Origin of the sequence: Streptomyces sp. DI166 (genome assembly GCF_900091315.1) — a bacterium.
GTDB classification, from domain to species: Bacteria; Actinomycetota; Actinomycetes; order Streptomycetales; family Streptomycetaceae; genus Streptomyces; species Streptomyces fuscus.
On sequence record NZ_FLSP01000030.1, the window covers coordinates 1 to 86432 of the forward strand.

An 86432-nucleotide genomic window follows, 5' to 3' on the forward strand; every position below is an offset into this window, starting at 1 on the left:
CACCTCGCTCTCCAGGAAGGCGTCCACGGAGGACCGCCGCGCCCGGCGCCGCCCACCGCTGGGGGTCTGCTCGGCGGGAGCCGGTGCCTCCTCCAGCGCGGGCGCCTCGGGAGCCGCGACCGCCCCGGCACCGGCGCCGATCGGCACCTCCAGCACGAAGGCGCTGCCGCTCATGCCGGGCACCTCGTGGGTCTGCAGCACACCGCCGTGGGCGCGCACGATCCCGCGCACGATCGGCTCGTGCACCGGGTCGCCCCCGGCGTACGGGCCGCGCACCTCGATGCGTACGACCTCACCGCGCTGCGCCGCCGCCACGACGACCGTGTTGTCCATGTAGCCGCCCGCCGACACGGGCGAGTTGCCGGTGGCGTCGACGCCCGCGACATCGGCGACCAGATGCGCGAGCGCGGTCGACAGCAGCCTGCTGTCGACCTCGGCCTCGATGGGCGGCGCGTGTACCGCGAACTGCACCCGCCCCGGCCCGATCAGCTCGACGGCGCCGTCCACACCTGCCGCGACGACCGCGTCGAGCATTACCTTCGTACGGGTGATGCCCTCGCCGCCCGCGTCCAGCCGCTGGTAGCCGAGGACGTTGTCGATGAGGGTGGTGATCCGGGAGTACCCGGCCGAGAGGTGGTGCAGCACCTGGTTGGCCTCGGGCCACAGCTGCCCGGCGTCGTCCGCGGCGAGCGCCGCCAGTTCCCGGCGCAGTTCGTCCAGGGGCCCGCGCAGGGACGTACCGAGCAGGGTGAGGAGCTGCTCGTGCCGCCCGGCGAGCGCCTCGTACCGGTCCTTCTCCCGCTCCCCGAGCGCCGCGTACCGCTCCTCGCCCGCGGCCAGTTCCTCCGCGTGCCGCTCCTGGAGCTCCTCGACCTCGGTGACGTGCTTCTGGCGCAGCGCGGTCAGCTCGGAGGCGTGCTCCTCGGCGAGCCGCTCCAGCTCTTCCTCGTGCGCCTTCTCGGCGTCGGCCTTCTCCTGGACCAGGGCGTCGTAGGGCCGCCGGTCGGTGAAGGTCATCACGGCGCCGACGAGCTGGTCCCCGTCACGCACCGGCGCGGTGGTCAGGTCGACCGGCACCCGCTCGCCGCTCTTGGCGAACAGCACCTGCCCGCGCACCCGGTGCTTGCGCCCGGAGCGCAGGGTGTCGGCGAGCGGCGACTCCTCGTACGGGAAGGGCGAGCCGTCGGGGCGGGAGTGCAGGACGAGGGTGTGCAGCTCGCGCCCGCCGAGGTCGCTGGCGCGGTAGCCGAGTATCTGCGCGGCGGCCGGGTTGACGAGCACGATCCGCCCGTCGGTGTCGGTGCCGACGACACCTTCGGAGGCCGCCCGCAGGATCATCTCGGTCTGCCGCTGCGAACGGGCCAGCTCGGCCTCGGTGTCGATGGTCCCGGACAGGTCCCGCACGACCAGCATCAGCAGCTCGTCGCTGGCATAGCCGTAACCGTCGTAGGCCTGCTGGCCGTTCTCCAGGTTCGCGGATGTGACCTCGACCGGGAACTCGCTGCCGTCGGTGCGCCGGGCCATCATCCGGGTCGGCTTGGTCCGCCCGGCCGGGTCCATGTGGTCGGGGCGGCGCATGGAACCGGGGATCAGCTTGGAGTCGAACTGCGGCAGCAGATCGAGCAGCCCCCGCCCCACCAGCGCCGTGCCGGGCGCCTCGAAGGTCTCCAGGGCGATGGTGTTGGCGTTGACGACCGTCCCATTGGCGTTGACCAGCACCAACGCGTCGGGAAGCGCGTCGAGTATGGCTGCGAGGCGAGCAGCGCCTCGGGATGGCCTGCTGCTCACGAGACGCTTCCCTTCTGTTACCGCATCTTGCCGACCGCTCGGGCCATCTTGCCAACCGGCCCGCGACGTGTCACGCGAGGGAGTCTAAGGGCTGGGGCTGTGCCGGAGGCGCCGGATGAGAGGGAGGTCGCACGACGAAGTGACCCAGAACGTATGACCGTGTCCGAGACGCTCGACGAGACCTCCCCGGGACCTTCACCGAGCCGTGACCGCACGCTCCCCGACCGCGGGCAGCAACGGCATGAGCCGGTCCCACCGAGCGATCTCGCACCCGTTCCCCCGCCCGAACCGCGCGTCCACGGGCCGCCCGGCCCAGGTACCGGTGACATGAGCGGTGGCGGGCCCGCCGTACTGCATGGTGCAGAGGCTCCCGTCGGGAACGGGCGCGAAGAGATCCCGCCCGAAGACGGTCTCCCGGTCCAGAAGGTCACAGGCCTCGGAGACCTGGGGATGACTCCCACCATCGGGATGACAGCGGAGGACGTACCGCCCGTCCACCCCACCCCCCACGTTGTCCACGACAACGGTGAGGTGATCACCAAAGCGAACGGGAGCGGGCTGAGCGGAGGCCGGAACGGTGGAGCCCGCGACAGCCACCCCGGCCGCGAGGAGGAGGACCCGCCCCATCCGCCGGCCGGCACGGGAGGGACGGGGCGCGCGATGACTGCCCGAGGGGCGCGAGACCTGCAACATGACCTGCTTAACGCCCCGCGCGCCGGGACGTTGCGAACACGGCCCCCACCAGCGCCAAGGGCTTTGCCCCACACCCCACCTGCCTAGTACCGTAGGGGGCGATTGGTGACACCCCGCTCGACTGTGTCATCATCGGCACGCACCACTCGCGCTCGCGCGGGAGGCTGCGCTGGAGGCGTCGCCTAGTCCGGTCTATGGCGCCGCACTGCTAATGCGGTTTGGGCCTTAAAGCCCATCGAGGGTTCAAATCCCTCCGCCTCCGCCACCTGACCAGGGAGTTCGGCTCATCGGAGCTGGGCTCCCTGAGTCGCGTTCAGGGCCGCTATCAGCCGCCAGATGGCACGTTGCTGGCACCAGCCGCCGTGGGGCGATTCTGACGCGGGATGAACGCTGCGATCCGGCGCGTGGCGTCCTCCGCCATCTCCTCGGCGACGACCGCGTAGATGTCCATCGTGAACGACACCGAGGCATGCCCAAGGATCTCGCTCACGAACTTGATCGGCACGCCAGCAGCGAGCAGCATCGTCGCCGCACCGTGACGCAGATCATGGAAGCGGATCGGCGGGAGCGCTATCCGCAGGGCCACCTCGACGGCGGCCTCGGTTGTCCGGAACTTCCGTGCGATCCGCTCGGCCGGCCAGCCCTCGGCTGCCTTCGTGCGGATGTTGGCGTACCGCTCCAGCAGGATGCGGAAGCGGCTGGAGAGGTAGTCGTCCTTCAGGGCTCGGCCGTCCTCGTAGGTGAAGACGCGGCCCGAGTCCTGATAGGCCTCGCCCCACGCCAACCGCTCCTCCAGCTTGTGCTTGTGCCAGGCCTTCAGGACGCGCACGGTCTCGTCGTCGAGGGGGATCTGCCGGTAGCCGGCCTCGGTCTTGGTGTCGTCGAGGTCGTCGTCCGACTGGGACTGCAGGACGTGCAGACGCTTGCGGGTGAGACTGAGGTCTTTCTCCTCGGCGCCGACCAGCTCGCCGCGGCGCGGCCCGTAGTAGGCGTCCAGGTGGAAGGCGGGGTACAGACGCTCACCGGTGGCCTCAGCGAAGTCGAGGAACGCGCCCGTCTGGTTGGACGTCCACACCATCACCTTGGCGGGGACGACCTTGTTCGCCTCCCACACCTCGACCCGCTCGGCGGTCCACAGCAGCGGCCGGGCCCGGCCCGACTTCCGCTTGCCGCCCTTCGACCGCCAAACGCCGTCAGCCGGGTTGTCCGGCCGAATCTTGGACAGCTTCACGGCGTCGTTGAGGGCGCCGGTGAGGACGGCGTGCACGCGCTTGATACGGCCCTCACTGATCGGGCGGGTGTGCAGCCGGCGGCCGTCGCGCATGGCACGGGCCTCCTTCAAGCGGCGCAGGATCTCGCTCCTGTCGCCCTGCTCTTCCGGCCGGTTGAGCTTCCGCATGGCGGCGTACAACTCGCGCAGATGTTCGTCGGTGAGGTCGACGACCTTGATGTGCCCGAGCCCCGGCTTCCCGTACAGGTCGATCGCCTCGCGCTCAGCGTCCAACGTCGACTTCTTCAGGCCCTCGCCGGTCGCGGCCTCCGACGTCCGCCAGGCGTAGCGGCGCTCCAAGAACTCCCCGAACGTGGTCTTCCGCTCGTCATGCGCCTTCGGCTGCGCGGCCGTGCCGAGCACCTTGGCCAGCTCCGCCTTGCACTCGCGCTCGGTGTCGAACGGGCCGATGCGCGGCTGACGGCGCTTACCGTCTGCGGACTTGGGTGCCTCGTATCGGGCGTACCAGCCGCCGTGTCCCTTCTTCGACAGGTCCGGGCACTGCTTGCCGAGCAGCTTCTTTGTCTCCGGGTCTCGGCATGAACAGGATTTGTACGGTTTCACTCATCCCCCTCTGGTTTTTGCGGTGGCTCGGCCTCGGTTGTTTCCGGCGGCAGCGGCTCCATTGGGATCGAGGAGATGTCCAGTGGCGTCCCGGGCGTACCCGGCGATGGCAAGTCGGCGAGGAACGAAGTCGACGGGCCGATGGCCGGCGGTTGGAAACCAGCAGACTGCATCTGCTCGCGCAGAGTGCGGAGGTCAGCCTCGACCTCGTGCAGCCTCTCCGAGGTGAGTTGCACGATGTGATCGTCTACCGCGTCGGGGTCTGCCTCTGAACGGAAGCGGCGTAGGGACTCGCGGCGGGTGTCGGCGATGATGGACAGCCGCTTCCGGTAGTTCCACCAGTCCTCAACTAGTCGGTCGTGCTCTCGGAAGAATCGGACTCCTTGGGCATCCTGAGTCTTGAACTCGTTGTCCGTGGGCGATGTGGGGATCAGTTCCTGTTCGCCCGTGAACCACTTCAGCGCTTCCCACGTGCCGACAGACTCCCCGGGGAAGATCTCCGTCTCGGTCTCGCGCCCGAGCGGAAACAGAAGCTGGACGGGCGGGATGTTGAGGGCGCGCGCTAGTACGACCAGCTCCCCGACGGTGATCGTCTGACGTGTCCCCTTCTCCAGCTTGGCGATGACTGTGCGGTCCATCGGGAGTCCCAGGCCGGCGCATCGATCGGCCAGGGCCTGGGCGGTCAGCTTCCCGCCTCGAATATCCCGTGCCTGGCCCCGATAGTGCGCGACTCCTCGCCCGACCAGCTTGGCGATCTGTGCCGCCCATTCATTCGCGGTAAGTGCCATGACGGCACATTATCCCGACGCGATGCGACTTGACCACCCACGACGCGACACTCATACTGGCGACCATCGATCGACCGTCACGGAAGATCGGAGGAGCTTTGTCGACCGTGACAGCACATTTCCTGAGTAAGGCGCAGACTGCGGCGCTCTTCAAGGTCAGCGTGCGAACGCTGGAGCGGTGGGCTCAGGCCGGCATCGGCCCCACGCCCCTGAAGCACGGGCCGCGGCTCGTCCGATACGACAACGACGAGGTCCTCGACTACCTGCGCAACGGCGAACTCAGGGAGTCGGCCTCATGAGCGCCTGGACCCGTGCCGCGATCGAGGCGCTCGGTCCGGTCACGGATGTGCCGACGGTGGCGTCGATCCTTCTGGTCAACAAGGACACCGTGTACGCACAGATCCGCCGGGGCGAGTGGACCGCGACCCGCGTGCTCACCCTCGGCCGGAAGATCAAGATCCCGACGCGCGACCTGATCGCGCTCCTGTACGCCCCGGAGCCTGATTCGCAGGTCACCCCGGCCGTGCCAGCACAGTGCCAGCACGGCACATCTGTGCAGGTCGCAGACGTCGAACCGCATACCTCATGCGGTTGCACCCCTGCCGATTCGGCGGTGATCCGCCCTCTCCGGGGCGCATGAAGCGACCCCTCGCGTAAGCGCCGGTGATTCCAGCACCGACGACCGCGAGGGGCCCCGAAGCCCACATCCGACCGACAAGCCGACGGCCGCGAGGGAGTACCAGTCCCATATGCGCGGCCGTGTAAGGAGCTTCTGTTGAACAGACTGCCACACCAGCCGCAGGCGGGCGAGACGCTCGCCGACGAGGCCTATGACCTCCTCCTGTGGGCCGACCGGCTCACCACCGAAGAACTCACGTACCTGATGGGCCTGGCCGGCCGTACCTCCGGCCCGATGTTCCTTGAGGAAGCCCTCTCCGAGGGCAAGATCGCCGACGAAACGGTCACCGCGCTGATCGGCGACGTCTGGTCGTCCGCCGAGTTCCCGGACCGCCATCTCGACCACGACACGTGGCGGTGGATGTTCGACGTAGCTGGGTTCACGGTCGACGGCAAGCAGGCGCAGCGCCCCACGGAGCCGATCACGCTGTACCGCGGCTCAGTGCCGGAGCGCCGGACAGACTGGTCCTGGACGAGAGACATCAGGGTCGCGGAGAAGTTCGCGGCTGGTAGCCCTGGCCGTCCCCCGAGCCGCGTGTGGGTGTGCGTGGTGCCGCCCACGGCGATGCTTGCGGTGAACACCGGCCGGAACGAGGACGAGATCGTCGTCGACACCCGTGGGCTCCAGATCACGGAGTACGTCCGGTGAGGCGGCATCACGGATACCGCCCCCGCAGCGCTCGCATGCGGCACGGCTCCCGAAAGTCCGCCGCCCAGAAGCGCGCCCTGGCGGCCCCGGCCCGCAGCAGCGTCCGCGCCGAACTGCGCGCGGCCCGCACGGTGGGAACCGCCTGATGAGCCGCCCCGCAACCCGCCTCCGCCTGGCCGACACAGGCGGACGGGCGCGCCTGCACACCGCACCAACAGAAGCCACCGCCGGGGAGATCACTCACCTGCGGGCCTGCGCACAGGCCGACTCCCTCGATGTGGACGACTGGCCCGAGTACGGAAGCCTCCCCTGGCTCCAACTCCCCCCGGACGACCCGCGCGTGTACGTCGCCACCTTGGAAGCCGCCGAGTTGCACCGCATGCACGTCGAGCGGATCGCGGCCGACGCGCACACGCAGGCGTTCAACGTCCTCCGGACCGCGGCCGAGGCGCGCGCCGCCCGCAAGGGCACCATGCGCACTCGCACGCCGCACATGCTTACCCCCACCCCTGGCTGGCCACCGATCCAGATTCCCGGTCGGCCTGGCGAGTACCTCACGTACCAGGAGTCCAGCGCGTGACCACTTCGTTCGACCTCTCTCGGTTCTGCGCTCACCCGCTCGACAACGGCCGGTTGTGCGACATGACCGAGCCGACCCACGACGGCGGCCAACTCGGCCACGATTTCCTGGCACCGGATACCGACGGGCCTCTCTGGCTCTCAGACGAGCCCGCGGTACCCGCGCCCCGACGCAGCCGACCGACCCGCGTCACAACCGCGCACCGCGGTCAACTTCGCATGGCTGAGCGCTTCGTCGCCGAGCACGCCGACAACCTGCGGTACGTCCACGGGATCGGCTGGCACGAGTGGGACGGGGCGCGTTGGAAGTCAGATGAGGAACGCGCTGACATGCGGGCGGCCGTGGCCACCGTGAAGACGGCCCTGGCCAGTCTCGCCGACCTGGACAAGGAAGAGCGGGACGACCTGTACCAGGACGCCCGCAAGTCCGAGTCGGCGGCGGGCCTGGAAGGAATGCTCCGGATCGCGTCCGCCCTGCCTCCGATCTCGACGGCATCGAGGCGGTTGGACGCCGACCCGTACCTGTTCAACACCCCAAAGGGCACCCTCGACTTGCGCAACGGAGCCGTGCTCAAGAACAACCGCGAGCACCTGATCACGAAGGTGGCAGGGGGCCGGGTGGGGGGTCGGCCCTACGACGAGTGGGAGACGTTCCTGAAGCGCATCCTGCCCGACGAAGAGGTGCGGGCTTTCGTGCAGCGCCTGTTCGGCTACGCCCTGTTGGGCAAGGTCACTGAGCACGTGATGCCGATCTTCACGGGGGCGGGGGCGAACGGCAAGGGCACCATCCGTGACGCCGTGATGGCCGCCTTCGGCGACTACGCCATCGAGATCGACCCGGCCATGCTCATGGAGTCGAAGCACGAGCGGCACGGCGCCTTCAAGATGCGGCTGCGCGGCGCCCGCCTGGCGTTCTGCTCCGAGACGGAGAAGGGCCGCAAGTTCGCCGAGGCCACCATGAAGCGGCTGGTGGGCGGTGACCAGATCGAGGCCAACCTCATGCACAAGAACCCGATCACCTTCGATCCGTCACACACCCTGATCATGCTGACGAATCACCTGCCGGCCGTATCCGGCGACGATCCCGCAGTGTGGCGGCGCATCTTGGTCGTGCCGTTCGATGTGGTGATTCCCCCGGAGGAGCGGGACGGGGAACTGCCCGAGCGTCTCAAGAGCGCATCGGATGCCGTTCTGGCCTGGCTGTACGAGGGGTGGCTGAGCTACCAGGACCAGGGACTGAATCCGCCTGAGGCCGTGCGCGCCCGCACCGAGGCGTACCAGGCGGACAGCGACGCTCTGGGACGGTTCCTGGCCGAGCGGACCATCGAGAGCCCTCACGGGGTGGTGAAGGCGCGGGAGCTTTTCACGGCCTGGTCCGCCTGGTGCCACTCCAGCGGGCTCAAGGACGACGTGGTCGGCACTGAGGTGACGTTCGCTGCCTCTATGCGGGCGCGCGGCTTCGAGAAGAAGCGGAGCGCGAGTGGCCAGACGTACCGCGGGTTGATGATCGCGGGCTCGGATGAGTCCGAGGAAGAACCCTTCTGACCTGGGCGAGTGTAGGGATGTGCAGGGTTTCCCGGTTTCTCCATAGGCGCGCACGCGTAGCGAGTTTCGGAAAACCCAGCACAACCCTGCACTCGTCACCGACAAGCAAGATCACGCGACGGTCGCAGGAGTACAGGTGATCGACACTAAGCACTGGCTGAAGCAGGCAGCGCGCATCCACCAGGACGCCGAATACACCTACTCCCACCTCGCCCGCGACCTTGCCGACCGGCTCGGCTGGACGGCCGCCCTGAACGTTGCCACGGCCCTCCGTAGTCACGTCTACGGCTGGCCCAGCAGCAACGAACTCCACACCGCCGTAAAGCCGCTGTACGACCGCCTCGGCTGGGAGCAGTCGGCGCTCCTCTGCTGCTGGTTCCGCGACGCACGCAACCGCCCCGGAAGGCGCCCCGGCGGCTGGCCCGCTGCCGCAACCCCGACACCCAAGGAGTCCTCGTGACCGAACCCAGCACGTCCCACGTGGAGCAGCAGGTACAGGCCCGCATCGCGGCGGCCCGCATCAAGGTCCAGGCCGCGCGGGAGCGGCGCGAGGAACTGTCGGCCGCTCGTCGGCGCGGCCTCGCTGCCCGGCACGCGAACAAGCTGCGCCGCCTCGCCGAAGCCGAGCAGCGCCAGGACGACGAGCAGCAAGACCACTGAGACTCCGGCCGTCGACCGGCGGCCGGCCAACCGAGAAGGAGCAACACCATGCAGCACACCGGCGCTTACGGCGACCGCCTCCAGATCAAGGCCGCACAGGGCGAACTCCACGGCGAGCAGCGCCTCACCATCGAGATTGAGCGCGGCACCATCGGCGTGTTCACGCCGGCCGAGGCCCGCCTGATCGCCGCCGATCTCATCAAGGCCGCCGACGACACCGACGCCGCGGCGCAGGAGGCGGCCAGCCCTGACGGCGAGTGCCACAACCACGAGTGCGGGCTGGTCAGCAGCAGGCTCGTCCACGTCGACCACTGACCCGCACAACGGACGGCCGCCCCGCGGGAACCGGGGCGGCCACCCGGCCAACATCCCACACCCTTGGAGGAGACCGAGCATGACCGTTTCTGACCTGGACGCCAAAACCCGCGTCGCTCTCGCGCTCGCCCAGGGCGCCACCTCCGACAAAGCCGGCGAAGCAGCAGGCGTATCAGGGCGAACCGTCCGAAGGTGGCGTGAAGACCCCGCCTTCGAAGCACAAGTGCAGGAAGCCCGGCGGGCGATCCTCGCCGAGGCCGTCGCCGCACTCGGTGTCGCAGCGAAGGACGCCGTGGCCACCCTGCACGCGGCCCTGGCCGACGACTCCGCGAACGTCCGTGTACGCGCCGCCAGCGTGCTCCTGTCCAGCCTGCCGTCCCTGACCGAGCACCTGGAGCTCAGCGAACGCATCGCAGCCCTGGAGGCCGCTCTCAGCCCCGAAAGGACAGCAGCATGACCGGCAAGCTCACTACGCGCCTGGAGCGCCTCGAATCCCGGGTGGGTGCCGTCCCGGACCTGGCCGGCGAAACCCGGCAACACGGCCCGCTGCTGTGGTCGGTGCCCGGCTGCCGCGCCTACGCCCGCGACACCGCGACCGGCGCCCGCCTGACGGTCGTCGGCGGCCCGCAGCCCCTCGTGTACGAGGTGCCCGGCGTGACCCTTGCGGACCTCTCGTGAGCGCGCGTGGGCTGCGGCAGCGCCTGGACCGCCTGGAGCGCGGCACACCGTCGGCGCAGGCCCTCGGCGTCGAGGTGCTCGCCCTGGTCGACGCGTACATCGAGGACGGCGGCGACCTGGCCGAGCTGCTGCCGCTGTTCGGTCTCGCACCCGGAGGGGAGGCGAGCGAGACGTGAGCCGTCGATTGTCCGCACGGATGGACCGGATCGAGCGGGCCGTAATCCCGGTGGCAGGCGGCGCCGAGTGCCGATTCCACTCCGTGTTCTGCCAGTTGGGTGCGGTGTGGCCGCTGGATCGTGCCGTGGTCGATCCGGCGGGCGTGCAGCTGGACGAGTTGCGTGACCTGCAGGCGCAGGGGCGTCGCGCCGCCGGCCTCCCTCCTCGGCCGCATCCGCGGGAGTTGTGGGCGGTCGACCGGCATGAGCGGGTTCCTGCGGCGGAGCTTGCCCAGCGGGAGCGCGAGGCGGCCGAGGCGCTGGCGGCTGCGCTGGCCCGTAACGCGGCGATCGAGGCCGAGCTGCGGGGTGAGCGCCGTGGGTGACAGCCACGTCGAGGCCGAGGTGCAGCGGCGCATCGCTGCGGCGAAGCGGGAGGCCGAGCAGCGGAAGCAGCAGCGGGCAGAACTCGCAGCGGCCCGCCGGCGCGGCCTCGCGTTCCGGCAGGCGGCCCGGCTCCGGAACCTCGCCGCAGCCGCGTTCGACAACACGACTCCAGCAGCGTCCGGCTGCTGAACACGAAGGAGAAAGATCAGCATGGCGAAGACTCTCGGACTGCCGCGCGTCACCCTCGTACCCGACGACCTGCCGGAACCGGTACGCGAAACCCTCGGCTCGTACTACGCGGCCCGCGCCCGGGCTGCGGAGCTCGGTACCCAGCTCGACCGGACGCCCTGGAACGGGCCCAAGGCCGCAGAGCTCGGACCGAAGCATGAGGCTGCCCTCGCGGAAGCCGTGGCGGCGCATCAGCAGCTGTCCGCGGCCACTGTCGCGCACGGGCGGGCGATCTCCGACTTTGCGTCGGTGCAGTTCATCGCGCACATGGAGCGTATCCGTGAGCTGTTGGCGGAGGCGGAGAGGGAGGCGCGGGCTGCGGCGGGTTCGGCCAGTTTGGCGGTGGCTGCGGCTGCGCGTCGTGGGCGGCCGGTGCTGGATCCGGGTGAGAGCGGTGAGGCGCAGCGGTCGGATGCGCGGCGGGCGGCGATGAGTTTGGCCGGGCGGTTCCGGAACATGGGCGGCGAGCTGCCCGAGGGTGTCTGAGGTCGGAGGAGGAGCGGGATGAGTGGTCAGTGGAAGAGGGTCGATCCGAAGCCGTGGGAGCGTGCGATGGCGGCGAGGGCTGCGGGCCGGGCGCCGGAACCGGAGGACCTCGAGGAGGCGCGCCGGCGGGCTCGGCCGGGTGACACCCCGGGCTGGGCCGAACTGGTCGCGGCGAAGGTGATGGGCGAGTCGGGGCGGAAGGTGGTACCGCAGCCGGCCGAGCCGCCGGCCGAGCCGGAGAGCAGGATGGTCCGCGAGCTGAGGCGCCGCTTCGGCACACCGGAGGCGCCGCCGCCCGCGGCGTGACATGAGGCGAGGCCCCGACCGAGCGGATGGGTCGGGGCCTCTGCCATGGGCAGGCTACTGGTCGGCGCTGACAGCGGCTCGCGCGACGCTTGATGACCACCATCTGCCGCCGCCTACGCCCGGCACGCCGGCCTCGTTCAACGTGGCTGCGATTGCGCGCCAGCTCCGGCCGCCCGCCCGCTCGGCGGCGATGCGCTTCCGGACTTCCGGGGGCAGGGGTGCGCGTTGCCGGTTGAGGTGGCGTACCCCGCGGCGGCCCCTGAGCCGGGCTGTGGGGACCGAGGCGGCGAGGAGGACGGCTTTCCCCCAGTCGTCCAGCGGTAGGACGGCACAGAGCCGCTCGGCCGTCGCAGTGGACGGCGGGCGTAGTTCGGTCTCGATGCCGTGCAGTTGGCCGTAGCCGACGCCTGCGAGGGCGCTGAGTTGTCGGCGGGTTAGTCCAGCGTTGAGGCGGGCGGTGCGCAGCAGGGCGCCGACGCCTACGAGGGTGGGTGTCCAGCGGGGTGAGGGCGGGTGGGATGCCATGCCGCACAGCATCCCTACGGGAAGGATTTGCAGGCAAGAGGTTCTCGTAGCCTTCGATTCGAAGGCGACTGAGGCTGGTCACCGTCTGGGTGTGGAGCTGCTGGCCAGCTACATCGGGCAGGGCACGCACCTCTGACAGCGCCGGTCACCGGAAGGGGCGGGCCTCGGTGCCCGCCCTTTCTCGCTCGCCCGCGCGGGCCACACCCGTCTTCGGCAACCGTGGCGATATCGCAACGGTTGGCCCACGACCGCGTGGGCCGCACCCTCGACGGCCAGCCGCACTACCCCTGCGGCGCACGAGATCGTGGCGCTGCACGTGGCGGTGGCAAGGGCGGCGGCCATTGCCGCGTGACCTGCGCTACCCGCGCATGGGCCTGGTCGTCTGCGGACGGCCGGGCCCTCCCGCGTGTGCGACCGGCGTCGGCGTAGGCACCGTCCATCGCGAGCTTTCAGGTGTTCCAAATGGAACACCTGCCACACAGAGCGTGATGGGCACGGACGGGCGCGTCTACAGCGAGTCACGACCCGCGGTGTATCCGGGCCCGGAACCCGGTCCGCGGTTGAGGACACAAGCTTTCACTAGTCAGGAGGTGGGATGACATGGCGGAGACCGAGCGGCTCGACGGCAGGGACGGTGCGATCTGGTCGGCGTATGTCGGGGGTGCGACGCAGGAGGCGATCGCGGCCGAGCACGGCATCAGTCAGCAGCGTGTGTCTCAGGTGCTCGCCGAGGTGCGCGACAGCATCGGCGACGGGGCGCGGATGGATGCCGCGCTGCTCGCTGCGGAGCGGGCTGACGCGCTGCTCGCCGTCGGACGGCCGCCCGCCTCCAGCCGGGCTCCACAAAGACCCGGCCGAAGGAACCTGCGCTGGCCGCCCCAGACGGGGGCGTAGGGACGGCCAGCAGCCTGCGCCGGGGCGGGCGTTCAGCGGTGCCGGTGGCAGCGGCAGTCGCAGCGCAGCGTCATGATGGGCGCCTCCCACACGGGGGCGCCGTCGCGCTTGATGACCTTCGGGCCGGTGCACAGGCGGCACATGCCGCGATGGCACTCCGCCGACATCTCGGCCGCGGTGCGCTTCACAGCGGAAGGTCGGCGAGCGGCGTGAGGTTGTGTGTCTTGCGGCACGGCCCGCATGCGAACAGGCTCGCGCCGGGGCCGGAGCCCTGCTCGATCGCCCGGATCAGGCGCACGCCACGCGCGTAGCTCTGGTGCCAGGCGCACCAGCCCCAACTCGTGGGGGTGGTGGCGGGGGTTCCGGGCTGCGTACTCTCGGCCATGTCGACTCCAACCAGTCGGCCACGCCCGGGGCCGTGTCCAGCGGCCGCCGGGGTTGATTGTCCTGGCCAGCGTCTTGTGACTCCTGGTGTCGACTCGATCCCCCACCGGTAATCTCACCGTGGGATGGATTCCCATCCCGTCCGCGATACCGGGAGCCGCGACATGGGGACCGCGTTAGAGCCGATCGAACTTCCCGACTGGGCATGGGAACGGGCCGAGGTCCGCCAGGCCCTCAAGGCCCGCGACATAGGCGCCGTGTTCCGGCACGCGCAGCAGTACGCCGGCGCCAGCCAAGCCCGCATCGCCACCGCGACCGGCATGACGCAGGCCCGCGTCTCGGAGATCATCAGCGGCCGTCGTGAGGTGTCGAGGCTGGACGTGTACGAGCGGATCGCTGACGGCCTCCACATGCCCGACGATGCCCGGCATCTCCTCGGCCTGGCCGCGGGCCGGGAGCGGCGTGCGGGCGGGGCCGCGTTCGACCTGGCCGCGTTCCCGGAGGTCGTGCGCGTGTACGCCGCGCAGAACTCCGCGGCCGGGGAGATTCAGCAGCAGGCCCGCAGCGCCGCGGAGTTGGACGTTCTGGCGGTGCGTGGGCTCGGGCTGATCGGTCTCAACGACAGCTTGCTGCGCGCCTGTCTGCCGCGCGAACAGGGCGGCAAGGGCCTCAGGGTCCGGGTGGCGCTGCTCGACCCCGACAGCGATGCTCTGGCCCGGCGTGCGGCGGAGATCGGGGAGTCCGCCGAGTCCCTCGCGTCCGGGGTGCGGCTCGCGGAGGCGCGGCTGAGGGAGCTCGCCGAGGTCGGCGATGTGGGTGTGTGGCGGTACCGGATGCTGCCGACGTGGCGTGTCATCCGCACCGACCAGACGATGTTCGTCGGCGCGTTCGATGCCGGGTGGGAAGGCCACGAGAGCGCGCTGTACAAGGTGATGGAGACACCGCACGGCCCGCTGTTCCGGGGGTTTCGGCGGATGTTCGATGCGGTCATCGACGGCGCGCAGCGCACGATCTGACGAGTAGGGGAGGGACCGCAGGTGATCGAGGCGGAGCTGAAGGCGCGCGTGCACGCCCCCGAGGCCGTGATGCGGCGGCTGGAGGAACGAGCCGTGGCGCGGGTTGAGGTGTACCGGGATACGTATTTCGACCGGCCGGACGGCTCGCTGGACAAGGCCGGGCAGGAGCTGCGGGTGCGGACCGTGCACAGCGCCGACGGGACACGGACGGTGCTCACGTGGAAGGGCGCGGCTGTCGATGCGGAGTCCGGGTCGAAGCCCGAGCACGAGACGCGGGTCGAGGACGCCGAGCAGGCGCATGCCATCCTGCGTGGTCTCGGCCATGTGGAGGTGATCGCGTTCGAGAAGCGGTGCCGGAACTACGAGTTCGAGGCGCGCGGCCGGCGGATGCTGGCCACGCTGGTGCGGGTTCCGGAGATCGACGGCACGTTTCTGGAGGTTGAGACCCTCGTCGCCGAGGAGGAGTTGGCGGCTGCTCTGGAGGATGTGCGGGCGGTGCTGGGGGAGCTGGGCATCGGGGCGGGGGATCTGACCAGGGAGACCTATACGGGTGCGGTGGCGGCCCGGCGGGGCTGAGCCCGGACATGCGAGCGGCCCCCGTCCTCGGCGTTCGAGGCGGGGGCTGTGGCCTTGCAGGGGAGGGAGGCTGCGGAGGGGAGGCCGGCACCCCCGGAATCGGGGGTCTGGACGTCTCTCTGACGCTGCCTCCCTTGCCTCCCTGACTGGCCATTTCCGCAGGTCATGTACAGGGAGGCAGGGTAGGGAGGCCGTGAGGGAGAACTCCCTCAGTCCTCGTCGCCTCCCTCGTCGTCGAGGTCGTCGTCGCGGGCGGCGATGGCGTCGAGGATGCGGTCGAGGCTGACGTGCTGTCGGCCGCCACCGGTCTTGTACTCGCCGTGCCCGGCGTCGTCGAGGACGCGCCGCAGGTTCCGGAACGTCCAGCTGCCGTACTCGGCCGGGTTGCGGTCCTGGAGCCCGCGCAGGACGTCCTGCGTGAGCATCTTCGGCTCGTGCCCGAGCACGGCCGCGATGTCGGCCAGGTGGTCGACGGGAGCGAACGCGGGAGCGTCGGCCGGCCCGCCCTCGTACAGCGCCATGGCTCGCTCGACGACCGGGGTCACCTCGTCGATGCCCCGCTCGGGGTCCCGGGCGACGTAGTGGGACCGGATGATCTCGAACGGCTTGGCGGTGAACCCGTAGGTGACTGCCGTACCGACGTCCTGGTCAGGCACCAGCTCCGTGGCCCGGATGCCAGCCTTGTACTTGCCCGAGCCGAGCAACCCGTCGTTGGCGACCTGGTCGCCCACCGCGAACGCCACCCGGTGGGAGGTGTTGCGGGTGACGTCGCGCGGGATGCTGTCCGCGGTCGGGGAGACCGTGACCCAGATCAGGGTGATGCCCACCTTCCGCGCCTTCTTCATCACACGGATGGCCAGCTCAGCAGCCTCTTTGCCGTACTCCTTGGACATGAACAGCTCGTGGCACTCGTCGAACACCACGACCTTGGGTCGCATCCGCTGATCCTTGAGCGCCAGTTCGCGGGTGAGCTTGGTCGACTCGCCGCCCAGTTCCTCGAGCAGCTTGCCCCGCTCGGTCACCTCGTTGGACAGGCCGCGCAGCGCGTCGAGGGCGGCCCTCAGGTCTTCGGGGTCGTCGCCCTTGACCAGGTTCCGCAACCGGGGCTTGAGCGGGTCGTAGTCGACGTTCGTGGCCATCACGTAGACCTCCGCGATGACCAGCGGGTCAAGGATCGCACCGAGCAGCAGCGACACGACGATGGACGTCTTACCCGAGCCCATGATGCCGCCGACGATCCAGTTCGCCGCCATCAGCTTGCCGACGATCGGTTCACCGCGCTGGGACACCGCGACCGGCACGCCCTTGAAGTAGTCGGTCGTGCCCTCGTGCAGCAGCGGCCAGTCGGGTACCGGGCCGTTCAGTGAGCCCTGGTCGGCAACCCACAGGTCGAGGACGCCGGGCATGTTGGGCGGCTCGGTCGGCCACGTCTCGACGGGCTTGCGCAGCAGGTTGTGCGCCAGCACGGTCTTCTTGGCGTTGACCATCTCGACGGTGACGCCCATCGGCAGCTGGAGCTGCGTGTGGTAGCCGTTGCCGAGCCTGGTCGTGGGCGACACCCAGCGGGGCTGCCAGCCTTCCTTGATGGCCGCGTTCATCTGCGGGATGGACAGCTTGCCCAGGGCCCGCAGAATCGCGTTCTCGTCGGGGATGACGCCCTGGTCGCCGGTGTCCGCGGGCAGGGCCCACGTGGGGGCGGTCTTCTGGTTCTTGCCGACCGCCCAGGCGCCGGCCAGCAGCAGGAGCGGCAGGGAGTACAGCAGGGGTTCCCAGATCACACCGGCGAGGAATGCGACCCATCCGACGAACTCGATCACGGCGTTCGTCGGGGCGAGGACGTCGCGCACGTCGTGGTTGTAGACCGCCATCATGATGCCCAGCATCAGCAGGGCGCCGCCGATGCCGACGAGGGCGGAGGCCAGGGCCCGCGGGGCGTTCAGCGCCATCTGGAGCAGGTCCATGCGCCGCTTGTGCCGGGCGAACCGGTAGGCGTAGGCGCGCTGTTCCCACTTGGTGACCATCTCCTCGTTGCCGGACGCCTCAGCAATCCGGATCATGCGGGCGTGCAGCGCCGTGGTGCGGGCCTCCCAGGTGCGGCGGGCGAGGATGCGGGTTCCGCCCCACACGTAGGAGCCGTGACGGACGGTGAACCGCCAGGTGGGGTGCTGGCGGGTGTCGACGAACACGCGGCGCAGCGAGTCGATGCGGACCCGGCGGCGGGGCCGGCGCGCCTCGGGCTCGGCCTGTTCGGGGGCCTGTTGGGGGACGGGCTTGAGCAGCCTCACGGCGGGGGCGGGGTGCCCGTTGACCTGCTCGGGGGCAGTGTCGGTCATGATGTGGTCTCCGGTCGCTCTCTGGGTGGTCCGGGGCCCGGGGACGGCGGCTGCTTGGCGGTAGGACGCCGTCCCCGGGGCGGGGTTACTTCTTGCGGCGGGCGTCTTCGCGGGCCTGCGCCTTCTCGCGGATCGCGTCGACGCGGTTCTCCAGCCGCTTGGTGCCCTTGCCGCGGGCTCGGCGGTGCTCGATGCGGACGCCGAGCGCGATCACGCGGGCCAACTCGCTGAGGTTGTGGGGGTCCTTGTCGGTGAACGCCATGACGGTCACTTCCTCTTCTGGTTCTGGTAGTCGGCCCACAGGCCGCGCAGGACGAGCAGACAGACGGTGGCGCAGACACCCCCGATGGCGACGGCTACCGCGAGGAGCGCGGCGGCCATAGCCAGGAACGAGACGGCGACCGCTCCGCCGATGCCGGCCGCGACGTACAGGCCGACCGGGCGACGGGCGGGCGCCGGGGTCTGCTGCACCACGGGGGTCGCCTGCTGCTGCATGGCCTGCTGGGTGGCGAGGACCGCCGCGACGAGCCGCGCGACGTCCGTGCTCTCGGCGGCCTCGCGTGCCGCCTGCTCGGCCTTTTCCAGGGCGTCACTCACCGCGCCCACCTCTTCGGGGTGCGCATGTGCGGACGGGCGAGCGCGCCGAGCGCGAACGCCACCAAGACGGGCTGGGAGACCGCAGCCGCGGCGACCGTGACCCCGGCGGCGAGGGCCTGCGGGACGAGCAGCAGCACGGCGAGCACCGCGCCGAGGAGAATCCACTTCACGGCGATCACTCCCCACCCTCGGCGAGCTGCTTCTCACGGTCGTACAGGGCATCGATCACGTCCCAGCCACCGGTCAGTTGCCGCTCGTTCATCGCGGCCCGCATCGCCTCCCTGAACTTCCGCTTCGACGGCGGCGGATCGGTGGCGTACAGCTCCGCGGCGAGCATCGCCACGGCCCTGCTGTTCGCCTCGCGGGGGCCTTCCAGCGGGGGCGTGCCGGAAACGTGACCGCCACCCGTGCCGGGGAGGCCGGAACCCCCCGTGCCACCTGCGGATTGATCGTCTGGCACGCCCCCCGACAGCAGGGCCTCCAACTCGTGGTCGGAGACCAGGGCGGGCAGGTCGGTGTGCCAGTCCGGCACGGGGTGCCGGTCGAGGGTCTCGGCGTACTTCTCGAACGCCTCGAAGGCGGTGACGGCGGCATCCGCTTCGGCCTTGCGGGACCGCTTGACGATCCGTGCGGCCGCCCGCGTCTCGTCGGCGCGGGCCTCGGCCACGGCACGGGAGACGGCGATCCGGTCACGGGTGACGGCGCGGGCGCGGTCGATGGCGGCCTGCGCCCGAGCACTGATCCGCGTCGCGTCGCGGTCGACGGCCATGACGAGAGTCATCTTCGCCAGGACAGGGACCAGAGCGCCGACGACCGCGGCCAGGACGTCACCGGCCAGCAGGCCGTGCGCGCCGAGGATCACGACAGTGAGCGGGAGGAACGTCCAGCCGATCACCTGCGGGAGGCGGGCACTGGAGCCCTGCCGGCGGTGCGCGGTCTCCATGGCGAGCCCGTACAACCAGACGGCGTCGTAGAGGACAGCGACGCTGTAGGCGAACGCGGGGTGGGCCTGGGCGGTGAGGATGCCGCCGATGGCGGCGACGGCCCAGGCGACGGCGATGACGGTCAGCACGACCGGCAGCGCCCAGGTGCCAATCTTCGTCAGCTTGCTCATGCTTCGCCCACCTCCAGGGGGGCGGCGGCGCGCACGACGCGGTGCGCGGCCAGGGTCATGCCCTCGCGGTCGCCGGTACGGCGCGCCAGGACGAGGGCGTCGAGGAGGAACTCGACGGGCGGGAGGGGCCGGGCCGACCGGCCCGCCGCGCGGATCGCGGCGGACTCGGTCGGACGGCGCACAGGCCAGCGCGCGGTCATTTGCCGGAGCCCTGACGGCTTCGCCGGTTGACCTCGGCGAGCTTCTTCGACAGCTCCTCGCGTTCCTTGTCGGTCACCGCTGCTCACCCCCGTAGCGGGCCGGTTCGCAGATGGGGCACATGTGTCCGGTGCCGCCTTCGCGGCAGTTGTCGATGCAGCGGCGGCACCACGGGGTGTTGGCGTAGCGGTCGTGGCCGTCGAACCTGGTGTCGGTGGGATCGAAGCGGCGGTGGCAGCGGCGGCAGCGGTTCTTGGCGCGTTCGGCGGCCTCGGTCTCCTCGGCGGTGAGCTTGTGACGGAGCCAGTCCGTGTTCCAGGCGATGCGGTCGGGCCCGTCGGCGAGCCCGTCACGGAGGACGACCCGGGCGAGGCCTGCACGCTCCTTGAGCCGCTCGTCGTAGTCGGGGGCGCCGTAGTCGAGGGTGAGGGCGTCGGCGACGACGTCGAGGAGTGCGCGCAGGTCGCGGGCTTCGGTGGACGGGGTGGGCTTCTTCGTCATCGTGCGTCCACCGCCTCGGCGCCGAGGGCGCGCAGGAGAAGGCGGAGGGCCTCGGTGAGACCGCCGTGCGCCACGGTGTAGGCATAGGTGCTGCTGCCGTCGACGGTGCCGTAGTGGCGCAGCATGCGCTGCGCGACACGGATGGCGGTGTCCAGCTCGGTGACGGCCGGGGGCAGGGCCCCCGCCACGCGGGCGGGGGTCTGCTCGGTCGTGGGCTTGCGGCTCACTGCCCGCCTCCGGTCTGCCCGCCGAGGGCGCGGAGCCGCTTGGGTGCGTCCAGCGCGGCCTTCCTGACCGCGTGAGGGTCGGCGCCGTCGCGGAGCGTTCCGCCGAGCCAGTCGAAGAGGTAGCCGTAGCCGTCGCCCGCCTCGGCGCGGGCGTACTCGATGGCGGTGTACGCCCACAGGAGGTTGGCGACCTCGGGGAGCAGCACGGTGGCGAGAGCCGGGGCGGTGCCCGTCTTCTGGAAGACCTCGGGCATGACCTCGGGCAGGGCGTCACAGACGTCGTCGAGGGTGCTGGCCGGGTTGGGGGTGCTGAGTGCCTCGGTGTAGACCTTGCCCGCGATGTAGACGGCGGCGGCCTGGTAGGTGAGGTGGTCGTTGTCGTGCTGCGGGTGCTCGCGGCGGGCGGGCGTGGGGATGGCGGGCAGGTAGTTGTCGGTGGCGTTCATCAGGCAGCCACCCCCGCCAGGGTGTCGGCGTCGGCCGGAACGTCGATGCGCTCGACCTTGAGGGACGGGGCGCAGGGCTTCATGGGGACGGGGCCGAGGTTGTGGGCCTTGAAGATGCGGGTGATCTCGGCGAGGTCGGGGGTCTGGCGGGAGCTGGGGGTGCGGAAGACGCGCCAGGCGCCGTAGATGCCGGCGGGCAGCTTGTCGAGCACCTTCTTCGCGGCGCGCTTGCCGCGGTCGGCGCGGCGGGCCTGGTCGGTGGCGCGCTCGTACTCGGCGGCGGCGGCCTCGATGGCGGAGGCGTCGGGCATGTCGTCGTCGGTGTAGACGTCGGTGGGGTCGGGGGCCTCGGCCGGGGCCGGCTGGTCGGCCGGGGTGTCGGTGGGGGCGATGGAGCGGACGGCGGTGGCGGCGGCCTCGACGAGGTTGCCGAGCAGGCCACGCACCGTGCGGGTGGTGCGGGGGCTCATGAGAAGGTTGAACACAGCGGATCTCCTGTTGCGTCAGGTTGTTCCGTCAGGCCCCGTTCCGGTGTTGGCGCACCGGGCGGGGCCGCTTGCGTTGTCGGCGGGTTTCCCTGCCGACGACTCCACTCTAGGGAACATCGTGTTCCATCGTCAAGCGTTCTGACGCTGGACAATGGCGCGAGTCGGCGTAACATCAGGTTCCATGACAGTCGATGGAACACTATGTGTCATGGATAAGCGATCACTGGCGCAGATGGCGCAGAGGTTCAGGGAGTCTGAGCAGCGGGCCGAGATCCTGCGGCAGGAGCTCGCAGTGGCGATCCGGCAGGCGGACACGGACGGTGTGGCACAGAAGGACATCTGTGAAGCCACCGGCTACACCCGCCAGCAGGTCCGCCGCATCGTCCTCGCCGGCACCGAAGAGGGGGACGCGGATGCGAGCCAAGACCCCTCGAAGTAGCCGTGCAGCGCCCTGCCGTTGATGGCACGGCGCTGGCACCAAGAGGCCCGTACACGTTCCGACGAGGGTCAACCCCGTCAGACGACAATGTGCCTGTGACCTGCGGCGGAACGTCTCGGCCGGTTGGGGTCCGTCACCGCCGGACGAACCCCAACACACTGCTAATGCGGTTTGGGTTTTAAAGCCCATCGAGGGTTCAAATCCCTCCGCCTCCGCCGTGGAACCAGGGAGTCCAGCCGACATCGGCTGGACTCCCTGAGTCGTTTCCGGACCACCTCCTGAGCCCGCGTACTCAGACGCACTGCGTACCTCACCCCCCTGAACCTGAGCAGGGGGACGCTACTTGGGCCGGGCCGGCGGCGGGAGGGTGAGGGCACGGGCGGACGGCCGCCCGTGCCCCGGACGACGGGGGGTCGTTCGACAGGGAGTGCCGTAGTGACGACGAAGTCCTGGCTCCGTTTCCTGCTTGCCGGTGCCGCGGTGGTCACGCTGGCCGGATGCAGCGAGGCGGACCGCGCGGTGATGTTCGCGCCGCCCTGCCCCGAGGGCCCCGCGGCCAGGCCGACGCAGCGTGAACGGCCGGCGGGCGCGGTCTGGGCATGGAAGACGCCCTACGGAGCCCAGGAGGGCACCTTCCGTGAAGGCCCGATCCCAGGCCTGACGGAGGTGGTCTCGCTCGCGGACAGCGGCCACACCACGGTGGCGGTACGGGCGGACGGCACGGTGTGGTCGTGGGGCACGAATGTGAGCGGCTCACTCGGGCACGGCTCGGCGGAGCGGATCTACGAGGCCCGCCCGCGCCAGGTCAGGGGAGTCGGCGACGCGCACGCGGTCTACAACAGCGGCACGACGTTCTACGTGGTCCTGCGCGACGGCACCGTGATGGCCTGGGGCTCGGACCGCTTCCTGGTCAAGGGAGGCAAGCGGGAGGGCTACGAGGGGGTGACCGTGCCCGAGCGGGTGTCCGGCGTGGGGAACGTGGCCGCGATGGGCCCGGGCGACCTGAACGCCTTCGCGCTCCGCGCGGACGGCAGGGTGACCGGTTGGGGCATCAACCTCACCGACGTCCTGGGCGACCGCAACGACACCCGCATCGGCACGATCCCCGACGTCGAGGGCGTGGTGGACGTGTCCTCGGCGGGCGAGGCGGTGGTCGCGGTGAAGGCGGACGGCAAGGTGTGCGCGTGGGGGAGCAACGCGCACGGCCTGCTGGGCGTGGAGCCGACCGGCGGCCAGACGGCGAACCCGGTCCGGGTGGGCGGCCTGAGGAACATCGTGCAGGTGGCCGGCGGCGCGAACGTGGCGTACGCCGTGGACCGCGACGGCAGGGTGTGGGCGTGGGGCAGGGGTGCGGGCGGCGCGCTGGGCGACGGCGACATCGCGGACCACGTGAGGGCGAAGCCGATACGAGTAACGGGCCTGCCCAGGATCCGCCGCGTGTCCGCCTTCGGCCTCATGGGCCACGCCATCGACACCAAGGGCCGCTTGTGGGCCTGGGGCTCGGGCGCGCCCGCCGCCGAGACCCCCGGCCGCCCGGTCCGCATCCCCCTCCCGGCCCCGGCGCTGGACGTCTCCGGCCACCACGTCCTCGTCCGCCCGAACTAGCGCTTCTCGGCCGTTTCCGCAGGTCACAAGGGGTACGCCTAATGGATTTCACATGGCGGCGGCAGTCATGTAATGTTCTTCCTGTCGCCGCGAGCGGGCCGAAAGGGCCGAGAGCGGCGAAACAACAGAACAAGCACTCGTAGCTTAACGGATAGAGCATCTGACTACGGATCAGAAGGTTGCAGGTTCGAATCCTGCCGAGTGCACAGCACGTCAGAGGCCCTAAGGAGTCATCCTTAGGGCCTCTGGTCTATGTCCTGACGGCAGTTGTTGACGGCAACCGCCTTGGCCGGCTGCCGAGTGCCAGGCGGTTCCCGTTCGGATCGTCTGATCGTTGGGCCGGTTGCGTCGTTGGCTGGCGCTCGGTGGGCGCGGATCGAGCCGTCGCTCTCGGAACGAATCCGAAGAGGGAAGGCGGGTGGCGGGACACGGCGAGGTGATCGACGCGATCAGCTTCAAGTCCCCGACCGGAACGAAGGGGTCAGAGCCGTAGCTTGGTCCCAGCCTTGTAACGACACTTAGGGTTCGCAGCGTCTCGTGGACGGCTGCATGGGACGGTGTTACCCCCTAAATCATCTTCGCTGCAATATGAGGGTGCATGGCAGTCTTCTTCGCTCTTGTTGGGATTTTCGGTCTTGGTGCCATTGCCTGCTTCTTCTGGGTGTGGACCGGAGGGAAATTTTCGATTGGCATTATCGGAGCACATCCCGACAAGCCAAGCCCTCGGGAGTTGAGCGGTGTTACGCGGCTCGGCTACACGCTGCTTGCCGTGACCGTCGTCGGAGGAATCATTCTTTTCCTGTCTAGCGGCGGGACGGACGCGGAAGGAAAGGGTGAGGCTGGGAAGTCTGAGACCGAAAGCGATACTTCTCCTTCGGCCTCCGCTCCCACACCCACCGATGGGGACGACAAGGTTTCTGTATCCACTCCATCCCCCACCCCCGCGTCGTCCAGTCCGGAGATCAGCATCCCGCCACCCCAGGTCACCGTGTACTGGCAGGGAACAACTCACATTCCTTACAACGGAACCGATTTCGACTCGGCGCCACCGCAAGACGCTGACCCTAGCGGTCCCGACCTCAAGGTAAGCCTGACCGAGGGGGAAAAGATCCGCACCTACGGATACTACTTCAACCAGATTCCGTCCGACGCTCCGGAGCCGATCACTATCGATTACTGCAAGAAGCTTTATGAAGAGCGTCCGAAGGGAGTTAGCTACATCAATGTCGGCGTCGGTGACCGTTTCTGCCTCCTGACAGACGAAAAGCGTGTCGCTTACCTTACTGTCACGGGCACTGAACCTCATGGCGGCCGATTTGAGGAAAACCGTGTGGCAGTTAAAGGGGTTGTCTGGAACGACCCAGAAGCCTCTACCGCTGAATGACCGGTCCTCGCCTGGGGCTCAACGAATCCGCCTACTGGGCATTGGCCGCACCCTCGCCATCGTCCTCGTCATTGCCGTCACCCCTCAAGGCATCCCCGACACGGTCGAAGGCGGAGCGTTGGGAGTCGAGCCGCACGAAGGTGTAGATGTCCATGGTCACGCGGATCGAGCTGTGGCCGAGGACTTCCATGATCATGCGGGCGTCGGCGCCCTGTTCGTGGAGGAGCGAAGCGCAGGTGTGGCGCAGGTCGTGAAAGCGGACCTTGCGGACGCCGGCGCGGATGCACAGAACCTCGAAGGAGCGGTTCAGGTTGCGCGGCTCGATCGGGGTCCCGTTCTTGGTGGTGAAGACGAGGCCCTGACCTGTGCCCTTCCAGTTGTCCCCCGCGCCCTTCCGGTCGGCGATCTGCTGCGCGTGCTGGGCGCGGAGTGCGGTCACGCACTCGGCCGGAAGGGCCAGGCGACGGGCCGAGCGCTGAGTCTTCGGCGCGACGATCAGCAGCTCACCGCCGACGCGCTGTAGGGCCTGCCGAACGGTGAGCACACCTTCGTGAAGGTCCACGTCCGACCAGCGCAGACCCAGCAGCTCACCGCGCCGGAGACCGATGCGGACCGCCAGTTCGTACGCGGCCCACAGCCGGTTGTCCCGGGCCGCCGTCAGGAGCTGACGCCCCTCCTTGGCGGTGAGCGGCTCGATCTCGCGCTTGGTTCCCATGCTCAGCTCCACGTTCCGGGCCACGTTGCGGGGCAACTCGTCTTCGCGTACGGCGTGCTGGAGAGCGGCACGCAGGATCACCAGCAGGAAGCGCACGGTCCTGTCAGACGGGAGCTTCTTGCAGCACTTCCGGAGGGCGCAGCAGCGCCGCTTGTGCTCCGGCCGCTTCCTGTCCTTGCCCTGCGCGCAGCACTGGCAGGTGATCGCCGTCTTCGCGAGGAAGGCGCGGATGTCGCGAGCGGTGAGCCGGACCAGCTTCTTCTTGCCGAACTCCGTGGTGACGTAGTTGCGGACGAGGGACTCGTAGTTGACGTAGGTCGTCCTGCGGACCTTGCCCTTGGCGACGTTCGTCAGCCAGTACGTCAGGTACTCGGCGATCGTCATCTTGTTGGTGGCGACCGGCAGGCCGTTGAGGGAGTCGGCCTTGAGCTTGGTCAGCTTCTCGTGTGCCTCGTCCCAGGTCTTGCCGTAGACGCTGCGCCGCTTGTACGTGCCGTCCGTGGTCAGCACGTACGCACTGCCCTCCCAACGGCCGTCCTTGCGCTGGTAGATGGTGCCCTCGTTGTTGGCGTTCTTCTTCGGCGTGGCCATCAGGCGGCTTCCTGTTCGGTCTGGAGGGATATGTAGGCGTGCACGGCGGATTCGCTGATACGGCGGCAGCGGCCGATCTTGAAGGAGGCGAGTTCGCGCGAGCGGATCAGGTCGTGGACCTTCCAGCGGCTGATGCCGAGACGCTCGGCGACCTGGTCCACGGTGAGCACGGCGGTCGTCATGCAGGCACCAGCCCTTCGTGCTTGAGGCGTTGGATGTTGGCGATGTCGTGGCGGACCTGGGCGGCGAGGAATTCCTCACCGGGGCGGTAGCCACTGTTGAGGTAGGTCCAGGAGGAGGCGGTGACGAGGGTGGTCTCGTCGGTGGTGGGGTGGCCGGCGCGGGCACGGGCGGCTTCGGCCTGGGCGAGGCGCCAGGCACGGCGCACGTCGCGGAGTGCGCCGAGGGTGGTGGAGTAGGCGCGGGACTTGGTGGAGAAGTGGCCGCGGAAGCCGAGCATGTGGGCCCACTTCCAGAGCTTGAGGTGGGCGAACTCGGGGAGGTGGCCGAGGTCCCATGCGGTGCGGATCATCTGGCGTACGTGCTGCTGAATGGGCAGGGCCTTGATGGGTTCGGCCTGTCCGGTGCCGTCGCAGTCGGCGCACCGGTCGTGGAAGCCGTCCGGGCCGCGTACGTAGCCGCGTCCGGCGCAGGGGCGGCACATCAGGGTGCGGTCTACGGTGCCCGCACCTTCGGCGTTCTTGGTGGCGTACTTGGCGACGTATCCGGCGACCTTGGCGTCGGTGTACTCGGCAACGCGGGCGTCGGTGAGTTCGCCGTCGCCCAGGGCGGTGATGGGGTCGACCTTGAACCGGCGGCCCCAGGCGATGACGCGTTCGCCAATGGCGTCGGAGGCGACGACGAGCCGGGCACGCTCAACCGCCAGTCCCACGGCGGCGCTCAGGGCGTCGAAGGTGGCCCAGGGCGGGGGCTCGGTGGTGTGGCCGTCGGGTCCGTCGAAACGGATCACGGCGTGGAAGTGGACCAGGCCGCGCTTCTGGTACTCGGCGACCTTGGCGAAGGAGACGCGCAGGGCGGCGTTGAGGGCCTTCTGCGTCATGTCGAGGTGCTCGGCCAGGGCGCGGCGAAGGTAGGTGGTGAACCGTGCCCAGAGCTGTCCGGCGTGGGCGTTCCAGAGCACGGCGCCGGTGTAGTCGTACGAGGCCGGGTCGAGTGGGGTGCCCAACACCGGGTCGTCCTCGGCGTGGTGGGCACCGCAGCCGCATGAGCGGGCCTTGTCCGTGCTGTCGGTCTTGCGGTTGTGGACGGGGCCGAAGGAGGGGGCGGTGAGGGTGACGAAGGCACGGGGGTGATCGCGGACGGTTTCGGCGACGTTCTTGCCGCCGGACAGTCCGGCCTTGATGAGGTGGTAGGTGTCGGCCGCGTAGATGCGGGAGCAGGCGGGGCAGCGGGAGGAGCGCCGGTTGCCGCAGGTGGTCAGCGCGCGTCCGGAAGGCTCGTCTTCGGAGCGGTAGGAGCGGACCACTTCCTTGGTGGTCTGGTCGGTGGTGACTGACCAGCCGTGGAGGTTGACGGGGCTGGTGCAGCCGTGCAGGTCGCGGACCTGTTCGGTGACGCGGTCGAAGTCGTGGGTGTTGGCCAGCTTGATCAGGTCCCGCAGGCCGGGGCTGATCACGTGGCGCAGGTCGAGGGGGCGGCGCATGGGTGGCGGGGTGTCCCTTCTGGCGTGAGAGTGGGGCCTGCGGGCAGCAGCGATCAGCGCTCGGGCTGCTGCCCGCAGGCATGGCAGTTCGGGCCCAGGGGCGGGCGAGGGTGGGAAGCGCCGGAAGGCCGCCGGGGCGAGCGCGGCGCTACAGAGCGGCGTGGAGGGCCGTGGCCATGGGCAGGCCGATGCCGAGCCGCATCTTGAGCTGGGCCGGAGTGATCGTTTCTCCGTGCTCGGCGTGGTGCGATGCCGCGATGGACCGTGCTTCGGTCAGCAGCGGTTCGGGAACCTTGACCGCGGGCGCGGCCGGAGCCGGAGCGGTGAGCGGAGCAACCGGGGCCGGGGTCGGTACCGGGGCGACGGGCGGGGCAGTCGCCGCGACGTGCGCAGGCTCGGCGGGGGCCGGGGCGGGCTCTTGGGCCGGTTCCGTCTCAGTGGCGGGCGCCGGTTCGGCTGCATGGGCGGCGACCGCGTGGAACGAGCGGAGGAGCTGGGGGCCGACCGCTCCCCAGCCGAGGAGGAGCAGGGGCGCCACGGCGTCGATGGCGGCGCGGCCGTAGTGTCCGGCGACGACGGGTTCGGCGATGTTGAGGGCCAGGGTCAGCAGGCCGGAGACGTGCATCAGCCGGGTGGCCGCCTTCATCTGCTCGGGCGGCACGCCACGCAGGGACAGGTAGCGCAGGGCCACGAGGAGCCCGACCACGGACAGGTCGACCATGGGGGCGATCAGTGGTGCGATGGGAGCGGGGACGCCCAGGCGCAGGGCCAGGGCCCAGACGTTGCCGAAGGAGAAGACGAACGCCAGGAGGGCGATGATGCCCATGACCACGGTCACGGTGCGCTGGGTGATCCGGTCCTCACTCATGGGGGTTCACCTCCTTTCGCGGTGTCGGTGGGGGAGCTGGGTGGGGTTGGGTCAGGGCTTCGGGGCGAGGCCGGCCATGTGAGCGGCGTTCGGGCCGAGGTAGGTCTCCAGGACTCGGCGTTCGTGGGCGTTGGCGACGCGGTACGCGGCGATGCCGATCCGACCAGCGCGGTCAAGGTCCCCGACGGCGATCGCCTTGCGCATGTGCCGGATGTAGATCCTCATGACCCGGCGCATCTCAGGCCGCCATGGACGGGGGCTCGGGGTCGTTCTTGGTGAGGTCCACGACGTCCTGTCCGGTCAAGTCCTCCAGGAGCCGGGCCGGGTGGCGCACCAGGTGGCAGGTTTCTGCGGCGACGCGGGCGGCGTCCTCGTCGGCGACGTAGGGGGTACGGATGCGGATGAAGCCGGGGCGGCCGTGCTGGGACATGACCGCGACACCGACGTACGCGGGGTCCTGAAGGTTGACCGGGCTCGCGTCAGGCCACTCCCGGATGTCGTCGCCGAGGGCGGCCACGGCGGCATCCGCGGTCTTCTGCGCGAAGGACAGACCGACCGGGCACACGTCGCGGATGAAGGTGGGGATGGCGTCCCCGGTGGTCTTCTGCGTGGTGAGCAGGGTCAGGAAGCCGACTGAGCGTCCCTTCTTCACCAGGTCCTCCACGAGGCGGGCGTTGTCCGCCGCGAGCGCAGCCAGCCGCTTCGTGGTCGGGTCGGAGCCCTTGTGGTCGCGGAAGTAGGTGTGGGCCTCGTCGATGACGATGACGACCAGTGGCCAGTCTGCCGAGGGGCCGACGTGCCACATGTTCTTCCTGCCCAGCACGCTGCGGATGCTCGCGGAGCGGGCGCGGCGCAGCTCCACCAGCTCCTTGAGCAGCTTGTTCGCTTCCTCCAGGTCGTCTCCGCAGAAGGCGAACGCCCGGTGTACAAGGTCGGCGTAGTCGCCCTCGTAGGCGTGGGAGACCTTCCCGTCGAAGAAGACGAACTGAACGGCCGGCGAGGGCGCCCAGTCACACACCAGCCGGTTCACACACGAGGTCTTCCCGAAGCCAGGCAGACCGCCGACCGCCACCCCGGGCACTTCCTTGAGGGGCACGAAGACGGGCATGCCGTACTCGTCCACCCCCAGCTCCCACTTCGCGTACTCCTCCGAAGGGCGTCCGGTGGGCACATGAACGGTCGGCGTGATCAGCGGGTCCACGCGCACCCCGCGCAACACGACGTGTCCGGGCCTGTCCCCCGGTAGCGCCGACACACGGGTCATACGCCAGGCGTCCGCCAGGTAGGGGGCGGCCTTCTGGAACTCCGCCAGACCGACGCCCGGCAGGCAGCCCGCCCGCGCGATTACCCCGTACGCGTCATGCGTGACCTTCAGGGCCGGGACCAGGACGCGCGGCTTGATCGGCTTGCCGTCCGTGTTGGCCAGCGATGCCATGGCGGTCGGCATCTTGTCCGTGGCCGACAGGTTCAGCATCTGCGCGAGCCGCTTCCACGTCCGCCGAACCCGAACGGCCTGCCGGATCGACTGCCGGGTCATGGCGTCGGCCCGCAGGTAGCGGACCACCCGCACCAGTGCCCACAGGGCGATGCCAGCCAAGCCCACCGCGACCAGAACCGGGGCGTAGCCGATCACCTCACTCACGTCGTTCAAGGTCACTTTGCTTCCTTCTTTCGATTCCGGTTTCGGGTGAGTGCTGAGGGCGTCGGCGCAGCGAGGATCAGGCAGATTTCCGCGCGCTGGACCGCGTCAGCAGGCGGAAAGCCGTGGTTCGCCCACATCGCCGCGACGAGACGAACCCTGTCGTCGTGATCGGCGACCGACAAGCAGATCTCCGCATGACGAAGAGCGGATGCGGGTGGAAAACCCGCCCTCTCCCACACCGCCGCGACACTGTGAAGCCGGGTGTCGCGGTCGGTGCGGGAGAAGTCGGTGCCGCTCACGCCGTCTCAGCGGCCGGGGCCGAGCCGCCGACCAGGTCGAGACGGTCCGCGCGGTACGCGATGCCGTCCGAGAGCGACCCGTTGAAGATCCGGGCCCACGGGGTGGCGAACAGCTCCACCGGGATGACCGGCACGCCGGGCTTGAGGCCGTTGGGGAGACCGGTCTCCGGAACGGTGACCTTCATGGCCTCCGCCCGGTCCTCCTCCATGAGGAAGAGCGTGACCGTGAACAGCTTCGCGCCGGTCTCACGGTCGGTCGCGAACTGGGTCTTCTCGGCGTCCGAGTACTTCGGAACCGCCAGGGTGCCGGCCACGAACGACGTGGACGGGAGCACGCCAACACGGATACGAGGCATGGGTGTTACGTCCTTTCGGTAGGTGCTCCGCCAGATGGCGGGGCGTGATCAATAGAACCTCGCTCACCTAGCCATGTCAAGCGAGCGAAGCTTGCTAGGCGGGCGGGGTTATGGGTGTGCCTTTGTCGGAGGGGTGTGCTAGGGCAGCTAGATCTCGCTACCCTGTGAGGTATGACGCCTGCTAGCCCTGCTAAGCCCGACCGTCGGCCGCCCTATCAGCACGCGGCCGACGAGCTCCGGCGCGAGATCAAGGCGGGCCGCTACAAGCCGGGCGAACAGCTCCCCTCCTACCGCGAGCTGCAAGAGCGCTTCAAGGTGGCGAACATGACCGCCCGCTCGGCGCTCGGGGTGCTCAGGGATGAGGGGCTGATCTACACCATCCAAGGCCGGGGCAGCTTCGTCGCGGACTTCGAAGGCTCGGGTGCCGATTACACGGCGCCCGCCTGGTACCTAGGGAAGCCGCCCGAGGATCCCGCCGAGGAGACTGCCGCCAGCGCCCCCCGTGAATGGCCGCCCGGCGAGAGCCCTTTCGGTGACTCCGGAGAGGCAAAGGCCGGCGGTGCCGATCCCTCCCTCTCCGAAATGCTCACCGCGTTGCGCGACGAGATCAGAGCGCTCAGCGTCGAGCATCAGGAACTGCGCCGGGAGTTCGAGGAGTTGAAGAAGGCGCAGCAGTCGCCGCGTTCCTGATTCGCGTGACCTCTTCTCGCATTTCCCTCGCTTCGCGGCCGAGTCTTGCCACGGTGGTCGTCATCTCGCGGACCATCGCGGCCATCTCTGCCAGCTCCCGGTTGTGAATGTCGATCAGCTCCTTTCCTGCGCTGGATATGTGCTCGGTCATGTCTCCCCGTTCGCTGTCGTGTCGTTGTTTCGCGCGGCCTTCACCCAACCGCCGGGGGCTTGCCCGAAGGCTTGCCCAGCGGTCGTGTGCGACCGGATCGGGGCTTGTCCTTGCCGTCTGGCGACCCGTCACCGAGGTTGTTGCGACAGGTCTACCGGCCGGACCGGCCACGTACGAGGCTTGCGGCGCCGCGCTCCCGTCGGACGGGCTGAATCCGTCCTTCGATTTCGTCAGCGTCCCCGCAGGCGGGAAATCGCGGTTCTGCGCGCGCACGCCACTCGTCCTTCCAGTCGTCGGCCAGGAGCATCAATAGTCCGGAGAATCGCCGGTTTGGGTAACCGGCACTTCGGTGCTATGTTGCGCGGCTCGGTCCATCCGGGGTCGCCTATAGGGGTGTCGAAATCCGCATCGGTGTGACCGCCGTTCCTGTGATCCATGCCACTTCCCCATCTTTGGTTGACCTCCTGCGCTCACTTGCTACAGGTGTCGAAAGCCCTGCCCGTGTGACACCTCATTTTGTGATCTGGGTCACTCGGTAGAAGTGGCCCGTTGGGCGCCCTCCGCTCATCTCGAACTATGCGGCCCCCAGCCTGTGGATAAATTCCGCAGACTCGCAGAACGAATAGGCAGAAATGGCGATTCAAGCTCCCATAAGGGCATTGAAGCCGTGGAACGGATGGGAAGGCGGGGACAGCGCATGGTCGTGCAACCGGCCAGGGGCCAGGGCAGCGGAGCTGTTCAGAGTTTCTTTACTGGATCAAGGCGGCCCGCCTACGGCGGGCCGCGCGCGCTGGCGGCCAGGGGCCGCCGCCGCTCCTTGTCTCCGCCACCGCTCCGGCGGCCCCACCCGCTCAGCGCGCAGCCCTGCCAAGGCGGACGGCCAGACCGGGGAAGCAACCCGACCACTCCGAGCACCAGGACCAGGCCGACGCGCACCCAGCACGACCACGCCACCAACCGCCCACCGCTCCACGCCGCATGGCCCGCAGAGCCGCAGTCCGAGCCCAGAGGACGGGCCGCGTCGGCAACGTCCAGGCGGATCGAGGTGCGGCCTGTGACGATGGAAGCAGCGTGGCCGAGGACGGCACGGGGTTGCTGGAAACACACGTGACGGGTGCTCAGTCGGCGCACCCGCCGTCGTGGCTGACTTTCGCTGGCTCAGCTCAGAACCCTCTCCAACTCGACATCGCGAAGCCGGGGTTGCGGCCGCACCCACGTTCGAGCACGCCAACCGCCCCGGTACCATCGGCACCGGGGTCCTGATCAGGGCTTCCGTGACCGGACCACCCGGAATGCTGTCCAGGCTGAGGGGTGGTCCGGTCTTTGAGTTGTCGGCCGTAGCCGTGCGAGCAGCGCCGACGAACTGGCGCTTCGGAATCAGCTCAGAGCCTTGCCCACCTCGAAGATGGTGGGTCGGTCTCCTGGCGAATGGCTGAGCATGGCGTCGATCAACTTGCCCAGCTCACCGGGCGCCTTCACGAGCCGGCGCCGACCGTCCGCCACGGCCTCTCGCTGCACCGAGCGGGGAGCGTCGTCCGGGTACTCCATCGCCCGCCAACCGGTAGCAGAGATCAGCAGGGAGGCGCCGAGCGCGTACACGTCGGCTTCCTGCGTCGGCTCGGCTTCTCCCGTGTCGAGCACGCTGCGGGCGATCTCCGGTGCCTCGTAGTGGACGAGGCAGCCGCGGAACGGGAAGTCGTACCCCTCTGGCACGTTGCCGCCCTGGGCAAGGGCGAGGTCGATGAGGTGTGTTCGTTCCGGGCCGATGATGAAGTGGGCGGGCTGTACGTCACCATGCGCCCAGCCCTTGGCGTGCAGTTCGGCAAGCGCCTCGACGCAGCCCAACGCCACGCTGGTGTGCGGTGCGATGGACGAGTCCGGCCTACGACAGGGCTCCCAGAGCTGGTACAGGTCCGGCCCTTCGTGCCACGGCTGGAAGTTCCAGGTACCGCGTTCCCACTCGCCGTACGCGAGGTCGACCAGGCCGAGGCGCAGCAGAACGGCCCCTTCACGTGCGGGCGCGAGGGCGGTCCAGGGTTGGGCGGCCCATTCGGCCGTAGCCTCGATCGGGTAGCCGACTTTCACGGCGTAGTGGCCGCGATGGCTTTCTACCTCCCACACCGTGGAGCCCCGGCGGTCCAGGACCATGCGCTGGGACGTGGGCATGAGCGCGTCGAGCACCACGATCGGCAGTTCAGGGGGTGACCCGGGCAACGTCTGTTCTCCTTCCGGGCGAACGCGGCCGACCACGAGTCGAGGCCGGCCGCGTCGCTGCTGTCGCGTCCTACTCTTGGTAGTCCTGACCGTACGGACGGCCGCAGTCCGAGTCGCACTGCGCGAGGTTCGTGCCGTCCACGGTCCACAGGTCGTCGAAGACCTTGAACCCGGCCGCCTTCATGGCGCGCGCCGCGGTGATGACCATCAGCAGGTCGCGGGGCCCGCCGCCCGGCTTCGGGTTGTGGTGCAGGAAGCGGCCCGCGTACCGCTCGCACAGCCTCGCGTACTCCTTCGTGTGCAGGATGAGCGCGTGCAGGCCGAGGTCCACGTCATCGGACGGGACCATGGGGACGTTGGCCGTGGCTGCGGTGACCAGGAAGGCGACCGCCTGGTCCGCGATCCGCGCGGCGCGCTCGGGCGACTGCCCGTTGTGGACGACCACGAAGTGGGCGAGGCTCTCGAACAGCTCCTCACCAGCCACCGCGCGACCGGTCTTCAGATCGTTCACTGTTGCCGTCATGCGACTACTCCTCGTGTGTGGCGGTGCGTGGGTTGGATGGCCGGCCCCGAACGGGGAAGGGGGAGCCGGGGAGTTGGCACCCGTCCGGGGCGGCCCGTCTACTGGCCCATGGCGAGAGCCATGCCGATCACCAGGCCGCACGAGCCGCTGATCATGATCACGAACAGGACTCCTGCGTACCGGCCGACAGCGCGCATCACAGCCCGTCTCGACTGTTGCCGTTCCTGATGGCCAGGCGCGCGCTCAGTTCCTCTCGTGGACTCGGCGCCACCACGTTGTCCGGCATGGCATCCCATTCCGTGCCGCCGCCGATCGGCCTCATCTGCACCCGACCGCCGAGCGCACCCATGACGACGCCGATCCGGTCGCGGGCGCTGTCCTTCGCCAGTTCACCGATGCCTGGTCTGGTCTGCTGGTTGCTCGCCATGAAAGGAGCATCGCGATCAGGGCACCCCTGCCAAAAGGTCAGGCTGATTACCCAACTTGGGTAACATCGCGGCAAGTAGAGAATCAGCGACGTTGCGTAGCCCTCGCAGTGTGGGAGCTTGCCGATGCCCGACGCAGACCGGCCGCAGGAACTGCCAGCCAGGCTGCTCACCGATCCCGAGATGATCGATGCGTGCCGAGTGCGGGACTTCGCCAGAGTCTTCCGGCTGGTGAAGATCAAGGCGGGCATCTACCCATCCATGATCGCCAGGCGCTGTGAGCTGACCCCAAGCCGTGTCGGCGAAGTCATCGCAGGGCAGCGCCAGTTGCAGCACATGGACGTCATCGAGCGCATCGCGGACGGCTTGCGCATCCCAGGGCACATGCTCGGACTCGCCCGCCGGGTGTGGGAGACACCCCAGGCCCTCGTGGTCACCGAGCGAGAGGTAGTCCAGGAGCCCGAGCCGCAGACCCCGGCCGCTTTACCTGGCCCGGACGTGGACAGCATTCTGGCCCTGGCCACACGAACGAGCCTGAACGCAGCCACCCTTGAAGCCTTCCGCTCCTCCATCGAGGACTACTGGCGACGGGACGACCAGCACGGAGGCGAGGCACTGAGGCCGGCCATCGTCGGCCAGCTCCGCCACGTCGTCGGTCTCTTGAAGGAGAACCAACCGCCGTCCATCGAAAACGGCCTGTACGGAATCGCCGCCGAGCTGGCACGCCTCACCGGCTGGACCTACTTCGACGCCCGCCAGTACAACCAGGCCCGCGCGTACTTCACCGAGGCCCTCCAACTGGCCAAGGAGATCGACGACCGCCAGTTCATGGCCAACGTCCTTGCCTGCATGAGCTTGCAGGGCACGTACCAGGACAAGCCCGCTGACTCCCTGGCCTTCGTGACGGCCGCCCAGGACCAGGCCCGCTCGGCCGTCGACACCACCCCACGGGTCCTGTCCATGTTGTCGATGCGCGAAGCCTTCGCTCACGCCACGCTCGGCAACCGGGACTCCACGCACCGGGCGATCGGGGAGGCTCACCGCCATTTCGAGCTGATTCGGGTGAGCGACCCGGATCCGTCCTGGGTGTCGTACTTCGACGAGACGAAGCTGATCGTGGACACGGGGATCGCTCACGGCCGACTGGGCGAAGCAGCCACCGCCGAACCTCTGATCGCGGACGCGTTGCGGCGCGAGGCCCGCACCAACCATCGCGGCCGGGCGTTTCACTCGTTCTGGCTTGCCCGTACGCAGCTGGATCAGGGCAAGCTCGACCAGGCGTGCGACACCGCCACGCAGGCACTGGAACCGGCGTCAGCAGTGGCGTCCGAGCGCGTGTCAGGCCATCTTCGGGAGTTCTACGACCAGTTGGCCCCACACAGGCAGGAGCCCGTAGCCCTGGCCTTCGAGGCGCGGCTACGGGCACTCCTCCCGCCGGTTAGCGGATCGCTTCGTCCATGAGCAGGTAGAGCAGGCCGACGAGCGAGCCGCTGCTCACGACCTCCCGGCGATCGATCATGCCCCGCACCTCAGAGAGGGGAATCCACTCGATGCGGTCGGACTCGTTCTTCTCCGTGGGCGGCCCGGCATAGGTGGCGCCGTCGATCCTGAAGACGTGGTGCTGCGAGTCGGTAATCCCGTTGGCCGGCTCGGCGTAGATCAGGGGCTTGATGGGGCCGGGGCGCCAGCCCGTCTCCTCTAGAACCTCACGGGCCGCAGCCTCCTCCGGAGTCTCGCCCTCCTCGACCAGGCCCATGGGCAACTCCCAGGCCCACGAGTCCGTGATGAAGCGGTGCCGCCACATCATCAGGACCTCTTGACGATCGTTGACCACGGCGGCCACGGCCAGGTGCCGCAGACGAACAACGTGGTACTCCCACCTGCGCCCGTCAGGCTGCTGGACGTCGACCAGGCACAGATTCACCCACTTGTTCGTGTAGATCTGTCGCTCACCGTGCGTCTTCCACTCCATACCTGCAGCCCTTCTCGATCCGGCCTACAGGATCTCAGACCAAGATGGCATGCAACATAGGGTTCAACGACATTCACGTCAGAGTGACGAAATGGATGTGTTGAGTCGGATCACTCGCAATGGCGGCGGGGCAGGTGGTGGTAGTGGCGCAGCAGGCGTTGAGGGGCCCCATCGTGATCACATCCGGCCGACGGCCTGGTCGACTTCCAGTAGTTGACAGCGAAGGTCACGCGTCGGGTCAAACCTAGGCATCTGTCGTACACATGGGTGAACAGAGGCAACAGTTTCACTACAAGGGGTGACTGAAGTCACACTTTCCCATCGACAGTGAGGTCTGGTCCTCTTATGCTCGTTAACAAGTGGGCGGGTAGGTGTCTGCTCAGGGAGCGGGGGGCATGAACTACGAGACGGGCATGAAGCCGGGCGGCGCACACAGGAGGATACAGTGACAAGCCTGCCAGACTTCTCTGAGCCGCCAGTGGTTGAAGTGGCGTGCGGGGTTAAGTTCCGCAAAGTGCCGGAGCTGAGTGGCATTCGGCTTGCTCCTCTTTATGACATGTGGAAGTCGGAACTGCCTCAAATTGAAGAACAACCGACCCTTCCATCTGTAGAGTCTGGTCCGGCTGGCTCGAGTCCTAAGATCAGGGTAGATTTTCCATCCCTGAGGGAAACTCGCTACTGGTTCCATGGTGAAAACGGGAATGATCTAGTTCAGTTGCAGCCGGATCGACTCATCGTTAATTGGCGTAGCTGCGGAGTTGGTGACACGTATCCCCGGTTCGCATATGTCCTGAATCATTTTTCTCGACGTGTCGCTGATGTTTCAAGGTTTGTTGAAGAGTCATTTCGATCGAAGCTTGAGATTCTTCATGTTGAGCTGAGTTACATCAATACGCTCCGTGCTGGAGAGTCTGGCCAATGGGACTTGGAGGACATCTTCCATACCTGGCCCGACTTTGCGACTCACCATCTCGGCCGCCCGGCAAATTCGCAGATAGTCTTTGACTTCCCGATCGAGAGTACCCGCACTGGTAGAGATTTCTTCTTGCGTGTTTCCATTGAGCCTGGAGTTGTGGGTGATGAGACGCCGGGTGCATTCCTGACTATGACGACCCAAGGTAAGCCGTCGAGTACGTCAGTTGATGGGGCCTTGGATGCTCTCAAAGAGGCTCATGATCATCTCGTGAGAAGCTTCGCGGAAATTACGACGCAGACAGCTCATGAACGCTGGGGGAAACGCTCATGACTCTGATGGCAGTGGAAGCGATGAATCCCGTGGTTACTGGGTTGACCACGAGGAGAGCAGCGTCGGCTGGCCCATCCGTCGACAGTGCAACGACTCGTCGCACACGGCGTCCCAGGGTAGGGCCGTCGGCCACAATCGATGTCCAAGAAGAGGGCGCGGGAGTGCCGGACATGGGCCTAGCGGTTGAGAAGATCAACAAGCTGCTGGCTCTGCCTAAAGCTTGGGATGGATACCGTGCCGAGCAAGTCACCGTCGAGGCCGGTGTGGCAATGCTTCACGTTCTGCTCTCGGTCATGGATCGGCGCAGCTTGCAGCCTCAGATCTTCCCACTCCCTAACGGTGGACTCCAGGCTGAGTGGCATGTGAGTGGCAATTCGATCGAGATCGAAGTTGCCCCTGATGGCCAATCTGGATGCGCGCTAGCAGATGGGCAAGATGAAGCTGAAGTTGAGTTCAGCATCCCAAGTCGGCGAGACAGGCTTGTCGAGTTCCGTAGGATCCTGCTGCACTTCTCCCTGCAAGCAAGAAGGCCTGCTTCTAGGTGAAGTCTGTGTTATCGGGGGCGGGGATGAGTGAAGAGCAGGAGATTCTCGATGGGGATCTGCTCTGGCGGAGAGTAAACACCAAAGTTCCAAGCATGATCCGTCGCGATAGTGTGACGCAGGAGGAACTTGGGCCCTCTAGTGCGGCATTTAAGCCCCATGATGACGGTACCTCCGTCTATGTTCGCAGGATTCTAGATGAGCACCGTGTGGAGCCGACTGGCTTATCTGAAGATCCGCATGACTCCATCTGGGAGCTGGAAGTTAAGGGCGTGCGGGATCAAGATCTTGATGTAGTTCCAGATCCGTGGCCACCGGATGTGCCAGAGCCAGAACATCCACGCCATGCTGCACATGCACTCATCGTAGGATGGCAAGGACTTTCACAGAATCAGATAGGCAAGAAGGCGAAGGAGCTTGCGCGTCAAGCTTCCTGTGTTCATCATCCAGACGGTATGTAGCCTGATGGCACGCCCTCTTGACTCGGTGTTTTCTGTTGCGAGACGCGCATTGTGGACGTTTGAAGGGCAGCGCTGGATCACAGTGCTTGACGGCAACGCTGACGGCAACGACGGCACACAGAGGCCGTTGATCACGATCGCCAGCGATCAGCCGGGGGAAGGCGGAGCCCCCGCCCAACGCACTGCCCGATCCTACGGATCAGAAGGTTGCAGGTTCGAATCCTGCCGAGTGCACAGCAAACCAGAGGCCCCGTGGAGCAGTCCACGGGGCCTCTGGCTTTTGCGGAGGGCTGTACGTGCCGTCCCGTCGCCCTTAGTACGTAGGTGCGCCCTCTCAACGGCCGTTCCGGCGCTCGCAGATGGTGCCTTCGCCGTTGGTTGGTGACCGGCACACCTTCGTGCGGGGCTCGTTCACCTCAGTTGTCCCTCAAATGTCTTGCTGCACCCCTATTGGGCGTTTGATGATCACATGCGTGCCGCAAACCCCCGCTGACCAGGGGAGATGCTGCGGCACGTCCAGTGGTGACCAGCTGGACGCAAGACCGAAGAGGGGAACATTCTGAAGATCAAGAGACTGACCGCTGCCACCGCCGCGATAACCGCAGCCGCGATCCTCAGCACGGGTCTCAGCCAGGCTGCTGTGGCCGCCGATCAAGGCACCACGGCCGGTTCGGCGGTTGTCGGTGCCGACAAGCCCATGACTGCCGCGGAAGAGCTGGCCTCGCCCGAGGGGCAGAAGCTTCTCGCCATGCTGAAGGTCATCGACGAGATGCCCGCCGGCGTGGAGCAGCGAGGAGAGGCTGCGGTCCAGGCTTATCTGGACGAGCACCTTGCCGGCACGAATCGGGGGGTTCGCGGTTGGTGGCAGACTGCCAAGTGCGTGGGCTCCATCACGGCTGCCATTGCCGGCGGTGCGGTCCCCGTGGCGAAGATCCTCAAGTTGAAGGCGTTCATCAAGAAGGTCGGTTCCGTGAAGGAATCCGCCTACCTCCTCATCCGCGTCGCCAAGGGTGAGGAGAAGATCAGCGAACTGGGTGCCACGCTCGGTGGCCTTGCCTCGGTGGTCCTCGGTATCGACGGGATCAAGAGGAACTGCAAGTGATGGGGAGTGCTGGAGCGTAATGACGAGCACCAAGGCACGTACGACGGCACTGATCACGCCCATCGAGCAGGAAGCGCAGAACGAGGCGAAAGCGCTGGCTGGTGAAGGGCGCACCGCCAAAGCCATCCGGCGGCTGCGCAAGGACTCGGGCCTCGGTCTGGCCACCGCCCCCGTGGCACTGGACCTGCTCACTCAGGGCCACACATTGCCCACCACCTACGGCGAGGCGCTTGATGCCCTACGGCAACTCGATGCCGCACTGGTCGCCGAGATGACCGATCTGCTCAACGGCGGGCACCGCGACTCCGCGATCAAGCTGCTCAGGGAGCGGACCGACATGGATCTCGCCGGGGGCTACCACCTTGTCACGGAGCTGAGCGCTCGGCTGGATACGCAGTAGTCGTTTGCGGCAGGCCGCCGCCGCGCACAGTGAGAGGCCCCGGCGAGACCCGGGGCCTCTTGCGCTGTGGGCGGGTCCCCGGCGGCCTCCTCCGGCCTGTTCCAGCGTGCACGTTGGGTGTGGGGCGTGACAGAGAGCTGCGACGCCGATCGTCACCGGCATAAGCACGATCTGTGTCTTCCAGACCAGTTGCTTCCCCCGATAGGCGCCCCACAACGCGACCACGGCGAATGCGCCGACGGTCATGAACGCGATGGGGGTGAGGTGGTTCGCGGAGGCGTGTTGCCCGTTCCCTCAGCTGTACGTCCACCGCCACGCGTTCGAGCTGTACACGCACTTGATCGCCGCGCCGCTGGCCGTCGTAGTCGTGGCGCCGTGGTCGCTGTTGCGGCAGAACTGGCCCGCTGAGTAGCAGTTTCCGGCGTTGGAGCGGATGGAGCAGGTGCCGGTCGAATCCTGGGCGGAACTGCTGCCGCTGCCGGTGTCGGCGGCCCTGGCGGTGGTCGTCTTGGTGACGGTGATCGTGGGGGCGGGCTTCGCCTTGGGCTTGACGGTCTCCGTGACCGTGGGGCCGGGTTCCGGGGTGGCCGTGACGGTCGCCGTGATCGTCGTCGTGGGTCTGGGCTTGGCCTCCACCGGCTGCTGCCCGTCGTCCCCGTTCGCGGAGCCGATCAGCGTGCCCGTCAGGAGCAGGGCCGTGCCGCCGACCCATACGAGGACGCGCTTGTGCAGTGGACGTGAGTCGGGCCCGCGTGGTGCCGGAGGTATGGGTGTGTTGTACGGGTTGGTCATATCGGCCCCCAGGATGCTCGGGTGGGGTGACCGTATTCCTGAGACGGGGCATGTGTGGAGAGTGTGCGGGCGTAGTGGCCGTTCTGTGATCCGAGTCAAGTCGCGTTCCTCGGTCAGATGTTCCTGCCCCTACGGCAAGCCGAGCCCGGCACTCACGCCACGTGACGGCGAAGTCCGGTGCTCAGCGGCACCGACCGTGGGTGCCCCCGACAGCGTTCTGACCTAGGGTGGTGCTCGCTTACGAGGGGGCAAGGTGAACGGCAATCCGATCTATCACTTGATCGCGCTGGGCGTGGCGACAGTACTGATGGTGCCGTTGCCCGTGGCGATGCTGGCCGGGTGGACTCCGCCGTGGTTGCGCGGGCAGCGGGGCGGGGTGCGGCTTCAGGCTTGCGGGGTGCTGGCCATCTACGCCATGGTGCTTGCCAACAGCCTGCCGCGCATCGCCGACGCCTCGTTCGAGACGGTCATGCTCTTTACTTGCATTGGACTCGGCTTCAGCGTCGTCGCCGGAGTGCTGCTCCTGCTGTCCGCGCTCAGGAACGCGCGGCGCGCAGGGCGCTGATCGCCCCCGGCGGTCCCGAACACGCACAGCCGCAGGACCAGGAAGCGGCCCACCCCCGCGGCCCCCGACGCCGTCAAGTACACCGTCTGTTCCCAGAGCAGGGACGGGGACGGGTGCAGTGTGTGCAGGAGCAGGATCGCCGCTGACGTCACTCCGTACGCCACCGCCGCCGAGCCCCCGGACTGGAGGTGCCGGCGCAGCCCCGGGCGTTTGCCCGTCGTGAAGGTGAACAGGGCGTGCAGCTCCGTGCAGAGGAGCGTGGACGCCACCGTGATCAGGGCGTTGGCCAGCGCCCACGGCATCGTCGTCGCCAGCAGGGGCACCGTCGCTCCGGAGGCCAGGCCCACCCCGCCGCCGCACACCACGAACCGGGCGAAGGACGCGAGCGGCGAGGTCATGGGAGTTCCTTCCGGGAAGGAGCGGGGAGTTGTGCGGACGTGGCTTTGATCGGCCGCGTCCAACGATCCCGTTCTCCGCCGTCCCTTACGAGGTGGCACGCTCCCCGATCGGGGGTGGTGCCAGCCCCACCATGCGAGGGGGGCCGGCCAACCGCCCCTACTTGAACGCCCCCACGTACCGCGCCGCCCACTCTCCGTACGCCCGCGGCCGACGCCCCAGCAGCGCCTCCGTGTCCGGGCTCACCCGGCGCAGCGCCTCCGGCGGCGTGCCCAGCATGTCCAGCGTTGTCTCCACCACCGGCTCCGGCATGAAACGCACCATCCCGTCCCGCGCCTCAGACCGGGAAAGTTCCACGAAGCGCACCGGCTCCCCCAATACCTCCTGCAGCGCCGCCACTTGCTCGCGCGGGGTGATGGGCGCCGGGCCCGTCAGGTCGTACACCTTCCCCTCGTGGCCCCGCTCGCGCAGCACCCTCGCCGCCGCCTCCGCTATGTCCGCCGGGTCCACCGTCGGCAGGGCCACGTCGCCGAAGGGCGCCGCCGCTTCGCGGCGAGCACGGACCGACTCCGCCCACTGGAAGGTGTTGGAGTGGAAGCCCGCGGGGCGCAGCAGCGTCCAGTGCATGCCCGCTCCCTTGACCGCGTCCTCCAGCGTCGGCGGCAGGTGGCCCGTGCCCACGCCCTGCGAGGAGAGCAGCACCACCCGGTTCACGCCGGCCGTCCGCGCGGCCGTCAGTACCGGTCCCAGGTCACCGCCCGCGCCCAGGAACTCCCCCGAGGTCAGGAGGAAGAGGGCCTTGGCCCCGGTCAGGGCCGGTTCCAGGGTTTCGGGCGCCGCCAGGTCCGCCTGGTGGTGGCGGACCGTCGCCGGCAGGGCACCGTCGGCCGGGGGGCGCCTCGACACCGCCGTCACCGACTCCCCCGCCTCCACCAGTGCCCGCACCAGCGGCTGTCCCACATTGCCCGTCGCTCCGGTCACCACGATCATCGTCGTACTCCGTTCTGAGGTCTCGTCAACTTCCTGCTCAGGAACGGTACTTTTTAGAGGCAAGTAGGTACCTAGAGGAAAGTAATGGGAGAAGGAGCCGATGTGATCGAGGCCACAGTCAGTAGGAGTGAAGTCGCACCCGAGAATGCCTGTCCCATCGCACCCGTCGTCGACATCGTCTTCAGTCGCTGGACCACGCCGATCCTCTGGGCCCTGCACGAATACGGCACCCAGCGCTTCGTCGAGCTGGAGCGGCGGATCTCCACGATCACGCCGAAGGTACTGACGCAGCGGCTGCGGCAGTTGGAGCGGGACGGGCTGGTCGTACGGACGTACTACCCCGAGGTGCCGCCGCGTGTGGAGTACGAGATCAGTGACCTGGGGCGGAGTCTCGCGCCGCTGTTCGCCGCCCTGTCCGAGTGGTCCGTCAATCTGCCCCGCGTCGAGCAGGCACGCCTCGAATACGACGCCCGCGACGGCAGGCAGCGGCGCTGAGGGTCAGGCGTCGCCCTCGCGGAGTTCGTCGATGTACCCCTGCGCCAGTCCCGTCGTCCGTGTGAACCAGTCCGTCAGTACCGCGATCTCGTCCGGCGAGTAGTCGGCGAACAGTTCCATCAGGCGGCCGTAGTACGGGCCGTACAGCGCCTCCACGCGCGTGACCGCGTCCGGTACCGCCGCCACGCGCACCCGGCGGCGGTCGGTCGGGTCGGCGACGCGGGTGATGTAGCCGGCGCGCTCCAGGCGGTTGAGGATGCCGGTCATCGCGCCGGTGGTGACGTGGGCGTGCTCGGCGAGGTCGCCCGCGCTGAGCAGGTTCTCGCCCGCCTTCAGCACGCAGCCGAAGCAGAGCAGGTCGGTGATGTTCAGGCCCAGCCGCTGGGCCATCTCCTGCTGGCCGAGCAGATGGGCCGCGATGAGGGAGTCCATCGCCTCCAGTGCCTGGGCGGGGGTGGCGGCGGGGCGGCGCGGCTTGGCGTGCATGTGGTGCAGTTACCTCACTTCGTGAGAGGTTTCGGTGATAAATTCCTTAGGAAGTGAGAGACATTCTCATTCCTGAGGGGGCATGGCCTGTGAGCGCACAGTACGACGAGGGGCACACGGTCGCGGGGTGGACCGGCACCGCGATCGCGACGGTGGGCGGCTCGGTGGCCGGGGCGGGGGTGTGTCTGGTGTCCCCGCTCGTCGTCGGCGGCGGCCTCGGCATCTGCCTGCTCGCCCTGCTCACCACCTGGGCGCTGCATCTCACCGGGTGGGGCAAGGGGCCGGGGCCGCGGCCCCGGGAGCAGTGGCCCATGGGGGTCCGTGATCCGCAGGCCCGTGCGGGGCACCCGGAGTGCCTCGGCTGCCGGCTGGCGGGGCGGGGGCGTAGGGGGCGGGGCAGGCCGGAAGCGCTTGCCGTCACCGCCGTCTCCGGCGAGGAAGCCGTACAGCTCACCCCCGCCGAATAGGCCGCGCCCGCTCGATGTCAGTGGCGGCGCCTACGCTCGACCCGATGGCACAGGCATGGAGGTGTTCGGGGCTGCGCTGGGCGGCGGGCGGTCCCGAGCTGGGCTGGGAAGGGGGTCGGCGCACCGCGCTGACCTGGGGGAAACGGGTGGCCTTCGCGGTCGAGGAGGGGGGAGTGCGGACCTGCGTGGGGGCGCGGGGGCACGCCTGTCCGGTGCGCGCGGTCGTGTCGGGGCGCAGTACGGGCGCGCGCTGCGAGGAGTGCGCCCGCCTGGACCGCGCGCACTCCGTCGCCGCGGACACACTCGCCGACGATCCGCGGCCGTACCGCGTCTATCTGGCCTGGTTCGGGCCCGGCATGGTCAAGGTCGGCATCACCGCCGAACAGCGTGGCCCCGCCCGCCTGCTGGAACAGGGCGCCGTCTGTTTCACCTGGCTCGGCACCGGGCCCCTGATGGCCGCCCGGCGCACCGAGGAGCTGCTCCGCGCCGCACTCCGCGTCCCGGACCGCATCCCGTACGCCGACAAGCGCGCCGTACGCTCCGTGCTGCCCGCCACCGCGCCCGAGCGGGCCCGCGAGGTCGAGGAACTGCACGCCCGGGCCCTCGCCCTCCCCGGCTGGCCCGAGTCCCTGACCCCCGCCCCCTGCGACCCCGTCGACCACGTGCCTGCCTTCGGCCTCGCCCAACTCCCGCCCGCCGTCGGCGAGGTGACCGAGCTGATCGCGGGTGCCGCCCTCACCGGGACGCTGGCCGCCGCGGCCGGTCCGGATCTGCATCTGCGTACCGCTACCGGTGTCGTCGTACTCGACACCCGGCTGATGAGAGGGTGGGGGCTGGTCCCCGCGAGCGACGGCCGCCCGGCCCTGCCGCTACGGCCGTTCAAAGCCCCCTCCGCAACCACCCAGGACGGACTGTTCTGAACGCACGCGGCTGGCACGGCCGTTCAGGACAGCCACACCCCAACACCGCCCCTTCCTAAGAGCCCCCTGTGAATTTCTCAGGAAAATCACAGGTTGTAGAAAGCGTGTTCTCAGAGGGCCCCGACACAGTGGCCGCCATGACCACGACCTCGCCCCAGGGGCGCACCGAACTGCTGAGGCCGGACGGGAGCCCCGTCCGAGTGCTTGTGGTGGACGACGAGCAGTCGATCACCGAGTTGCTGTCCATGGCCCTGCGCTACGAGGGTTGGCAGATCCGCAGCGCCGGCGACGGCTCGGGTGCCGTGCGCACCGCGCGCGAGTTCCGGCCCGACGCCGTCGTCCTCGACATGATGCTGCCCGACATGGACGGACTGGCCGTCCTCGGCCGGCTGCGGCGCGAACTGCCGGACGTGCCCGTGCTCTTCCTCACCGCGAAGGACGCCGTGGAGGACCGTATCGCCGGGCTCACCGCGGGCGGCGACGACTACGTGACCAAGCCGTTCAGCCTGGAGGAGGTCGTCGCGCGGCTGCGCGGGCTGATCCGCCGCTCCGGCGCCGCCGACCGCCGCTCCGACTCCGTGCTCGTCGTCGGCGACCTCACCCTCGACGAGGACAGCCACGAGGTCACCCGGGGCGGCGACTCCATCCACCTCACCGCCACCGAGTTCGAGCTGCTGCGCTTCCTGATGCGCAACCCGCGGCGCGTGCTCAGCAAGGCGCAGATCCTCGACCGGGTCTGGTCCTACGACTTCGGCGGCCAGGCCAACGTGGTCGAGCTGTACATCTCCTACCTGCGCCGCAAGATCGACGCCGGTCGGGAGCCCATGATCCACACCCGGCGCGGTGCCGGATACCTGATCAAGCCCGCCGTGTCATGAGCGGACGACGACGGACGCGTCCGCGGCGGAGACGAGCGACCCTGCGGACGCGGCTCGTCGTCGCCTCCGTGGTGCTGATCGCCGTGGTCTGCGCGGTGATCGGCACGGTCACCACCCTGGCGCTGCGCTCGCACCTGTACGAGCAGCTCGACGACCGGCTCAGCGAGGTCGCCGGACGCGCGGCCGGTTTCGGCGCGCCCCCGGGCGGCGAACCCGGTCGGGAGAACGCGGTCACCAAGAGCGACCCCTTCACCCTCGCCGACTTCGTCACCCGCGGCCCCCAGCCCGAGGGCACGGTCGTCGCCGAGGTGGAGGGCGGCGTCATCACCGCGGCCAAGGTCGGCAAGAAGGACGACAGCAGCACCGACTTCAGCGGCATGGTCGCCGAGGACCTCGACGACAGCCAGAAACAGGCCCTCGCCGCCGTGACCCGCGACCGCGACAAGCACACCGTCGACCTCGGCAGCCTCGGCGAGTACCGGGTCACGTACAAGACGGGCGCCAACGGCAGCTACTACGTCGCCGTGCCCACCGAGGAAGTCACCGGCACCCTCAACACGCTGATCCTCATCGAGATCAGCGTCACCGCGGCCGGTCTGATCGCCGCCTCCCTCGCCGGGACGGTCATCGTCGGCGTCGCCACCCGCCCGCTGCGCAAGGTCGCCGCCACCGCCACCCGGGTCTCCGAACTCCCGCTGCACAGCGGCGAGGTGAACCTCAACGAGCGCGTCCCGGAGTCCGAGTGCGACCCGCACACCGAGGTCGGCCGGGTCGGCGCCGCCCTGAACCGCATGCTGGACCACGTCCACGGCGCCCTGCACGCCCGCCAGCGGAGCGAGACCCGGGTACGGCAGTTCGTGGCCGACGCCAGCCACGAGCTGCGCACCCCGCTCGCCTCCATCCGCGGCTACGCCGAACTCACCAGACGCGGCAGGGAACAGATCGGCCCCGACACCCGGCACGCCCTCGGCCGTATCGAGTCCGAGGCGGGCCGGATGACCCTGCTCGTGGAGGACCTGCTGCTGCTCGCCCGGCTCGACGCCGGACGGCCGCTGCAGTTCGAGCAGACCGACCTCGTCCCGCTGGTCGTGGACACCGTCAGCGACTCCCGCGCGGCCGGCATGGACCACAACTGGCGGCTCGACCTGCCCGACGAACCGGCCCTGGTGACGGCGGACGCGGCCCGCGTCCAGCAGGTACTGGTCAACCTGCTGGGCAACGCCCGCAAGCACACCCCGCCGGGCACCACCATCACCGCGCGGGTGCGACGGCAGGGCACGTGGATGTGCGTGGACGTCGAGGACAATGGCCCCGGCATCCCGCCGGATCTGCTGCCGCATGTCTTCGAACGGTTCGCACGCGGCGACACCTCGCGCTCGCGCGCCTCCGGCTCCACCGGCCTGGGCCTGGCCATCGTGCAGGCCGTGGCGGCGGCGCACGGCGGCGCCGTGACCGTGGACAGCGTGCCCGGACGGACCGTGTTCACGGTCCATCTGCCCGCGCCGACGGTCCATCTGTCCGCGCCGACGGTCCATCTGTCCGCGCCGACGGTCCATCTGTCCGCGCCCGCGGTCCATCTGCCCGCCCCCGAGCGCCCCGACATGAACCGGCAACCGCACTCACAGGCACAGCACAGCCTGACCACACGGGCGGAACAGGGCGCCTGACCAGAGTCGTTCCCATGCGAACCGACTCTTCTCCCGGCACCCTGCCGGCGCGGGAGCACCTCCCGGCCGGAGACGCCGGTACGCCTGTTCTGGACGTAGTGATCCCCGTCTACAACGAGGAGAAGGACCTTCAGCGGTGCGTCCTGAGACTGCACGAGCACCTCAGCCGCACCTTCCCCTACGCCTTCCGCATCACGATCGCGGACAACGCCTCCACGGACACCACCCCTTACCTGTCCCGGCAGTTGGAGCAGTGGCTCCCCGAGGTAAGGGCCGTGCGGCTGGAGCAGAAGGGCCGCGGACGCGCCCTGCGCACCGTCTGGTCCGCCTCCAACGCCCCCGTCCTCGCCTACATGGACGTGGACCTGTCCACCGACCTCAACGCGCTGCTGCCGCTGGTGGCCCCGCTGATCTCGGGCCACTCCGACCTGGCGATCGGCTCCCGGCTGGCCCGCTCCTCGCGCGTGGTGCGCGGCCCGAAGCGGGAGTTCATCAGCCGCACCTACAACCTCATCCTGCGCGGCTCGCTCCAGGCCCGGTTCTCCGACGCCCAGTGCGGTTTCAAGGCGATACGGCGGGACGTGGCGCAGGTGCTGCTGCCGCTGGTGGAGGACAGCGGCTGGTTCTTCGACACCGAGATGCTGGTGCTCGCCGAGCGGGCCGGGCTGCGCATCCACGAGGTGCCGGTGGACTGGGTCGACGACCCCGACTCCACCGTGCACATCGTGCGGACGGCCACCGAGGACCTCAAGGGCGTCTGGCGGGTCGGCAGGGCCCTGGCCACCGGATCGCTGCCGCTGGACCGGCTCGCCCGCCCCTTCGGCGACGACCCGCGCGACCGCGGCATCAAGGACGTACCCAAGGGACTGGCCCGCCAGCTCCTCGGCTTCTGCGCGGTCGGCGCCCTGTCCACCCTCTTCTACCTGCTGCTCTACACCGGCTTCCGGCAGTTCACCGGCTCGCAGGTGGCCAACGCCCTCGCCCTGCTGGTCTCGGCCGTCGCCAACACGGCCGCCAACCGGCGCCTGACCTTCGGAGTGCGGGGCGGCGCCGGTGCCGTCCGCCACCAGGCCCAGGGGCTGGTGGTGTTCGCCATCGGCCTGGCCCTGACCAGCGGCTCGCTGGCCGCTCTGAACGTGGCCAGCGCCGAGCCCGCGCACTCCACCGAACTGGCGGTCCTGATCGCCGCCAACCTCGCCGCGACCGTGCTGCGCTTCCTGCTCTTCCGGGTCTGGGTCTTCCCGGACCGACGCGAGGACCCGGCCGTCACGGCCGCCCCGGCCAGCCCGACCGCCACGGCCGGCCCGGCCACCACGGCCGCTACGGCACCACTGCCCACCTACAGCGACCCACTGCCCACGCACCCCGACCTACTGCCCACCTACACCGACCTGGGGGACCACCGATGACCGTCATTCCTACGAGTACGGCGGTACCCGAGCCGCCGACCACCCCGCCGACGGCCCCTCCGGTGGCCCCGCACCCCGCCCCACCCGGCCGCCCCGCCGACCCGCGCTGGGTCCGCCCCGCCTTCCTCGGCCTGCTGCTCGCCACGGCCGTCCTCTACCTCTACAACCTCAGCGCCTCCGGCTACGCCAACTCCTTCTACTCCGCGGCCGTCCAGGCGGGCAGCGAGTCCTGGAAGGCGTTCTTCTTCGGCTCGCTGGACGCGGCCAACGCCATCACCGTCGACAAGCCCCCGGCCTCACTGTGGCCGATGGCCCTGTCGGTGCGGCTCTTCGGCCTGAACTCCTGGGCGATCCTGGTCCCCGAGGTCCTCATGGGCGTCGGCACGGTCGCCGTCGTGTACGCCGCCGTACGCCGCCGGTTCAGCCCCGCCGCCGGTCTGATTTCCGGCGCGGTGCTGGCGCTCACCCCGGTCGCTGCGCTGATGTTCCGGTTCAACAACCCTGACGCGATGCTGGCCCTGCTGATGGCGGTGGCCTGCTACTTCGTCATCCGCGCCCTGGAGGACGGCCGCACCAAGTGGCTGCTGTGGGCCGGTACGGCCATCGGCTTCGCCTTCCTTGCCAAGACCCTCCAGGCCTTTCTGATCCTGCCCCCGCTCGCGCTCGTGTACGGCGTCTGCGCGCCGGTCTCCGTGAAGAAGCGGGTCGGACAGCTGGCCGCGGGCTTCGCCGCGATCGTGGTCAGCGGCGGCTGGTGGGTCGCCATCGTCGAACTGTGGCCCGCCTCCTCGCGCCCCTACATCGGCGGCTCCCAGAACAACTCCTTCCTGGAACTGACCTTCGGCTACAACGGCCTGGGCCGGCTCAACGGCGAGGAGACCGGCAGCGTCGGCGGCGGGGGCGGAAACGGCGGCGGCAACTGGGGCGAGACCGGCTGGGACCGCCTGTTCGGCGCGAACATCGGCGGCCAGATCTCCTGGCTGATCCCGGCCGCGCTGATCCTGCTGGTCGCGGCCCTGGTCGCCACCCGCAAGGCGAGGCGCACCTCGGTGACGCGCGGTTCGTTCCTCGTCTGGGGCGGCGCGCTGATCGTCACCATGCTGGTCTTCAGCTACATGCAGGGCATCTTCCACGAGTACTACACCGTCGCCCTCGCGCCCTACGTCGCCCCGCTCATCGGCATGGGCTCGGTGCTGCTGTGGGAGCGGCGGGAGAAGGCCTGGGCGTCGCTCACCCTGGCGGGCGCCATGACGGCCACCGCGGGCTGGGGGTACGTCCTGCTCAACCGGTCCTCCGACTATCTCCCCTGGCTGAAGTGGCTGGTCCTGGTGGGCGGTCTGGCGGCGGCCCTCGGGCTGGTCTTCGTGAGCCGGCTCGGCCATCGGCTTGCCCTGGGTGTCGCGGGCCTGGGGCTCGTGGCAGCGCTGGCCGGGCCCACGGCGTACACCCTCACGACGGTGAACGAGGGCCACTCCGGCTCGATCGTCACCGCGGGCCCGTCGGTGCAGGGCGGACGGGGCGGCGGCCCCGGTGGCGGCGGTGGCCCGGGCGGGGGCGGCCCCGGTGGCGCCGGTGGCGGCTTCCCCGGGCAGCAGGGCAACCAGCAAGGGCAGCAGGGCGGTGGCATGGGCCAGCCGCCGACCGGTGGCAATGGCGGCAACGGCGGCTTCCCGGGCGGCGGGACCATGCCGGGCCAGCAAGGGAACCAGCCGGGCAACCAGCAGGGGAGCCGGCAGAACGGCGACGGCGGTATGCCCGGCGGCGATGGCGGCGATGGCGGCGATGGCGGCGGTGGCGGCATGGGCGGCCTGCTCAACGGCGCCTCGGTCTCCGACGAGGCCAAGGCCCTCCTGGAGAAGGACGCGGGGGACTACACCTGGGCGGCCGCCGCGATCGGCGCCCAGAACGCCGCGAGCTACCAGCTCTCCACCGGTGAGCCCGTGATGGCGATCGGCGGCTTCAACGGCACCGACCCGTCCCCGACGCTGGCCGAGTTCAAGCAGTACGTGGCCGACGGAAAGATCCACTACTTCATCGCGAGCGGCTCCGGCGGCGGCATGGGCGGCGGGCGCGGCGACGGCACGTCCTCGCAGATCAGCGCCTGGGTCGAGGAGAACTTCGAGGCGGTGACGGTCGACGGCACCACCTTCTACGACCTGACGTCCGGGTAATGCCCTTGTACGCCGTATAGGAGTAGCTCTACGGTGTACAGCATGTCGACGTCCTCACCGGAACACCCCCAGGCCGCCCCGCCGCAGCCCCGGCCGCAGCGGGGCGGCCACCCGCAGCGCTGGCTGATCCTCGGCGTCCTGTGCCTCGCGGTGCTGACCGTGGTGCTGGACAACACCGTCCTGAACGTGGCCATCCCCTCGCTCACCCGGGAACTGGGCGCGAGCACCTCCGACATCCAGTGGATGATCAACGCCTACTCGCTGGTGCAGTCGGGCCTGCTGCTCACCGCGGGCAGCGCCGCCGACCGCTACGGCCGCAAGAAGATGCTGGCCATCGGGCTGGCCCTGTTCGGCACCGGTTCGCTGGTGGCCGGACTCGCCGACTCCACCGGTCAGTTGATCGCCGCCCGCGCCGGGATGGGCGTCGGCGGCGCGCTGCTGATGACGACCGTGCTGGCGGTGGCGATCCAAATCTTCACGCCCGAGGAGCAGCCCAGGGCGATCGGCATCTGGGCCGCCGTGAACTCCCTGGGCTTCGCCGCCGGTCCCCTCCTGGGCGGCTTCATGCTGGACCACTTCTGGTGGGGCGCGATCTTCCTGATCAACATCCCGGTCGCCGCGCTCGCCCTGGTCGCGGTCGTCGTCCTCGTCCCGGAGTCCAAGAACCCCCAGGGCGACCGCCCCGACCTGCTCGGCGCCGTCCTCTCCACCATCGGCATGGCCTCCCTGGTGTACGCGATCATCTCCGGCCCGGAGCACGGCTGGCTGTCGGGCCGGGTGCTGGCCACGGCGGCCGTCGCGGTCACGGTGCTGGCCGCCTTCGCGTACTGGGAGAGCCGTATCCCGTACCCGATGATCGACATGCACTTCTTCCGCAACCGCCGCTTCACCGGCGCGGTCTCGGGCGGTGTGCTGATCACCTTCGGCATGGGCGGCTCGCTCTTCCTGCTCACCCAGCACATGCAGTTCGTACTCGGCTACGAGCCGCTGGAGGCCGGTCTGCGGATCGCCCCGATGGCCCTGATGATCGTGGCGCTGAACTTCAGCGGTGTGGCGGCCAAGTGCGCGGCCCGGCTGGGCACCCCGCTCGCCATCGGGCTCGGCATGGCGGTGATGGCGGCCGGGCTCGCCTCCATCGCGGTGGTCGACTCCGGCGGCTACGGCGGTACGTTCCTGGGCCTGGTCCTCATCGGCACCGGCGCCGCCGTGGCGAGCCCCGCGATGTCGCACGCCATCATGAGTGCGATCCCCCCGGAGAAGGCGGGCGTCGGCGGCGGGATCAACGGCACCGTGGCCGAGTTCGGCACCGGGCTGGGGGTGGCCGTGCTCGGCGCGCTGCTCAACTCGCGGTTCGCGGCGCTGATTCCGGTGGCCGCGACCTCCCTGCCGGCGGCGCTGGCGGCCGCGGGGTCGGCGGAGGAGCGGCAGCGGGTGACGGACGCGTTCTCCTCCGGGCTGCAGACGAGCCTGCTGGTGGGCTCGTTGGCCGTGCTGCTCGGCGGACTGGTCGCCGGGGCGTTGCTGCGGCGGGCGGAGAGGGCAGGGAAGGCCTGACGGGGCGGCGTACGGTGGGCGGGCGACTGCGGGCAGCATGGTGGCTGGTCACACAGTTCCCCGCGCCCTCTTCGGGGCGTCCAGCGTGACCCGCGGGGTTGAGTCGAGGAAGGTGCGCCATGGGTAAGGCAGCCGAACGGCGGGCCAGCGTCTGGCTTGAGGGCGGTACGCGCCGGGGTGGCAGGGGGAGCGGCCAGCCGTCCGGGCTGGACCGCGAGCGGATCACCGAGGCGACCGTGCGCCTGCTGGACGCGGAGGGCCTCGCCAAGTTCTCCATGCGCCGCCTGGCCGCCGAGCTGAACGTCACCGCGATGTCCGTCTACTGGTACGTCGACACCAAGGACGACCTCCTCGAACTCGCCCTGGACTCCGTCCACGGGGAACTGCGGCTGCCCGACCCGGAGGCGGACGAGGACTGGCGCGACCAACTGCGCACGCTGGCCGGCGAGTACCGCGCGATGCTGGTCCGCCACCCCTGGATGTCCCCGCTGGCCGGGACCTACCTCAACATCGGCCCCAACTCGCTCGCCTTCTCCCGGGTGGTGCAGCGCGTCATGGGCAGGACGGGCCTGCCCGCCGAGGGCATGACCGGCGCGATCTCCGCCGTCTTCCAGTTCGTCTACGGCTTCGGCACCGTCGAGGGGCACTTCTACACCCGCGCCCGCAGCACGGGCATGACCCCCGACGCCTACTACGAGCGCGCGATGGAGACGGCGATCGAGAGCCCCGCCACGGCCGAGGTGATCGGGGAGGCGAAGGAGATCATGGAGGCCCGGGGCGGGGAGAACGTGGCGGACATGCTGGAGCGCGACTTCGCCTTCGCCCTGGACCTGCTGGTGGCCGGCATCGAGGCGATGGTGACCCGAGTCCACCGCAGGTGACCCGACGGGTGACCCGCGCCCGCCGCAGGTGACCCGACGGGTGACCCGCGCCCGCCGCGAGTGACCCGGCGCCCGATTCATCGCCTCCGCCCTGGGAGGCACCCCAGCGGCCGGCTCGTCGCCCCGTCCGGGGAGTGAGCCCGGCGGTCAGCGGGTCGACCGCGCCTCAGGAATGACCCGGCGGCCGCCACCTCAGCCCCTCGATCCGGGAGTGACCGGCCGCCGTCTCAGTCCCCACCCAACCGGGGAATGACCCGGCGCCCGCCTCATCCCCCCTCCACCAGCCGCGCCGGAAAGCCCCCCGTGGCCACCGGCCCCCACCGCTCCGGTGTGATCCGGATGATCGACTTGCCCTGCTTGACCATCGCCGCCCGGTACTCGTCCCAGTCCGGGTGCTCCCCGGCGATGTTCCGGTAGTACTCCACCAGCGGCTCCACCGAGTCCGGCGTGTCGATCACCTCGGCGGTGCCGTCCACCTGCACCCACGGGCCGTTCCAGTCGTCGCTCAGCACAATGACGCTGACCCGCGGGTCCCGCTTGGCGTTGCGCGTCTTGGCCCGTTCGGGGTACGTGGAGACCACGATCCGCCCCGAGTCGTCCACCCCGCAGGTCAGCGGCGAACCCTGCGGGCCCCCGTCCGCCCGCCGCGTCAGCAGGATCGCCCGGTGACGCGGCCGTACGAAGTCCAGCAACTCGTCCAGCGAAACGGTGGTGTTGGTCGCGATGTTGGGTGCCATGGCGTCAGCCTAGGGCGGGTTCCTTCTCCGCGCCCGGAGCCTGCGCCTGCGCCTGCTCCAGCGCGCCGGTGGTGCGCAGCGGGACCTCCTTGATGAACAGGGTCACCAGGAAGGCGAGGAAGGCGATCGGGGCGACGTACAGGAAGATGTCGGCGATGCCGTGGCCGTAGGCGCTCTCCAGCCAGGTGCGGATCGGTCCGGGCAGGGCGTCCATGTCGGGGAGCTGACCGGAGCCCATCGCCTTGCCGGCCGCGGCCTGCTCCTCGGGGCTGAGGGTGCCGATGGTGTCGGTGGCGTAGTGGCTGATCCGGGTCGTCATCACCGAGCCGAGCGCCGAGACGCCCATCGCGCCGCCGAGGGACCGGAAGAAGGTCACCACCGAGCTGGCGGCGCCGAGTTCGTGCGGGGCGACCTGGTTCTGCGTGGAGAGCACCAGGTTCTGCATCATCATGCCGACGCCGAGACCCATCAGGCCCATGTAGACGGCGATGTGCCAGTACGGGGTGTCGTAACGCATGGTGCCGAGCAGGCCGAGCCCCGCCGTGACCAGCACACCGCCCACGACCAGCCAGGACTTCCACTTGCCGGTCCGGGTGATGATCGCGCCGGAGACCGTGGAGGACACGAACAGACCGGCGATCATCGGGATGGTCGCGACACCGGACATGGTGGGCGACATGTCGCGGGCCAGCTGGAAGTACTGGCTGAAGAACACGGTGCCCGCGAACATCGCGACACCGACCAGCAGGGACGCCAGCGAGGCCAGCGCGATGGTGCGGTTGCGGAACAGGCGCAGCGGGATGATCGGCTCGGCGGCCCTGCTCTCCACGAAGAGGAAGACCAGCGTCAGCGCGAGGGCGCCGCCGACCATGGCGTAGGTCTGCCCGGACAGCCAGGCGTACTTGTCGTCCGCGAAGGTGACCCAGATCAGCAGCAGGCTGACGGCGGCGGTGATGAAGAAGGCCCCGGCCCAGTCGACCTTGACCTTGCGCCGGCTCTCCGGCAGGTGCAGCGTCTTCTGCAGTACGAACAGGGCGAACAGCGCGAACGGGATCCCCACGTACAGGCACCAGCGCCAGCCCAGCCAGCTGGTGTCGGTGATGACACCGCCGACCAGCGGACCGCCGACGGTCGCGACCGCGAACGTGGCACCGAGGTAGCCGGAGTAGCGGCCGCGCTCCCGCGGGGAGATCATCGCGGCCATGATGATCTGGGCGAGCGCGGTCAGACCGCCCGCGCCGAGACCCTGTACGACCCGGGCGCCGATCAGCATCCCGGAGTTCTGCGCGATGCCGGCGAACACCGAGCCGACGATGTAGATGACCAGGGCTATCTGGACCAGGGCCTTCTTGCTGACCAGATCGGCCAGCTTGCCCCACAGCGGCGTCGACGCGGTCATCGCCAGCAGCGCGGCCGTCACCACCCAGGTGTACGCGCTCTGTCCGCCGCCGAGGTCCGTGATGATCTCGGGCAGGGCGTTGGAGACGATGGTGGAGGACAGGATGGCGGCGAACATGCCGAGCAGCAGCCCGGAGAGCGCCTCCATGATCTGCCGGTGCGTCATGGGAGCGTCGCCGGAGCCTCCTTCGTGCTCGGCCTGAGCCCGCACACCGTCGGGTGTGGTCGTTGCCATGGGCTTCCTTCTCTTGTGCGGTCTGCTCTTACGCGGTGATCGCGGTGATCGCGGTGATCGCGGAGGTACGGGGGTGGGGGACTGCTCGTCGAAGCAGCGGCGCAGCCGGGCCATCAGCTCGGTGAGCCGGGCGACGTCCTCGTCGCTCCAGTCGCTCAGCCGCGCGGCCAGCAGCCGGGTCGTGCACCGGGCCAGCTCCTGCACCCGGTCCCGGCCGGCGGGCGTCAGGCGCAGGATGCGGCCGCGTTTGTCGGACGGGTCGGGGGAGCGGTCGATCCAGCCCCGCTCGGCGAGGTGGGCGACATGCCTGCTGGTGACCGACATGTCGACGGCGAGCAGCTCCGCGAGCCTGCTCATCCGCATGTCCCCGTGCCGTTCCAGCAGCGTCAGCGCCGCCGCGGACCCGCTCGGGCAGTCCGCGGGCAGCGCCCGCCCCAGCTCCCGTTTCACGGCCCCGAAGGCACTGAACTGCCGCACGAGCTCCTCGTAGAGCCCCTGCTCGGCCATCACATCTCCCGATTTTGTCGCTTAGGGCAACCATAGAAGTTATTGGTTGCTGCAGGCAAATAAAATGGGGGTGCCGGGCCTCAAAAGTTGGCAAAGGCAAGTATTGCGACCGTAAACACCCAGGTGGCGACGGGTGCGGTCAACCGGTGCTCCCGGTGCCGCCGGTCGGGACCCGCGCTTGGGCGCGCACCCCGGATTCGCTAGGGTTTCGGGCCATGGCTAACACCCAGGACCCCCAGGGCAACTACGACCCCGCTGGCAGCACGCAGATGTTCCGCGCGTTCGTCGACGAGGCCCCTCAGGGGCAGCAGCAGGCGGCCGCTTCCTCCGGTTCCCGCATCGGCCTGATCGTCGGTGCCGTCGTCGCGATCGCGGTCGTCGTGGCGGTGGCCTGGCTCGCGCTGAAGTAGTCCGCGCGGCAGCAGCGGGCGCCGAGGTGGCAGGCGCCGAAGCGGTCCGTTCCGGAGCGCTCCGCGCGGCTCACCGCCACCGGACGGACACGTCCCGCGTCTCGATGCGCATGCCGAGCGGCACACGCCAGGCGTCGACCGCAACGAGGGAAGTCCGGTGAGCACCTTCACTCCACGTGAGGTGGCCTACGACCGCTACCGGGCCGCGGTCAACAGCTCCCGCAGCGTGCTCGGCTGGCACGCCGACGACGTGCGCACGGACCGCGCGCGACTCCTCCATCGCGCCGCGCACAGCATCGCCGCCGCACTCGACGGACCGGCACGCGTGCACCTGCCCGAGCCCGACGACGACGCCCTGCACTTGCGGGAATGCCGTCCCGTACGGACCGTACTCGTGCCAACCCCCAACTATCGTTGTTTTTCAACCTCTTTCGGGAGGTTCCTGGCATGGGACGGCCGCGTAAGACGCCCGAGGGGAGCCGTACGACGCGGCTCGGTCTCGGGGGCGAGCATCAGAAGCAGCGTGCCCGCCTGCTCGCCGAGCTGATGCCGGGCGAGCCGTGCGCGGTTTGCGGGGAGCCGGTGTTCCCCGAGCAGGACCTGGACGCCGACCACGAGCAGGCGCGCCCTCGGCGGCACGCGGGCCACGCGGCTGCTGCACGCGTCGTGCAACCGGCGGCTCGGCGCGCAGCTGGGCAACCGGCTCCGCTCCGGCCAGGCCGCGGCCGGCGCTCTGCCTCCGCCGAAGTCGGGAACGCCCTGCTACCGGTGCGGGTGTCCCTTGATGCGTGCCCAGCAACTGCGCACCGCGGCGCGGCCGTGCGGGGATCAGGCGTGGCAGCACGCGCGCTGCGGCACCGACGGCTGTTCGGTGCCCGCGGGCTTGCTGTAGCGCGGGGTCCGGGGGCCGTCTCGCGCGCGAACAGGTGGCCTGCGGGTTAAGTCTGCGGGCCGCCGAACAGCCCGAAGACGGGCGGACGGCAAGACTCCTGACGCGAAAGCGGCCTCGCCCCATACCCTGACAGTGTCGAGCTGTTCAGAGAGGGGCAAGGCCGTGTCGCCTTCAGATGGTAGCCCGGACCCGTACGCCGAGCCGCTGGTGTTCGGCCAGCGTCTCCAGATCCTTCGCACCCGGAAGGGCATGACCCGCGAGCAACTCGGCGGGCTGCTCGGCAGGTCCGGATCGTGGGTCAAGGGAATCGAGACAGGGCGGCTCAAGACGCCCAAGCTCGACGTGATCCTGCGCATCGCCGAGCTGTTGCGCGTCCGCGACCTCGCGGACCTGACCGGCGACCAGTCTGCGCACGTCGACCTGTTCGCCGGCCCCGGCCACCCGCGCCTCGCCGCGGTCAAGACCGCTGTCGACGCCTTCCCACTCACCACGCAGCGCGAGGCGCCCCCGGCCACTCATCTTCACGCGCGGCTCGCGCAGGCATGGAAGGCGCGACACTCCGCACCGAATCACCGCGAGGTGATCGGCACCCTGCTGCCGGACCTGATCCGTGACGCTCAACTCGCCGTGCGGCAGGCCGACACCGGGACGGACCGCAGAGCAGCTCAGGCCGTACTCGCCGAGGTCTACTCCCTGTGCCAGTTCTTCGTGGCATACCAGCCGGATCCCGCCCTGTTGTGGCGCGTCGCCGAGCGCGGGCTGATCGCCGCGCAGGAGTCCGAGGACCCGCATGCGATCGGTGTAGCCGCATGGCTTGCTGCGCAGGCACACCGTGATGCTGGCCCGGCGCACTTCGACGCCGCAGACGCGGTGAACCGCGAGACTCTCGCGTACCTCGAACCGCAGTTGCCGGACGCCTCGAACGATGTCCTCGCCATCACGGGCGCGCTCACCTTCGAGGCCGGCTACACCGCAGCCCGACGCGGGGAGACGGGCACGGCATGGCGGCACTGGGACCAGGCCCGAGCCATGGCCGACCGGCTTCCAGAGGACTACTACCACCCGGTGACGTCGTTCTCCCGGGCCATCATGGGCGCGCACGCGGTCACCGTCGCCGTCGAGCTGCACCAGGGCGGCGAGTCCGTACGCCAGGCCGCCCGCGCCGACGCCGTCACCATCCCCTCAAGGCCGCGGAGGGCCCGGCACCGCATCGAAGAGGCTCGCGGCTTCCAACTCGACGGACAGCCTGACGTCGCCCTGGCCACGCTGGAGAAGGCACACGAAGCTGCTCCCGAGACGATCAAGTACAACGGGTACGCCAAGCGCATTGTGCTGGAGGAGGCCGAGGCGAAGGTTCCGGCCCGGCGTCGTCGAGCCTCCGAACTCGCGGTGAAGCTCGGCATGTTGGCCGCATGACGTAGGGGCACAATCTGTGCCCCTGCCTCTCCTTCGACGCTCCTACGGTCGAAGACCACGAAGACCCCGGCGACCGCGCGAACGGTCCCGGGGCGTGGTCGACGCTGCGAAGGAGCGCCAACACCGTGAACGCTACACACCGTTTGCCCCTCGGCGAAGAGCAGGACGGCGAAAGGCCGGCCGCCTACGAACCCCGGCTCGGCGACACCGTCGAGGACACCGAGAGGAACAAGTGCGGCAAGGTCGCGGGCTTCGTCGGCCCGTACATCCAGCTGCGCCCCATCGGGGGCGGCATCGAGTGGGATGCGCGGCCCGAGCGGCTGCAACCGGTCCCCGCTGGAACGGCCCTGAGCGAGGGCGTCTCCGTGGCCAACGCGCGCTCGCGGGGCGAGTGCCCGTGACCGTGGCCGAGGCTCCGCCTCTGTCTCCGGAGTGCACGCTGGCCCGCGAGCCCGGCTACGGCGCCGCGCACGAGGAGTGCCGCCGGACCGACGACATCCCGCTGCCCCACGGCGGCGGAATCCTGCTGCAGCGCCGCTGCGGGTGCGCCTGCCACCGGCAGGCTCCACCGGAGCCGTGACGAACCCTGTCCACGCCTTGGTGCCGGCGTGGACACTGCACTGACGCACCCCCACGGCGACCGCCGGGTCAGGGTCGCGAACCGCACAGACCCCCCTTCCTGCTGGGACCGCAAGACCGGCGGGAAGGGGCCGAGCCTGCCCGCCGGGATTCCCGCAAGAGTCCCGGCGGGCGGGCGCACACACCGGCCCCCGTCCGTCTGACCCCCCTTTGCAGATGGGCGGGGGCCTCGCCGTGCCGGAGCGCTACACCGAGCCGGTGATCCTCGACCTGATCGTGCCGAAGAACCTCGCTCGCCGGCAGCTCAACCCAGGGCAGCGCGCGCTGATGGCGCTGGAGTATGAGCGGTTCTACGCCGCGGCGCAGCACAAGGGGCGGCCTAAGGATGACGGTTCCGAGGCGGCGCGGTCACGGAACGCAGAGGAAACGTGCGCAGATCTGCGCACGACCGGGGAACGGGTCGAACCGCAGGCCCGACGCGAGCAGCGCTCCGACGAACGCGCCGTGAGGGTGGTTGGTTCTTCCGGTCGAGCAGTCCAGCAGGCCAAGGCCGTGCAGCGTGACGCGCCCGACCTTGCCGACGAGGTGCGCCGCGGCGAACTCGCCCTCGACCGAGCCGAGCCCGGCGCGCGCCACGGGACAGCACTGCGCCGCCCGGACTCACGCAAGATGAGCCGGGCGGCACGGTTGTCTCGTCAGACGGCGTGCAGGCCGTGACGGTCCCGAGGCGCACCCCGGCCGCGCTCTGCCGACCGGCCGCCGTCGACGCCCCGCAGCGCGGGCCGCTCCTGGACGGCTTCCGGCCGGTAGTCGTCGGCGGGCACGATTCCCGAGGCGACCGCCAAGGCGTGCGCGTCCCGCCTCACACGCTCCTGTCGCGTCGCCGGTTCGCCTTTTACCGCGGTGTCGAGCTGCCGCAGGGCGCGGAACAGCAGCAGCCGTGCGTCCTGCTCGCGCGCCAGAGCGTCGGCCAACTGCTGCTCGACGACCGCGAGGCGCTCTTCAGCGCTGGAGGCCGCCTCGGCGCGGGTGTCGTAGACGCTGGCCGGGCGCTGAGCGAGTAGCTGAATGGGGGTACGGGCCTGCATGGGCCTGGCTCCCTGTCACTGAGGGGTCTGGATCAAGACGCCGTTCGGTGGTTGCCCCCACCGGCGGCGCCGCTGTGATCCGGAGGCTGTGCTGCCCCGGCGGATACCGCTCCTTCTCTCGCGCGTGAGAGATGAAGATCGGGTCTCCTCCGAGGTACGTCACCGTGACGTCGTGCTCCATGTGCGCGCCCAACAGAAAAGACCCCTCATAGAATCTGTCGACGCACACCGTCCAGGTCCGCTCCTTCCGCGCGCCCTCCCCGATCGGCGCCGGAAGCTCCTCCTGCGACTCCACGGTCCCCCAGTCGACCCCGAGCGCCCCGATGATGTGCGTCCCGAGGGTCACGGTGCCCGAACGCACGGGGCTGCCCCCGGGGTTGTGAAAGCGCACGGTCACCTCCTCGCACCAGCGCTTCTCCCCTTCCGCCCGCTCCGGCGCGGACCAGGAGAGGCCGGCGGGGGACGGCTTGCCGGGGGTGGTGGAGGGCGGCGCACTGGGGGCCGCGGAGGTCGTACGGCCGGCCGGGGCCGAACTCGCGGGCGTGCGCCCGGCCTTGGCGCCCCCGCTCGACGGCACCGGCCTCGCGGCGTCGCTCGTACGGCCGGTCGGGCTTGCCGAAGTGCCGCTGTCGGCGGCCGAGTTCGTCGCGTCCGGGGTCGCCGTGTCCAGCGGTACCAGCGTCACCTCCCCCGTCGGCCCCGCCGTAGGACGGGCCGTGGTACCCGGCGCCCCCACGGCCGTATAGCCGTCTCCGCCGCCGGAGCCCCCGCACGCGGCCAGCAGGCCGACCAGGCACACGACGGCCGCCGAGGCGCCGATCAGGGCGCCCTGGCGGCCATGTGTCCATGCCGTCGCCCGAAGCATCGCGCCATGGTGGCTGACGCTTCGTCAGAAGGGAAGGGTTCAGTCGGAGATGAGGCCCTCGCGCAGCTGCGCCAGCGTGCGGGTCAGCAGCCGGGAGACGTGCATCTGGGAGATGCCGACCTCCTCGCCGATCTGCGACTGGGTCATGTTGGCGAAGAACCGCAGCATGATGATCCGGCGCTCCCGCGGCGGGAGCTTGGCCAGCAGCGGCTTGAGGGACTCGCGGTACTCCACGCCCTCCAGCGCCGTGTCCTCGTAGCCGAGCCGGTCGGCCAGCGAGCCCTCGCCGCCGTCGTCCTCGGGCGCCGGGGAGTCCAGCGAGGAGGCCGTGTAGGCGTTGCCGACCGCCAGGCCGTCGACCACGTCCTCCTCGGACACGCCCAGTACCGCGGCGAGTTCGGTGACCGTCGGGGAGCGGTCCAGCTTCTGGGACAGCTCGTCGCTGGCCTTGGTCAGTGCCAGCCGCAGCTCCTGGAGCCGGCGCGGCACGCGCACCGACCACGAGGTGTCCCGGAAGAACCGCTTGATCTCGCCGACCACGGTCGGCATCGCGAACGTCGGGAACTCCACGCCCCGTTCGCAGTCGAACCGGTCGATCGCCTTGATCAGCCCGATCGTTCCGACCTGGACGATGTCCTCCATCGGCTCGTTGCGGGACCGGAACCGGGCCGCGGCGTACCTGACGAGCGGGAGGTTGAGCTCGATCAGGGTGTCACGGACGTACGCGCGCTCGGGGCTGTTCTCGTCCAGCGCGGCGAGCCGCAGGAACAGGGAGCGGGACAGGGTGCGAGTGTCGATCGCCCCGGAGGTGGGGAGAGCCGGGGCCGGTGCGGCCTCGGCCTCGACAAGGGCCGTTACGTCGTCGTCGAGCGCGGGCGCAGCCTCGCTCTTGGTGAGCGTGAGCACCTTCGAGCTGCCCTGGTCTGCGGACATGCCACCCCCTTTGGGTCGCGGGACGGTCGCGGCGAACGCTCCCACTGGAGAACGCAGCCTTCACCTGAATACCGGAGCCGAAGCCACGGCAAACGCGCTTCCGGAAGAATGTCACATGTCGGCAACACGCTGTAGTGACATGTCGACATGTAAGACGTGAATCCGCCCTGGAAACAAGGGGTCTGACGCTATTTCGACAGGAAAATGTCGGCAACGGCGCAGGTGAGCGATTCGCTCTCCCCGGTGATAGTTCGCTCGGGCATTCGAGCGAGGCTCCGTCAGGCGTCGATCCGGTTCGCCGACCGCAACCGCTGGAAGCTACGCGCGAGTAGCCGCGATACGTGCATCTGGGAGACGCCGAGTTCGGCACTGATCTGCGACTGGGTGAGGTTGCTGTAGTAGCGCAGCAGCAGAATTCGCTGTTCCCGCTCGGGGAGTTGGACCAGCAGATGCCGGACCAGGTCGCGGTGCTCCACACCGTCCAGCGCGGGGTCCTCGTAGCCGAGCCGGTCCAGCAGTCCGGGCAGTCCGTCGCCCTCCTGGGCGGCCTCCAGCGAGGTGGCGTGGTACGACCGCCCCGCCTCGATGCAGGACAGCACCTCGTCCTCGCTGATGCGCAGCCGCGCGGCGATCTCGGCGGTGCTGGGGGAGCGCCCGAAGGCCGTGGTCAGGTCCTCGGTGGCGCTGTTGACCTGCACCCACAGCTCGTGCAGCCGGCGCGGTACGTGGACGGTGCGGACGTTGTCCCGGAAGTACCGCTTGATCTCGCCGACGACCGTGGGCATCGCGAAGGTCGGGAACTGCACCCCGCGGTCCGGGTCGAAGCGGTCGATGGCGTTGATCAGACCGATGGTGCCGACCTGGACCACGTCCTCCATCGGCTCGTTGCGGGAGCGGAAACGGGCGGCCGCGTAGCGCACGAGCGGGAGATTCGCCTCGATCAGCGCCCCGCGCACCCGGTTGTGCTCCGGCGTACCCGGCCGGAGTTGCTTGAGCTGGGCGAACAGCACCTGGGTGAGCGCGCGGGTGTCGGCACCGCGACTGCGCGGGGCGGGCTCGGGAGCTGGGGGCGGGGCGGCATCCGCGGATGCCTCCGGGGCTGCTTCCGGGGTCGCTTCCTGGAGAGGCGCAGTACTGGCCGGCACGGTCAACTCCACCTCTTGATCCATCAACTCATCCGTCAAAAGCGGTCATAGCATCACAAGACATGTGCACTGTGTGCAAGCACCGCATAACACCGTGTTGAGGGATGAGTGAGGGCAAAAATGTGCGAACACATGAAAAAACCCTCCGTCGCAACGACGGAGGGCTGCGGGCCGACTGCGATAGGGCGGCTACGGCGGCTCAGTACTCGTAGTCCGCGATCACCCAGGTCGCGAACTCCTTCCAGAGGGCCACGCCCGCCTGGTGCTCGGGGTGCTCGACGTACCGGCGCAGCGCGTCCACGTCGTCGAAGCCGGAGTTGATCGCGAAGTCGTAGGCGATGGGGCGGTCGCTGAGGTTCCAGCCCAGCTCCCAGAAGCGGATCTCGGAGATCTTCTCCGGCAGCGCCCGGAACGCCTCCTCGCCCGCCACGACGCGTGGGTCGTCGCGCTTGACGCCCTCGTTGAGCTTGAACAGGACGAGGTGGCGGATCATGAGTCTCCTCCGTTGGCGATCCACGTCGCGAAGTCGCCGAGCGCCTTGGCGGCGTCCGATATGCCCTCGAACCCTATCTGGACATAGTCGGCGGCCTTGGCCGGGTCCGTGATGATCACATAGAGCACGAAGACCACGAGCACATAGACGGCGAGCTTCTTCGAATTCACCGCCACCGCGGCCTCCCTGCCCTTGTCGCCCAGAACGGGCCCCCTGTTGACGGCGGTGAGTGTAACCGCCGACCCTCCCCGGACGATCAACCCCCGCACGCACGAAGGGCCCCGTCTCGCGACGAGGCCCTTCACAAGCGGTAGCGGAGGGATTTGAACCCTCGGTGACTTGCGCCACACTCACGACCACGTCATGACCGGCATCGACCGCCTGCCCACCGTCGCGATCCTCGACCGGCTCAACGCCCTCGACGACGCCCCATGGGCCGACCTGCACGGCAAGCCGCTGGACAACCGGCGCCTGTCGAAGATGCTCGCGGAGTACATGACGGCCGACAACGAGCCGATCACCTCCCGCAACATCAAGACCGCCGGGAGCGTCCTCAAGGGCTACTACGCCGCCGATCTGGCCGACGCGTGGGCCCGCTACTGCCCCCCACCCCCGAAAAGTCCGCTACCTCCGCTACCGGGCACCGAAAGCCTGCTCTGACCAGCCACAACGCGGTAGCGGCAACCACCTGCGGTTGCCGCTACCGCCCCGCTACCCATCCGCTACCGCTACCCCCTCCCGCTACCCCGAACAGGCCCCTGACCTGCGCGGTAGCGGAGGTAGCGGAAGTAGCGGACCTCAGAAGCGGCCCCCGACAGGGCCCGCTCCGAATCCCACCCGTGAGACGAAGGAGCGTCACCGCATGGACACGGCTCACCTCGCCGACTCCATCAACCCGACCCTCGTACTGCTGACCGTTGAAGAGGCCGCCCGGCGGCTCCGTATCGGTCGCACCCTGTGCTACCGGCTCATCGGCTCCGGAGAGCTGGAGTCCGTCTCAGTCGGGCGGCTCCGCCGCGTCCCCGCCGAAGCCGTGACCGACTACGTGGCTCGCCTTCGCGCGGCCCATCGTGCCCCCCTCGCTGCCGCCCCCATGGCCGACGCTGCCTGAGAGGACTCCGTGGAAGAGAAGAAGAAGCGCACTCGACAGCCGAACGGCCGTTCGTCGATCTATCTGGGCAAGGACGGCAAGTGGCACGGTCGGGTCACCGTCGGCGTACGCGACGACGGCAAGCCCGACCGGCGGCACGTTGAGCGGAAGACCAAGCCCGACGTGGTCGCGGCCGTGAAGGAGCTGGAGCGGATGCGCGACGCCGGTACGGTACGCAAGCCGGGCAAGCCCTGGACGGTCAAGGCGTGGCTGACGCACTGGATCGACAACATCGCATCGCTCGCCGTCAACGAGAACACCATGGTTGGGTACGGCGTCGCCGTGCGGAAGCACCTGATCCTCGGTCTCGGTGCCCACCGGCTCGACCGGCTGAAGCCGGAGCACATCGAGACCTTCTACGCCAAGATGCAGGCGAACGGCAGCAGGCCCGCGACCGCCCACCAGGCGCACCGCACCTTCCGGACCGCGCTCAACGAAGCGGTACGGCGCGGCCATCTCACGCAAAACCCCGTGGTGCTCGCAAAGGCGCCGCGCGTGAGCGAGGAGGAGATCGAGCCGTACACCGTGGAAGAGGTGCAGCGCCTGCTGCGTGCTGCCGCTCGCCGACGGAACTCCGCGCGGTGGGCCGTGGCGCTCGCCCTGGGGCTTCGTCAGGGTGAGGCACTGGGACTGAAGTGGTCGGATGTCGACTTGGACAACGGCGTCTTACTGGTACGCAGGAGTCGCCGACGCCCGCGCTACGCGCACGGGTGTGGGGACACCTGTGGCCGCAAGGCCGGGTACTGCCCGCAGCGCCAGCGGACGAACCCGGAGACCGCCGACACGAAGTCCCGCGCAGGGCGCCGCGCCGTGGGGCTTCCTCCACAGCTTGTGGACATGCTGCGAGCGCACGAGCGGCAGCAGCAGGCGGAGCGCGCGGCGGCTGGAGACAAGTGGACGGACGAAGGCTGGCTGTTCGCCACCGAGACCGGTCGCGGCACGTCGCCCCGCACTGATTACGACGACTGGAAGGAGCTGCTGAAGTCCGCGAAGGTGCGGGACGGTCGTCTGCACGATGCCCGTCACACGGCGGCCACGGTCCTGCTCATCCTCGGCGTGTCTGAGCGGGCCGTCATGGGCCTCATGGGGTGGTCGACGACGGCGATGGCAGCGCGGTATCAGCACATGGTCGACACGGTCCGCCGTGACATTGCGCGTCAAGTCGACGGGCTCATTTGGAAGCCGAACGACGATGACGACGGCGCCGCTGGGGCGCTCGTACGGGCCAACTGAGACGGAAACTGAGACGGAGATGCGCGAAGGGTCCGGTTCGAGGAACCGGACCCTTCGTCTACCTGCGGTAGCGGAGGGATTTGAACCCTCGGTGACTTGCGCCACACTCGCTTTCGAGGCGAGCTCCTTCGGCCGCTCGGACACGCTACCGAGGGAGACCTTACAGCACGGGGGCCCGTGCTCAGAAATCGGTATTCATCGGTTCCGGAAGAAGTCCGTGAGCAGTGCGGCGCAGTCCTCGGCCAGTACGCCCTCGATGACCTCGGGGCGGTGGTTGAGGCGGCGGTCGCGGACGACGTCCCAGAGGGAACCGGCGGCGCCGGCCTTGTCGTCGCGGGCGCCGTAGACGACCCGGTCCACCCGGGACTGCACCAGCGCGCCCGCGCACATGGTGCACGGCTCCAGCGTGACGACCAGCGTGCAGCCCGTCAGCCGCCACTCGCCGAGCTGCGCGGCGGCCCGGCGGATCGCCAGGACCTCCGCGTGCGCGGTCGGGTCGCCGGTGGCCTCGCGCTCGTTGTGACCGGCCCCGAGCACCGTCGTACCGTCCGGGGACAGCACGACGGCGCCGACGGGCACGTCCCCGCCCCGGACGGCCAGTGCGGCCTGGTCCAGGGCGAGGCGCATGGCGGCCCGCCAGCGGTCGCGTACCGGGTCGGAGGGACCCGCGGGTTCGGTCGGGGTCAGCGGACGGTCTCCAGGACCTCCGCGGCGCCCAGGGCCTCGGCGATGGCCCCCAGCGCGTCATCGGCGTCCAGGGCCTTCAGCTCCTTCTCGGTGACGCCCAGGTCGTCGAGGATCTCGCTGTCGCCGACGGGAGCGTGCGGGACCGCCTCGGAGGCGGGGCCGTCCTCGTCGTCGGAGTCGCCGTCCGGCTCCTCCGTACCGTCGAGGTCGAGGGAGTCCAGGTCGGCGCCGTCGTCGCCGGGCTCCCTCCCGAGCAGTTCGTCGGTGAGCAGGATCTCGCCGTAACTGCTGCGGGCAGCGGCGGCGGCGTCCGAGACGTAGATACGAGGGTCGTCCTCGCCGTCGATCCGGACGACGCCGAACCAGGCGTCCTCCTGCTCGATCAGCACCAGCACCGTGTCGTCCTCGGGGGAGGCTTCACGGGCCAGGTCGGCCAGATCCGACAGGGTCTCCACATCGTCGAGCTCTGTGTCGCTCGCTTCCCACCCGTCTTCGGTGCGCGCGAGCAGTGCGGCGAAGTACACCGTGACTCTCCCACTGGTCATAGGCGTGCCGGTTGGGGGTCCCCCCGGCGGAGGTTGCGGGCGGGAGGAGCGGGCTCCGAGCCCCACCCACTCGGAATCGTGGCAGAAACAAGGCGTTCAGGGGACGTCTTCGGCTCCCTGTGTCCGCCCGTTTTGATCGTCCACCAGCGGGATCGTACGCGGACCGCGGCACGCTCCACGCACCAGGCGGCCCAACTGCGGGCGGAGCGGGGCCGAATGCCCTACCAGCGAAACGTGCGCATGCGCATGGCGTGGCGCAGCCGCGCGGCCTTGGCGCGGCGGGGCTGCACCCGTTCGCGCAGCTCCCTGGCCTCGGCCAGTTCCCGCAGGAACAGGGCGCGGCGGCGTCGGCGTTCCGCGTCGGTCTCCGGCGGCGCGGGGTCCTCCAGGAACTCACTGTCAGGCATATGCACACCCCCAGTACGTCCCTCCCACTTTCCCTCTGATGGGCGGTTTGATGCCAGCGCGAGGTGTGTCCCGGCACGGTTACTGTTAGGGACATGCGTCTCCACGTCGTCGACCACCCGCTGGTCGCCCACAAGCTCACCACGCTGCGCGACCAGCGCACCGACTCCGCGACGTTCCGGCGGCTGGCCGACGAGCTGGTCACCCTGCTCGCCTACGAGGCCACGCGGGACGTCCGCACCGAACAGGTCGACATCCAGACCCCGGTCGAGCGGACCACCGGCGTCAAGCTGTCCCACCCCCGTCCGCTGGTCGTGCCGATCCTGCGGGCCGGGCTCGGGATGCTGGAGGGCATGGTCCGGCTGCTGCCCACCGCCGAGGTCGGCTTCATGGGCATGATCCGCGACGAGGAGACGCTCCAGGCGTCCACCTACGCCACCCGCATGCCGGAGGACCTCTCCGGGCGGCAGGTCTACGTCCTGGACCCGATGCTGGCCACCGGCGGCACCCTGGTCGCGGCCATCCAGGAGCTGATCAAGCGCGGCGCGGACGATGTGACGGCCGTGGTGCTGCTCGCCGCGCCCGAGGGCGTGGAGGTCATGGAGCGGGAGCTGGCGGGCACGCCGGTCACCGTGGTCACGGCCTCGGTGGACGAGCGGCTCAACGAGCACGGCTACATCGTGCCGGGCCTCGGCGACGCGGGTGACCGGATGTACGGGGCGGCCGAATAGGCCCCTCGGGTTCTCTGCGGACTTCGGTTCTCAGCAGGACTTCTTCGACGCGGCGGGCGTCGGCTCGGGCTTGGCCAGTGCGGCCAGGGCCTTGTCGGCGTCCGCCTTCGTCGTGAGCTTCTTGAAGCCGCTGCCGATGATCAGGTCGACCTCCTCGCCCTTGCGGCCGGGGTCGGTACGGCGCTCGGCGCCGGTGAGCTGGGTGGCCAGCACCGGGAGCGAGGTGTCGAGGGCCGAGGGCGGGCCGAGCAGGACGCCGGCGCCCTTGACCTTCTTGTCGTACTCCTTGGTGGCGTTGCCCACCTCGCCGATCTTGAAGCCGCGCTTCTCCAGCTCGTCCGCGGTCTTCTTGGCGAGGCCGCTGACGGGCGTGGCGTTCAGCACGTTGACGGTGATCCGGCCGGGCTTGGGCAGGGCGGCGGCGCGCACCGTGGGCGAGGGGCTGACCTTGGTCCCGCAGTCCGCCTTGGGACCGGCCGCCGAGGCCTTGCCGCCGTCGCCGGTGAAGACGTCGATGAGCTGGAGCGTGCCCCAGCCGAGCACGCCGAGCACGGTCACGGAGGCGACCGTCATCAGCACGAGCCTGCCGCGCCGCCGGGGTCGGCGCATTCGCGGGTATTTGTCCCCCGTGATCCGGTACTGGCCGCCCATGCCGGGGGGAGTCAGCATGCTCATGGGCGCAGCGTAGTGCGCCGGGGCGATGATGCCTACTAGATGATCATTCGAGACCGGTCAGGAGAACCCGAAAGGGCCAAACCTTCACCGGGGGAGCACGTGACGAGCCGGTTCTAGTCCAGCTCAAGCACGCGTGCGTGCAGCACCTGGCGCTGCTGGAGCGCCGCGCGGACCGCCCGGTGCAGACCGTCCTCCAGGTACAGATCGCCCTGCCACTTCACCACGTGGGCGAAGAGGTCGCCGTAGAACGTGGAGTCCTCGGCGAGGAGGGTTTCCAGGTCGAGCTGCCCCTTGGTCGTCACGAGCTGATCGAGGCGGACCGGGCGCGGTGCGACGTCCGCCCACTGCCGGGTGCTCTCCCGGCCGTGGTCGGGGTACGGCCGGCCGTTTCCGATGCGCTTGAAGATCACACGGAAAGCCTACCGGTCCCGACGTTCCGGGCGCAGCCATGGCGCCGGAGTGCGACGCTGGAAAAACGTCTGCATACCGGGTCGAATCGGAACAGGTGCCTGAGATGAGTGACCGCGAAACCATGCCCTCGGCCGCCGCTCCGGAGAAGCCCGGCAGCGCCCCGGCCCTCCCCGCGCCGGCTCTGGAGATCGCCTCCGGATACGCCTTCACCGGTCCCGCCCTGGACCTCGGCGCCCTGATGTGGGACGGCAAGTGCCTGGCCGACGCGCAGATCCGGGTGCCGCTGCCGATGCTCAACCGGCACGGCCTGGTGGCCGGCGCCACCGGAACCGGCAAGACCAAGACGCTCCAGCTGATCGCCGAACAGCTCTCGGCACAGGGCGTGCCCGTCTTCCTCGCCGACATCAAGGGCGACCTCTCCGGGATCTCGGCGCCGGGAAAGCCGGGTGAGAAAATCTCCGGGCGCGCCGCCGAGGTGCACCAGGAGTGGACGCCGACCGGCTTCCCCGCGGAGTTCTACGCCCTCGGCGGACTCGGCCACGGCATCCCGGTCCGGGCCACGATCACCAGCTTCGGACCCGTACTGCTGGCCAAGGTCCTCCAGCTGAACCAGACCCAGGAGCAGTCCCTCGGCCTGATCTTCCACTACGCCGACACCAAGGGCCTGGAGCTGGTCGATCTCAAGGACCTGCGGGCGGTGGTCGCCTTCCTCACCTCCGACGAGGGCAAGGCGGAACTGAAGAACATCGGCGGCCTGTCCACGGCGACGGCGGGCGTCATCCTGCGCTCCCTGACGGCCTTCGAGGCGCAGGGAATGGGCGACTTCTTCGGCGAGCCGGAGTTCGACACGGCGGAGTTCCTGCGGACGGCGCAGGACGGGCGGGGCATGGTCTCGGTCCTGGAACTGGCTGCGGTCCAGGACAAGCCGCAGCTCTTCTCGACGTTCCTGATGTGGCTGCTCGCCGATCTCTTCCACGACCTGCCCGAGGTCGGCGACGCCGACAAGCCGAAGCTGGTGTTCTTCTTCGACGAGGCGCACCTGCTCTTCAACGACGCGTCCAAGGCGTTCCTGGACTCCATCACGCAGACCGTGCGCCTCATTCGCTCGAAAGGGGTCGGCGTCTTCTTCGTCACACAGACCCCGAAGGACGTACCCGCCGACGTCCTCGCCCAGTTGGGCAACCGCGTCCAGCACGCGCTGCGCGCCTTCACCCCGGACGACCAGAAGGCCCTGAAGGCCACGGTGAAGACCTTCCCCAACTCCGGCTACGACCTGGAGGAACTCCTCACCGGCCTCGGCACCGGCGAAGCCGTGGTCACGGTCCTGAGCGAGAAGGGCGCCCCGACCCCGGTGGCGGCCACCCGCCTGCGGGCCCCCGAGTCCCTGATGGCCCCCGTCGAGGCGACGGCCCTCCAGCAGGCGGTGACGTCGTCACCCCTGTACGACCGTTACGCACAGGCTGTGGACAGGGAATCGGCGTACGAGAAACTCCAGCGCCCACAGGCGGGCAAGGGCCCGGACGAGGTCAGGGGCAAGGGCCCGGACGAGGTCCGACCGGAGCCGAAGCGGGCCGAGCAGCGCCGCCGCCCGAAGCAGGAGGAGGACCGCTCGATGGCGGAGCAGGTCATGGGCAGCGGCATGTTCAAGTCCCTGGCCCGCTCCATCGGCACCCAGATCGGCCGCGAAATCACCCGCTCGGTCTTCGGCACGGCCCGACGGAGGCGGTAGACCCGCTTCCGCCGGGCGGTTCAGCGGCTTTCTAGGAGAAGAAGTCGCGCGGGTCGGCGCCACCGGTGCAGATGTACTCCGAGTGGGTGAACCCGTAGTGCGTGGTCGAGTTGCTGGAGGAGCCGCCCGACCGGATCGTCGCGGCTTCGAGCCAGAGCGAGCCGGACCTCTCCCAGAGCGTCGCCTTGAACGGGAGGTTGTTCACGTAGGAGCTGATGCCGTTCCACGGATACGTGAGGCCGTATTCGATGAGCTCCCAGCAGTCGAAGGTCCTCGTGGTTTCGAGAGCCATGGTCCGGAAGTTCGTGCTGCGGTAAAGGCACAGCTGGTCGGAGTCACACCCTCCTACTGCCGAGGCGGGTGTCGCGGTCGCCGCGAGCCCGCTCACCGCCAGTCCACCGGCAAGCGCCATCGACGCCAACTTGCGCTGCAGGTTCACTGACAGCTCCCTCGGATTCGGGCGACAGGTTTCGACACCCGAGTCTTTCGGCGGGGAGCCGTTCTTTCCACGCTCTGGGAGTGCAGATATACGGGGCGTGGCGGAGGCGGCGGGTCCGCCTCCGCCGGAGGCTCAGCGACTGGCGCCCTCGGAGGGCTTCTTGCTCTGCTCGACCGGCTGCGGCCTCGACGCGCTGCGGGCGGCTTCGGCGCGCAGCAGGGCGCGCAGGACGGCGTAGGGGTCTGTGGGCATGGGGGTGCTCCTTCGACGTGCTGATGGAGGGACGCGGGTGGACCGGTTCCATCAGCAGCGAAGGATCACCGAGCGCTGGCCGGGCGGGGTGTGGGGGCGCGGGGACGGAAGTGCCGTTCGAGGGCGCGGCGCGGGGCGCGGGCGTGCGGCGGGGGCGGGGGCCGGGGAAGAGACTCGGCGGACCGCCGCCGGGCGTACCGCCGCGTCCAGGACGTCGTACTCGACGACCTCCACCACCGGCACCCCGGCCGGTGCCGCCGGTACGGCGAGGGCGAGCAGCAGAACGAACGCCCGCAGCCAGGCTCGGCTGCGCGAAAGGCGACGTGCGGTGCTCACGCATGTCGTGTCCCCGGCGCACCCGCCGACTCCTTCGCGCGGCACCGAGATCCGCCCGCACGGCGTACGGACAGCGTGGAGTTCTGCCTAGGGAGGCGTCGGGAACTGCGCGACTCGGCCCGCCCTACTTGGCGGAGCGCTTCGCCGCCTTCATTTCCTGCTTGTACGCCCGTACCTTCCCCAGTGACTCCGCCCCGGTGATGTCCGCCACCGACCGGTAGGACCCGGCCTCGCCGTACGCGCCCGCCGCTTCCCGCCACCCCTTCGGGGTCACCCCGAGCTGCTTGCCCAGCAGGGCGAGGAAGATCTGGGCCTTCTGCTTGCCGAAGCCGGGGAGTTCCTCCAGGCGGCGGAGCAGTTCCCGGCCGTCGGACACGCCCTTCCAGACCAGCTCGGCGTTGCCGTCGTAGTGCTCGACCAGGTACTGGCACAGTTGCTGGATGCGCTTGGCCATGGACCCCGGGTAGCGGTGCACCGCCGGTTTGTCCGACAGCAGGGCCGCGAAGGCCTCCGGGTCCTGCACGGCGATCTCGTGCGCGTCCAGATCCTCCGCGCCGAGCCGGTCCGCGATCGTACGGGGACCCTTGAACGCCCACTCCATCGGAACCTGCTGGTCCAGCAGCATCCCGACCAGCGCGGCGAGCGGACTGCGCCCGAGCAGCTCGTCGGCCTCGGGCTCCTGGGCGAGGTGAAGGGTGACGTCCATGGGTCGATGATCCCGCGTCCCGGCTCGGGTCGCTCGCCAGTACCTCCCGTACGTCCCGGCTCGGGTCGCGCGCCAGTACCTCCCGTACGTCCCGGCTCAGGTCGCGCGCCAGTACCCCAGCGCGTGCATCCGGTCCTTGGCGACGCCCAGCTCCTTGCGGGCGTAGGAGGACAGCGAGCGGGTGGTCACCGTGTCGCAGGCGATCCAGACGTACGGGTGCTCCGTGCCCTTCAGCAGGTCGGGCAGGCCCGTGCGGACCGCGTCGACGAGCCCGTGCCGTACGACCTCGTGCACCTCGTGCCGGGACCGGTCGCCGCGGAAGGGCAGCCCGTCGAGGCTTCCCTCGAACCAGATCGTCGCCGGGGCCGAGCCCAGCGCGTCCAGGAGGGAGTTCAGTGCGGGCAGGGACGCCGGGTCCGCCATGGCGAAGACGTGCGACGGCTCGGGGCTCGGGTGCTGGAAGCCGGTGCCCTGGACGGTCGCCTCGACCGTGGCCCCGGCCTTCGCCGAGCGCGCCCAGTCGCTGGCCACCCCCTCGTGCAGCGCGAACTCCAGGCTGAAGGTGCCCGCCTCGACGTCCGGGTCGACCAGCGTGTACGCCCGCTGGTGCGGCTTGCCGTTGTTCTCGAACCACAGCCGCACCCACATCGTCGGGTGGACCCCGGTGGCCGCGAGCATGCCGCCGTCGGTGAGGTGGAGCCGCCGGTAGTCGGGGGTGACGTCCTCCGCGCCCGTGACCGTGAACTCGAAGTCCTTGGCGCCCATCAGTTTCAGGACCGTCCCCTGCCAACCGTGCCCCTGCCCCATCGGCTCTTCACCCTTCGCGTACTATTCCGGCGTCAAAGTTAGGCAAGCCTAACCTAAAGCTCAGTGTCAGGGACAGGTCAGTGTCAGGAACAGGAGGGCGACCGGTGACCGCAGCGATCTACCGCGACGCCTGGGGCATCCCCCATCTGCGCGCCGACGACGTGCGCGAACTCGCCCGCGCCCAGGGCCGCGTCACCGCCCTCGACCGGGCCTGGCAGCTGGAGGTGGAGCGCCGCCGCGCCGAGGGCACCTCGGCCGCCCTGCTCGGCCCGGACCACCTGCCCTGGGACCGCTTCGTACGCCGCACCCGCCTCGACGACACCGCCCGCCGCTGCTGGACGGAGCTGGAGCGCGAGGACCCGGAGACGGCCGACTGGGTGCGCGCCTACGTCGACGGCGTCAACGAGGGCCTCACCGGGGCGAGCCTCCCGCTCGGCACGCCCGGCCGCTGGGAGCCCTGGACCCCGCTCGGTATCTGGCTCGGCATCCACATCCTCTTCGCGGGCTTCCCCGCCAAGCTCTGGCGCGAGCAGGCGGTCCGGCACCTCGGTGAGGAGGCCGTGGGCCTGTTCGCCACCGACGGCCCCGGCACCTCCGGCAGCAACGGCTGGCTGGTCAGCGGCGAGCGCACGGTCACCGGCCGGCCGATCATCGCGGGCGACCCGCACCGGTTCATCGAGGACGCCGGCGTCTACCAGCAGATCCACCTGTCCTGCCCGGAGTTCGACGTCGTCGGCCTCGCCGTCCCCGGCATCCCCGGCATGGCCCACTTCGGCCACACCGGCTCCGTCGCCTGGGCCATCACCAACGCCATGTCCGACTACCAGGACCTGTACCGGGAGCGGCTGCGCCGCACCGGCGCGGGCGTGGAGGCCCTCGGCCCGGACGGCGTGTGGCGCCGGGCCGCCCGGCACACCGAGACGATCGAGGTGGCCGGTTCCGGCGAGGCACCGGTCGAGGTCGAGATCATCGAGACCGACCGCGGCCCGGTGATCATCGGCGGCCCCGAAGGACTCGACGACGGCTCCGACGCCGACTGCGCCATCAGCCTGCGCTACCCGCCCCGCGTCACCGCCGACCTCGGCTTCGGCGCCCTGTTGCCGCTGCTGCGCGCCCGCAACACCGCCGACGTGGACCGCGCCTTCGACCACTGGGCCGAGCCGGTCAACGTCGTCCAGGCCGCCGACACCGAGGGCGGCGTCCTTCACCGCGTCGCCGGAAAGGTCCCGCGCCGGGCCGCCGTCAACGGCGTCCGCCTGGTCCCCGCCTGGGAGCCCGGCCACGAGTGGCAGGGCTGGCACGAGACGCCGTACGGCGGTCTGACCGACGGAGTCGCCGTCATGGCCAACCAGCGCGGCCTCGCCGAGCCCCTCGGCGTCGAGTTCGCCGCCCCGCACCGCGCCGACCGCATCACCGCCCTGCTCGCGGAGTCGCAGCGCTGGGCCCCCGGCGACATGGCGGCCGTCCACACCGACACCTACCTGGGCTCCGCGGCCCCCCTGCTGGACCACGTCGCCGCCCTCGACGGCCTCACCCCCGAGGCGGCCCGCCTCCGCGAGACCCTCCTCGCCTGGGACCGCCGCATGGACGCCGACAGCCGTCCCGCCGCCCTCTACGCGGCCGTACGCACCGCCCTCGTCCGCCGCCTGGCCGCCCACCCCGCCTTCGCCGCCCTGACCACCCCGCCCGCCTACCCCGAGGTCCTGCTCCCCTGGCTGGCCCTCGTCCCGCGCATCGCCTACGCCCTCGCCCACCTGCTGCGCGCCGAGAAGCTGTACGGCGTCGACCGCCCCGAGGAGGTGCGCGCCGCCCTGGAGGAGGTGGCCGCCGACCCGCCCACCGGCACCTGGGGCGACACCCACCGGCTCGCCCCCTGGCGGGCGATCCCGGCCGAGTACGACGAGCCCGCCCTCTCCGGCGACCACGACTGCGTGCTGTGCACCTCCGCCGTTCCCGGCCTCACCGACCTCGCCGCCCGCGGCCCCGCCGCCCGCTACGTCTGGGACCTGGCGAACCGCGAACACAGCCTGTGGGCGGTCCCGTTCGGCGCCTCCGGGCAGCCCGGCACCCCTCACCACCGCGACCAACTGCCCCTGTGGACGCGGGGAGACCTGATCCCCGTGATCACCGACTTCGACCGACTGGAGAAGGAAACCGATGTCTGAGCCGCTTGAATCGGTGTGTGAGCCGCGTGAATCGGTGTCCGAGCCGAACAGACCGGTCTCTGCGCCCCGCGAACCGGTCCACGAGCAGCCGGTCGAAGGATTCGGCACCGTGCGCATCCTGCGCCTGGACCCGCAGGCGGACGCCGACATCGTGCACGCCTGGGTGAGCGAGGAACGCGCCTCCTTCTGGGGCATGAACGGCCTCACCCGCGACCGGGTCGCCGAGATCTACGCCCACCTGGACACCCTCGACACCCACCACGCCTTCCTCCTCCAGCGCGACGGTGTCCCCGCCGGCCTCCTCCAGACCTACGAGCCCGAGGCCGACCGGGTAAGCGAGTGCTACGAGGTCGAGCCCGGCGACATCGGCGTCCACCTGCTGCTCGCCCCCGCCGGCCCCGAGGGTGCCCGCCCCGGCTGGACGACCGCGCTGCTCAAGGCCGTCACCGCGTACGTCTTCCTGACCCTGGACCGCAAGCGCGTGGTCGTCGACCCCGACGCCGCCAACGACAGGGCCGTCGCCCGCTTCCTGAAGCAGGGCTTCGAGACGGGCCCGCTCGTCACGCTCCCCGAGATCGACCTCCCGGACGTCCACCTGCCCGAGAAGAAGGCCCAACTCGCCTTCCTGCGCCGGGAGGTAGCCTTCGCGAGATGACGCCGGAAGACTCCGCGAAATGACGCCGGAAGACTTAGTCGCCCACTACGGCCTGGAGCCGATACCGTGCGAGGGCGGCCTGTTCCGCCGTACCTGGGAAGGCCCCGCGCGACCGGACGGACGCCCCTCGGGCACCGCGATAGTCGCCCTGCTCACCGCCGAGCCGGGCGACTTCTCCGCACTGCACCGCCTCACCGGCGACGAGGTCTGGCACTTCTACCTCGGCGACCCCCTGGAGATGCTGCTCCTCGCCCCCGACGGCACCTCCCGCACCCTCGCCCTGGGCCCGGACATACTGCACGGCCAGCAACCGCAGTTGACCGTCCCCGCGGGCACCTGGATGGGCGCGCGGGTGGTGGACGGCGGCGCGTGGACCTTCTTCGGCTGCACGATGGCGCCCGGCTTCACCTACGAGGACTACGAGCACGGCGACGCGGAGAGCCTGCTGGCCCGCTATCCGCACGAGGCCGAGCGGATCGTGCGACTGTGCCGCCCATGAGACTGCTGGAAGGACAGGTCGCGCTGATCACCGGGGCGGGCGGCGGCATCGGCTCGGGCATCGCCCGGCGCTTCGGGGCGGCGGCACCGTCACCCACGTCGCCTCCGTCGAGGCACGGATGCCCGCACCGGGCCACGCGCACTACGCGGCCGCCAAGTCCGCGGTCGTGATGCACGCCCGCGCGGCTGCCCAGGAGTACGGCCCCGACGGCATCCGCGTCAACACGGTCTCGCCCGGCCTGATCGAACGGGACGGCCTGGCCGAGGCCTGGCCGGAGGGCGTACGACGCCGGCGGGAGGCGTCGGCCGTGGGGCGGCTCGGGCGCCCGGAGGACGTCGGGGACGCGTGCGTGTTCCTGGCGTCGCCGCTGGCCTCCTGGATCGCCGGCCACGACCTGGTCGTCGACGGAGGGGCCACCGCGCGGCCCACCTGGTGAACGGGTGAGTGCCGAGCCGGTCGCGTACGTACGTATCCTCATGGCGCAGACCGGCGAAGACGGAGAGACGACGTGGTCCGACGGCGCGGAGTTCAAGGGCTGGTGCTGCTGGCAGCCGTGCTGGTCCTGCTCGTCCTCGGCGGCGCGGGACCGGCGTCGGCGCACGCGGCGCTCCGAGGCACCGACCCGGCGGACGGCTCCGTCCTCCGTACCGCGCCCCGCCAGCTCACCCTGACCTTCACCGAGTCGGTCGGCCTGCTCGACGACTCGGTACGCGTGATCGGCCCCGACGGCCGCCGCCTGCGCGTGGGAGCGGCCGAGCACGGCGGCGACTCCGACACCGCCCGTGTCGCCCTGCCCCGGAAGATGGACGAGGGCACGTACACGGTGGCCTGGCGGGTGGTCTCGGAGGACAGCCACCCGGTCTCGGGCGCGTTCACCTTCTCGGTCGGCAAGCCGTCCCCCACCCCGGCCGTGGTCGACGCGGGCCCCACGGAGGACCCGACGACGGCGGCCCTGCACAAGATGGCGCGCTATCTGGCGTACCTGTCGGTGTGCGTGCTGATCGGCACGGCGGTGTTCGTCGTGGTGTGCCGCCCCGGGGACACGGCACCGCTGCGCCGCCCGGCGCTGATCGCCTGGTGGACGCTGACGGCGGCGACAGTGGCGCTGTTCTTCCTGCGGGGCCCGTACGAGTCGGGCGAGGGCCTGGGGGCAGCCTTCTCCGTGGACGCCCTGACCCGTACCCTCCAGGGCCGCCCGGGGTGGGCGCTGCTGGCGCGACTGGGACTGCTGATGCTGGTGGCGGCGGGCTGGCTGGTGCGTCGCCGCCTGAAGTACGTACCCGTACTGGGCGGGGTGACGGCGGTTGCCCTGGCCGCCACCTGGGCGGCGTCGGACCACGCCTCGGCGGGTATCCAGGTCCCGGTGGCGATGACGTCGGCGGTACTGCACCTGCTGGCGACGGCGGTATGGCTGGGCGGTCTGGCGGCGATGGCGCTGACCCTGCGTGGCAGGGCCCTGACCCCCGAAACGGTCACCCGCTTCTCCCGCCTGGCGTTCGCGTCGGTGGCGGTGCTGGTCGTGACGGGTGTCTACCAGTCCTGGCGGGGCCTGGGCTCCTGGAACGCGCTGACGGAGACGACGTACGGCCGCCTGCTGACGTTCAAGCTGGTGGCGGTGGTCCTGCTGCTGGGGGCCGCGGCGGTGTCCCGGAGCTGGACTCGGAGCCTGGCGAGGGCGCAGGCCCCAGTCGTCCGGGTCCCGGAACCCGTGGGCGGCCCGCCGTTGCCGGAGCTTTCGGAACCCCCGGCGCCGCCGGCCCCCGACCACCGTGCCCTGCGCCGCTCGGTACTGGCCGAGGTGGCGGTGGGCGTGGTGGTCCTGGTGCTCACCACGGTGCTCACGGCGACCGTGCCGGGCAGGGCGGTGGCGGAGGCGGGCGCCGGGGCGGAGACCTCGCGACCGGTGGGCGGCACGGTCGCGGTCACGGTCCCCTTCGACGTGGGCACCCCCGGCGGTTCCGGCAAGGTGGAAATCACCCTCGACCCCGGCCGGGTGGGCGACAACTCCCTCCAGGCGGTGGTCTTCGCGGCGGACGGCGGCCTGGCGACGGTGCCGGAACTGAAGGTGTCCTTCACGAACACCGCCCAGGACATAGGCCCGCTGGACGCGGGCCTGACGGACAAGGGCGGTTACTGGGGCAACAGCTTCGTGAACCTGCCGCTGGCCGGGACGTGGACGATGAAGGTGACGGTGCGGGTGTCGGAGATCGACCAGGTGACGGTGGAGCGAACGATAGAGATCACCTGATCCTTTTGCCCCCGGCCTCCGGCTCCCGGCCTCCGGCTCCCGGCTCCCGGCTCCCGGCCTCCGGCTCCCGGCCTCCGGCCTCCGGCTCCCGGCCTCCGGCCTCCGGCTCCCGGCCTCCGGCTCAGTGATAGGCGTGCACGACGGCATGCCCCTTGCCCCGCCCGATCATCCATTTGTTGACGGGCGTGGTGATCACGAAGGCGACCGCGAACCCACCGAGAAGGGCGCCCCAGAAGAGCCCGTCGTCGAGCTGGGCCTCCATGGCACCGGGCGTGAGCGCGATGATCGCGTTGTCCACGAGCTCCATGACGGCGATGGAGACGGTGTCGGCGGCGAGGGCGACCTTGACGGCGGCCCGCAGGTCGAGCCCGGCGCGCCGGACGGCGAAGAGGGTGAAGGAGTACCCGAAGAGGAACGCGAGCCCGATCGCGAGCACCATGGTCGGCACGTTGCCCCATCCGAGGGCGGTACCGATCACCATCCCGAGAATCTCACCGATGGCACACCCGGTGAGGCAGTGCAGGGTGGCCTTGACGGCCATGGCCCAACTGGCGCCGGACAGATGCGCGGAGTGATCACCGTGGTGAGCGTGCTGACCGACGTGCTGGGCACTGCGAGTGCCGTGGTCGGGTTGGCCGCCGTGCCCTCCGTGGCTGTGACCGCTGTGATCCATGGTGGAGCCCCCATTCCCCAATAGACGTAGCCCGTGTCTCCCGGACCACTGAGGTCAACCATATACCCCCCAGGGGTATTCAGCGACGCCGGAAAAATCTGCGGCGAACGTCAGGAGCGGCTCCGTATGGTGTCCGGATGCCGACGTCGATCAAGCAGTTCCAGGTCACCTTCGACTGCGCGAACCCGGAACGCCTGGCCCGCTTCTGGTGCGAGGTCCTGGGCTACGAAATCCCGCCGCCCCCCAAGGGCTTCGCGACCTGGCAGGACTACGACCGCTCCCTGCTCCCGGTCCACCAGGGCGAGGGCTTCGCCTGCGTGGACCCGACGGGGGTCGGCCCCCGCCTCTACTTCCAGCGGGTCCCGGAGAACAAGACCGTCAAGAACCGCGTCCACCTGGACGTCCGAGTGGCCACGGGCCTGACGGGCGAGGAACGGCTGGCGGCCCTGGAAGCGGAGTGCGCCCGCCTGACCGCCCTGGGCGCCACCCGCGAACGCCTCCTGCGCGCGGACGCCGACTACGAGTCGTGCATCGTGATGCGGGACATCGAGGGGAACGAGTTCTGCCTGGACTGAGCGACGGGGGACGGATCAGCGCCCCGTCTCGCCCCCGCCCAACAACTCATCCAGAGCCCCCCGCGCCTCACCGACCCCCCGCCGCCACGCCTCACTCCGCAGCCTCTCGGAGTCCCACTCGACCACCGCGTCGCCACCGCTCACGCAGTAGCCGTAGACCTGATGGGCCACCGAACCAGCGAGCAGGCGGTCATAGTGAAACGACCCTTCAAAGGCGGCCCAAGCCACGGCCCGTGCCCCCTCAGACAGCCGCCGAAGCGCCGCACCCGTGTACTCACGCAGATCGACCGAACGATCATTGAAGTCGATGTCATAGGACACCAGCCCAAGCCGCTCAACGCGCTCCGGCTGCCCGAGCAGGGGAAAGGCCAGCACGGCATCGGGCACCATCCCGACCAGCCGAAAAGCCTCCCTCGGCAAGGGAGCGTTCCCGGCACCGACAACGAACACATTCACCGAAACCGGCCCTCGCCAGCACAGCAAGTTCTGCACATCGCCGGTCACCGGGCCCCCTCCTGCCATCGCCGCGCGGTGTTTCTGGAGTGCTGCCAGGTCGCGGTCCAAGCGACAGTATTCCTGGGCGTAGTGAACCGAGCGCGGCTGCGGAGGTTCAGCCCGTCGGCCACGGCGGCAGGTCGGTGTGCCGGACCCGGTACCCGCCGCTGGTGACGGGCGCGAAGGCGGCAGGCGCCATGCACGGCCCCACCGAGAACTCCGTACCGCCTTCCTCCGTGTACGTGGTGTTCACGCCGTCCGCCCAGGAGAATCCCACCCGGTCACGGGACGCCCGCCCCGGCTTGCCCCCGCCGGCGTCATGGACGCTGAACCCCAGCCGCCTGCCCACCCAGTCCGGCCCTCCTGCGCTCACCTTGAAGATGACCGCGGTCACTGTCGCGCTGCCCGGCGCGGTCACCAGGCAGTCCACTGTGCCCTCGGCGGTGTAGGTGACGTCCCTTTCCGCGGAGTAGTGGGAGACGGTCACCGTGCCGTACGCGTCGGTCGGTAAGCCGGTGGGTACGCCGGGGAGCGGTCTGCTGTAGGGGGCGGCGTGCGCGTCGAACGTGAACGAGCGGATGTCGGCGTCATCCAGATACGGCAACCTGAACTCGCCCGCCCCGGTCACACTCGCGTGCGACGACCGCCCGCCGGCCGTGCCGCCAGTGGCCGAGGTGGGCGAGGCCGCCGCCACGGTAATGATCGCGGCCACTGCCGCCGCCTTGCGGGCATGGGGGATGGAACGCACAGGCCTCATGGGATCTCCCGAGCTGGGTGAGAGGGCGGAGAAGCACCGCCCGCACCATCCTCGGACCTTCGCCCTGACCAGTCGTCGTTCCCGAGACGCAAACGGCCTTGGGCCTGTGGCCGCAAAAGCTGCGGAGGGTGTACGCGCGAAGACTGAGCCGGAGATCCCCACCGAGACGGAAACCGTGCCAGGGTGCTGAGTCACACCTTCTTGACGACGATGGTGTCCGGGAGGAGCCTCTCCAGGTCGTCCACGTCCGAGGTGAAGACTGTGACCTGCCCTTTCTGCTGACGTGCGATGACAGCGAGCACGGCACCGATCGCGTACTTGTGACCGTGCAGCTTGGCCTTGGCCAAGAGACGCCGGGCCTGACGGGCCTCGTCCTTTCCGATGTCGGCGACCTTGAGGCGGGAGAGCACCCAGTCCCAGCGCTGCTCGGTGGTCCTGCCGTCGTACGCCTCGACCAGGGTCATCGGAGACGTCACCACCTCGGCCTCACCCTCAGCCGCGAGGCCGAGCCAGGCGATCATCCTGCGGTCGCCGCGCACAGCGAGGGACAGGGCCTCGCAGTCGAGCACGAAGACGCGCAGTGGCCGCTTCCTGTGCTCACCGGCGCGCTTCTTCACGCGGCCTCTCCACCGTGTTCTCCGGCGGAGTGGCGGCGCTCGTGCTCGGCGTCGAGATCGTCCAGCTCTGCGAGGGCTGCCGCGCGCTCGTCTGCGGTGACCGGCCCGTGTTCTTCCTGCAGCCAGTCGACCAGCTCCAGCAGCCGGTCCCGATCGCGCTTGAATCGCAGTGCTTCGGTTACATATGCCGAAAGTCCCCGCTCAGCCGCGTCGGCGCGGATCTCGTCGAGGAGTTCCTCCGGGATCGTCACCGTGACTTTCTTCGTCGCCATACTGGAGACCATGCTCCTGGTGTAAGCACCCATACCAGGGTTCCTGCCCCAGTCGGGCCCAGGATGCGGATGGATGCTCCCGGAGTCTCCTTGATGCTGATTGCTGGGAAACTGCCGGCTTCGGTCTCGTCTGAACGACCGTGAACGGTGCTGAATGAGACGGACACTGAGGCGGTGGCGCGGTCCTAAGCTGCTTCCCAGCTGAAGCGGCCCTCCAGACGGTCTGGGCTGAGGTAGGCGTATCCGTAGCCATGGGCGAAGTTCAGGTAGTACTGCTCGTCGAGGTCGGTGCCCGCCAGACAGAAGTAGAAGCGCCATGGCGCCTCGACACCGGCCCAGTCGGGGTAGACGGGTCGGCCGCCGAGGTAGTCGTTAGCGTCGACGGTGCCGTACGCCTCCAACTCCTGCTCCACCTCGTCCGGTACCGGCATTAGGTCGATCCGGAACTCGACAGGCACCTGCTCCTCATTGGGGCCGAAGCGCCATAGGGAGCGCCCCTTCGTCCCGCTCGGTCCGATGGCGGCAAAGCCGGGGGTCCGGCCGCCGGGCTGGATGAGCAGGACGGCTTCGCCGTCTTCAGCGGCCATGCCGCCGGTCTCGTAGTCGTCGTACGACAGGAAGAGGTACGCCATACGTCGCTCGTCGCCGGGCTCCCCGGGAACGGGGAACTGCCCGATGAAGTCCAGTGGCTCCCGCGTGCCGGGGTGCACTGGCCAGCAGGGCTCGTCCAGCCATATGGGATCACCGCCCAGCTTGGCGACTGGCTCGGTGATGGGCTCCTCGGCCGGGTGGAACTTCATCTCAAAGCGGGGGAGGTAGCCGGCATCGTACGGGCCTTTCGCCCCATCGACAGGTTGCGGCAGCAGCATGGCCGGACTGTAGCCGTCGGGTCCGACAACCCGTGACCTGCGACCCCGCCCCATGGCACCACGCCCCCGCCTCAGTGACGGGGTCGCCGACAGGGAGTCGGCAACGTCGGCCAACCGCCCGGTGTCCCTGGGTGACCATCCGTTGCCGTCCGGCGTTGGTCGGCACTGTCCGCGCCTGTTGGTGTCAGCCGGTGATGTCAACCGACCGACTCCCTCTCGCAGGGTGCTACTACCTCGCGTGGATGAAGATCACGAGGGCTGTGGCTCCCACAGTGAAAACGGCTCCCATCCACGCCGCCATCAGTCCTACGTAACGGAAGGTCGCGTAGGCCTTGGAATAGCCGTTGCTCCAGACTCCCCCGTGCGCCTTGGCCGCCGCATCCCGCCACCCCGGCAGTCGGTAGCCAGAATGACGCCCAGAAGCGACATCATCAGCGGGCACAGGATGATGATCACGGCTGCTATCACCGGCTCATTCTGCGGCGCGCGATCACCATGGGAAGCCGGCCGGCTTCCCCTCAACCCACTGCTGTGCGTTGAGAGGGCTACGTGCCATGGCCCAGGGCTGCCTGTGTCGAGCCGCTGGACAAGTCCCTGTGCGTCGTACAACTGCCCGGCTGATCCCCTGCTCGACCTGACAGTCGCCGCGATTGCCGCTGACCGGACCGACAGCGGAGGAAAGGCAGCACACAGCGCGCATACCGCAGTATGCTCGCGGTATGGCTGACACCACACGCATCACGGTGACACTCCCCACCGAGCAGGTGGCGGAGCTCAAGAAGATCACGGACAACATCTCCGGCTACGTGGCCGAAGCGGTCGCCAGGCAGATCCGGCACCAGCTCCTGGGGGCCGACCTGCGTAGCCACACAGACGAGCACGGGGCCTTCAGCGAGGAAGAGCTGGCCGAGGCGCGGGCGCGGATCTTCGGTACGACGCAGGCCGCCGGTGGCGCGAGCGCCGCGTGAGCGGGCACATCGAGACCGTCGTCCTGGACAGTGAGGGGCTGTCGGCCTGGGTGGCGCAGGACCGGAAGGTTCTGGCGATGTTCCAGGTGCTCCACGACATGGGAGCGGACCTTGTCGTCAGCGCCAACACCATCGCGGAGGTGAGTCACGCCAGGGTGAACCTGCCCCGACTGCAATGGGCGCTCTCCCGGGTCAAGGTGGAGCCGGTCACGGAGGCGACGGCCAAGGCGGCGGCACAACTGCTCAAGGGCGCCGGTCTGCACGGACACAAGTACGCGATCGATGCCACCGTCGCGGAAGCGGCTTTGCGTCAGCCTGGCCCGGTCGCCATCCTCACGTCGGATGTCGACGACCTGACCCGGCTGTGCGGCAGCAAGGTCCGGATGATCGGGCTGTAACCGCGACATCGCCCCGGGGCCATGGGCAGATCCGCGTGGATCCGCAGAAATCAGAGTCGCCGCAGGTCAGCCCGCGATGGGTGCATGAGGCATCGACGGACGCGGGGGCATGACCGCGTTCGGTGCCATAGCTCCTCAGGGTCTGCGTCGGTCGCCCTGGAGGGACTGAGCGTGCGCCTTGCCTGCTTGAGGATGTGTCCTAAATGTCGCCTATCAATGCAACTGAAACTGCAACCAGGGCATGCCGAAGAGCCGGATCGCAGTGAGCGGTCCGGCTCTTCGTTTCGCCTGTTCAGGCGGCTGCGGAGGATACGAGATTCGAACTCGTGAGGGGTTGCCCCCAACACGCTTTCCAACTGTGGTGGTGGGGTGGCGGCGTGCGTTCGGGGGCGTTCACCTGGGTTCACGGG

107 protein-coding genes, 3 tRNA genes and 3 pseudogenes are annotated in these 86432 nt (G+C 69.6%); 57 read left to right on the plus strand and 56 right to left on the minus strand.

The genetic code is table 11. From position 1 onward, the window contains the following. A partial coding sequence (locus GA0115233_RS16635) for a PAS domain-containing protein (RefSeq protein WP_141689516.1) occupies positions 1-1788 on the minus strand: 1788 nt, incomplete at its 3' end. Positions 1789-1983: 195 nt separating this feature from the next. Next, a complete protein-coding gene (locus GA0115233_RS16640) occupies positions 1984-2481 on the minus strand; it encodes an SSI family serine proteinase inhibitor (protein ID WP_093721014.1) in 498 nt (165 codons plus the stop codon). A 171-nt stretch (positions 2482-2652) separates the two neighbouring features. Here GA0115233_RS16640 and GA0115233_RS16645 point away from each other — a divergent pair. Further along, positions 2653-2746: transfer RNA gene (locus GA0115233_RS16645), tRNA-Ser, on the plus strand. 60 nt (positions 2747-2806) lie between these two features. Here GA0115233_RS16645 and GA0115233_RS16650 read toward each other — a convergent pair. Beyond that, entirely contained in the window at positions 2807-4315 is a 1509-nt protein-coding gene (locus tag GA0115233_RS16650) for a site-specific integrase (RefSeq protein WP_093721015.1), read from the minus strand. Next, positions 4312-5103 (minus strand): helix-turn-helix domain-containing protein, encoded by a 792-nt coding sequence (locus GA0115233_RS16655; protein ID WP_141689517.1) that lies wholly within the window; start codon positions 5101-5103, stop codon positions 4312-4314. Before GA0115233_RS16655 ends, GA0115233_RS16650 begins: the two co-directional genes overlap by 4 nt. A gap of 107 nt (positions 5104-5210) precedes the next feature. Between GA0115233_RS16655 and GA0115233_RS16660 the strand changes: the two genes are divergently transcribed. The 16 genes from GA0115233_RS16660 (at position 5211) to GA0115233_RS16730 (ending at position 11769) form a co-directional block, all read left to right on the plus strand. Further along, entirely contained in the window at positions 5211-5402 is a 192-nt protein-coding gene (locus GA0115233_RS16660) for a helix-turn-helix transcriptional regulator (RefSeq protein WP_093721017.1), read from the plus strand. Further along, the gene (locus GA0115233_RS16665; RefSeq protein ID WP_093721018.1) at positions 5399-5743 is read left to right on the plus strand and encodes a helix-turn-helix domain-containing protein; all 345 of its coding nucleotides are present in this window, start codon (positions 5399-5401) and stop codon (positions 5741-5743) included. Before GA0115233_RS16660 ends, GA0115233_RS16665 begins: the two co-directional genes overlap by 4 nt. 135 nt (positions 5744-5878) lie before the next feature. Further along, on the plus strand, positions 5879-6430 hold the full coding sequence (locus GA0115233_RS16670; protein WP_093721019.1) for a hypothetical protein: 552 nt from the start codon (positions 5879-5881) through the stop codon (positions 6428-6430). Continuing rightward, positions 6427-6576, plus strand: a complete 150-nt coding sequence (locus GA0115233_RS41020; protein WP_176711809.1) for a hypothetical protein — start codon at positions 6427-6429, stop codon at positions 6574-6576. The genes GA0115233_RS16670 and GA0115233_RS41020 overlap by 4 nt, the downstream gene beginning before the upstream one ends. Further along, positions 6576-7010, plus strand: coding sequence for a DUF2742 domain-containing protein (locus GA0115233_RS16675; protein ID WP_093721020.1), 435 nt, complete (start codon positions 6576-6578; stop codon positions 7008-7010). Before GA0115233_RS41020 ends, GA0115233_RS16675 begins: the two co-directional genes overlap by 1 nt. A gap of 218 nt (positions 7011-7228) precedes the next feature. After that, complete coding sequence (locus GA0115233_RS16680) at positions 7229-8554, plus strand: DNA primase family protein (protein ID WP_176711810.1); 1326 nt, start codon at positions 7229-7231, stop codon at positions 8552-8554. Between the two features lie 136 nt (positions 8555-8690). Then, complete coding sequence (locus GA0115233_RS16685) at positions 8691-9014, plus strand: hypothetical protein (RefSeq protein WP_093721022.1); 324 nt, start codon at positions 8691-8693, stop codon at positions 9012-9014. Further along, positions 9011-9214 carry a hypothetical protein gene (locus GA0115233_RS16690; protein ID WP_255310230.1) on the plus strand — a complete coding sequence of 68 codons (204 nt, stop codon included), beginning with the start codon at positions 9011-9013 and terminating at the stop codon, positions 9212-9214. Before GA0115233_RS16685 ends, GA0115233_RS16690 begins: the two co-directional genes overlap by 4 nt. A 48-nt stretch (positions 9215-9262) precedes the next feature. Then, positions 9263-9529 (plus strand): hypothetical protein, encoded by a 267-nt coding sequence (locus tag GA0115233_RS16695; protein WP_093721023.1) that lies wholly within the window; start codon positions 9263-9265, stop codon positions 9527-9529. 79 nt (positions 9530-9608) lie between these two features. Next, positions 9609-9986, plus strand: coding sequence for a hypothetical protein (locus GA0115233_RS40185; protein WP_107406439.1), 378 nt, complete (start codon positions 9609-9611; stop codon positions 9984-9986). Then, positions 9983-10207 carry a hypothetical protein gene (locus GA0115233_RS16705; protein ID WP_093721025.1) on the plus strand — a complete coding sequence of 75 codons (225 nt, stop codon included), beginning with the start codon at positions 9983-9985 and terminating at the stop codon, positions 10205-10207. Before GA0115233_RS40185 ends, GA0115233_RS16705 begins: the two co-directional genes overlap by 4 nt. Continuing rightward, the gene (locus GA0115233_RS16710; RefSeq protein ID WP_093721026.1) at positions 10204-10383 is read left to right on the plus strand and encodes a hypothetical protein; all 180 of its coding nucleotides are present in this window, start codon (positions 10204-10206) and stop codon (positions 10381-10383) included. Before GA0115233_RS16705 ends, GA0115233_RS16710 begins: the two co-directional genes overlap by 4 nt. Positions 10384-10403: 20 nt before the next feature. After that, on the plus strand, positions 10404-10748 hold the full coding sequence (locus GA0115233_RS16715) for a hypothetical protein (protein ID WP_093721027.1): 345 nt from the start codon (positions 10404-10406) through the stop codon (positions 10746-10748). Further along, positions 10741-10938 (plus strand): hypothetical protein, encoded by a 198-nt coding sequence (locus GA0115233_RS16720; protein WP_141689518.1) that lies wholly within the window; start codon positions 10741-10743, stop codon positions 10936-10938. The genes GA0115233_RS16715 and GA0115233_RS16720 overlap by 8 nt, the downstream gene beginning before the upstream one ends. Positions 10939-10959: 21 nt before the next feature. Further along, complete coding sequence (locus GA0115233_RS16725) at positions 10960-11463, plus strand: hypothetical protein (protein WP_093721029.1); 504 nt, start codon at positions 10960-10962, stop codon at positions 11461-11463. Positions 11464-11481: 18 nt separating this feature from the next. Beyond that, a complete protein-coding gene (locus GA0115233_RS16730; RefSeq protein WP_141689519.1) occupies positions 11482-11769 on the plus strand; it encodes a hypothetical protein in 288 nt (95 codons plus the stop codon). 54 nt (positions 11770-11823) lie between these two features. On the opposite strand, the gene GA0115233_RS16735 is transcribed toward GA0115233_RS16730, so the two are convergent. Next, positions 11824-12294 carry a helix-turn-helix domain-containing protein gene (locus GA0115233_RS16735; protein ID WP_176711811.1) on the minus strand — a complete coding sequence of 157 codons (471 nt, stop codon included), beginning with the start codon at positions 12292-12294 and terminating at the stop codon, positions 11824-11826. Positions 12295-12894: 600 nt separating this feature from the next. Here GA0115233_RS16735 and GA0115233_RS16740 point away from each other — a divergent pair. Then, entirely contained in the window at positions 12895-13188 is a 294-nt protein-coding gene (locus tag GA0115233_RS16740) for a hypothetical protein (RefSeq protein WP_093721032.1), read from the plus strand. A 32-nt stretch (positions 13189-13220) separates the two neighbouring features. Here the strand turns inward: GA0115233_RS16740 and GA0115233_RS41025 are convergent, their stop codons facing one another. Both GA0115233_RS41025 and GA0115233_RS16745 read right to left on the minus strand, forming a co-directional pair. After that, positions 13221-13376, minus strand: a complete 156-nt coding sequence (locus GA0115233_RS41025; RefSeq protein ID WP_176711812.1) for a hypothetical protein — start codon at positions 13374-13376, stop codon at positions 13221-13223. Continuing rightward, on the minus strand, positions 13373-13573 hold the full coding sequence (locus GA0115233_RS16745; protein ID WP_093721033.1) for a hypothetical protein: 201 nt from the start codon (positions 13571-13573) through the stop codon (positions 13373-13375). Before GA0115233_RS16745 ends, GA0115233_RS41025 begins: the two co-directional genes overlap by 4 nt. A gap of 163 nt (positions 13574-13736) precedes the next feature. Between GA0115233_RS16745 and GA0115233_RS16750 the strand changes: the two genes are divergently transcribed. Both GA0115233_RS16750 and cyaB read left to right on the plus strand, forming a co-directional pair. Further along, positions 13737-14588, plus strand: a complete 852-nt coding sequence (locus tag GA0115233_RS16750) for a helix-turn-helix domain-containing protein (RefSeq protein WP_093721034.1) — start codon at positions 13737-13739, stop codon at positions 14586-14588. A gap of 21 nt (positions 14589-14609) precedes the next feature. Continuing rightward, on the plus strand, positions 14610-15164 hold the full coding sequence (cyaB, locus tag GA0115233_RS16755; protein ID WP_093721035.1) for a class IV adenylate cyclase: 555 nt from the start codon (positions 14610-14612) through the stop codon (positions 15162-15164). A 209-nt stretch (positions 15165-15373) separates the two neighbouring features. Here cyaB and GA0115233_RS16760 read toward each other — a convergent pair whose 3' ends face one another. From GA0115233_RS16760 to GA0115233_RS41040, 10 genes are all read right to left on the minus strand, one after another. Continuing rightward, entirely contained in the window at positions 15374-17497 is a 2124-nt protein-coding gene (locus tag GA0115233_RS16760; protein ID WP_093721036.1) for a zonular occludens toxin domain-containing protein, read from the minus strand. A gap of 85 nt (positions 17498-17582) precedes the next feature. After that, a complete protein-coding gene (locus tag GA0115233_RS41030; protein ID WP_176711813.1) occupies positions 17583-17759 on the minus strand; it encodes a hypothetical protein in 177 nt (58 codons plus the stop codon). A 5-nt stretch (positions 17760-17764) separates the two neighbouring features. Next, the gene (locus tag GA0115233_RS16765) at positions 17765-18094 is read right to left on the minus strand and encodes a hypothetical protein (RefSeq protein WP_093721106.1); all 330 of its coding nucleotides are present in this window, start codon (positions 18092-18094) and stop codon (positions 17765-17767) included. Further along, entirely contained in the window at positions 18091-18264 is a 174-nt protein-coding gene (locus tag GA0115233_RS41035; protein WP_176711814.1) for a hypothetical protein, read from the minus strand. Before GA0115233_RS41035 ends, GA0115233_RS16765 begins: the two co-directional genes overlap by 4 nt. Positions 18265-18269: 5 nt before the next feature. Beyond that, complete coding sequence (locus tag GA0115233_RS16775; RefSeq protein WP_093721038.1) at positions 18270-19208, minus strand: hypothetical protein; 939 nt, start codon at positions 19206-19208, stop codon at positions 18270-18272. Next, positions 19205-19408: a hypothetical protein gene (locus GA0115233_RS16780; protein ID WP_093721039.1), complete on the minus strand. Its 204-nt coding sequence runs from the start codon at positions 19406-19408 to the stop codon at positions 19205-19207. Before GA0115233_RS16780 ends, GA0115233_RS16775 begins: the two co-directional genes overlap by 4 nt. A 73-nt stretch (positions 19409-19481) precedes the next feature. Beyond that, positions 19482-19907, minus strand: coding sequence for a DUF1588 domain-containing protein (locus GA0115233_RS16785; protein WP_093721040.1), 426 nt, complete (start codon positions 19905-19907; stop codon positions 19482-19484). Beyond that, positions 19904-20134: a hypothetical protein gene (locus GA0115233_RS16790; RefSeq protein ID WP_093721041.1), complete on the minus strand. Its 231-nt coding sequence runs from the start codon at positions 20132-20134 to the stop codon at positions 19904-19906. Before GA0115233_RS16790 ends, GA0115233_RS16785 begins: the two co-directional genes overlap by 4 nt. Beyond that, positions 20131-20580, minus strand: a complete 450-nt coding sequence (locus GA0115233_RS16795; RefSeq protein ID WP_093721042.1) for a hypothetical protein — start codon at positions 20578-20580, stop codon at positions 20131-20133. Before GA0115233_RS16795 ends, GA0115233_RS16790 begins: the two co-directional genes overlap by 4 nt. Then, positions 20580-21065, minus strand: coding sequence for a hypothetical protein (locus tag GA0115233_RS41040; RefSeq protein ID WP_093721043.1), 486 nt, complete (start codon positions 21063-21065; stop codon positions 20580-20582). The genes GA0115233_RS16795 and GA0115233_RS41040 overlap by 1 nt, the downstream gene beginning before the upstream one ends. A 211-nt stretch (positions 21066-21276) precedes the next feature. On the opposite strand from GA0115233_RS41040, the gene GA0115233_RS16805 reads away from it, so the two are divergent. From GA0115233_RS16805 to GA0115233_RS40610, 4 genes are all read left to right on the plus strand, one after another. Continuing rightward, positions 21277-21507 carry a hypothetical protein gene (locus tag GA0115233_RS16805; protein WP_093721044.1) on the plus strand — a complete coding sequence of 77 codons (231 nt, stop codon included), beginning with the start codon at positions 21277-21279 and terminating at the stop codon, positions 21505-21507. Between the two features lie 435 nt (positions 21508-21942). Beyond that, the gene (locus GA0115233_RS16810) at positions 21943-23112 is read left to right on the plus strand and encodes an RCC1 domain-containing protein (RefSeq protein ID WP_093721045.1); all 1170 of its coding nucleotides are present in this window, start codon (positions 21943-21945) and stop codon (positions 23110-23112) included. Between the two features lie 133 nt (positions 23113-23245). Then, positions 23246-23318: transfer RNA gene (locus GA0115233_RS16815), tRNA-Arg, on the plus strand. 392 nt (positions 23319-23710) lie between these two features. Continuing rightward, positions 23711-24496, plus strand: coding sequence for a hypothetical protein (locus GA0115233_RS40610; protein WP_141689520.1), 786 nt, complete (start codon positions 23711-23713; stop codon positions 24494-24496). Between the two features lie 31 nt (positions 24497-24527). Here GA0115233_RS40610 and xerC read toward each other — a convergent pair whose 3' ends face one another. The 8 genes from xerC to GA0115233_RS16850 all read right to left on the minus strand — a co-directional run bounded on the left by xerC (position 24528) and on the right by GA0115233_RS16850 (position 30630). After that, a complete protein-coding gene (xerC, locus tag GA0115233_RS16820) occupies positions 24528-25802 on the minus strand; it encodes a site-specific integrase (RefSeq protein WP_093721046.1) in 1275 nt (424 codons plus the stop codon). Beyond that, positions 25802-25984, minus strand: coding sequence for a helix-turn-helix domain-containing protein (locus GA0115233_RS16825; protein WP_053560287.1), 183 nt, complete (start codon positions 25982-25984; stop codon positions 25802-25804). The genes xerC and GA0115233_RS16825 overlap by 1 nt, the downstream gene beginning before the upstream one ends. Next, positions 25981-27465, minus strand: a complete 1485-nt coding sequence (locus GA0115233_RS16830; protein ID WP_093721047.1) for a replication initiator — start codon at positions 27463-27465, stop codon at positions 25981-25983. Before GA0115233_RS16830 ends, GA0115233_RS16825 begins: the two co-directional genes overlap by 4 nt. Before the next feature lie 148 nt (positions 27466-27613). Continuing rightward, complete coding sequence (locus tag GA0115233_RS16835) at positions 27614-28333, minus strand: DUF2637 domain-containing protein (protein ID WP_093721048.1); 720 nt, start codon at positions 28331-28333, stop codon at positions 27614-27616. Between the two features lie 51 nt (positions 28334-28384). Next, positions 28385-28558, minus strand: a complete 174-nt coding sequence (locus tag GA0115233_RS41045; protein ID WP_176711815.1) for a hypothetical protein — start codon at positions 28556-28558, stop codon at positions 28385-28387. Between the two features lie 13 nt (positions 28559-28571). Beyond that, complete coding sequence (locus GA0115233_RS16845) at positions 28572-29990, minus strand: FtsK/SpoIIIE domain-containing protein (protein WP_255310234.1); 1419 nt, start codon at positions 29988-29990, stop codon at positions 28572-28574. After that, positions 29987-30274, minus strand: coding sequence for a hypothetical protein (locus tag GA0115233_RS40615; RefSeq protein WP_141689521.1), 288 nt, complete (start codon positions 30272-30274; stop codon positions 29987-29989). The genes GA0115233_RS16845 and GA0115233_RS40615 overlap by 4 nt, the downstream gene beginning before the upstream one ends. After that, positions 30271-30630 carry a hypothetical protein gene (locus GA0115233_RS16850; protein WP_093721050.1) on the minus strand — a complete coding sequence of 120 codons (360 nt, stop codon included), beginning with the start codon at positions 30628-30630 and terminating at the stop codon, positions 30271-30273. Before GA0115233_RS16850 ends, GA0115233_RS40615 begins: the two co-directional genes overlap by 4 nt. Before the next feature lie 171 nt (positions 30631-30801). On the opposite strand from GA0115233_RS16850, the gene GA0115233_RS16855 reads away from it, so the two are divergent. Next, positions 30802-31320, plus strand: a complete 519-nt coding sequence (locus GA0115233_RS16855; protein WP_093721051.1) for a GntR family transcriptional regulator — start codon at positions 30802-30804, stop codon at positions 31318-31320. 1528 nt (positions 31321-32848) lie between these two features. Here the strand turns inward: GA0115233_RS16855 and GA0115233_RS16860 are convergent. The 3 genes from GA0115233_RS16860 to GA0115233_RS16870 form a co-directional block, all read right to left on the minus strand. Further along, positions 32849-33685, minus strand: coding sequence for a protein kinase family protein (locus tag GA0115233_RS16860; protein ID WP_093721052.1), 837 nt, complete (start codon positions 33683-33685; stop codon positions 32849-32851). Between the two features lie 70 nt (positions 33686-33755). Further along, on the minus strand, positions 33756-34208 hold the full coding sequence (locus GA0115233_RS16865; RefSeq protein WP_093721053.1) for a glycine-rich domain-containing protein: 453 nt from the start codon (positions 34206-34208) through the stop codon (positions 33756-33758). A gap of 196 nt (positions 34209-34404) precedes the next feature. Next, on the minus strand, positions 34405-34635 hold the full coding sequence (locus GA0115233_RS16870) for a hypothetical protein (RefSeq protein WP_093721054.1): 231 nt from the start codon (positions 34633-34635) through the stop codon (positions 34405-34407). A 124-nt stretch (positions 34636-34759) separates the two neighbouring features. Between GA0115233_RS16870 and GA0115233_RS16875 the strand changes: the two genes are divergently transcribed. Next, the gene (locus GA0115233_RS16875) at positions 34760-36094 is read left to right on the plus strand and encodes a hypothetical protein (protein ID WP_093721055.1); all 1335 of its coding nucleotides are present in this window, start codon (positions 34760-34762) and stop codon (positions 36092-36094) included. Here GA0115233_RS16875 and GA0115233_RS16880 read toward each other — a convergent pair. Beyond that, complete coding sequence (locus GA0115233_RS16880; protein WP_043407174.1) at positions 36072-36605, minus strand: NUDIX hydrolase; 534 nt, start codon at positions 36603-36605, stop codon at positions 36072-36074. The two genes, GA0115233_RS16875 and GA0115233_RS16880, sit on opposite strands and share 23 nt — an antisense overlap. 445 nt (positions 36606-37050) lie before the next feature. Here GA0115233_RS16880 and GA0115233_RS16885 point away from each other — a divergent pair, with 445 nt between their 5' ends. The 4 genes from GA0115233_RS16885 to GA0115233_RS16900 all read left to right on the plus strand — a co-directional run bounded on the left by GA0115233_RS16885 (position 37051) and on the right by GA0115233_RS16900 (position 40356). Next, a complete protein-coding gene (locus GA0115233_RS16885; protein WP_176711816.1) occupies positions 37051-37851 on the plus strand; it encodes a TIGR04255 family protein in 801 nt (266 codons plus the stop codon). Between the two features lie 568 nt (positions 37852-38419). Continuing rightward, a complete protein-coding gene (locus GA0115233_RS40620) occupies positions 38420-38854 on the plus strand; it encodes a hypothetical protein (protein WP_141689522.1) in 435 nt (144 codons plus the stop codon). Positions 38855-39494: 640 nt separating this feature from the next. Continuing rightward, complete coding sequence (locus GA0115233_RS16895; RefSeq protein WP_141689523.1) at positions 39495-39956, plus strand: hypothetical protein; 462 nt, start codon at positions 39495-39497, stop codon at positions 39954-39956. 19 nt (positions 39957-39975) lie between these two features. Further along, entirely contained in the window at positions 39976-40356 is a 381-nt protein-coding gene (locus tag GA0115233_RS16900; RefSeq protein ID WP_093721059.1) for a hypothetical protein, read from the plus strand. A 294-nt stretch (positions 40357-40650) separates the two neighbouring features. On the opposite strand, the gene GA0115233_RS16905 is transcribed toward GA0115233_RS16900, so the two are convergent. From GA0115233_RS16905 to GA0115233_RS16915, 3 genes are all read right to left on the minus strand, one after another. After that, complete coding sequence (locus GA0115233_RS16905; protein ID WP_093721060.1) at positions 40651-41148, minus strand: hypothetical protein; 498 nt, start codon at positions 41146-41148, stop codon at positions 40651-40653. Between the two features lie 408 nt (positions 41149-41556). Beyond that, entirely contained in the window at positions 41557-42111 is a 555-nt protein-coding gene (locus GA0115233_RS16910; protein WP_250749111.1) for a GtrA family protein, read from the minus strand. Between the two features lie 157 nt (positions 42112-42268). Beyond that, positions 42269-43099: an NAD(P)H-binding protein gene (locus GA0115233_RS16915; RefSeq protein WP_093721061.1), complete on the minus strand. Its 831-nt coding sequence runs from the start codon at positions 43097-43099 to the stop codon at positions 42269-42271. A gap of 84 nt (positions 43100-43183) precedes the next feature. Here GA0115233_RS16915 and GA0115233_RS16920 point away from each other — a divergent pair, with 84 nt between their 5' ends. Then, on the plus strand, positions 43184-43594 hold the full coding sequence (locus GA0115233_RS16920) for a winged helix-turn-helix transcriptional regulator (protein ID WP_093721062.1): 411 nt from the start codon (positions 43184-43186) through the stop codon (positions 43592-43594). A 3-nt stretch (positions 43595-43597) separates the two neighbouring features. On the opposite strand, the gene GA0115233_RS16925 is transcribed toward GA0115233_RS16920, so the two are convergent. After that, on the minus strand, positions 43598-44080 hold the full coding sequence (locus GA0115233_RS16925; protein ID WP_093721063.1) for a MarR family winged helix-turn-helix transcriptional regulator: 483 nt from the start codon (positions 44078-44080) through the stop codon (positions 43598-43600). A gap of 89 nt (positions 44081-44169) precedes the next feature. Between GA0115233_RS16925 and GA0115233_RS16930 the strand changes: the two genes are divergently transcribed. From GA0115233_RS16930 to GA0115233_RS16965, 7 genes and pseudogenes are all read left to right on the plus strand, one after another. Further along, complete coding sequence (locus tag GA0115233_RS16930; protein ID WP_093721064.1) at positions 44170-44547, plus strand: HGxxPAAW family protein; 378 nt, start codon at positions 44170-44172, stop codon at positions 44545-44547. A gap of 44 nt (positions 44548-44591) precedes the next feature. After that, positions 44592-45467 (plus strand): DUF2797 domain-containing protein, encoded by an 876-nt coding sequence (locus GA0115233_RS16935; RefSeq protein ID WP_093721065.1) that lies wholly within the window; start codon positions 44592-44594, stop codon positions 45465-45467. Between the two features lie 137 nt (positions 45468-45604). Further along, positions 45605-46345 (plus strand): response regulator transcription factor, encoded by a 741-nt coding sequence (locus GA0115233_RS16940; RefSeq protein WP_176711817.1) that lies wholly within the window; start codon positions 45605-45607, stop codon positions 46343-46345. Further along, positions 46342-48012 (plus strand): sensor histidine kinase, encoded by a 1671-nt coding sequence (locus tag GA0115233_RS16945; protein WP_093721067.1) that lies wholly within the window; start codon positions 46342-46344, stop codon positions 48010-48012. The genes GA0115233_RS16940 and GA0115233_RS16945 overlap by 4 nt, the downstream gene beginning before the upstream one ends. Before the next feature lie 14 nt (positions 48013-48026). Next, a pseudogene (locus tag GA0115233_RS42365) lies at positions 48027-51592 on the plus strand (glycosyltransferase family 39 protein); the annotation flags it as partial. 42 nt (positions 51593-51634) lie between these two features. Further along, on the plus strand, positions 51635-53146 hold the full coding sequence (locus GA0115233_RS16960) for an MFS transporter (RefSeq protein WP_176711818.1): 1512 nt from the start codon (positions 51635-51637) through the stop codon (positions 53144-53146). Between the two features lie 119 nt (positions 53147-53265). Then, on the plus strand, positions 53266-54027 hold the full coding sequence (locus tag GA0115233_RS16965; protein WP_093721069.1) for a TetR/AcrR family transcriptional regulator: 762 nt from the start codon (positions 53266-53268) through the stop codon (positions 54025-54027). Between the two features lie 266 nt (positions 54028-54293). On the opposite strand, the gene GA0115233_RS16970 is transcribed toward GA0115233_RS16965, so the two are convergent. Together GA0115233_RS16970 and GA0115233_RS16975 are read right to left on the minus strand one after the other, a co-directional pair. Continuing rightward, positions 54294-54764: a PPOX class F420-dependent oxidoreductase gene (locus tag GA0115233_RS16970; RefSeq protein WP_093721070.1), complete on the minus strand. Its 471-nt coding sequence runs from the start codon at positions 54762-54764 to the stop codon at positions 54294-54296. A 4-nt stretch (positions 54765-54768) separates the two neighbouring features. Beyond that, entirely contained in the window at positions 54769-56904 is a 2136-nt protein-coding gene (locus GA0115233_RS16975; RefSeq protein ID WP_093721071.1) for an MFS transporter, read from the minus strand. A gap of 215 nt (positions 56905-57119) precedes the next feature. Here GA0115233_RS16975 and GA0115233_RS16980 point away from each other — a divergent pair, with 215 nt between their 5' ends. From GA0115233_RS16980 to GA0115233_RS17005, 5 genes are all read left to right on the plus strand, one after another. Further along, positions 57120-57314 carry a hypothetical protein gene (locus GA0115233_RS16980; protein ID WP_093721072.1) on the plus strand — a complete coding sequence of 65 codons (195 nt, stop codon included), beginning with the start codon at positions 57120-57122 and terminating at the stop codon, positions 57312-57314. 1054 nt (positions 57315-58368) lie between these two features. After that, a complete protein-coding gene (locus GA0115233_RS16990) occupies positions 58369-59622 on the plus strand; it encodes a helix-turn-helix domain-containing protein (protein WP_255310237.1) in 1254 nt (417 codons plus the stop codon). 125 nt (positions 59623-59747) lie between these two features. Continuing rightward, positions 59748-60023, plus strand: coding sequence for a hypothetical protein (locus GA0115233_RS16995; RefSeq protein WP_369691369.1), 276 nt, complete (start codon positions 59748-59750; stop codon positions 60021-60023). Next, the gene (locus tag GA0115233_RS17000; protein ID WP_176711819.1) at positions 60020-60202 is read left to right on the plus strand and encodes a hypothetical protein; all 183 of its coding nucleotides are present in this window, start codon (positions 60020-60022) and stop codon (positions 60200-60202) included. Before GA0115233_RS16995 ends, GA0115233_RS17000 begins: the two co-directional genes overlap by 4 nt. A 233-nt stretch (positions 60203-60435) precedes the next feature. Continuing rightward, the gene (locus tag GA0115233_RS17005; RefSeq protein ID WP_141689524.1) at positions 60436-60918 is read left to right on the plus strand and encodes a hypothetical protein; all 483 of its coding nucleotides are present in this window, start codon (positions 60436-60438) and stop codon (positions 60916-60918) included. Here GA0115233_RS17005 and GA0115233_RS40625 read toward each other — a convergent pair. After that, complete coding sequence (locus GA0115233_RS40625; protein ID WP_141689525.1) at positions 60897-61289, minus strand: hypothetical protein; 393 nt, start codon at positions 61287-61289, stop codon at positions 60897-60899. The two genes, GA0115233_RS17005 and GA0115233_RS40625, sit on opposite strands and share 22 nt — an antisense overlap. Before the next feature lie 467 nt (positions 61290-61756). Here GA0115233_RS40625 and GA0115233_RS42370 point away from each other — a divergent pair, with 467 nt between their 5' ends. After that, positions 61757-62035, plus strand: coding sequence for a hypothetical protein (locus GA0115233_RS42370; protein ID WP_176711820.1), 279 nt, complete (start codon positions 61757-61759; stop codon positions 62033-62035). Positions 62036-62193: 158 nt separating this feature from the next. On the opposite strand, the gene GA0115233_RS17020 is transcribed toward GA0115233_RS42370, so the two are convergent. The 4 genes from GA0115233_RS17020 to GA0115233_RS17035 form a co-directional block, all read right to left on the minus strand. Further along, positions 62194-63087, minus strand: a complete 894-nt coding sequence (locus GA0115233_RS17020; RefSeq protein WP_093721078.1) for an RNA polymerase sigma factor SigF — start codon at positions 63085-63087, stop codon at positions 62194-62196. Between the two features lie 278 nt (positions 63088-63365). After that, on the minus strand, positions 63366-64256 hold the full coding sequence (locus GA0115233_RS17025; protein WP_176711821.1) for an RNA polymerase sigma factor SigF: 891 nt from the start codon (positions 64254-64256) through the stop codon (positions 63366-63368). Positions 64257-64431: 175 nt separating this feature from the next. Further along, entirely contained in the window at positions 64432-64725 is a 294-nt protein-coding gene (locus tag GA0115233_RS17030; protein ID WP_093721080.1) for a Dabb family protein, read from the minus strand. Beyond that, positions 64722-64901 carry a hypothetical protein gene (locus GA0115233_RS17035; protein WP_093721081.1) on the minus strand — a complete coding sequence of 60 codons (180 nt, stop codon included), beginning with the start codon at positions 64899-64901 and terminating at the stop codon, positions 64722-64724. Before GA0115233_RS17035 ends, GA0115233_RS17030 begins: the two co-directional genes overlap by 4 nt. Positions 64902-65034: 133 nt before the next feature. On the opposite strand from GA0115233_RS17035, the pseudogene GA0115233_RS17040 reads away from it, so the two are divergent. From GA0115233_RS17040 to GA0115233_RS17050, 3 genes and pseudogenes are all read left to right on the plus strand, one after another. Next, positions 65035-65385: pseudogene (locus GA0115233_RS17040) on the plus strand (DUF3631 domain-containing protein); the annotation flags it as partial. A gap of 202 nt (positions 65386-65587) precedes the next feature. Further along, positions 65588-65836: an excisionase family DNA-binding protein gene (locus tag GA0115233_RS17045; RefSeq protein WP_093721082.1), complete on the plus strand. Its 249-nt coding sequence runs from the start codon at positions 65588-65590 to the stop codon at positions 65834-65836. Between the two features lie 9 nt (positions 65837-65845). Beyond that, positions 65846-67108, plus strand: a complete 1263-nt coding sequence (locus tag GA0115233_RS17050; protein ID WP_093721083.1) for a tyrosine-type recombinase/integrase — start codon at positions 65846-65848, stop codon at positions 67106-67108. Between the two features lie 65 nt (positions 67109-67173). On the opposite strand, the gene GA0115233_RS17055 is transcribed toward GA0115233_RS17050, so the two are convergent. From GA0115233_RS17055 to GA0115233_RS17070, 4 genes are all read right to left on the minus strand, one after another. Further along, positions 67174-67258: transfer RNA gene (locus GA0115233_RS17055), tRNA-Ser, on the minus strand. Positions 67259-67303: 45 nt separating this feature from the next. After that, complete coding sequence (gene tadA, locus GA0115233_RS17060) at positions 67304-67735, minus strand: tRNA adenosine(34) deaminase TadA (protein ID WP_255310238.1); 432 nt, start codon at positions 67733-67735, stop codon at positions 67304-67306. Positions 67736-67791: 56 nt separating this feature from the next. Beyond that, positions 67792-68319, minus strand: coding sequence for a tRNA adenosine deaminase-associated protein (locus GA0115233_RS17065; protein ID WP_093721085.1), 528 nt, complete (start codon positions 68317-68319; stop codon positions 67792-67794). Positions 68320-68561: 242 nt separating this feature from the next. After that, positions 68562-68747 (minus strand): hypothetical protein, encoded by a 186-nt coding sequence (locus tag GA0115233_RS17070; protein ID WP_093721086.1) that lies wholly within the window; start codon positions 68745-68747, stop codon positions 68562-68564. Positions 68748-68840: 93 nt separating this feature from the next. Here GA0115233_RS17070 and upp point away from each other — a divergent pair, with 93 nt between their 5' ends. Continuing rightward, the gene (upp, locus tag GA0115233_RS17075) at positions 68841-69476 is read left to right on the plus strand and encodes a uracil phosphoribosyltransferase (protein WP_093721087.1); all 636 of its coding nucleotides are present in this window, start codon (positions 68841-68843) and stop codon (positions 69474-69476) included. Between the two features lie 30 nt (positions 69477-69506). On the opposite strand, the gene GA0115233_RS17080 is transcribed toward upp, so the two are convergent. Beyond that, positions 69507-70127 carry a LytR C-terminal domain-containing protein gene (locus tag GA0115233_RS17080; protein ID WP_093721088.1) on the minus strand — a complete coding sequence of 207 codons (621 nt, stop codon included), beginning with the start codon at positions 70125-70127 and terminating at the stop codon, positions 69507-69509. Positions 70128-70264: 137 nt separating this feature from the next. Beyond that, the gene (locus tag GA0115233_RS17085) at positions 70265-70561 is read right to left on the minus strand and encodes a type II toxin-antitoxin system VapB family antitoxin (protein WP_003999914.1); all 297 of its coding nucleotides are present in this window, start codon (positions 70559-70561) and stop codon (positions 70265-70267) included. Between the two features lie 104 nt (positions 70562-70665). Here GA0115233_RS17085 and GA0115233_RS17090 point away from each other — a divergent pair, with 104 nt between their 5' ends. Then, the gene (locus tag GA0115233_RS17090; protein ID WP_093721089.1) at positions 70666-72291 is read left to right on the plus strand and encodes a helicase HerA-like domain-containing protein; all 1626 of its coding nucleotides are present in this window, start codon (positions 70666-70668) and stop codon (positions 72289-72291) included. 31 nt (positions 72292-72322) lie between these two features. Here GA0115233_RS17090 and GA0115233_RS17095 read toward each other — a convergent pair whose 3' ends face one another. The 4 genes from GA0115233_RS17095 to GA0115233_RS17105 form a co-directional block, all read right to left on the minus strand. Then, positions 72323-72583 carry a hypothetical protein gene (locus GA0115233_RS17095; protein ID WP_093721090.1) on the minus strand — a complete coding sequence of 87 codons (261 nt, stop codon included), beginning with the start codon at positions 72581-72583 and terminating at the stop codon, positions 72323-72325. Positions 72584-73033: 450 nt separating this feature from the next. Continuing rightward, positions 73034-73318, minus strand: coding sequence for a hypothetical protein (locus GA0115233_RS40630; protein WP_141689526.1), 285 nt, complete (start codon positions 73316-73318; stop codon positions 73034-73036). A 124-nt stretch (positions 73319-73442) separates the two neighbouring features. After that, on the minus strand, positions 73443-74024 hold the full coding sequence (locus tag GA0115233_RS17100; protein ID WP_093721091.1) for an HhH-GPD-type base excision DNA repair protein: 582 nt from the start codon (positions 74022-74024) through the stop codon (positions 73443-73445). 96 nt (positions 74025-74120) lie between these two features. Continuing rightward, positions 74121-74831, minus strand: a complete 711-nt coding sequence (locus GA0115233_RS17105) for a siderophore-interacting protein (RefSeq protein ID WP_093721092.1) — start codon at positions 74829-74831, stop codon at positions 74121-74123. Between the two features lie 104 nt (positions 74832-74935). On the opposite strand from GA0115233_RS17105, the gene GA0115233_RS17110 reads away from it, so the two are divergent. From GA0115233_RS17110 to GA0115233_RS17130, 5 genes and pseudogenes are all read left to right on the plus strand, one after another. After that, positions 74936-76996 carry a penicillin acylase family protein gene (locus GA0115233_RS17110; protein WP_093721093.1) on the plus strand — a complete coding sequence of 687 codons (2061 nt, stop codon included), beginning with the start codon at positions 74936-74938 and terminating at the stop codon, positions 76994-76996. Positions 76997-77105: 109 nt separating this feature from the next. After that, positions 77106-77651, plus strand: coding sequence for a GNAT family N-acetyltransferase (locus GA0115233_RS17115; protein WP_255310239.1), 546 nt, complete (start codon positions 77106-77108; stop codon positions 77649-77651). 19 nt (positions 77652-77670) lie between these two features. Then, the gene (locus tag GA0115233_RS17120; RefSeq protein ID WP_093721095.1) at positions 77671-78150 is read left to right on the plus strand and encodes a cupin domain-containing protein; all 480 of its coding nucleotides are present in this window, start codon (positions 77671-77673) and stop codon (positions 78148-78150) included. A gap of 73 nt (positions 78151-78223) precedes the next feature. After that, positions 78224-78586: pseudogene (locus tag GA0115233_RS17125) on the plus strand (SDR family NAD(P)-dependent oxidoreductase); the annotation flags it as partial. Between the two features lie 102 nt (positions 78587-78688). Next, the gene (locus GA0115233_RS17130; protein WP_093721096.1) at positions 78689-80398 is read left to right on the plus strand and encodes a copper resistance CopC/CopD family protein; all 1710 of its coding nucleotides are present in this window, start codon (positions 78689-78691) and stop codon (positions 80396-80398) included. Positions 80399-80519: 121 nt separating this feature from the next. On the opposite strand, the gene GA0115233_RS17135 is transcribed toward GA0115233_RS17130, so the two are convergent. Further along, the gene (locus GA0115233_RS17135) at positions 80520-81071 is read right to left on the minus strand and encodes a DUF4396 domain-containing protein (RefSeq protein ID WP_093721097.1); all 552 of its coding nucleotides are present in this window, start codon (positions 81069-81071) and stop codon (positions 80520-80522) included. 137 nt (positions 81072-81208) lie between these two features. On the opposite strand from GA0115233_RS17135, the gene GA0115233_RS17140 reads away from it, so the two are divergent. Beyond that, the gene (locus GA0115233_RS17140) at positions 81209-81646 is read left to right on the plus strand and encodes a VOC family protein (protein ID WP_093721098.1); all 438 of its coding nucleotides are present in this window, start codon (positions 81209-81211) and stop codon (positions 81644-81646) included. 15 nt (positions 81647-81661) lie between these two features. On the opposite strand, the gene GA0115233_RS17145 is transcribed toward GA0115233_RS17140, so the two are convergent. The 5 genes from GA0115233_RS17145 to GA0115233_RS17165 form a co-directional block, all read right to left on the minus strand. Then, positions 81662-82150, minus strand: coding sequence for a hypothetical protein (locus GA0115233_RS17145; protein ID WP_093721099.1), 489 nt, complete (start codon positions 82148-82150; stop codon positions 81662-81664). Positions 82151-82256: 106 nt separating this feature from the next. Further along, positions 82257-82898 (minus strand): hypothetical protein, encoded by a 642-nt coding sequence (locus GA0115233_RS17150; protein WP_093721100.1) that lies wholly within the window; start codon positions 82896-82898, stop codon positions 82257-82259. A 191-nt stretch (positions 82899-83089) separates the two neighbouring features. Continuing rightward, the gene (locus GA0115233_RS17155) at positions 83090-83515 is read right to left on the minus strand and encodes a hypothetical protein (RefSeq protein WP_093721101.1); all 426 of its coding nucleotides are present in this window, start codon (positions 83513-83515) and stop codon (positions 83090-83092) included. After that, on the minus strand, positions 83512-83799 hold the full coding sequence (locus GA0115233_RS17160) for a ribbon-helix-helix domain-containing protein (RefSeq protein WP_255310240.1): 288 nt from the start codon (positions 83797-83799) through the stop codon (positions 83512-83514). The genes GA0115233_RS17155 and GA0115233_RS17160 overlap by 4 nt, the downstream gene beginning before the upstream one ends. A gap of 173 nt (positions 83800-83972) precedes the next feature. Then, a complete protein-coding gene (locus GA0115233_RS17165; RefSeq protein WP_255310241.1) occupies positions 83973-84587 on the minus strand; it encodes a hypothetical protein in 615 nt (204 codons plus the stop codon). A 788-nt stretch (positions 84588-85375) separates the two neighbouring features. Between GA0115233_RS17165 and GA0115233_RS17170 the strand changes: the two genes are divergently transcribed. After that, positions 85376-85624 carry a hypothetical protein gene (locus tag GA0115233_RS17170; protein ID WP_037678403.1) on the plus strand — a complete coding sequence of 83 codons (249 nt, stop codon included), beginning with the start codon at positions 85376-85378 and terminating at the stop codon, positions 85622-85624. Next, on the plus strand, positions 85621-86022 hold the full coding sequence (locus tag GA0115233_RS17175) for a PIN domain-containing protein (RefSeq protein WP_093721104.1): 402 nt from the start codon (positions 85621-85623) through the stop codon (positions 86020-86022). The genes GA0115233_RS17170 and GA0115233_RS17175 overlap by 4 nt, the downstream gene beginning before the upstream one ends. Positions 86023-86432: the final 410 nt, after the last annotated feature.

What these genes read in the sequence shown, in the direction of transcription:
- GA0115233_RS16640 (WP_093721014.1), bottom strand. Translation starts at nt 2,481, where the DNA reads ATGTTGCAGGTCTCGCGCCCCTCGGGCAGTCATCGCGCGCCCCGTCCC.
- GA0115233_RS16655 (WP_141689517.1), bottom strand. Translation starts at nt 5,103, where the DNA reads ATGGCACTTACCGCGAATGAATGGGCGGCACAGATCGCCAAGCTGGTC.
- GA0115233_RS16665 (WP_093721018.1), top strand. Translation starts at nt 5,399, where the DNA reads ATGAGCGCCTGGACCCGTGCCGCGATCGAGGCGCTCGGTCCGGTCACG.
- GA0115233_RS16675 (WP_093721020.1), top strand. Translation starts at nt 6,576, where the DNA reads ATGAGCCGCCCCGCAACCCGCCTCCGCCTGGCCGACACAGGCGGACGG.
- GA0115233_RS16680 (WP_176711810.1), top strand. Translation starts at nt 7,229, where the DNA reads ATGGCTGAGCGCTTCGTCGCCGAGCACGCCGACAACCTGCGGTACGTC.
- GA0115233_RS16695 (WP_093721023.1), top strand. Translation starts at nt 9,263, where the DNA reads ATGCAGCACACCGGCGCTTACGGCGACCGCCTCCAGATCAAGGCCGCA.
- GA0115233_RS40185 (WP_107406439.1), top strand. Translation starts at nt 9,609, where the DNA reads ATGACCGTTTCTGACCTGGACGCCAAAACCCGCGTCGCTCTCGCGCTC.
- GA0115233_RS16705 (WP_093721025.1), top strand. Translation starts at nt 9,983, where the DNA reads ATGACCGGCAAGCTCACTACGCGCCTGGAGCGCCTCGAATCCCGGGTG.
- GA0115233_RS16715 (WP_093721027.1), top strand. Translation starts at nt 10,404, where the DNA reads ATGGACCGGATCGAGCGGGCCGTAATCCCGGTGGCAGGCGGCGCCGAG.
- GA0115233_RS16725 (WP_093721029.1), top strand. Translation starts at nt 10,960, where the DNA reads ATGGCGAAGACTCTCGGACTGCCGCGCGTCACCCTCGTACCCGACGAC.
- GA0115233_RS16730 (WP_141689519.1), top strand. Translation starts at nt 11,482, where the DNA reads ATGAGTGGTCAGTGGAAGAGGGTCGATCCGAAGCCGTGGGAGCGTGCG.
- GA0115233_RS16735 (WP_176711811.1), bottom strand. Translation starts at nt 12,294, where the DNA reads ATGGCATCCCACCCGCCCTCACCCCGCTGGACACCCACCCTCGTAGGC.
- GA0115233_RS16740 (WP_093721032.1), top strand. Translation starts at nt 12,895, where the DNA reads ATGGCGGAGACCGAGCGGCTCGACGGCAGGGACGGTGCGATCTGGTCG.
- GA0115233_RS16745 (WP_093721033.1), bottom strand. Translation starts at nt 13,573, where the DNA reads ATGGCCGAGAGTACGCAGCCCGGAACCCCCGCCACCACCCCCACGAGT.
- GA0115233_RS16750 (WP_093721034.1), top strand. Translation starts at nt 13,737, where the DNA reads ATGGGGACCGCGTTAGAGCCGATCGAACTTCCCGACTGGGCATGGGAA.
- GA0115233_RS16760 (WP_093721036.1), bottom strand. Translation starts at nt 17,497, where the DNA reads ATGACCGACACTGCCCCCGAGCAGGTCAACGGGCACCCCGCCCCCGCC.
- GA0115233_RS41030 (WP_176711813.1), bottom strand. Translation starts at nt 17,759, where the DNA reads ATGGCGTTCACCGACAAGGACCCCCACAACCTCAGCGAGTTGGCCCGC.
- GA0115233_RS16775 (WP_093721038.1), bottom strand. Translation starts at nt 19,208, where the DNA reads ATGAGCAAGCTGACGAAGATTGGCACCTGGGCGCTGCCGGTCGTGCTG.
- GA0115233_RS16780 (WP_093721039.1), bottom strand. Translation starts at nt 19,408, where the DNA reads ATGACCGCGCGCTGGCCTGTGCGCCGTCCGACCGAGTCCGCCGCGATC.
- GA0115233_RS16785 (WP_093721040.1), bottom strand. Translation starts at nt 19,907, where the DNA reads ATGACGAAGAAGCCCACCCCGTCCACCGAAGCCCGCGACCTGCGCGCA.
- GA0115233_RS16795 (WP_093721042.1), bottom strand. Translation starts at nt 20,580, where the DNA reads ATGAACGCCACCGACAACTACCTGCCCGCCATCCCCACGCCCGCCCGC.
- GA0115233_RS16805 (WP_093721044.1), top strand. Translation starts at nt 21,277, where the DNA reads ATGGATAAGCGATCACTGGCGCAGATGGCGCAGAGGTTCAGGGAGTCT.
- GA0115233_RS40610 (WP_141689520.1), top strand. Translation starts at nt 23,711, where the DNA reads ATGGCAGTCTTCTTCGCTCTTGTTGGGATTTTCGGTCTTGGTGCCATT.
- xerC (WP_093721046.1), bottom strand. Translation starts at nt 25,802, where the DNA reads ATGGCCACGCCGAAGAAGAACGCCAACAACGAGGGCACCATCTACCAG.
- GA0115233_RS16825 (WP_053560287.1), bottom strand. Translation starts at nt 25,984, where the DNA reads ATGACGACCGCCGTGCTCACCGTGGACCAGGTCGCCGAGCGTCTCGGC.
- GA0115233_RS16830 (WP_093721047.1), bottom strand. Translation starts at nt 27,465, where the DNA reads ATGCGCCGCCCCCTCGACCTGCGCCACGTGATCAGCCCCGGCCTGCGG.
- GA0115233_RS16835 (WP_093721048.1), bottom strand. Translation starts at nt 28,333, where the DNA reads ATGAGTGAGGACCGGATCACCCAGCGCACCGTGACCGTGGTCATGGGC.
- GA0115233_RS41045 (WP_176711815.1), bottom strand. Translation starts at nt 28,558, where the DNA reads ATGAGGATCTACATCCGGCACATGCGCAAGGCGATCGCCGTCGGGGAC.
- GA0115233_RS16850 (WP_093721050.1), bottom strand. Translation starts at nt 30,630, where the DNA reads ATGCCTCGTATCCGTGTTGGCGTGCTCCCGTCCACGTCGTTCGTGGCC.
- GA0115233_RS16855 (WP_093721051.1), top strand. Translation starts at nt 30,802, where the DNA reads ATGACGCCTGCTAGCCCTGCTAAGCCCGACCGTCGGCCGCCCTATCAG.
- GA0115233_RS16865 (WP_093721053.1), bottom strand. Translation starts at nt 34,208, where the DNA reads ATGACGGCAACAGTGAACGATCTGAAGACCGGTCGCGCGGTGGCTGGT.
- GA0115233_RS16870 (WP_093721054.1), bottom strand. Translation starts at nt 34,635, where the DNA reads ATGGCGAGCAACCAGCAGACCAGACCAGGCATCGGTGAACTGGCGAAG.
- GA0115233_RS16875 (WP_093721055.1), top strand. Translation starts at nt 34,760, where the DNA reads ATGCCCGACGCAGACCGGCCGCAGGAACTGCCAGCCAGGCTGCTCACC.
- GA0115233_RS16880 (WP_043407174.1), bottom strand. Translation starts at nt 36,605, where the DNA reads ATGGAGTGGAAGACGCACGGTGAGCGACAGATCTACACGAACAAGTGG.
- GA0115233_RS40620 (WP_141689522.1), top strand. Translation starts at nt 38,420, where the DNA reads ATGAGTGAAGAGCAGGAGATTCTCGATGGGGATCTGCTCTGGCGGAGA.
- GA0115233_RS16900 (WP_093721059.1), top strand. Translation starts at nt 39,976, where the DNA reads ATGACGAGCACCAAGGCACGTACGACGGCACTGATCACGCCCATCGAG.
- GA0115233_RS16905 (WP_093721060.1), bottom strand. Translation starts at nt 41,148, where the DNA reads ATGACCAACCCGTACAACACACCCATACCTCCGGCACCACGCGGGCCC.
- GA0115233_RS16910 (WP_250749111.1), bottom strand. Translation starts at nt 42,111, where the DNA reads ATGACCTCGCCGCTCGCGTCCTTCGCCCGGTTCGTGGTGTGCGGCGGC.
- GA0115233_RS16915 (WP_093721061.1), bottom strand. Translation starts at nt 43,099, where the DNA reads ATGATCGTGGTGACCGGAGCGACGGGCAATGTGGGACAGCCGCTGGTG.
- GA0115233_RS16920 (WP_093721062.1), top strand. Translation starts at nt 43,184, where the DNA reads ATGGGAGAAGGAGCCGATGTGATCGAGGCCACAGTCAGTAGGAGTGAA.
- GA0115233_RS16925 (WP_093721063.1), bottom strand. Translation starts at nt 44,080, where the DNA reads ATGCACGCCAAGCCGCGCCGCCCCGCCGCCACCCCCGCCCAGGCACTG.
- GA0115233_RS16935 (WP_093721065.1), top strand. Translation starts at nt 44,592, where the DNA reads ATGGCACAGGCATGGAGGTGTTCGGGGCTGCGCTGGGCGGCGGGCGGT.
- GA0115233_RS16940 (WP_176711817.1), top strand. Translation starts at nt 45,605, where the DNA reads ATGACCACGACCTCGCCCCAGGGGCGCACCGAACTGCTGAGGCCGGAC.
- GA0115233_RS16945 (WP_093721067.1), top strand. Translation starts at nt 46,342, where the DNA reads ATGAGCGGACGACGACGGACGCGTCCGCGGCGGAGACGAGCGACCCTG.
- GA0115233_RS16960 (WP_176711818.1), top strand. Translation starts at nt 51,635, where the DNA reads ATGTCGACGTCCTCACCGGAACACCCCCAGGCCGCCCCGCCGCAGCCC.
- GA0115233_RS16965 (WP_093721069.1), top strand. Translation starts at nt 53,266, where the DNA reads ATGGGTAAGGCAGCCGAACGGCGGGCCAGCGTCTGGCTTGAGGGCGGT.
- GA0115233_RS16970 (WP_093721070.1), bottom strand. Translation starts at nt 54,764, where the DNA reads ATGGCACCCAACATCGCGACCAACACCACCGTTTCGCTGGACGAGTTG.
- GA0115233_RS16975 (WP_093721071.1), bottom strand. Translation starts at nt 56,904, where the DNA reads ATGGCCGAGCAGGGGCTCTACGAGGAGCTCGTGCGGCAGTTCAGTGCC.
- GA0115233_RS16980 (WP_093721072.1), top strand. Translation starts at nt 57,120, where the DNA reads ATGGCTAACACCCAGGACCCCCAGGGCAACTACGACCCCGCTGGCAGC.
- GA0115233_RS40625 (WP_141689525.1), bottom strand. Translation starts at nt 61,289, where the DNA reads ATGCAGGCCCGTACCCCCATTCAGCTACTCGCTCAGCGCCCGGCCAGC.
- GA0115233_RS17020 (WP_093721078.1), bottom strand. Translation starts at nt 63,087, where the DNA reads ATGTCCGCAGACCAGGGCAGCTCGAAGGTGCTCACGCTCACCAAGAGC.
- GA0115233_RS17025 (WP_176711821.1), bottom strand. Translation starts at nt 64,256, where the DNA reads ATGGATCAAGAGGTGGAGTTGACCGTGCCGGCCAGTACTGCGCCTCTC.
- GA0115233_RS17030 (WP_093721080.1), bottom strand. Translation starts at nt 64,725, where the DNA reads ATGATCCGCCACCTCGTCCTGTTCAAGCTCAACGAGGGCGTCAAGCGC.
- GA0115233_RS17045 (WP_093721082.1), top strand. Translation starts at nt 65,588, where the DNA reads ATGGACACGGCTCACCTCGCCGACTCCATCAACCCGACCCTCGTACTG.
- tadA (WP_255310238.1), bottom strand. Translation starts at nt 67,735, where the DNA reads ATGCGCCTCGCCCTGGACCAGGCCGCACTGGCCGTCCGGGGCGGGGAC.
- GA0115233_RS17070 (WP_093721086.1), bottom strand. Translation starts at nt 68,747, where the DNA reads ATGCCTGACAGTGAGTTCCTGGAGGACCCCGCGCCGCCGGAGACCGAC.
- upp (WP_093721087.1), top strand. Translation starts at nt 68,841, where the DNA reads ATGCGTCTCCACGTCGTCGACCACCCGCTGGTCGCCCACAAGCTCACC.
- GA0115233_RS17080 (WP_093721088.1), bottom strand. Translation starts at nt 70,127, where the DNA reads ATGGGCGGCCAGTACCGGATCACGGGGGACAAATACCCGCGAATGCGC.
- GA0115233_RS17090 (WP_093721089.1), top strand. Translation starts at nt 70,666, where the DNA reads ATGAGTGACCGCGAAACCATGCCCTCGGCCGCCGCTCCGGAGAAGCCC.
- GA0115233_RS17095 (WP_093721090.1), bottom strand. Translation starts at nt 72,583, where the DNA reads ATGGCTCTCGAAACCACGAGGACCTTCGACTGCTGGGAGCTCATCGAA.
- GA0115233_RS17100 (WP_093721091.1), bottom strand. Translation starts at nt 74,024, where the DNA reads ATGGACGTCACCCTTCACCTCGCCCAGGAGCCCGAGGCCGACGAGCTG.
- GA0115233_RS17105 (WP_093721092.1), bottom strand. Translation starts at nt 74,831, where the DNA reads ATGGGGCAGGGGCACGGTTGGCAGGGGACGGTCCTGAAACTGATGGGC.
- GA0115233_RS17120 (WP_093721095.1), top strand. Translation starts at nt 77,671, where the DNA reads ATGACGCCGGAAGACTTAGTCGCCCACTACGGCCTGGAGCCGATACCG.
- GA0115233_RS17135 (WP_093721097.1), bottom strand. Translation starts at nt 81,071, where the DNA reads ATGGATCACAGCGGTCACAGCCACGGAGGGCACGGCGGCCAACCCGAC.
- GA0115233_RS17140 (WP_093721098.1), top strand. Translation starts at nt 81,209, where the DNA reads ATGCCGACGTCGATCAAGCAGTTCCAGGTCACCTTCGACTGCGCGAAC.
- GA0115233_RS17150 (WP_093721100.1), bottom strand. Translation starts at nt 82,898, where the DNA reads ATGAGGCCTGTGCGTTCCATCCCCCATGCCCGCAAGGCGGCGGCAGTG.
- GA0115233_RS17160 (WP_255310240.1), bottom strand. Translation starts at nt 83,799, where the DNA reads ATGGTCTCCAGTATGGCGACGAAGAAAGTCACGGTGACGATCCCGGAG.
- GA0115233_RS17165 (WP_255310241.1), bottom strand. Translation starts at nt 84,587, where the DNA reads ATGAAGTTCCACCCGGCCGAGGAGCCCATCACCGAGCCAGTCGCCAAG.
- GA0115233_RS17170 (WP_037678403.1), top strand. Translation starts at nt 85,376, where the DNA reads ATGGCTGACACCACACGCATCACGGTGACACTCCCCACCGAGCAGGTG.